Below are 113999 nucleotides of genomic sequence, written 5' to 3'. Positions count from 1 at the left end.
GCGCGCGATCCTTTTCGAAGTGATTGCGGAATTCCTTGTAGGTGGTCGAACCGATGCAGCGGATCGTCCCGCCGGAAAGCGCTGGCTTTAGAAGGTTGGACGCATCCATCGCCCCGCCACTGGTCGCACCAGCGCCGATAACGGTGTGAATCTCGTCAATGAACAGGATGGCATCGGGCATGCCTTCGAGCTCGGTTACGACCTGCTTCAGGCGTTCTTCGAAATCGCCGCGATACCGCGTGCCTGCAAGCAATGCGCCCATGTCGAGCGAATAGATCACTGCTGGCGCAAGCACTTCAGGCACATCGCCTTCGATGATCTTGCGCGCGAGACCTTCGGCAATCGCGGTTTTACCAACGCCGGGATCGCCGACATAAAGCGGATTGTTTTTGCTGCGGCGGCACAGGATCTGGACAGTGCGATCAACTTCCGGGCCGCGACCGATCAGCGGGTCGACTTTGCCCGCTTCAGCTTTGGCGTTGAGATTAACGGTGAACTGATCAAGAGCGGTCTCTTTCTTGTTGCCGCCTTCCTTGGCAGCCTCTGCTTCGGCAGCGCCCTCTTCGTTCGACGCAGGCGTTTTGCTCTCTATCTGCCGACCGCCTTTGCCGATGCCGTGGCTGATGTAGCTCACCGCGTCGAGTCGGCTCATATCCTGCTGTTGGAGGAAATAGACGGCGTAGGAATCGCGCTCAGAAAACAGAGCGACCAGCACGTTTGCGCCTGTCACTGTATCTTTACCCGAAGACTGCACGTGCAGGATCGCACGCTGGATCACGCGCTGGAAACCGGCAGTGGGCTGCGGATCGGCGTCTTCTTCGGTTTTAAGCGACTGATATTCCTGATCGAGATACTGTTTTACAACTTCGCCCAGCTCAGCCAAATCGACCCCGCATGCCGCCATAACCTGCGCGCCATCTTCATCGTCGATCAGCGCAAGCAACAAGTGCTCTAGCGTCGCATATTCGTGGCGCCGCTCTGACGCATGGCCGAGTGCGTTGTGAAGAGTTCGTTCAAGATTTTGGGCAAAACTGGGCATTTGAAAGGTCTCTATCAGCGTGCGGAAAAAGCTCCGGGAGAGGGAGCATGGAGATAGGCGCTTAACGCCTGATGAAATCTATATGGTGCACTTGTGCGCAATTGCGAGCGCTGTGTTGGCTTTGCCAGGTAAAGGCCGCCCGTTTGCCTCAACTTGAACTCTTGCCGAATAAGGCATCAGCCGCTGCGCGGTGGGCATTCGCCTTATCGCGATGCTCTTTGACACGCGCGACCTCCGCTTCGAGAAGCGTGATCCGCTCGGTCAGCTCGTCTTGTGAGTATGGCCCAAGATCTTCACCGGCAAGCCGGCTCGCCGCATCGCCCTTGGGGCGTGGCAGATCATCGATATCCATTACCTGCAACATCGCAAGACACGCCGCTTGCTGTCAATCGGCTTGATCGGTATTCGCCCAGATGATTGTGAGTGCGCATCAAACTCGCCACACAGGCAAAAGCCAGACAGCTTTGTCAATGTGCCGAATCGGGGGGAATTGAATGGCTGCGACGCCCAAGACTGACTCTTCAAAATTGCCTCAATCAATGCGAGCAATTGGCTTCGATGCACCGGGCGGGCCTGACGTGCTTGCTGTGGAAGAGATTGCGGTCCCAGACATCGGCGATCACGATGTCCTTATCAAAGTGGCATTTGCAGGGGTTAATCGGCCCGACTGCATCCAGCGCGCAGGTCATTATCCCGCCCCTCCCGGTGCTTCCCCAGTCCTCGGCCTAGAAGTCTCCGGCCATGTCGTCGCAATCGGCAGTAGTGTTCCCGATGACATGCTCGGCCGCCGCGTTGCCGCGCTTACACCTGGCGGCGGCTACGCTGAATTTTGTGCTGCGCCGTGGCAGCATTGCTTGCCCGTTCCTGACAATATGGATCTGGCCGAGGCCGCAGCGCTCCCCGAAACGCTTTTCACCGTGTGGCACAATGTCTTTGAACGCGGCATGGCGCGTGATGGTGAAAGCCTGCTGGTCCATGGCGGGACATCGGGCATCGGCACTATGGCGATTATGCTCGCAAAAGCATTCGGGCTTTCGGTCATCGTGACGTGCGGGGATGAGTCGAAATGTGAAGCCGCGCGCAAGGTTGGCGCTGACCTGGCGATCAATTACCGCGAAACCGATTTCGTTGAAGCGGTCCAGACCCGCACCGATGGCGCGGGCGTTGATATCGTGCTCGACATGGTTTCAGGCGATTATGTCCCGCGCAATCTCAAATGCCTTGCTGAAGATGGCCGCCATGTTACGATTGCCGTTCTGGGAGGAGCAAAGGCCGAACTGTTCATGCCGATGGTGATGATGCGGCGATTAACATTGACGGGATCGACGCTGCGCCCGCGCTCCGATGCATTCAAAGCGGCGCTTGCCCACGAAATCGCGCACACCGCATGGCCGCTTTTTACCAATGGCGAGCTTTCCCCGGTGATGGATCAGACATTTCCATTGGCTGAGGCCGCCGCTGCCCATGCCCGCATGGAGGCAGGCCAGCACATCGGCAAAATCATATTGGATGTTGCGTCCGACTGATCCTTTGCACAGCCTTGCGCATTGGTCTTAATTTTGGTGTAGCATTTGTTCACAGGGGTCGCGCACGAAACGCGCTGGATGAACTGAGATCATATCTGTGGAATGACGCAAAACCGTCACGCAGGTGTGAATCTCCTGTAACAAACCACGGCTAAGGGCTTTTGCACAGGAGCTCGCAAAGCCGAAGGACTCTTGATGATTGATCTGCCGAACCCCGACGCTGCTGATTTTGGCTCCGGCCTTGCCAAGATCGCCGATATTCGTCGCAGCAATCCCGCGATCCCTGAACCCGCCACTCCCGAAGCGGGAGGGCCTGAGCGTCGCAAATTCAGGACGATCTGGATCAGCGATATCCATCTGGGCACCAGAGGCTGCAACGCTGATATGCTGATCGATTTCCTCGATCGAACCGATTCAGAGATTATGTATCTGGTCGGCGATATTGTGGATGGCTGGCGTCTGAAGAAGAAGTTTTACTGGCCGCCTGCGCATAACGATGTTGTTTGGCGCATCTTGAAGCGGGCCAAGCGCGGAACACACATAATCTATATTCCGGGCAATCATGATGAAATGTTTCGCCAGTTCACCGGGTTGAATTTTGGCGGGATCGAGATCCGCCGCGCCGCTTTCCACAACACCGCCGATGGCCGCCGTTTGATGGTTTTGCACGGCGATGAATTCGACGCTGTTATGCAGTCCCACCGCTGGCTCGCGTTCGTTGGTGATTGGACCTATCGCGCGGCAATGCAATTGAACGTGCTGGTGAATGCAGTGCGCAATGCGCTGGGCAAACCGTATTGGTCGCTTGCTAAGGCCGCCAAGCACAAGGTCAAAAAGTCGGTCGAATTCATCGGCAAATACGAAGAGGTCGTCGCCAAGGCGGCTGGGGAACGCGGCGTTGATGGCGTCGTGTGCGGACACATTCACACCGCTGAATTCCGTGAGTTCGAGTTTGCCGGGAAAAGCGTTGAATACTGGAACGACGGCGATTGGGTCGAAGGGTGCAATGCGCTCGTCGAGCATGAAGACGGCAGAATGGAGATTCTGAACTGGGCCGACGAAATGAGCCAACGCGAAGCGGCCCTGGATAAGCAGTCTTCGCCTGAGCCGGAGGCAGCGCCTGATCCGGCAAAGGAGGCAGCATGAGAGGCTCGTCCGGACACCCCACACCTCGCTCCATCGCGATCGTAACAGATGCATGGCACCCGCAGGTCAACGGCGTGGTGCGCACACTGTCGACGACATGCGACATCCTGCGTCAATGGGGGCACGAAGTCACAGTGATTTCGCCCGATCAGTACATGTCGTTTCCCGCGCCCACCTACCCTGAAATCAGGCTGGCGCTTACATGGCCGGGAGCGACCGGCCGCGCGCTTGCGAGGACGAAGCCGGACGCTGTTCATATCGCCACGGAAGGCCCCTTGGGCTTTGCTGCGAGGCGGTACTGCTTGGGGCGGAAAGTGCCTTTCACCACAGCGTATCACACGCAGTTTCCCGATTACTTCGCGCGCCGCACCCGGCTTTCTGCCGATCTTTTCTGGCCGTACATACGCTGGTTTCATCGCCCGGCTCAGCGCATCATGGTCGCGACCGAAACCATCAGGGAGCAATTGCGCGAGCACGGTCTCAATCACTTGAGCCATTGGAGCCGCGGTGTTGATTTGGCATGCTTTTCGCCCGACGCGCCGCCGCCACCCGAATACGCTCAGATTGACGGGCCTATCCTTCTTTATGTCGGGCGGATCGCAATTGAGAAGAACATCGAAGCCTTCCTGACCTGTGATTATCCGGGAACGAAGGTTTTGGTTGGCGATGGTCCGGCTCTCGCAGAACTAAAGGCAAAATTCCCGCACGCGCTTTTCCTTGGGAAGCGTACCGGAGTTGATCTTGCCGGGTGCTATGCAGGCGCGGACGTATTCGTCTTTCCAAGCAAGACCGACACGTTTGGCCTAGTGATGATCGAAGCGCTGGCTTGCGGAACGCCGGTGGCCGCCTTCCCCGTTCCGGGACCCGTTGATATCATTCATTCCGAAGTCGGCGCGATGGACAATGATTTGGCCCGCGCGATTCACGTTGCGCGCGATTGCAATCCAAAGGCCTGCGCCAAATATGGCGCGAGCTACAGTTGGGAGGCCGCAACACGCCAGTTCCTCGCCGGTCTGGTGGCGCTGCGCGAAGAAGAAACCGTGGCCTTGCAGGCGCTCCCCGCGACCTGAATAGCAGCCTGATTTGAAAGCGCGGTGCAGATTGCCTTGCCGTTTGCGCCGTCTTCGCCTATTTGCCTTCGTGCAATGGCCGCTCCGGTAAGGGGCGGCCCTTCTTATTTTACGGAGAATTTCCATGGCTGCCAAAGACCAGCCCAAACCACTCATGCCGCATGCGACCGCCACATGGCTGGTCGATCACACCGGCCTCTCTTTTGAGCAGATTGCCGAATTTTGCGGCCTCCACATTCTCGAAGTGCAGGCGATGGCCGATGATCTTGCCGGCAGCAAATATACGGGCCGCGATCCTGTCCATGCGGGCGAGTTGACGCTCGACGAGATCAAGCTCGGCGAAGAAGATTCGGAATACGCGCTCAAAATGCACAAGGCGCCTGTTGAGGTAACTCGCACAAAAGGCCCTCGTTACACGCCGGTATCAAAGCGTCAGGATAAGCCTGACGGCATCGCCTGGATCCTGCGCAACCACCCCGAAGTTTCCGATGCGCAAATCTCGAAGCTCATCGGTACGACGCGCAACACCATCGGCGCGATTAAAGAGCGCACACACTGGAACATCCAGAATATCCAGCCCAAGGATCCTGTAACCCTTGGTCTGTGTTCGCAGCGCGAGCTTGACGCGGTTGTCGCCAAGGCGGCGAAGCGAGCCGGCATCGAAACGGAGGCTGCGCCCGAAGAAGGCGGCGATAACCGCTCTGAAAAAGACAAGCTGATCGAGGAGCTGCGCGCCGAACGCGAAGCGAATGCCAAAGCTGCCGCCGAAGCGGCGCAAGAAGCAGAAGCTGAAGCATGGCTTGCCGCGCGCCGTGAAGCGGAAGGCGAAGAAGAAGCTGCTGCCGCCGCTGCTGATCCGGATGCTGCATTTGCTGCACCGGCTGAACCCGCTGCGCCAGAGACCGAAGAAGCATCCGAAGAACAGCAGAACGGGTAATTTCGCATTCTCGCGGGCCGATTTGGAGGTGATCTCATCTCCAATCGGCATTCTGCGGCGGAATGGATGTAAATTTGCCCGTTTGGCGTGTCTTGCGGTGCGGTTTTCCTTGAGTGTGCGGGGCTTAGTCGCCAAACCACGCTGACATGAATGTCAGTTCGCACACCTATAATCACCCCACGCCCTGGGACACCACGTTCGCGCCGATGACCTTGCCCGATCTGCTGGAGCGTTCAGTCCAGTACGATCGCGACGCGCCCTTTCTGCATTTTCTCGGACGCACCTATTCGTATGGCGAGATCTGGGACGAGTCGAACCGCTTTGCCGCAGGCCTGATTGCAATGGGCATCGAAAAGGGCGACCGGGTCGGTCTGTTTCTGCCCAACGTCCCGATCTATGCCGCAGGGTATTACGGCGCGATGATGGCGGGCGCGGTGGTGGTCAATTTCTCGCCGCTCTATTCGGTCGAGGAATTGAGCTGGCAGGTTGAGGATAGCGGTACCAAAGTTCTGGTGACGCTTGATGTGCCCGAACTTTATGATACCGCATCCAAGGTGCTTGCCGCGTCACAGCTTGAAACGCTGGTGGTTGGCCGGCTGTCCGACATGCTTCCCTGGATCAAGGGCACAGCGCTGAAGCTCTTCAAGCGCAGCCAGTTTGCAAATGTCGACTACGGGCCGCAGATCAAGGCGTGGAAGGATTGCACCGCCGCAGCCAGCGCGAACCTACCCGAAGTGACCGCCGATGATCTCGCTCTGCTCCAGTACACAGGGGGCACAACCGGCAGGCCCAAAGGCGCGATGCTGGGGCATGACCAGCTCACCGTAAATGCGCAGCAGACTGCCGCGATCAATCCGTTCGGCAATCCGCGCGCCGAAGTATTCATGGGAGCGCTGCCGTTTTTTCACGTTTTCGCGAACACCAGCCTTTTGAACCATGCCGTCGCCAGCGGAGCCTCGATTGCGATGGTACCGCGCTTTGATGCAGGTCAGGTTCTCGAGACGATCGAGAAGTACAAGGCAACAGGCTTTCCCGGCGTGCCGACAATGTTTCAGGCGCTGCTCGATCATCCCAAGCTCTCCTCAACCGACCTGTCTTCGCTGCGCGTATGCATTTCAGGCGGCGCCCCAATGCCCGCGCCAATCCACGCGAAATTCGAAGAAGAGACAGGCGTTCGCCTGGTGGAAGGCTATGGCCTCACCGAAAGCGCAGGCGTCGTCTCGGTCAATCCGTATGACGGAGCGCGCAAAAAAGGCACGATCGGGCAATTGGTTGCGGGGACCGAAATCCTTCTACTCGACAAGGAAGACCCGGAAAAACTCGCCCCGGAAGGCGGACCGGGCGAACTGGCGATCCACGGCCCGCAAGTCATGCGCGGATATTGGAACCGGCCCGATGCCGCAGCCGATGTCTTCGTTGAGCGCGACGGAAAACGCTATCTGCGCACGGGCGATGTGGCGACCATGGACGAAGATGGCTTTTTAGAGATCGTCGACCGGATCAAGGACATGATCTCGGTCGGAGGGTTCAAGGTTTTCCCTAGCGTCGTGGAGGACGTGATCCTTCAAAACGATGCGGTCAAAGAAGCGCTCGTGATCGGAGTGCCCGAAGATTATCGCGGCGAAGTCCCGCGCGCATATGTCACCATTGCCGATGGCGGAACCGCTACCGGCGAGGAATTGCGCGACTGGCTAAATGAGCGGATCGGCAAGCACGAAAGAGTCGATGAAGTCGTGATCCGAGATGAGCTGCCCAAGACCATTATCGGCAAGCTCGACCGAAAGGCTTTGAGAGCCGAAGTGTTGTAAGCGCAGCCGGTTCGCAGCCCGGCGCGCCTCTCAAATCGGGTTAGCTCGCGATCTGGAGCTTTTCTTCGCCTGTGTCCGGCTTTTTGACGGGGCGTGGTGTCTCGTTTTTCGCCTGGCGCTGCGCATTGGGGGCAAAGCGTCCATCGACCTGAGCGCCCTGTTCGATTGTGAGCGCATCATAATGCACATCACCTTCGATGAAAGCGGATTTGAGGATCACCAGCTCGCGAGCCGTGATGGATCCGGCTACCTTGCCGGAAAGCCGAGCGGTTTCTGCCATCACGCTGCCGCTGATGTTGCTGCCTTCGCCCTGCACGATTGACGCGCACTTGATATCGCCTTCCACTGTGCCGTCAATGTGCAGATCAGCAGACGCGCTGATATCGCCTTTTATGACGACATCCGAGCCGAGGACGGAAAAGGTCGAATTGGATGAAGGCATTTGTCTTCCTTGAGATTTAGCGGCTTGCTTTGGCTGCGGTTGCGGTGCGGGGCTTTGAGGCTCCACTGGTTGCTCTGACTTCCTTGAGAACATCGGAGGCACTCTCCAAAAATGGGCGCGGATTGACCGCTTTGTCGTTTATGCGAACTTCAAAGTGCAGGTGCGGCCCGGTTGATCGCCCTGAACTGCCAAGGCCGCCAATCGTGTCGCCAGCCTGTACCGCATCGCCAACTTTCACGCCAATCCGATAAAGGTGAGCGTAGCGGGTGACCATGCCGTTCGCGTGGCGAATATCGATAACGCGTCCATAGCCACCTTTCCAGCCTGCGAAGACCACTTCACCTGTGGCTGCGGCGAAAATCGGCGAGTTGATCTTGCCTTTGAAATCAATGCCGCCATGCATCGCGCCCCTGCCATTGAAGGGATCGCGGCGATAACCGAAATCAGATGTGATTTTGTCCTGTGCCGCAGGCACGACATGCGGAATGCCTTCAAGAGCGCGTTCAAGCGAGTTCATGCGAGCAAGGCTGAGGCCAAGGCGTTCAAACCGCGGATCGATCGATCCATCAGCGGCTGTCGCAAGCAATTCGAGCGGACCACCCGTGCTGGCCCGGCCCGTTCTTGCGGCATTGCGCGCTAACTGCTTGGGATCAAGGTTAAGCTTGCGCATCGCCTCTTCGGCCTTTCTCGCGCGCGCATCGGCAAAGCGGGTGAGCCGTTCGACAAAGGCGATCTGACGCGCCTCGATTTCAGCAAGGCCGCGCGCCTGTGGAAGCAAAGCACCAATTTTTTCGACTGTTTCAGCAGTTTCGGAACTCGAGTCGGTGACGTTTGTATTGGGGTCAGTAACATCGACCGGCAGCATTCTGACGGTCTCATCGAGGAAGTCCTGCTTTGCCTTCAGCTCTTCGACGACGTTTTCAAGATCATTGCCGTACGCATCGATGCGCTCTTCGGTCGTCGCAATATGGGCCGATTTCTTTTGGAAGGACGCAAGATCGCTTTCAGCGCGGTACTGCCCCCACGCCATCGCCAGCATCGCGGCCACACAAACGAATGCCGCCGCGAGCGAGATTGCTACGGCGGTCACCTGCAAACGGGTGGTTACGGTCAGGAATCGCATATTACCTTGTGAGCGCATAAAAAACTCGCGCTCAGGAAAACGTTCTTGCAGCCGCTCGGTAAGCGGCTTTCTATCAGCTCTTTGCGACAAGGGCGCCCCAATGGTCTTTTTATAAGTTGGCCGGGCGTTAACAATGGAGTTCTTAACAATCGAATCTCTCCCGCTGTGGAATAGTTGAACTGCTCAGGAATCGGGACGAAACGTTCATCGGGCGGCAATAGAGCGGAAATTTCCACAAACTCCGACCTCAATGATCGGGGGATCTACGCGGAAACTCGCGACAAGCTGCCGCACTAATGTTCAGCTGCAACAAAGCCTGCACGACTTGACTGACATCGTGGTTTGATCCTGCTAACCGGAGTTATGGCAACGCAATCGCACCCTGATCTAAACACCGCTTTGGACCCCGAAGAACTCGTTTTGGCTCTTTCGCGAAAGGGTCGCGCCGCCCAGCGTCCATTGGCAGCTCTTTCGAGCGAGAAACGCGTACAAGCTCTTGTCTTTGCAGCAGAAAGTCTTCGCGAAAATCGCGATGCAATACTTGCTGCCAACGCAATCGACGTAGAGGCTGGCAAAGCGAGCGGGCTTTCGGGCGCCATGCTTGATCGATTGACGCTGGATCCTGCTCGAGTTGATGGAATTGCGAGTGGACTTGATGCGATTGCCGCGCTTCCCGATCCGGTCGGTCAAATTATCGATAAGACTGAACCGCCAAATGGGTTAGAGCTATCGCGCATTCGAGTGCCTATCGGGTTAATCGGCATCATCTATGAAAGCCGCCCCAACGTCACGGCCGACACGGCGGCGCTGTGTGTGCGCACCGGCAATGCTGTGCTTTTGCGTGGCGGAAGTGAAGCGGTGAATTCCAACCGTGCCATTCACGCAGCTTTACTCGAAGGATTTGGCAAAGCCGGTGTGCCCGCCGATGCGGTGCAGCTTATGCCCACGCAGGACCGCGCAGCCGTTGGCGCCATGCTGACAGCGCACGGCCTCATTGACATGATCATACCGCGCGGTGGCCGCTCGCTGGTGGAGCGGGTGCAACGGGACGCGCGCGTGCCAGTCCTCGCGCATCTTGACGGCATTTGCCACACATACATCCATTCCGCTGCTGATCCAGAAATGGCGCGCGCCATTGCGCTTAACGCGAAGATGCGCCGAACAGGCGTTTGCGGGGCGATGGAGACACTGCTGATGGATGCGGGTTTTTCTGATCCAAAGGCCATTGTCGCCGATCTGCTTGATGCAGGATGCGAAGTGCGCGGGGATGAGCGGATCGCCGCGCTTGATCCGCGCGTCACGCCAGTCAGCGCGAATGATTGGGACACCGAATATCTCGAATCCGTGGTTTCGGTGGCGATTGTCGATGATATTGAGGCGGCAACTCAGCATATTGAGCGGCATTCTTCCAATCACACAGATGCGATCATCACCGAAGATGATGCCGCAGCGGCGCATTTCTTTGCCGACGTCGACAGCGCGATTGTGATGCACAATGCCTCGACCCAGTTCGCTGACGGCGGAGAATTTGGCCTCGGTGCAGAAATCGGCATTGCCACAGGGCGTTTGCATGCGCGCGGGCCCGTGGCTCTGGAGGGGCTGACGACGTACAAATGGATCGTGCGCGGTTCCGGACAGATCAGGCCCTGACCGGCCCGATGGTCTCGCGCCGAATTGGCCTTTTGGGAGGCAGTTTCAATCCTGCGCATGGCGGGCATCGCCGTATAACCCTTTTCTCGATTGAAGCGCTGGGATTGGACGAGGTGTGGTGGCTCGTTTCGCCGGGAAATCCCCTCAAGCAAAAGGCCGGAATGGCTCCGATGGCGGCTCGATTAAGGTCAGCAGAAGAGATGGCTAGGCGCGCGCCAATTGTTCCGACGGCGATCGAGAAACAGCTTCAAACCCGCTACACTGTGGAAACTCTCAAGAAGCTCAAAAATCGCTATAAAACCCGCCAATTTGTGTGGCTTATGGGCTCTGACAACCTTGCCCAATTCCATCAATGGAAGGATTGGCGCGACATTGCGAGAGCCGTGCCGATTGCAGTGATTGCAAGGCCGGGATATAATGCAGATGCCATGACGAGCCCCGCCATGGCCTGGCTCAGGCGCTATCAGGTGTCTGCTGCCAGCTTTAGGAAAAAGCGCAAAATGGAGACGCCGGCACTGGTGTTCATGCGTTTCGATCCGGATGCTCGCTCGGCCACGGCCATTCGCCGTGAAAACAGCGACTGGGCCTTGCAATATCAGGGCGCGGCCCCACGTGATCGCCTCACATTCCGCAAACTTTCAGGCAGCGATGATCCCTTGGGTAAGACCGAAGGAGAGAGCGCATAATGCGCGGTATCTCTCAGGCTTTTGTCCGTTCGGGGAGCCTGAGTGTTCGGTCCATTTTCGCTGCGATTGGGAGATAAATGCTTAGCTATGACGCAGCTATCAGGCGTAACGCCCACGCAAATGTCGCAACAGGGAGCAAATCCCGCTATGCGCAGAATCAATATGAGTGAAAACAGTCTGCACGATCTTGTGCTTGCGCAATTGGACGATGATCAGGCGCAAGAAGTCGTTTCCATCCCGCTTGAGGGCAAAAGCTCAATTGCCGATTACATGGTGATTGCGAGCGGTCGCTCGACGCGTCAGGTCGCCTCAATGGCGCAAAAGCTTGCCGAAAAAGTGAAGCAGGCAGGCTTTGGCCCTGCACGCGTCGAAGGTTTGCCAGCAGCGGACTGGGTGCTGATCGATGCAGGCGATGTGGTGGTACACCTGTTCCGCCCCGAAGTGCGCAGCTTCTACAACCTTGAACGTATGTGGTCGTTTGAGAGTGGCGAGGCGAAGGTTTCTTAGTTTTACGCGCCCCATCCGGGGTGCGATCTCCTCGCTCACGCGGCCTGAAGGCCGCATCGCTGCGGGCGGCCGGTCGGCCTTGCGGTCCGCTTCGCGCCCCGATTGGTACAAGGCCGATGGTGAAGCAAGATTCTCCTCCATATCATCGCTCGCGGAAAGATTGCTCGTTCACCCGAGGCGGAGCTTGTCGCGCGTTATGACAAGCGGATCACCTGGGCCACCAAATTGACTGAATTGCCTGAGACAGGTGGCCGGATACCGGACCCGCAGACCCCGCACCGCACTGTGCTGCTTGATGAGCGCGGCAAAGCTTTGCCGTCTGAGGAGTTTGCGCAAATCCTGGGTCGCTGGCGCGATGATGGCATTCGCGAGGCGCGCTTTGTGATTGGGGCCGCCGATGGGCACAGCAATGAAGAACGCGCCCAAGCCGATCTCTTGTATGCGTTTGGCCCAGCAACATGGCCGCATCTGATGGCTCGCGCGATGTTGATGGAGCAGCTCTACCGCGCCACCAGCATTCTTGCTGGTCACCCCTATCATCGGGCAGGATAGGGCCATGCAGCGCTTTATTGTCCCAGCATTGCTCGCCGGAATAGCAGGCTTAATGCTCGCCATACCGAGCGCTTATTCGCAGCGCAGCGCCATTACGCTGACCGATCCCGAAACGGCAGCTTCCGAACTGGAGCGCGCGACAAAGGAAAGCGCGCGCGCAGAAGAGCGTGCAGCGCGCCTGCAAGCGGAGGCAGACGAGGCCATCGAAGCAGCCGATAAAGCGGCGCGCGAGGCTGCAGCGCTTGCCGCCCGTGTCCAACAATCAGAAGCCGACATTACGGCGGCGCAGGCCCGCTATTCCCTCGCCCAGGCGCGGCGACAGGCGATTTCGGCACGTCTAGCAGAAAGGAGAGAACCCCTCGTACGGCTGACGAGCGCCTTGCAAACCACATCGCGCAGGCCCGTCACGCTTTCTGCGCTTCAGCCAGGCAGCCTTAAAGACCTCGTCTACGTCCGCGCGGTTCTAGCCACCGCGGTCCCTGAAATTCGTAGCCGGACGAGCGATCTGCGCAGCGAATTGGAGCGTGGCAAAGTCGCCGAACAGGACGCCGCCGATGCTTTGGGCAGTGTTCGCCAAGCCGAGGTGGAATTACAGCAACGCCGCGTTGAATTGGCTGCAATCGAAGAACAGCAAAGGCTCGCCTCCCAAAACGCGCGCTCCAATGCTGTGCGCGAAAACGAGCGCGCCTTGGCTCTCGCAGAGGAGGCGCGCGATCTCGATGGTCTGATTGATCGGCTGGACAACAATGCCAAGCTTCGCCGCGAACTTGCCGCCCTGCCCGGCCCCAAAATTCGCCCCGCCAATCTCAGTGCTGCGCCATCGGACACCGCCATAGAAGATCCTGCCCCTGATCCAACGCAAGCGCCGCAGAACGGCGCTGCGCCATCGCCATTCCAGCTTCCCGTGCAGGGGCGGACATTGGCGGGATTTGGAGAGCGCGGTACAAGCGGCCTGCCCAGCAATGGCATCGCCCTCGTTCCCTCGCCCGGTGCGCAAGTTGTCGCGCCGGCGAGCGGCCGGATCGTCTTTGCCGGGCCTTATCGCGGCTATGATCGAATCGTGATTATTGAACATGAAAATGGGTGGACCAGCCTCGTAACCGGCATGGGCCGGATTGATGTGGGCGTTGGCGCCAGCGTTATTGCAGGCAGTCCGCTGGGAATTGCAGCGCGCAGCGACCCGATTGTTTCAGTTGAGGTTCGACAGGATGGCGATACGGTCAACCCATTGGAATTGATGCGATAATCAAGCTGAAGGTCATCTGTTACATCGCAAAAAGATCAGATATTTCGCGCCCCAACTGTACCATTTAGGACCGCACCAACCACGCCCCAGCGTTATAATCTGGCGTTCATGCTTCTTTGCCTATAGCATTTTGCACTGAAAGGAGCCTCGCCCGCTTTATGAAAATTGCTGCTATCGCTCGCACAGCTGCTCTTGTGACAGCCGTTGCCCTGATCCCTGCAACCACCACAACTATGGCGCAAGTCGACGGTCGTGCCGGTCCAGAATTCGCCAAACTCTTCGCGACCTATCAGCGGATCAAGGCGAACTATGTTGAGCCTGTCGAAGATGATGTGTTGGTGCGCGGCGCGATTGACGGGATGCTCGCAGCGCTTGATCCGCATTCAGGCTATCTCGATGGTAGCGATCTCCAGCGGCTCGAAACTCTGATTGACGGCAATTATTCAGGGCTCGGCCTCTCGGTCGTGCAGGAAGATGGCGCGGTAAAGATCATTTCGCCGTTTCGCGGTTCGCCCGCCGATGAGGCGGGGCTGAAAGCTGGCGATTATATCACGCATCTGGATGGCGAACTCATCTATGGCGGGGAGCTTGATGACGCGGTTGCGCGCATGCGCGGAAAAGCCGGCACATCCATTCAGTTGACCGTCTTCCGCCCGGGCCGCGATGAACCGTTCGAAGTTGACGTGACACGCGGCGTTATCGAGCTTGAGCCGGTGACGCACGAACTCGCGAGCGGGAATATCGGTGTCATCACCGTCAACGAATTCTCCGCTGATGTGGGCGCCGATGTCTATCGCGCCTATGATGCGATCAAGACCGAGGCGACAGGCCGGTTGAGCGGTCTGGTGCTCGATCTGCGCTCAAATCCGGGCGGCAGCTTGGACGAAGCGGTCGCTCTGTCCGATCTCTTCCTCGATAAAGGTCGTATTGTGTCGCAGCGCGGACGCGCTCGTGGTGAGACGCTGCTCTATGACGCAGAAACCGTTTTCCGCGGCGATATGGCCGAGGGTATTCCGGTGATTGTGTTGATCGATGCTGGTTCGGCCTCGGCTTCGGAAATTGTCGCCGGCGCCCTGCAAGATCATCGCCGCGCGCTGATCATGGGGGAGCGCAGCTTTGGTAAGGGCTCTGTGCAGTCGCTGCTGCCATTGGGGTCTGATGCCGCACTCAAGCTGACGACGGCACGCTATTTTACGCCAGCGGGCCATTCGGTTCAGGAAGGCGGGATCAAGCCTGATATCACCGTGCCGCAATTGTCCGATCCTGACATGGCATTGCGCGCGAAGTATCAGACGCGTGAAAGCGATCTGCGCGGCCACCTCATCAATGAACTCGGCATCAAGGATGAGGAGCTGGAGGACGATACAATCGATGATCCGCGCTTCCAGCAAACCGCAGAGCAATTGGAAGAAAAAGGCATCGAGGATTTTCAGCTGCATTACGCATTGGAAACTCTTCGCCGGACAACCAAAAGCTCGGTAGCGATCCGCAAGTAACCCGGCTATCGGGGCGGACATGGCTGGCCTTACTCTTGCACGAACGCTCGCGCTTGCGATCCCTGCTGCATTGCTGGGCGGCGCGTACATCTCCGAGTACGGTTTTGGGCTTTATCCGTGCGAAATGTGCTGGTGGCAGCGCTGGCCGCATTTCGCCGCATTGGGGTTTGGCGTGCTCGCCTTTGTAGCGCCCGGCCCTCGCATCTGGACCATCCTGGCGGCAATCGCGATAATCACGTCAGGTCTAATCGGCGCGTTTCACGCTGGCGTTGAATATGGGTGGTGGGAAGGCATAACCGGGTGCGCGTCCTTGCCCAGCAGCATTGATGTGATGGACCCAAGCGCTGCGCCGCTTGTGCGCTGCGATGTTGCGCCATGGAGCCTGTTTGGAATTTCGCTCGCCGGATACAATTTCCTCTTTTCTTGTCTGGGTGGGATCGCCATCTTGGTCTCAAGCGCAAAGAAATAAACGCAAAAACAAGGATGACAGTATGGACCGCGATGAACTCCACCGCATGATCCGCGTCGATCAGGCCGGCGAATTTGGCGCGACCAAGATTTACGAAGGCCAGCTGGCTGTGATGGGCGATCGCGGCCCGCATTCGGCCGAAATCCGCCACATGGCCGAACAGGAAGAGGGACACCGCGCTCGCTTTGATGCGTTCATGGCAGAGCGCCGCGTGCGCCCAACCGCTTTGCAGCCGTTCTGGTCGGCGGCTGGATACGCCCTGGGCGCAGGCACAGCTTTACTCGGCCCCGAAGCGGCGATGGCTTGCACCGCAGCCGTCGAAGAAGAAATCGACAAGCATTATTCGGAGCAGCTCGACCGTCTGATGGAGACCAATTCGGATCCAGAACTCGCCGAAATGATCGAGGAATTCCGTGAGGATGAACGCGAACACCGCGATGCAGCGCTCGCCAATGGAGCAGAACAAGCGCCCGCTTATCCGCTGCTTTCCGGCGCGATCAAGCTGGGTTGCCGGATCGCCATCAAGGTTAGTGAGAGGGTTTGAGGAGGGAGTGCCTCCACTCTTCAGTCGGCATTCACGCATGGCTGGATACATGATATGAAAATCGCCCGGGGTCTGATCCCGCGCGCATTAAAGGATTGATCCAATGCTCACCCCCGCCCGCTTTTTGGCTCTAGCCACTCTGCCAGCAATCGCCTTTGCCTCCCCCGCTGCGGCGCAGGATAAGGGCGGCGATCGGATCAACATGGTAATCGCCTACAGCGAGGATGAATGCCCCGAGGCTAGCGAAGAAGGCGAGATCGTCGTTTGCGAAATCCTCGTCGAGGCAGATCGCTATCGCATCCCGCAAAACTTGCGGAACAGTGATTCTCCGCAAAACATCTCACCCGTCCGCAGTGTTGAGAAGATCCGCTACGTCGGCGCCTTTGGCACCATGTCGTGCAGCCCGACAGGCGCTGGTGGCTTCACGGGATGTACACAAAAACTGATCGATGCAGCGTATAAGGATCGCTCCGAGGGTGAGAACGTCCGCTTTGCACAACTGATTGAGCAAGAGCGTCAGGCGCGTCTTTCGACCATTGATGATGATGCAGCCGCCGAACAAAGCCGCGTTGAGCAGATCGAGCGTGAATACCTTGAGCGGCTGGAGCGTGAACGCAGCGCCCCGCTTCCCGGAGAAGTCGAAGCAAGCGGTGATGCCGCAGCTGAACCGGCTGGTGATGAGGCCCCTGTCTACCGGGCTACGTTGCCACCTCCAGGCCAGTCAGGTGCTGAGCCGCAACCTTCTTCGCAGCCTGTTGTCGGCCCTCCAGCTGAAGAGCCTGACCAGGATTATTGAGGCTGCACGAAGGCTTGGCCCAAATTAGGGATCAACGATTGTTAGGGCAATCGGACTGCGCTTAGACCTAAGCCTTGCCCGTTCCCAACCGTTTGCCGACACCCTTGCGGTCCAGAAGTGGCCTCCACCAATCTTCATTGTCTAGATACCACTGAACAGTCTTTTCCAAACCTTCCTCGACCGTCATGGACGGTCGCCAGCCTAGTTCTGTTCTGATCCGCGTCGGATCAATTGCATAGCGAGCATCGTGTCCCGGCCGATCGGTGACAAATGTGATGAGATCTGCGTAAGTTGCTCCATCCGTGCGGGGCTGCTTCTCATCGAGAATCGCACAAATCATTTCGACCAGCTGAAGGTTGGAGCATTCATTCTCGCCGCCAATGTTATAGGTCCGGCCAATCTGACCTTTTTCGATCACAGTCAAAAGCGCATCAGCGTGATCTTCGACATAGAGCCAATCGCGCACGTTTGAGCCATCGCCATAGATCGGCAATGGCTTGCCTTCGAGAGCATTGATAATCACGACGGGAATGAGCTTTTCCGGGAAGTGATAGGGTCCGTAATTGTTAGAGCAATTTGTAACCAGGATCGGCAGGTTATAGGTCTCGGCCCAGGCGCGGGCTAAATGATCCGAGCTGGCTTTTGATGCGGAATACGGGCTGCGCGGATCATACGGTGTGTCCTCGGTAAACTGGATGCCGGGATCATCGGGCAAAGATCCATACACTTCATCAGTGCTGATATGATGAAAGCGAAAGCCTTCCGGTTGGTCGTTCTCAACCCAGAATTTGCGCGCCGCCTCAAGCATTTTGAAAGTGCCAAGGATGTTGGTTTCCATGAAGTCGCCAGGCCCATCGATTGACCTGTCAACATGGCTTTCAGCTGCAAGGTGCATGACGCAATCAGGCCGATGCTGTCTGAAAATTCGATCAAGCGCCTCGCGGTCGCGAATGTCAGCATGCTCGAAAAAGTATGACGAGGAATCCGAAACCGACGCGAGGTTTTCAAGGCAAGCAGCATAGGTAAGCGCGTCGAGATTGACGACGCTGTGTCCCCGTTTGATCGCGAGCCGGACAACCGCTGAGCCGATAAAGCCTGCGCCACCTGTGACAAGAATTTTCATGAAATCGTCCCGTTGATACAGAATGCAGAACGTTGCCTGCCGTGAGTCGATGCCTTACCGTTTTGAGCGCAAAAGCAAAGGTGTCTGCACAATCAGCTCGTGCTATCACACATCGTAATAATCGCGATACCACGCGACGAATTGCTTGACGCCTTCATTGACGTCGGTTTGCGGTGCGTACCCGGTTAGCTCTTTAAGAAGTGTCGCATCTGCCCATGTAGCGGGCACATCGCCTTTCTGCATCGGCATGAAGTTCTTTACTGCCTCACGCCCGCACTCACGCTCAATCGCAGTGACAAATTCCATCAGCCGCACCTTGTCGGAATTGCCGATATTGACGACGCGCCAAGGGGCTGCAGGAGATAGCGAGTCCCATTCTGGAATATCCTCCGCGCTTTCTGGGCGCACTGGCGGAACCTCGATAAGGAGGCACAGCCCGCGGACGAGATCGGTAACATAAGTGAAGTCGCGGTACATATCGCCATTGTTGTAGATATCGATCGGCGTGCCTTCGAGCGTGCCCTTGGTAAACTTGAACAAAGCCATATCGGGACGCCCCCACGGCCCGTAAACCGTAAAAAAGCGAAACATGGTGGTCGGCAGGTTCCAAAGGTGCGCGTAAGAATGCGCCATGCTTTCATTGGCTTTTTTGGTAGCCGCATAGAATGTGAGCTGCGTGTCGCATTTCTCGCGTTCATCAAACGGCATTTCTTCATTCGCGCCATAAACTGAGCTGGTTGATGCCATCAGCAGATGATGCACGCCTAGTTCGCGTGCACACTCCATCACGTTAAACGTGCCAACCAGATTGGAATCGAGATAAGCGCGCGGGTTCTCAAGGCTGTAGCGAACGCCTGCTTGCGCGGCGAGATGGACGATCACATCTGGCTTTTCGTCCATTGCCAGCTTATGCAGCGCTTCAAAGTCCTCCAGCATACCGACATGCCCGGTGAAGTGCTGGTTCTGCTTGAGCATCTGATAGCGACGCTCTTTCAGCACCACTTCATAGTAATCGGTCATCCCGTCAAAGCCGACGACGCGGTATCCCTCCGAGAGGAGCAGGTCAGCAAGGTGGTATCCGATAAAACCGGCAGCGCCGGTGATCAAAACAGTACGCACTGGGATTCTCTTGTTTTTTGAAGGGCAAAAAAGGGCGGTCTATTTGGCGCCCGATCCCGTGAGGATAACGCGCGCAGTTTTGAGCACGATGAGAAAATCGAGCCACATCGAGATGTTCTTCACGTAATAGAAGTCATATCGCAATTTCGCGTTAACATCCTCCACATCGACAACATGGCCCTGATTGACCTGTGCCCAACCGGTGATGCCGGGGCGAACTATGTGGCGATAGGAATAAAACGGCAATTCGCTCTCATACCAGCGCGACAAAGATTCCGCTTCTGGCCGGGGACCAATCCAGCTCATCTCGCCTTTTAAGACGTTGAAAATCTGCGGCAGCTCATCAATCCGTGTGTGCCGCATAAAGCGTCCCAAGCGTGTGATCCGGGCATCATCGGCCTGCGTCATCGCATCGTTGCGTTGAGCAGTTTCTTCATCTTCAACACGACGTTCTCGCATGGTGCGAAATTTGATCATGCGGAAAGTCTCGCCGCGAAAGCCCATTCGTTCCTGAATGAAAATGGCCTTGCCAGGCGAATCAAGCTTAATTGCGAGCGCGATGATCGCAAACGGAATGAGCAGAATCGGGATCATGACCAATGAGGAAATGATATCGACTGCCCGCTTGGTCGTCATATAGGGTACATTCGGGATCAGCGATCCAAGATCATTCTCACTCAAATGGTCGATCTTGACCTGCCCGCTCTGCGTTTCGGCGATCTGGCGATAGTGATAGACCGGAATGCCGCGTAAGGCTGCTCTAGCAAAAAGCCGCTCCCACTCATCGGGGTGATCGTAATGGAGGTCAGCTATGATCGCGCCGTCGATACGGTCGGCTTCAACAAGGCTTTGCATCTCGTGCACATCGGGTGCAGGAATGAACTGTTGAGTGAGTTGGATCTCGTCCGATCTTCCACCGGGTATCACAAATTGGGCTCGCTGAGCGCCTCTGCTGATCGCGAGAAGCAGATAACTGACCAGACAGGCAGAAACGACACCGTACAAGAAAAGAGAAGCTGAGTATTCAGTTCTCAAAACTGCAATTCCCGATAGGACTGTGGCGTACGACAGAAAACTGACTGGGACGAAATAAGATAACTGCCGAGTCTTGGCGTAGATTCTAAGCCGAGACAGTGCATATGCTGACATTCCGGCGCCAATGGCCAATACATACAGGGTGTTTATCAAAAGTGGATCTTGAGGATCATTCCCCCGTATAGGAACCCACACTACAATTGGATAAAGCAGCGCTGCAAACAATTGCAAGGCCATTTGTACACTGCCTATCTGCAAAACCCTTCGCCAAAGCGTTGGCTTTTGGAAAGTATCTAATTCTCTCACGTTGATGTGCCCGTGCGCCCATATGAAACATGGCCTTCTCATTATCATCACCCTTGGGCCTTGAACACCTTAGGAGCAACAAGCCACCCTTCATAAAAGTCGTGACGTGGCCGCCGTCCCTGATGTTGAAAGCAACCATCTTTCCAAGAGACGGCACACTGATGAGCTGAATTGAGCATCACGAAGGGAATGATCGCATCCTGTCCAGTTCTAAATTATCTTCCCACACCTTTCTCTATTAGAAATGGCGCTGGCAGTCCTTATGTCCAAGTAAATACATGACTGTTTTATCGTCTTTATCGTCTGCTCATCCAATTGATATCAAAGGAGGCGTTGCCCGTCATTTCGGATAAAGATTGGATTGGAAGCGAGTCGATCCTTATTCGTGAATCTTTCTTCTCTTACCGCCTCTGAATTAAGAAAAATAACCTTCTAGTGCAAACCGCCGGACCGATGACGCATGCTTTTCAATGACACCTTCTTGGCGGTGGTAAGCGAAGTATCGGTGTGTTTGTCAACCTACCACCATTCGCTTATCACTGGCGCAGCAACATAGTTTGAACAGACGAATTGGTTTGTTTTATTAGAGATTTTAAAGGATCATGTTTTCGCAGAATAGATTTAGGCAGTCATTGACTGTGCAGCTATTTATAATCACCGCCAAATCAAATGACTCTTTGCTCGCGCGAAGAAGATGATTAGGGCCTAGTCAAATCATGGAAGAAATCGTTCTGTTTGCCTTACTTCGATCATATAATTTCGACTTGATTCGAACAGATTGAGGCTCTCAATAGTTTTGATCTCTATAAATTGTTTTGTTCCTTCGATTGACCGGTCAACCTAGCTATCGACAGCTATCTTCTTGATGGCGCCTTCTTTACAGGTGGCAAACATTCGCGATCTATGGCCGGTGATCGAATATCGGCCAGCTCTAAGCAATATTGCGCACTTTTCAGGTACGATGGATAAGATCCTGAAAAAGGAAGTGTGGATAAAATCATCGAGGCTGAATACTGAATGACTAAAGCTACGCAAAAATACAAAGCTTTCGAAATTTACTCAACTCTTTAGGATCGAAAAATACTCGCTGGCGACTGCTTTCCAAGTGTAGGCGCGCTTCGCGATCTTGACCATATCAGTCCCAACTTGTGAAGCATCTTGCGAAGTCAGGCCTTCCACAATCGTTCGGAGTTGATGGACATCTTCGAAAAAAAGAGCCCTATTTTCAGTGGTGTAGCGATTGAATTCACAATCAAATGCCAAGACTGGGATTGCATAGTGCATCATCTCTACAAGGGCTGGATTAGTTCCGCCCGCAGAGTGGCCATGCACATACATTTTCGCGCGCCTTCGTAGGGAATGCAAAGAATCTTGGTCATAGATTGGATCAAGTATCTCGATATTTGGATATTCAGAGTACCGCTTTTTGAGTTCCCGACCATACTCTGAACGGTCCCAGTTCCCTACAAACACAAGCGGCATTTCGCTCGTAGTGAATGCTTCTAGAATGAGATTGATGTTGTTTTCTGGCTCTATTCTGCAGAGGCTTAATGCGAATTCGCGGGGTAGGTATTCGAACTGAGTATCCGGCGACTTCGGAGCGTTCGTATGATCGCCGCCATATGGAATAAATTTCGCTTCGCACCGATATGCTCGGTCTAGATAGCAAGCGATGCCTTGGTTATCTGCAATCACAACATGAGAGGCCCAGACGGCTATCCTCTCCGCTAGGCGCAGATACTGTTTCGCGAGTTTGTTCCATTTTGCCCTTTTCCATTCTATCCCATCGACATTCGTTATGATCCTGATTCCTGGCACGACCCGAATAAGAGGCAGGGCGATCGCTCCTGAGACTCCCAAAAGGAGTATTCGTCGGTGGCCGCGTAGGACAGCGTCAATAAGACTGACCGCATCATAAAATATCGACTGCACCCCATTTGCATCAAGGTGAATGTATTGAAGTTTGGCTGATCGATAAGAGGGAGGGCGCGTTTCGAATGAATTGGCAGAGCAGTATACGGTTAATTCTAAACCAGTCTCGTGCTCGTCATGAAATACGACCAAATTTTCTGCGAGTGTTTCGAATCCGCCATACGCACTTGGCACGCCGACTGTGCCCAATACTGCTACTTTCATATTAACTCTTAGGGTTTTCTGCTATCATAATTTGCCCGATATACCTAAAACCGAAAAGGTGTAGAATTTTGTCGATGGGGCTTACGAGCTGGTAAGCTATCCATTTCGAACGCGTTGCAAATTTGCGCAAAGGGTCTACGAGTTTCCTGTTTTTAAACTCCCCCCCCCTGAGGCTATCTGCATCATTATTGCGAAACCTCAGCCCCACAAAATGACGAATTAGATCATACAAACTAGCCTGCTCTATCGTTGCCAGAGGCCTTAAACCATGTTTTTGGACCAATTTATCGAGCGACTTTGGCGAAAAGCGAGACAAGTGGTGTGGAGGGTAATCGAGCGGTGGCCGCCAGCTCATATCGTTATTTGGTGCTGAGATAATGAAGAGGCCGCCTGGCTTCAGTAGTGACTTGCAGTCTTTCAATACTTGTTGAAAGTCTTCGAGGTGCTCAATCACTTCGAACATTGTCACGGCATCAAATCGTCCACCTTCCGCCAGGATCTCTTGTGTGGTTTTGGTGGAAAGCCGATCCTCGAGCGAAAACCTCTCTGCACCATCAGCAATTGCTTTGCGATTGAAATCGATCCCATAAGCTTCAATCCCATGGTCTTTTAATTTGCGTACAAAAAACCCATCGAAACAACCCACGTCTAAAACGCGCAACGCATTATCGTTACAGTCCCTTAGCAATTGTAGAGCGTGTTTATGATGCCATAAAATCCTGTCATCCACGGATGGATAGACAGAAATGTCATCAAGGTAGTCCATGTCTTCTTCATAATCGGACGATTGCACTGCTTCGTGACTCTTGAAGCGCTCATAATTGCATTCGGGGCATCGAAAGTGTTGAAACCCTTTATGGTCCCCGACAATCTGCATGGTCGCCTGACAGCAGTCGCAACTCAGTTTTTTCATCATGGGATTTCCGTTTAACGTAGGCTTGCAAAGCACCGCTCGATCAGCTCGCGAGGGATTGCATTGGCGTACGCTAACCCCTCAAAAAACAATGCGCGATCATTCATCGCAATTTGCGTGCATGTGATATGACCGGCGATTCATAAAGTTCAAGGTAATCGCTAACAACCTTTTCGGCATGATATTTCTTTTCGAACATAAGGGCGCTGTTGTCGCCCATTCCTTCGCCGTCAGCTTCTCTAAACCGAGTGAATGCGGATAGTAAGTCGTGCCCTGAACGAGGTTTTACGACATAACCGTTCCATCCATCAATTACGGTATCACGACACCCAGGCATATCTGTCGTAATGATTGGCTTCTTTTGGAACAACCCTTCAATAAGCGCTCTCGGTGTACCCTCGCGATAATAAGAAGGCAAAACGATACAAGCCGCTGCTTGCATAATCAAAGAGAGATCTGTGCGAAACCCGATGTACGATATGTTTGGTCTGCTCATCGACATAATGTCGGCCTCAGAAAGGCCCAATGGGGAATTTTCGACTGTAAGACCCGCATGAAGAAACGCCGCATCATCAAATAGGTCAATGTAGCGCAAGGCAGCGAAGTAAAATTGCGAGACGCCCTTCGAATAAAGAGCCCGAGCGGGAAACAGGAAGATTCTCCTTCCGGGGTCAATTCCATGTTCAAGGGAGAGGGCATCTCGAAATCTAGCAATTTCATGGCGGTTGATGGACGGAACACTCGAGGGCGACAAACCTGAACCATTCGTAACGCGTAGCTGGTCACTAGATAAGTCCATAGCACCACCAATTTCTAGGGCATCAGTTTCATTCTGAAAATAAATGACCTCACATCTCGATGCCATCGCCGAATAAAGCATAAGGAGAGCCCTGCGCTTTAATTTTGTCTGAGGGCCAGCGTCATTTTCGAATAGGCGCCCAGCCCCTGTCACATTCGGAATAAACCTAATCTTTTTTTCTCCGCGCAGCGTTAAGTAAGCTACTACGTTGGCGCGATGCGTAAATGAGTGAACGATGTCAGGCGCAAGACTTCGGATTAAGGATCCCAAAAGACTTGCTTGGCGCAAAAGAACCGTCGGAGAAAGGCCGTCGCTTTCGAGGCCGGGTAAAATATGTACCTGAGTGCCGCGCGCCCGCATTTCTTTGATATATTGATCAGAATTTTGACCTTCACCACATACGACATGGACCAAATGCCCGCTCGCTTGCGCTGCCTCGACAAGGGGGCGCCGGAAAACTGCGGCGCTTCCGGCAGAATTTGATACTATAACTACTTTTGACACATTTCTCTTCTTTGTCGGCCGTATCCAGACTACAGATATCAAACGCTATCGTTCTCAAAGCGAGCTCGGACAAGTGACTGTTGAGTGATTTGATCAAGCTTATCTTCTCGAAGCCACGGCTGCCCTTATTGACTTTTCGAGGCGCAACGCCGACATTTCTGAAGAATAAAGCTCTTTAAACCGGTCGAATCCCCGTTCGCCCATTTTTACAGCCAGGCTTTCATCATCAAGCAGCTGATTGATTCTAAGAGCCCATTTGTCCTCGCTGTCAGCTAAGAATCCTGTTTTGCCATCTTCCACGATGTATCGATTCTCACCGACTGGACTGGCGATCACCGGTAATCCACTCCCCATATACTGGATCAATTTAAAACCACACTTACCTCGTTCATAAGGGCTGTTGGGCAAAGGCATGAGGCCAATTCGGCTGGAGGCGAGCAGATCGATTTCATCACTTGAATCCCATTTTCTTACATCTGTAAACGCCGGAGTTTCTCCTTCTAATAATGCTTCGGGAAATCCGATCAATCTGACGCGGCAATTGCGCTTACAATGCAGATTTTGGAGAATCGGAAACAGTGCCTGAATATGGGGCCCTGTCGACATCGAACCAATCCAGACTAGTTCAACCGTTTTCTTTGCAGAGAGCCCTGCCCCTTGATATCGTGACATCGGTATCGAAGTGGGTATGCGTGAGACGGCTGGGGCACCCCACTCTTTAACTTGCTGTTCTAAAAATCGACTCCCTGCGACCACATGATCTGAATTGGCCACTGATTTTGGGATTTTCCCTCTCAGTGCCCCCGTAAAAGGACCGAAATTTCGAGCGTTGTAGCTATGCCAGATCGCATCATCAAAATCGTATATCACGGCGGCTTTGTTTAATCGTAAAAGCCTTTCTGCTGTCGCGGGGAGAAACGGAAAAGCCTCCTTCTCAACAAAAATCGCATCAGCACCGCGTGCGAGCCAAACAACCGCGATAAATCGCCTGACGAAGGATTTTAAGATTTCAAAGTACGCAACCTTCCCCGTGTAACGAGCGCGCAGGTATGCGTCTGAATAAAAATGGCTTTGCGATACGACGTGACCCTGGGCACGAAGTGCATCAAAATACTGGATTGAGCGATACCTTGAACTCGCGCCTAAACCCTCGTGCCTGGTTAAAAATAATATTCTCACTTTGCTCCGACAGGTGGCCTTTTAGCTCGTTCGATTTGCATCAATGCCCGGCTTCGGTTCCAAATCATCGCAATACGCGAAACCCGCGCCGCCGAAGCCCGAAGTTCTGGGCTAGCAAACTCGTGGACTATTGCGAAGTCGAAAAACCTCTATGACAGGATGGTGATAGTGCACTTCGATGCATAGAAAAGAACGAAGAATGCAGACCAAGTTTTCACGTCGCTCAATTTTGGTTGCCGGACTCGGGGCATCAGCGGGCGCGGTCTGTGGTTTGAGATGGCAGTTGGCTGATAACGATAGGTCGCTGTCTGTTACCGGAACAGATCCAACTAGGCCCAACGCAGAACTTGTCTCCGACTCCACAGAACCGATTAATGTTTTGGATTTTGGTGCCATTGGCGACGGTGACGAACAGCGCTCTGTCGCTAATAATGCAGCAATCCAGGCTGCACTTGATACAGGCCGAGACATCTTTCTGGGAGGTACAGGGCAAAGCTTCGCGCTGGCGGCCCCATTACGTCTCAGCACCGGCCAAACTTTGTTTGGGGGCAATGCGACCCTTTTCGCAGCAAAGCGGATGTCTTGCCTGCTGCTAGGTGCAGATAACACGACAATCGAAAGCACTAATTTTGATTGTCGTAACTCTGCGCCCGCGTCTGGCGTTCCAATAGAGGCGACAGGAGCAGTTTATGGTGTCCAGCTTAAGAATGTAATCGATTGCGTCATTCGCAATTGCACATTCACGCGATACAAACGCGGGATTTCAATAACCTCGAGCGCAAGAGGCAAGGTTTGCAAGAATCATCTGATTGAGGATTGCATTGCGATTGCGGGCTTTTCATGGCCAGGGCATAGATCAGGCAATCAACAACACGGTGCCTATGTCGGTTCAGAAGCGCGTGCTGAGGCGAGATCGATTTCAGACTATGCAGAGTTTGAGAGAGATGCGGCTGACGTTAGAGACATTCGCTTCTTGAATTGGCGAGCCATTGAAGGCCAATATGGCTTGGCTCTCCACAGATGTTCAAATGTGTCGGTCTTAGGTGGCGTATTTCGTAAAATGTCGCGCGCCATATCGATCCAGCATCAATCTCGAGGCATTCTTGTCACCGACGCGCGCATTGAAAATACTGATAGCGCGGGGATCCATATGGCTCAGGGGGCTCACAAAATTACAGTCAAGGGCAATACCGTCCTCGGCACTATGGCAAATGACAATGCAGCCATCCAAGGTTACTACGGAATCCGAGACGTTGTCGTCGAGGATAACATCTTGAACAGTCGCTTTGAGGAATGGAAGGGCGGTATCCATAACGAAAAGAGAGCGCCGGGCGCTGGAATACGATTTGGCCAGCAAGCAGAAGAAATCCGCATCCAGAACAACGAGATCTCGGGCTACCGGTGGGCTATCCAGCTCAAGACGACCATTTACGAAAGCGTAATAAGACCATCAGATCCCAATTATTGGAACACGGGTATTCGGAACATCAGGGTAGAAAACAATAGTATAACGGGAGGCCAGTTTTTGGAGTCAAATCGCAGTCGACGCAGCCTTGAAAAAATCGATACCTTTGGGGTCGTTGTGGCGATCAGTGGAGAGTGGGAAGATATTGAAAAAGGCGGCTGGAATGTGAGTGGCATTGACGTCAAATCAAACACCGTCTCCGACGTCGGGACCGCGTTTGCAATTAGCCAGGTACCTATGAGGTCTTGGAAAATGAACCCAAAGCTTCGAACAAGATCGGTTGTTTTTCAAGATAATCAGGTCGAGCGCGCAATAGAAAAATGCATTACGGCAGGGGCCTCCCACTTGTGTCCCCAACACCGGAAATAGGACAGTATTTGCCCGGTTCTCAGAACGCTTAAGGTTCTTATCGCCAACTCAACTTCAATGAATTACGGTAAAGGTATTAGGCCCCATTTGCCCCCGAAGCTCATCAAGCCGTTAACCCAGCCAGAAAGATAAAAGTAAGCTCCACACAGAGAGCAAAATGCAGTAAAGTTTGGCAGATTATTTTTAAAACACGGGGCCAGTAAAATAATCGGCACTGAAAGAAATTGAAGAAGTCGACTGCTGACCGTCATTGCGTCAGCCGTAAACCAATATGCGGCAAAAGCAGCAACAACCGAATAGAAAAATAAATCAAGGTCACGCCGATTTATTTTCTTCAAACTAGGCACGGCAAGACAGAGAGCTATCACAAGAGCGGCCGAAGTCAGCCTTAGACCACCCGCTTCGGTTGACGTCTCGAGAGTAAGCAAAGCCCTTTCGTTCGAAATGCCGATAAGTTCAATTATCGAAGCCGGCGGAACCATCGATACTTCAGTCAAGGCTTGACTGGCGACAATAAATCCAATTGCCAGCCAATAACGATTTCGAAACGCCCATTGCAAAGGAAGTCCTGCCAATGAGACAGCAGCCGAGATATGGACAAATGGACCGAGAATTGCGACGGCAATTGCCAGAATCCTTTTGGAATGAATCCAGAAAAAAAGTACTGAGAATAGAAATAGTGTCGAAGCCCCAGCTCTCAGTTGAACAACGTCATGTAACATCCAAAATATTGAAACATATCCGAGTAATGAAAGTAGACTGTACCTCGTGATTTGAGCAATTAGCAAAAACTTTAAAGCGAGGCTACTCGCAGCAATGATCATAAACGAAAAGTAACTATCATAAAAAACACGCACAGCCGACAAAATAAAGTAATAAAGAGGACTATGTCCAAGAGTGTTTTTGAACTCCTCTTCCGAAAGCGGGTAAGTGAGCCGAAGGTGGACAACATAGTTCCAATCGTCTGGCGATGCGCCCCACGGTCGAAAGAGGGTTGCAAGAACCCAAAGCGCCGCGACCCCAAGGAAAATGAACCTTCGACCGCCGAGCTGGATCTTAAGAAGCTCGACTGCGACAGCAGCAAGAAGCGTTAAAATCTCGAGCGGCAGCACCACTGAATAAAGGTACGACATTCAGGCTTTGCTCCAAGTATTGCGGTGAGCAGGCGAATGGCAAACTGCGATCTTCATCGATAAGGGCGTTCAACTCGTAAGTGCGCCTCGCCGGCTATCTATTGAGCAATGAAAAAACTAGCATCCGATAGGCGGTTACTGTTTCCCAAAATTCTCGAGAGTTTCTATTGATGATAGCTTTCAGAGTTCTCGAACCTGGTTCGATGATTAAAGTGCTTGCTAAAACCAGTGCCATTGACCAAGGCCCGAAGTGCTTTCGACAATAATTCAGTCGGCTTCGAAGCGAGTAGAAGAGACGTCTCGCTTTTATATGTTCGGAAGAACCGCCTCCAAAGTGCACTGCTTGCGCGTTCGCTAAGTAAAAGCTCTTCAGGCCCAATTCATTTGCTCTCTTGCTCAAGTCTACTTCTTCATAGTAAACAAAAAATCTTTCATCAAAACCTAAAAGGCTTTGAAATAAACTTCTTCGGATAAAAAAGTAAGCACCCATGACTTGATCAACTTCACGCGATTCAATGTGATTCCAGTCTACCATTCTTATCCCTAATGATGGGAATATTTTCTCGAAACCAGTTGATCGAAAAACGAGCCCAAGAGCAGATGGAAAGCGAGAGCAGCTTCTTGTCAGGTTCTGATTGTGATCAATTAATTGCACCCCTGAGATGCCGACGTGAGAATTTTCATCTTGTTCCATGAATTCATGGGTCGTCCTAAGCGTGTCAGGTAAAAGCCTTGCGTCAGGGTTCAAAAATAGGATGTATTTCGAGTTGCCCTCGTTCGCGCCAACATTGCAGCCCTTGCCAAAGCCCAAGTTTTGCCCAGCGTGAATAAGCTTTGTGCGCGGCCGGCATTCAGCGCTTTTAAATGAACCATCAGTGGAGGCATTATCCACGACCGTGACTGATGCAACTAGACCATCCGAGTATTGCTCAATTGACTGCAGGCAATCATTTAAAAATGGACCGGAATTCCAATTGACGATGACTATGTCGATCATAGAAATTTATGCTCGTGGCTTTCGATTTTCATCTATTGCCCACACGCCCGAAAAATAGACAAGAGCAGCCGAGCAGAGCGAGATTGCGATTGCTGTTGAGGGGGCAAAAAGGCCGAGCCCAAGCATCGTTAACGCTGTTATTACAAAAGCAATCAACGCGCAGGCCATCACACCAATCATGGAAATCAGTCGTTCGGACATCTCCAGAGGCTTATGCGCGAGTGACATTGCTTGCAACATGTAGCATGCCAGCAAAACCGCTCCCAGTGACGTTAATCCACCAGCGAGTGGCGCGGGGAAGGGTTCGAAAATGTATGCGCCTCCCAACAAAAATAGGCCTCCCGCAGCTCCTGCCGCAGCATACACACCCAGACCAAAGAGATTCTTTCTTCGTGCTGTGGCGTAATTACCGTCATCATATGCTTTCGACATCGCCGGGAACATCCACATAGCGACTGCTATGTTTAAAATGCTGAAGACCCGATAATACATATCGAGATTGGCCGAAATTGCGCCAAGCTCCGTTTCGCTCACATGGACAGACACAAATGATTTGCTCAAGGCCATAGGGAGCCCTGCCAGCATGAGCCAAATTGCGGAGAGGTATCCGAACCGCACTTTTCCTTTGATCCAACCCCACCGAGGCATGCTGGGTTTAAGTCGCTTTGGCTGGACAAGAAGGGGAAAAACGAACGAGAGACCGAATGCGGTGATCGCCATAATTATGGTTACTTCAGAGTAGAATTGGGCGAACCCAACTATAAGGCAAAATAGAAGCAAAACCCGCAACGCTTCGAGAATAGCAAGAGTCCGAATCGAATTTTCGATCTGCAGCCGGACGGTCATAGCAGTGTATAGAATAGCGGCTGCTACAAAGATCCCACTTTGCAGAGCGATGTCCAACTTAGATCCAATAAATGCTCCGGCTAAAAATCCAGCCACCGATCCACATCCAGCGGCAATGAATGCAAAGCCGTTAAAGTTGCTCAATCCCTCCCAGTCCGAAGATAAGAAGCGGTACATAGGCTGTGTCACGATCGCACCGAAAACTGTGATCGAAAGAAGAGCAAAACTCAGGAAAAGTGAAAACTGACCAAAGCCTGCCGCCCCCATAAAGCTGTGCAAAACTGGGATCAGGGCAATGTTGGCGAGTCCTGGAATGACTTTGATGGCCGCAAATTGGGATATCCGGATTAAGGGGTGCGTTAAGTCTTTCATTCACACTCGTTTGCCAGTTTTGGAAAGCGCGCTGAACGACGCATCGGGCTCGCTTTTTACAGTATTACTGTCGTCAGAGCTTTTGGTGATATGTCGTAGGCTGTATCGACCCACTGTCTTTGTTGCGCTCGTTTTGACTGGAACTCACTGGCGGTTTTGAGTGCGCGCATGCTCAGTAAAATTCCTGTCCAAATTTGTCGTTGCTACATAGACATGAATGAAGTTGCTGTTAAGCCAGCAGGGCGGCAAATGCGGCGAATAAAACCTATCTTCCTTTGGATCAAATTTTTCGAGGCCCCTCAATGTCTTGCTGATGATCCAGAAGCGAGATCGATTTAAGCAAGGGTGCATGCTCGGTGAGAAGCAAAAAGCGCAACCAAGGTTCGTTTGAAACTACTGAAAAACAATTAAAAAGAGGAGATACAGTTGCGTTGGTTGCGATTGCTGTATTTGCCTTGGTTGTTGCATTTTTGGGCGGCGCTTCTCGCTCTGACGCGGTTCAGATTGTTGCGCTACGACCGCTATCTGCGCTTTTCTTGATCCCACCTTTAGTCTTTTTTGGCGTCCAAAAATGGCATCACGCGCGCGTGCCTATCCTTCTATTCGCTGGGTTGGTAACTTTAATGGCCGTGCAACTCATCCCGCTGCCTCCTTCACTTTGGCAAACTTTGCCGGCACGAGATACAATCGCTGACCTGGATGCATTGATTGGGCAGCAAGCTCTTTGGCGACCCGTTTCTATGGTGCCATCACGAACTCTAGGAGCACTGGCAAGCTTGATAGTTCCGGGTGCCGCCATGCTAATTCTACTCACACGACGAGTGTCGTTACGAAACCTATATATCGTTATCGTAGCCATCGGCGTGGTTGATGCAGGATTTGGCATCGCGCAAATCATCACCGGCACTCAGAGTCCATTCTACCTTTACAGTGTTACAAATCGCGGCGCACCGGTGGGGCTCTTTGCCAACCAGAACCATTCTGCAGTATTTTCCTGTCTTGTCTTGCTCATTTGCGCGAGATTGATACTTGAGCCCACATATCGACGGGAATTGCCGTGGCTCCCTGGTGTTGGAGTTGCCACTCTTCTGCTATTGCTCGTTGCTATAATTATTAGTGGCTCCCGCTCCGGTTTGGCCGCTGGTCTTGGTGCTCTCGCTGCATGCGTCGTGATGAGCTACGCCGCGTTTTCCAAAGCGGCCAAATCTGCGAAGCAAAAGTCCAAAGCGAAGCAGACAAAGCGTGGCAGTAAATTAGGAACTTTCGCATCCGACCCCCGAAAACTTCTGGTGGCACTTGTTGTCGCGATAATCGTTCTTGTGGCTCTGTTTGTACTAAATGGGCGAGCGGAGATCATAGAGAGTGTCTTGAGCCAAAACGCCCTAGAGGATATTCGGTGGAAGATCTGGCCAGTCCTCGCACAAATGCTTTCAGCTCACTGGTTGGTGGGCTCGGGGTTTGGATCGTTCGAAGAAGTTTATCACATATATGAGCCTAGATCATTACTCCTTCCTTCATATCTAAATCAGGCTCATAATGATTGGGCTCAATTTGCAATTGAGGGTGGGCTTGCCGCTGTAAGCATGCTCGTCATATTCATTGCTTGGGTGGCGCGATCTATAATCTCAATTGCTGGTGCGATGGATCGCCCGGTGGTCACAATCGTATTCTGGCTATCGGTATTCGGGATCATCGCGGTTGCTTCTATTGTAGATTATCCGCTTCGCGCGCCCTTGTTTCAGGTCATCGGTGTATGGCTCGTTCTTTCCCTTGCAATTGAACGTGCCAATGGCGCTGATGTGACACAGCGTCCGAGTTTTTTGGAAAACGATTGATTGACGCTTGGATTCAATTGATCGCGATGCCATTGGAACGAGAAATGTCAAAGATACTCCTTAACACGCGCGCGGTCTTTGCGCTGGCAGCTTTACCATGTTTTGCGGCTTTGTCCTCTTGTGCAACAGACCGAACGATTGGTTCGGCACCTGAGATCGAGTTAACCAAATTAGAAGCGCTGCCAGAGCCTCGAAATGAGATTTTCTATACCATTGGCCCGCAAGAGGTATTGGAAATTGAGGTCGTGGGGGCCGAAAACCTCTCTGGCGAATTTCTTACCAATGAGAATGGAGAAATTGGCTTCCCCCTATTGGGAATAATCGACTTGAGTGAAAAATCTCCAAGTGATGCAGCTGATCTGATCGCTGATGGATTGCGTGGGCGCTATATCATCGAGCCGCAAGTGAGAGTAATTCCCAGCGAGTTTCCGTCACCTTCGATTTCGGTAGGAGGGCAAGTGAGGAAACCTGGATCTTATTCGGCGATTGGTCGCCCGACCTTACTTCGTGTGGTCAATCAGGCTGAAGGCCTTGCTGAATACGCCAAACTTGATGACGTATTGGTGATGCGGACAGTGGCTGGCCAAAAGTACATCGGTGTCTACAATCTAGGGGCAATTCAGCGCGGAAACTATGACGACCCGCTATTGTATCCAAATGACATTGTTATGGTGGGGGATTCACCAGGTGCGAGAAGATTGGATAACATTTTGCAGTTTGCACCAATTCTCAGCTCTGCCGTTATTTTGTTAGATAGGGTCGGACGTTGAATTCTGAGGCAAATCCCCGTTCATTCGAAAATCACTCTGGCGTCGAGACCGGGACTGAAGTCAAAATGGATGAAGACCGGAGTTCATTCGTACTGGACCTTGATCGATATTTTACCGAAGCTAAAATACTAAAGTTCTGGCTCGGCGGGATAGTCATAGTCTGCATTCTCGTTGCTCTGATTGCTACGCTACTCGCCACACCTCAGTTTCGATCGAGCGCAAGGATCGAGGTGTCACAAGTTGCGGCAAATGTGACGGCGCTTGATCCGCTTGAAACGCAAAATCAGGTCTCTGAACTTCAATACCTGAATACCCAATATGAGCTTTTGGAATCCCGGTTTATGGCGTCACGGGTCTTGGAAGCTGGCAATCTCTCTCGAGATGAAGAATTTCTTGAGGTGTTCGCTCTCGACGAAAGCGACGAGCCATTAACAGTGTTTGCTTTGGAAGGGCTATTGCTCGAGCAGCTTAGTGTCGAACCAATAACACAATCCAGCCTGATCGATGTCGCTTTTTCGAGCCCTTCTCCGGGCCTTTCGGCCCGCATAGCCGATTTGTGGGCCGAAGAGTTTATCGCGGCAAATTACGAAAAGAGATTTGGTACAAACATTGAGGCGCGAGAGTTTTTACGCGATCAAATTGAAGAGTTGCGAGAGACACTCTCGCGAAGTGAACAGGAATTGGTCGACTATGCAAATGCGAATGAAATTCTTGTTTTAGAATCTCAAGCTTCAGCTGAAGGATCTGGTACAGCTACGCAAACTCTTCAGGCTGCAGATCTGAATGCAATCAACAGAGCGCTTGCGAAAGCGAAAACAGACAGGGTGGAGGCTCAGGCAGCAGTTGCCGCCGGAAATGTGTCAAATAGCACAGCCGACAACCGGGTGGTAACGCAATTGGCAATAGCCGAAGCTGAGTTGTCCGTGCTGGAGGAAACGTTCGGGCCAGACTATCCAGAGGTGCAACAAAAACAATCGGAGGTAAACTCTCTCAGATCGTCACGCTCTGCAGAAGCGAGGGCAGCCCTTCGTTCCGCTGAGATGCGCGAAAAAAACTTGGCAGCACAATTAGAGGACGCGAAGCGATCATTTCTCGTGCAACAGAATCAGGGTATCCAATATGGGATATTGAAACGAGAAGTTGATACTAATCGTGAGCTTTACGAAGCTTTGTTGCAGCGATTGAAAGAGCTTGAAGCGTCTGGTGCAGGGCAGAATAATATTACATTGATCGATCAAGCTGAGATTCCAGCCTTGCCATATTCGCCATCGTTATTGCGGAACCTCCTGGCAGGGATTGTCTTCGGTATTCTTTTGGCATCAGCACTTGTTTATCTACGTGTCACGCTCAGCCAAGCGATTCGAACTGCTCAGGACGCAACTAGTAAACTCGGAGTGCCTGTTCTTGGTGGAATACCAATGGCGCAATTTGATCGTCTCGCAGACACACTGAACCAGCGATCGTCAGAAATTAGTGAAGCGTATAGATCACTCCGCACCAACCTTGTTTTCCTTACGCCTCAAGGTGCTCCACAGGTTATTTTGCTCACATCCACTGTGCCGGCGGAAGGCAAAAGTATGTCTGCAACAGCACTGGCAACAAGTTTTGCGCAACTCGGTAAGCGCACTTTGTTGATCGACGCTGACTTGCGCAACTCGAAGCTCGTGAAGACTCTCGAATTGGGGAACCACACGAGCGGTGGCCTGGCAGCACTCCTGACCAATCCCGCATCCAAATTGTCCGATGAAGTTATACCGATAGTCGATTTGGGCTTTGACTATATTCCGATCGGCCATCGACCGCCGAATCCGGCCGATTTGTTGTCCAAACCTCGGCTCTCTGAACTCGTGGACAGTGTTCGGGGCGAATACGATCAAATCGTGATCGACTGCGCACCTTTGCTGTCGCTAGCTGATGCTGTGGAAACCGCTCGTGCCGCGGACGGCATTGTGTACGTTGTGGAAGCCGATCGCATTAAGGCAAGAATCATCGAAACGTCTATGAATAGGCTCAAGCGGTCTGGTACTCCAATTTATGGAGTAGTTCTTACTAAGCTCGATGAACGGAGCGCGGAGTATGGCTATGGCTATGGGTATGGGTATGGTTACGGGACCACACCTGAAGACGACGCCCCAGAGATGGCAACATCGTGAGTGTAATCTAGGCTTTGCAGGTTTTGATCGGGCGAAATTTGAAAAACACATCTACATTTTCAAAGATTTTCCAAGCGGTAGCCTGTGTTGCCTTAGGGCTCGGCTTGGCAGTGCAAGCTTATAGCAGCATTGCCACGCGGAAAGCGCCTGAACAGTCCGTTGCTCTTTTCCCGATGAATGGACTCGCAGATGAGCAACGGGCATTCCGTATCTTTCAGTCCGAGGCAGCGAAGGGACGAGGATTGAGAGAGGCAGCACGGGAATCCAGAAACCTAGCTTTGATAGCCCAGGCAAAAGAGCCATTAACCCCGAAGGCCTATGCAATTTTGGCTGCCGCGCAATCTGATCGCGAGATCCGAAATTCAATTCTCGCCCGAGCGAACCGTCTGAATCGCCGTGACTTGGCGTTGCAGGGATTCGTGTTGGAGAAACACTTGGATGATCAAGCTTACGACAGTGTTTTGGGAACCCTTGATGAGATGTTTCGGGTCAATCCTGACCGTGATACTGAATTTTTTCCAATTCTTGGTGAAGCTCTGGCAATTGATGAGGCTCTCGATGCTTTTCCATCGATCCTTAATGGGGACGCAGAGTGGCATGACCGGTTCCTTAGCTTTGCAGTCAGGGTGCCTGAGCTTCGTTCTAATCTGGCTAAGATAAGAAACGAGATTCCAATTGAGAATGATGAAGCAGACCGCATTCTAATTGCGGGACTGGCGGCGCAAGGTGAGTTGTCTACGGCAAGAGCTTTATACGCGAATCTCAAATCCACATCCGGACCCATTGGAGCGGACGGAAAGTTAGACTGGGCTTCGGACTTTATTCCGTTCGAGTGGCGGTTCGCAGATGATAGGGACTTTCGCTCGCAGGCGAGCCAAGATGGTGAGTTTCTCGAGGTCTTCGTAAGGTCTGGTCAGGGTGGAGTTGTGGCGGAGCGGGTCATAACTTTACCATCTAGTTCATTTACGATTCGGACAAACGTTCAATCTCGTGGAAGCCCTAGATCTGAGAGCTTACGCTTGCTTCTGAAATGTGGTGTGAACGATGCTCCATTGTTTGATAAAGCGTTGAAAACCGGTGGAAATATTTTCCGACTGGAAGCCGCTCCAGATGCTTGCAGCCCAGCCTTGTTACAGATACGCGCACGCTCTCTAAGAGGTGAGCCGACACTTCGGCTGGAACTCTCCCGCATCGAAGTAAAGCGGGACAAGTAGCTGAGAGCATACTAAACCAGCCCAATGTCAGGCGCATCCGCCTGTTTCATGCCTACTGTGTGATACCCTGCATCGACATGGTGAATTTCGCCTGTCACGCCTGATGATAGGTCTGACAGGAAATACAGGCCCGATCCGCCGACATCGTCCAGTGTTACTGTCCGGCGCAGAGGGGTGTTGAGTTCGTTCCATTTGAGGATGTAGCGGAAATCCCCGATGCCGCTCGCGGCCAGTGTCTTTACCGGCCCCGCGCTGATCGCGTTCACTCGAATGCCTGCTGGCCCCAGATCATTGGCGAGATAGCGAACGCTGGTTTCCAGCGCGGCCTTGGCTACACCCATCACGTTGTAGTGCGGCATTACCTTTTCTGCGCCATAATAGGTGAGCGTAAGGATGCTTCCACCCGTCTCCGGCATCATTTCCGCCGCACGTTTTGTCACCGCCACGAGCGAATAAGCCGAGATATTCATCGTCATCAGGAAGTTGTCGAGGCTGGTGTCTACATACTTGCCGCGCAATTCCGACTTGTCCGAAAATCCGATTGCGTGAACGACGAAGTCGAGTGTGTCCCACCGCTCCTTGAGAGTGGCAAATGCCGCATCAAGCGAGCTCATATCGCTAACATCGCACTCGAAGGTGAAATCGCTGCCCAATTGTTCTGCAAGCGGCTTCACGCGTTTAGCCAGAGCATCTCCTTGATACGAAAATGCCAGCTCTGCCCCGTGTTCTGCGAGCTGCTTGGCAATGCCCCATGCCAGAGACTTGTCGTTGGCAAGCCCCATGATGAGGCCGCGTTTGCCTGCCATCAGTTTGGTCATGGCGTCGTATCTCCTTTGTCCGTCCGCCTTGCGGTGAGCGCTAGGCTGTGTCCGGGTCTTCCATGTTCTCAGGCTCTGCAAGAGCCGCATTCAATTCAGCGCCGATAACGAGACCCAGCCCGACAAGCCAGAAAAACAAGAGCGCGATGATGATACCTGCAAGACTGCCATAGGTCAGGCTGTAAGTGAAAAACCCGCTCAAAATTTGAGGCAAAGCGGTCGTGACGCCAACCCACCATAAGGCAGTGAAGAGCGCCCCGGGCCATTTGGGATATGCTTTCCTGCGATATTGCGACGGCGTCAGCGTGTAAAAGAGAAGGTAGAGCGATCCGAACAGGCCAAATGCGGGGACGATGCGCGAGATTTGCAGCGTGCCGATGAGCTCGCCTAATTGGGGCATGGCGGTCGCGATGAATTCTTGCGCGGTGCTCAGCACGACTTGAGCAAAGAACGACAACAGCATCAATAGCACTGCACCAATAATAAGACCTGCAGATGCGAGGCGGTACTTCCAGAACGCTTGTTCCGCCTTGGTGCCATAGGCTCTGCGCAGCACGTCGCGTATGGTTTCGATCAGGCTTGAGACAGACCACAATGCGGCAGCTGCGCCGAACCACAACACCCACCCGCTGCGCGCATCAATCACATCATTGGCTACTGGTCCGATTACTCCGCGCACCGTGGGCGGCATCGCCATGAGCACAGTTTCGATCACCATCGCGCGCTCCTGCACTTCGCCGATCAATTGGAACAGCGCGCCGGCAAAGATAAAGAACGGGAATATCGCAAGCATCGCCAGATAGGCGAGGTTGCCCGCATGGATAAAGCCGTCCTGATAAGTGCCAACAACGGTTCGGCGCACGACTTCAAAAGGGCGCGTTCCAGGGCCAATCCAACGCAAGATTGATTGAAGACCGCCAGTATCAGTGGTTTGGTTCTGCCCTTCAAGCAGCCCTAAAGCTGCCATGTCCCTGCGCCGAGCCCGCGCCCGCATCCGCCGCGCCTCTGGAGAGAGCGAGCGGGAATGCAATTCCATTGCAGCTTCTTGGTGTGCTGCCATTCGGCGAGGCTCCCCCTTAGCATCGGGAGTGAACTGTTACTGTTCGAGTGTTTCCCGCGGTTTGGCAGGATCAGACCAATCGCCCAACAATTTTTCAAGCCCTTCAAGGTCTTCAGGAAGCTGGATTTCCAGAGTTACGAGCTGATCCCCGCGGCTATCGGCGGCTTTCTTGCTCCAGCCTTTGCCCCCAAGACGCAATACTGTGCCGCCATTGGTGCCCGGCTTGATCGTCAGCATAACGGGGCCATCAACCGTCGGGCATTTCACTTTCGCTCCGCGCACCGCTTCATCAAGAGTGATTGGCAGATCCATGCGAATATGATCGCCATCGCGCCGGTAAAAAGAATGGGGCGCAATGTTGATCTCAACAATGCCATCGCCGCTGCCGCCGGGCCCGCTGTGCCCCTTATTCTTGAGGCGCATCTGCGTGCCTTCTTCAAGCGCGCGCGGCAGTTTCAGATTGATCGCCTTGCCATCGGCGAGCGTAATGCGTTGATCGCGCAGAGTGGCGGCATCTTCGAACGGGACCGAAAGCTTGTAATGAATATCCGCGCCCTTTTTGGGCGGTGGGGGGGGTGTCCGTTGGCCAAATCCGCGTCGGCTGCCGGGAGGTGGTGATTTTGTGCGGCCCCGCCCGCCCCCAAACAATCCTTCAAACAGATCGCCAAGGTCCATGTCATCGGGGTGCTGGCCGCCGAACTCGCTGTCACGAAATCCACCGCGCGAACCACCAAAACCGCCTCCGCCAAAGCCGCCGCCAGCGTAACCGCCGCGTCCTGCGCCTGCCCCCATTCCGGCAAAGGGATTGAGCGGATTGCCATCGATGTCGATTTCACCGCGATCAAATTGAGCGCGCTTGTCCTTGTCGCTTAAGAGATCATAGGCCTTTGTCGCGTCCGAAAAGCGCTCAGCTGCTTTCGGACTATCCTTGTTCCGATCCGGATGGAGTTCTTTTGCAAGCTTGCGATACGCGCTCTTGATCTCCTTTTCGGAGGCATTGCGGGCAAGCCCTAGGATTCGGTATGGATCGGCCATGATGTGTGTTAGCTAGGTGAGACGGTTAACCTGTGCAAGGGGCGTGTTCGAATGCCCCGCATTGGCACGAAAGCGGCCTTAAGCTTTTACGGTAAGGGTTTGCCGTTGCCGTGCGCGATCAAGGTATTATTTGGTTACCAACAACCCATTGGAACCGCATTATGACATCGACGAACGCCCTTCCTGAAAGTCTTGATCAAAGCCAGCTTGCTGACAGCCAGATTGCGAGCGGTGCAGATCCGTTTGCGCTGTTTGATATCTGGTTTGCCGAGGCAAAGGCGAGCGAGCCAAACGATCCCAACGCCATGGCATTGGCGACGGCTGATGCAACTGGAGCGCCTTCAGTGCGGATGGTTCTGTTGAAAGGGCATGGTCCCAGCGAAGGGTCCGAATACGGCGTTCAAGCTGGCGGGTTCACCTTCTTCACCAATCTTGGCAGTCGTAAGGGGAACGATATCAAAGCGAACCGGCAAGCAAGCCTGCTGTTCCACTGGAAAAGCCTGCGCCGCCAAATCCGCGTCTCAGGCCCTCTTATCGAAGTCGATGAAGCGCGCGCCGATGCCTACTTCCATTCGCGCCCGTACAAATCGCAGGTGGGATCAGCCGCTTCAGACCAGTCCCGCCCGCTCGATGATCGCCAGACCTATATCGATCGCGTGAAAGCGCTATGGGAAGAGCATGCCGATGCTGGAGAAGTGCCGCGGCCTGCGCATTGGACCGGCTTCACGCTCGATCCGCGCTCAATCGAGTTTTGGATGGACCGCGACAACCGCCTACATGATCGACGCCTCTTCAAAAGGGCCAGTGCAGGTGAAACCTGGTCTGACACGCTGCTTTATCCGTGAGGGATAACGCTGCCCTGACCCGCAGCGCAGCGATTGCGTCGATCACGACAGCGCTGTTTCTTGTCGGTCTAAAGCTATGGGCAACTGCCCGCACTGGCTCAACGGCGATGCTAGGGAGCCTTGCAGACACTGCGCTAGATTTGGTGGCAAGTCTCGCCACTCTGACAGCCGTGTGGATTGCCGCCCAGCCAGCGGATGAAAAGCACCGGTTTGGCCACGGCAAGGCCGAAGCGCTCGCCGCGATGTTCCAGGTCATCCTGATTGCGCTTTCGGCGGCAGGTATCGCCTTTCGCGCCCTCACGGCTTTGATCGAAGGAGCACAGCCTGTCGCAGCGGCTGAAGGCATTGTCGTTTCGGTGATCGCCATCATCGCGACTTTCGCGCTTATCGCCTGGCAGCGGCATGTCGTAAGCAAAACAGGATCAGTCGCGATTGAGGCTGATCAGGTTCATTACCAATCCGACCTTCTGCTCAATCTAGCTGTGATCGCCGCGCTGGTGCTGGACCAGTATCTGGGGCTCACCGGTGTTGATCCGCTGTTTGGCATCGGCATTGCCGCATGGCTTGTTTGGGGTGCGTGGGGCACTGCGCGCAAGGCAATCGATCAGCTAATGGACCGCGAATGGCCTATTGGGAAACGCAAGAAACTGGTCGAGCTTGCCTCTAAACATCCTGAGCTTGAAGGTCTGCATGATCTGCGCACACGCAGCAGCGGAGCGCGCGATTTTGTCCAGTTTCACGTCGATGTGCCGCCCGATATGACCGTTGAAGAGGCCCACGACATCATCGAACGGGTCGAAGCGGATTTGTGTGAGCATTTTCCGGATATGGAGCTGCTCATTCATATTGATCCCGAAGGCCACGTGGATGAGGTGAATAACCCCCTGCGGGAAGCCGATGAGTTCGAAAAGCTGGAGAAGGATGCATGATGCGTATCCCTTATTGGCATGTCGATGCGTTCAGCGCGCGGGCTCATGGTGGAAATCAGGCAGCTGTGATGCTGCTCGATAGCTGGCTTACTGATGACAAATTGCAGGCAATTGCGGCAGAAAACATGTTTGCGGCGACAGCCTTTGCGGTTGCTGATCACACCGGTGACGCGGACTGGGAACTGCGCTGGTTTGCCCCATCAGGCGAGATCAGTTTGTGTGGCCATGCAACTTTAGCTGCAGGTCATGTCCTGTTACCCCAGTCTGAAGCCAAGTGCGTCACATTCCGCACTCGGCAATCGGGCTACCTTGTGGTCCGGCAGGCGAAAGTTGGTGTTGAGATTGGATTGCCGGTCATCGCGACCCGGCCATCGACCCAAGCGGTTGCCATCGCGGCGCTAGGTTCCACGCCCATAGCAACGCATAGCTCGACAATAAGGCATCACATCTTTCTGTTTGAAGATGAGCAGGCGATCCGCTCCCTTTCGCCCGATTTTTCCACCTTGGCCAATATTGGCGATGATCAGTTCATCTGTACAGCAAGAGGCCGCGCATCAGATTTTATCAGCCGCGTGTTTGTGCCGGGTGCCGGTGTCAACGAAGACTGCGTAACGGGATCGGCACATGCTGCACTCGCGCCATTCTGGGCTCAGCGATTGGGGAAAAACAACCTTACCGCTTATCAAGCCTCCTGCCGCGGGGGCCATGTTCGCTGCCGAATGGATGGTGATAGAGTTTGGCTTGATGGGCCCTGTGTGACTGTTGTCGAAGGCGCTTACCTATTGGATTGATGCGGCCTCACTAGCGAGCATCGCCTTCAAGTTATCACGCCAGGGCACGGGCGGTTCGCCCAATATTGCGTGTGTCGAGCTGCAATCCAGCACCGAAAATGAAGGACGTGCCGCAGGCGTTGAGTAATCTGTTGTGGCAATAGGTTTGATTTTTGGAATTCGCGGTATCATCCCGAGCGCGTGCGCTTCTTCAGCAATTGCCACGGCAAACTCATACCAACTTGTTTGCCCATCATCGCAATAGTGATGGATGCCTGCCGCCTTTCGATCGACCAATTGCCAAATCACCTGCGCGAGCCTCGTCGCCCATGTCGGGGCACCGATCTGGTCGGCGACAACGCCCAATTCTTCACGTTCACGCATAAGCCGCAGCATTGTTCGCACAAAGTTTGATCCGCCTGCTTCATACACCCATGATGTCCGGATCAACAGATCTTCCGGCCGCAAATGATTTTCGCCAGCCGCTTTGGTGCGTCCATAGGCGGAAAGCGGATCGCGCTTTGCATCGGGGAGATAGGGCGTGTTGGCTTCACCATCGAATACGAAGTCAGTGGAGACATGGACGAGTTTACCGCCTGTCTCAGCCATTGCGTGAGCCATTATGCCCACTGCTTTGGCATTTACATCGTAGGCTTCTTGTTCATCGTTTTCAGCTTTATCGACGGCGGTGTAAGCTGCGGCATTGATTATCAGCGCGGGAGCTTCAACTGCCAATCGCGCCCGTAACATGGCGCTGTCCGCCAAATCTACATCGACGCTGCTTATCGCCGTCACATCGCAGCCAGCAGGGGCTGCTGCCAGCAAGGCGCCCCCCAACTGGCCTGTCGCCCCCGTGATCAAAACCCTCATGCGAATACTTCAGCCTGGGCAAGGCTTGTGCCTTTGCTGTCTTTCACAGACAAAGCGGGCGCAATGTCACCAAGCGGCCAATCAATGCCGATTGCCGGATCATCCCATGCAATTGAGTGCTCAGCATCAGGCGCATAGGGCGCGGTGCACTTATAAAGAAAGTCCGTGTCATTTTCCAAAGTAAGGAAGCCATGAGCAAATCCCTCAGGCACATACAGCATGCGATGATTGGCCTCTGACAACTCGATGCCAACCCATTGGCCGAAAGTCTCTGATGATGCCCGCACGTCAACTGCTACATCAAACACAGCCCCGCGTGTCACGCGCACCAGCTTGCCTTGCGGACCGGGGTTCTGAAAATGCAGTCCGCGCAAGACTCCTTTCTGTGAGCGACTGTGATTGTCCTGCACAAATTTGAAGGTAAGTCCGGCCTTTTCAAAAGCATCTGCATTCCAGCTTTCCATAAAAAATCCGCGCTCGTCTCCGAAAACACGAGGTTCAATGATAACAACGCCGTCTAGCTTGGTCCGGATGATGTTCATTCAATCAATCCCAGCAGATATTCGCCATAACCTGATTTGCGCAAAGGCTCGGCAATGCGTCCAAGCTCCTTGTCATCGATGAATCCCTGACGCCATGCGATTTCTTCAGGACAAGCAATCTTCAAGCCCTGACGTTCTTCGGTAATACGAACATAGGTCGCCGCGTCCAGAAGGGATGCGTGCGTTCCCGTGTCGAGCCAGGCAAATCCTCGCCCCATCATTTCAACCGACATTGAACCCTCTTCCAGATAAAGCCGATTGAGGTCGGTAATTTCTAGCTCACTTCGCTTGGAAGGCTTCAGATCGCGCGCTCTGTCGACCACTGTCTCATCGTAAAAATAAAGGCCAGTGACTGCATAATTCGATTTCGGTTTCGCTGGCTTCTCCTCTATCGAGATCGCTTTTCCGGTCTCGTCAAATTCGACTACGCCGAACGCTTCTGGATCGGTGACGCGATATGCGAAGACACTTGCACCGCTCGTTTTCGCATCGGCATTTTTGAGCAGTTCGGGCAGACCATGTCCGTAGAATATGTTGTCGCCCAGCACGAGTGCGGATGGGTGCCCCCGAACGAAGTCGGCTCCAATGTGAAAGGCTTGCGCCAGTCCTTCAGGTCGAGGTTGTTGAGCATAGCTCAATGAAACTCCAAACTGGGAGCCGTCGCCCAGCACGCGTTGAAACTGTTCCGCATCCTCTGGCGTGGTGATGACAAGAATGTCCCGGATACCTGCCAGAATGAGTGTGCTAAGCGGATAGTAGATCATCGGCTTATCAAAGATGGGCATCAGTTGCTTGGATACGCCACGCGTCAACGGGTAAAGCCTGGTACCAGAACCGCCTGCCAAAATGATGCCTTTGCGTCGGGATGTCACCGAATACTGCTCCTATGAAGAAGTGATTTTCGCGCCGCATGGCCTTGTGCCGGCCAACCGTCAATGGCGGGCTGATGGCCCACGAGATCCCTATTCCGGATAAAGCGCCAACACATCGGCTGCTTCTTGCAACATGAGCGGGCGTTCTTCGCTCGTGGAATGGCCAAGCCGAACCAGAGTTACATTCTGTTCTGGCGAAACCAGAACGTACTGCCCCATATGTCCTATCAGCGCAAACAAGCTATTGGGTGCGCGGTCCGGAAAGAGTGGATGCGGGTATTCCAATCTTGGCTCAGGCCGGTTCATCCATGTCTGATAGCCATAATGCTCCGAAGCCGGACTGGGCGAGGTCATCGCTTCGATCCATCCCGTTGGAACCAATTGCTCACCGCCGGGGGCTTTCCCACCTGCCCGCATGAATTCGCCGAACTTCGCATAATCGCGTGCGGTGGCATGCATTAAACTGCCACCGATCAAAGTGCCCGACGCATCAAATTCGGGCACAACTGATGTCATATCCAAGGGGCCAAAGAGGCGTTCTTCCAAGAATTCCGCGATGGCTGCGCGGCGTACTTCCGGATCATCGCTTTTCGTCAAAGCCCGCGCGGCGATATCAGCCAGAATTACGGTGGTGTTGGATGAGTACTCGAACTTTTCGCCCGGCTCTGCTTCCAACGGCTGCTCTTTCGCCCAGCGCGCCATATCATCGCGCCCATCAAGGAACAGCATACGCACTTCGGAGGAATCAAACGGCGGATCGCCCGCCTCGGTATGGCGCAGACCTGAGCGCATTTGCAGGAGATGTTCCAAAGTGATCTCGCTGCGCGGATCGCCCGGTCGCTGCCATAAGGGGACGGGCGCGGGCTCCTTAACGCTTAGCTTGCCATCCGCGACCAGCATCCCGATCAACACGGCAGTAATCGTTTTCGCCATCGACCAGCTGATAAAGCGGGTGTCAGCATCGTAGCCATCCGCATATCGCTCAGCAGCAATCTCGCCATCTGCCATCACGAGAACAGCGCGTGTTTCTCCGAGGCCTTCTGTTGTGAACAGCTCATCCACTTGACGAGCGAGCTGATCCTTTGGCGCGCCCGCATCCTCAGTAACCGCAGCCAAAGCTTGTTCGGTAAGCGGTGGCGGGCCAGTGTCCGGAGCCTCGCAAGAGGCGAGAACAAGCGCCGATAGAGCCAGGCAATATGTGCCGCGCGATTTTGCGGTCTTGTGAGATTGATTGCGATCCGTCATCACGCGGTCTTTCTCGCACACGAAACGGGTTGGCAATGGCAAAGGCGCAAAAATCGGGAAGCATGAAAGTTGCGGTCTGGCTGATCGTAATCGTGTTCTGCGCTTTGGCGGCCGTATTCTATACTTTTCGCGAGCCCATTGGCGGTTATGCCGAAGTTGGCACCAGCTATGCGGCGCGTGTCGCGTGTTCGTGCCGGTTTGTTTCGGGCCGCTCGCTCGATGATTGCGAGAAGGACAAACTTGGCGGGATGGAGCTGGTCACATTGGTTGACGATGTTGATGCGAAAAGTGTCACCGCGCGCTTTCCGCTCGTCACGGCTAACACAGCCACGTACCGCGAAGGCTTCGGCTGCGTGCTTGAGAAGTGGGAGCGCTAGGCCGCAACCGAGGTGGTTGCATCGATCCAGCCGCCGCCCACAACGCGCTCACCAGCATAGATGACCGCTGCCTGCCCGGGCGCTACACCGAATTCAGGATTGGCAAAGCGGATCGTGGTGGCCGCGCCATCGCCGAGCGGACCATCAAGCGAAATCGGAACAGGCTTCGCAAGGCTGCGTACCTTGGCGGTGAGTTCTTCGCCAACGGGTAACGGGCCGATGCGATTGGTCTCAATCAACTCGGCGCTTTCGACGCCCAGCATGCGCTTTGGCCCCACGCGAACTTCACGATTTTCGGCATCGAGCGCGATCACATAAAGCGGCTCTGGCTGACCGCCTATCTCCAATCCTTTGCGCTGGCCGACCGTGTAGTGGACAATGCCCTTGTGCTGCCCGAGCACATCGCCAGTGGCTGCATGCACTATATCGCCAGGCACGCCGCCTTCGGGGCGAAGATCGGTGACGATCTTTGCGTAATTGCCATCGGGGACAAAGCAGATGTCCTGACTGTCAGGTTTCGCTGCATTTCTGAGGCCCGCTTTTTCAGCGAGTTCGCGCACCACGCTCTTTTCCAGCCCGCCTAAAGGAAAGCGGATGTAATCGAGCTGATCCTGCGTTGTTGCATAGAGAAAGTAGGACTGATCGCGCGCTGGATCGACAGCGCGGTAAAGCTCTGGCCCCGAATTGCTTTGCTGCGGGCCCTTAACCCGCTGCACATAATGTCCGGTCGCCAGACAATCTGCGCCCAGCTCACGCGCCATGCGGAAGAGATCGGTAAACTTGGGCCCCATATTGCAGCGAATGCAGGGGACAGGGGTGCGCCCAGCAAGGTATTCATCTGCAAACTGATCAACCACGCTATCGCGAAACGCGCTTTCATGGTCGAACACGTAATGCGCAATGCCCAGCCTGTCGGCAACGGCGCGTGCATCGGCAATGTCATCGCCGGCGCAGCAAGCGCCCTTACGCCCGGTCGCCGCGCCATAATCGTAAAGCTGCAGTGTGATCCCGATGACTTCAGCGCCCGTATCATGCGCCAAAGCGGCGACCACGGAGGAATCCACACCGCCGCTCATCGCCACCACGATGCGACATTCCGAAGGCGCGCGCGGAAGATCGAACAGCGCTGCGCTGTCGAGGCCAAATGCGGATGGCGTGTCGAGAGAGGTATCAAGTGACATGTTAAAAGACCGAGAGTGCGCGCGATATAGTGCGCGTGCTGCCCGAGTGCCAGAGGTGTTTGGACCGAGCCAAACTCGATAGAATACCCACAGAACAGGCCGCTTTCGCGCCGCTCTAATCCTAAAACTCGGTAAAGCCGGGCTTTACCACATTTTGACATCCTCTCTCTATCGGAGAGCGAATGTTCGAAAAAGCCTCTTCGATTGTGCGGCCGGTGATTCGCGATTCAAAGGGTCGCGGCTCGGTGCGTGATGCAGCCGACGGCGTCCTTATTGGCGCGGCGCGTGGCGATTCAGAAGCGGCGATGCGCAAGGGCGGTGATGCGCTTCGCGCGCTCGATTGGAACGAACTTACCACCCGTTTGAAAGCGGCGCGAGAGCTGCGCCTGCTGCTAAGTCGCGACAAGCAAAACCCGATAGGATCGGCAGCTGCGAGCTTCGGAGACGCTGCAGCGCGCTATTTTCGCGACGAACCGCTGATTGAAGATAATGATTGCGAACGGCCTGTTAACCTAGATGTTTTAGAGCCTCGAAAAGCATCGTCGCCTATTGTCTCAGAAGTTCAGGACAATGCGGCATCAGGCGACGCGAGAGACAATTAATGATTGAAAACCAGGACATACGCCCCGCACAAGTGATCGGCCCGCTCGGTGAGCCGTTGACGCTTGATGATCTGCCTTCGCCAAAGACGAAGCGCTGGGTCGTGCGCCGCAAGGCCGAAGTGGTCGCTGCGGTAAACGGTGGGCTGTTGACCATTGATGAGGTGCTTGAACGCTATAACCTCACACTGGAAGAGTTTGCATCCTGGCAGCGTGCGGTTGATCGTTCGGGCATGCAAGGCCTCCGCGTAACTCGCATCCAACACTACCGAGACCTCTACGAGCGTCAGCTGAAATACTAAGCGAGCGCTTCCCGCTCCAAAACCTACTAAATCCTCATTTTGGAACGTTCCTGCCTGCTCAAGGTTGGTTCGGTCATTGGTTTCGTCTAAAAGCCAAGATCGATAAGCAGGAGGACACTATGGGTTGGATTATCGCATTAATCGTCGGCGGCGTGGCAGGTTGGCTTGCCAGTCTTGTCATGAACAGGGATGCCTCCATGGGCATTTTCTGGAACATTGTGGTTGGCTGCATTGGCTCAGTCATCGGCAATCTGATTGCGGGCCCACTGCTAGGTATCAGCGGCAGCGTGCAGGAATTTTCGCTTGTCGGATTGGGTGTTGCGGTGCTTGGCGCTGTTGTCCTTCTGGGGGTCATGAACCTCATTCAGCGCGGCCGCGTTCGGTAGATACATCAGATCAATCACCCATTGAGGGCGCGGCGGGAATGACCGCCGCGCCCTTTTTTGTGTGTTCTGAGGAACTTTGCCCTGATGCCGCTCGTCTATTCTCCATGTCATCAGTCGAACCGCGCATTGCGGTAAAAGCCTTGTGAGCGTAAAGATGTTGCGCAGGGTGAGTTATGCATCTAATACACTTTGATGCAGACTAGACAGGCTGTTTTGGCTGTCCAAAACGAGGCGAGGGCATGAATTACGAGGCTACAGTTACGGATGAGCGGGTGGATTACGTCCCCGGCGAAGGTCTTCCGGGCGACACGGCCAAGGGCCATGACGGCGGCGAACTAGAAGGGCAGAAGCCCGGAATGTCGCGCGGGCTCCTGATCGGTGTGTTCGCCGTGCTCGCACTTGGCGCGGCCATCATCGCCTATTTCGTGTTTGCGACAGGTGAGCCAGAAGCAGCCGCCGATGACAATTCGCAGGCTCCCGTCGTCACCGTTGTCAACGCAGGGCAAACCACTGTCCAAGGCATTATCGAAGTCCCCGGTACTATTGCTGCACGCCGCGAAATGCCTGTCGGTGTCGAAGGAGAAGGCGGGCGCGTCGTCTCTGTACCCGTTGATGCCGGTGAATGGGTGAGCGCTGGCCAAACTTTGGCTGTGATTGATCGCACTGTCCAAACTCAACAAGCGCAGGCACAGGCAGCTCAAATCGAAGTTGCAAAAGCGGACGCCAATCTCGCTCAAGCGAACCTGGATCGCGCATTGCAATTGGTGGAGCGCGGCTTCGTTTCGAAAGCTGACGTTGATCGGCTGACGGCAACACGCGATTCCGCACAAGCGCGCGTCCGTGTCGCTGAAGCGCAGCTGGCTGAGTTGCGCGCCCGCAACGCGCGTCTGCGCATTTTTGCGCCGGCGGCTGGTTATGTGCTGGAACGCAATGTCGAACCGGGCCAATCGGTTGGTCCAGGCGCCCCTGCGCTGTTCCGCATTGCCCGCAGCGGCGAGATGGAAATGCTTGCTCAGGTCAGCGAAAGCCAGCTTGCAGGTCTGTCGCAAGGGGTGAATGCGAGTGTTATCCCTGCAGGCTCTGAAAAGAGTTTCAATGGGCAGGTTTGGCAGCTCTCCCCGGTCGTTGATACCACCACTCGCCAGGGCACTGCGCGCATTGCGCTTCCCTTCGCGCCTGAATTGCGTCCCGGTGGCTTTGCGACCGCGCAAATCATGAGCGGCACGATGACGGCAACGGTTCTTCCTGAAAGCGCTGTGCTCGCGGATGAGGAAGGCCCCTATGTCTACATCGTGACGGGTGAGAACAAGATCGAGCGTCGGGCTATCAAAACGGGCGCAGTCACTCCCGATGGAGTGGCAATCACCGACGGGCTTGCAGGCGGCGAAGCTGTCGTCTTGCGTTCTGGCGGCTTCCGCAATCCGGGTGAAACCGTTCGTCCGCGACGCGAAGGCGAACCGATTGGCGGCGGTGACAGCGGCGATGACGCGAGCAGCGAATGATGATCCGTCAGGCCCTCGTTTGCGTATCTGACGGCGGAACGACGTCTGGCAGTTTGAACGATATGACGACCAGCATGGGTGATTTGACCTTATGAATTTCCGCAATCTTTCGGCGTGGTCGATCCGCAACCCGGTGATACCGCTCGTCATGTTTACGGCTCTGCTGTTTGCAGGGATCGTCAGTTTCGCGCGGATGGATATCACCAACAACCCGGAGATTGAGTTCCCCGGCGTATCGGTGCGCATCAGTCAACCGGGTGCTGCGCCGACAGAGATCGAAAACCAAATCACCCAGCAGGTTGAAAGCGCAGTCCGCTCGATAAACGGGGTGAAGCAGATTTCATCGACGGCATCGGAAGGCAGTTCGTTTACCTTTGTCGAATTTGAGATTGGCGAGGATCCGGACGCAGTCGTCACCGAAGTCAAAAACGCGGTCGACCGAGTGCGCGGAAGCCTGCCTGAAGGTATTCTTGAACCGAATATCACCAAGGCCGAAGTGGGCGGCGGTTTCCTCGGCATTTACGCGGTCGAAGCCAGCGACATGACCATCGAACAGCTCAGCTGGTTTATCGATGACACGGTGGCCAAAAGACTGCTCGATATTGAAGGCATGGCAGAAGCTGGGCGGTTCGGCGGCGTAGATCGCGAGATTGAGGTGATCCTCGACACAGCCAAGATGCAGGCACTGGGCATCACCGCCTCAGACATCAACAACGTCCTTCGCACGACCAATGTCGATGCGGCAGGCGGTCTTGCCGAGGTTGGCGGCACTCGCCAATCGCTTCGCGTACTTGGCAACAATGATACGGCATACGAATTGTCGCAGCGCCAATTGCAATTGGGCGGAGGCCGCACGGTTCGCTTGGGCGAAGTTGCGCGCGTGCGCGATGGGTTCTCCGAGCGTCAGTCAATCAGTGAAGTGCGCGATAAAGAGGTCGTCAATTTCTTCATGAGCCGCGCGCGCGGTGCCTCGGACGTGACCGTTTTCGAAAATGCCAAGGTGGTGATTGAAGAGATTCAGGCGGAAAACCCTGATGTCCGCTTCATCCCGCTGTTCAACACGGTCAAATACACGGAAAGCCAGTACAAAAGCTCGATGTCGGCGCTGATCGAAGGCGCCGTGCTGGCTGTTGTTGTGGTGTTTTTCTTCCTGCGCGATTGGCGCGCGACTTTTATCAGCGCGGTCGCAATCCCGTTGTCGGCGATCCCGACCTTTTTCTTTATGGATCTGCTCGGGTTCAACCTGAACTTCCTGTCGCTTCTCGCGCTTGGCTTGGTGGCAGGCGTCCTGGTCGATGACGCGATTGTCGAGATCGAGAACATCGTCAGGCATATGCGAATGGGCAAAACCGCCTATCAGGCGAGTATTGATGCTGCCGACGAAATCGGCCTCCCTGTTGTCGCGACGAGTTTCTGTATTGTCGCGGTGTTCCTGCCCGTGGGCCTGATGCCGGGCGTCACGGGGCAATTCTTCAAGAACTTCGGCCTTACCGTGGTCGTCGCGGTTTTGATGAGCCTTGCCGTGGCGCGGATGATTACGCCATTGATGGCGGCCTATTTCCTGTCGGCCAAAGGCCACGCCGAACACGGCGAAGGCCCAATGATGGACCGCTATTTGCGGATTCTCGCCTGGACGCTTGATCGCGGGAAAATGAATACGCGGCGAGAAGGCGTGGAAGGCCCACGCTGGCGTTGGCTCTACGTGCCGAGCATGCTCCTTGTTGTGGTCGCGCTCCTTGGCATCACAGGGTTCACTATTTTTGCAGTGTGGAATTTCGTTGGCGAATACTCCATTCCCGGCCGGATCGCCGGAACGTTTTCGGATGACGAGTTTGGAGCGGTGTTCTTGACCATCTCCAAACTGGTCGAAATCCTGCTCTTGGTCTTTGCCTCTTTGGTGGCATTTGCAGCTGGCTGGCTGGTGTTCAAAGGTATCGAATTGCTCGGCAGAAACCGCTCACGGTTTGGACAAAGCACGCAGTATCTGACAGCTCGTTTCTACGATCACCGCGTCTGGATGCTTGGCGCGGGGTGGATGTCGCTTTTGGTGACGATGGTCCTGTTCAGCAGCGTTCCGGGCCAATTCCAGCCCGATATTGACGATTCGAACAGTGAAATCGCCATTGAAATGGTCCCGGGCACAACGCTTGAAGGGACAAAGCGCATCACCGATCAGGTCGCCGAAATCCTCTATCAGGAGCAGGAAGTCGAACTGATGCTGGAGCGCATCCGCGTCGGCGAATCGACGATCTACATCACCCTGAAAGAAGACCGCGAGCGCTCCTCGATCGATTTCCAGCGCGAAATGACGCCTATCCTTAACCAGATCCCGGATGCGCGTGTCCGGTTCGTTGCCGATTCCATCGGTTTCGGCTCGGGCCGCGATATGTCGGTGATGCTGGCGGGCTCTGATCCGGAGCTGCTCAACGAGACGGCCACCACTCTCGTTGAACAGATGAAGGGGCTGGATTCGCTCGTTGCACCTCGCATCGGCGCTGACCTCAGCCGTCCTGAAATCCTGATCAAGCCGAACGAGCAATTGGCGGCGGAACTGGGCGTGTCTACGCTCGCCATCAGTCAGGCCATTCGTATCGCCACTCTGGGCGAAATCGAGCAGAATGCTGCCAAGTTCTCGCTGTCTGATCGGCAGATTCCGATCCGCGTCAAGTTGAGCGAGGAAGATCGCGCCAGCATGACGACGATTGAAAATCTCCCGGTTCCAACAAGAAGCGGCGGCACTGTTCCGCTCAGCCGGGTTGCCGATATCGAGTTTGGATCAGGCCCCACCGCAATTCAGCGATTCAATCAGAACCGCCGCGTAGTCGTCGGAGCAGACCTTGCGAGCGGTGTTCTTAAAGGCAACGCGCAGCAGCAGATTGATGCGTTGCCGATCCTGCAGGATCTCCCGACCGGCGTCATTCGCGATGCTGTGGGTGATGATGAGATCCAGAACGAGCTCTTGGAAAACCTCCAGGTGGCCATCGTTTCGGGCGTGTTGCTGGTGTTTGCTTGCCTCGTGCTGCTTTACAAACGGCTGATGAGCCCGCTGGTAAACATGACGTCACTCGCGCTCGCGCCTTTGGGCGGCATCATGCTCATCTGGTTTATCGGCATGCCGCAATCGATGCCTGTTTACATCGGCACACTGCTGCTTCTCGGAATTGTCTCCAAAAACTCCATCCTGCTTATCGATTTCGCGATTGAGGAGATGGAGCGGGGAACGAACAAGTTCACCGCAATCATGGAGGCGGGGCACAAGCGCGCACAGCCGATCGTGATGACGACCGTTGCTATGACGGCAGGCATGGTTCCGACAGCGATTTCGCTCACCGGCGATGGCGCATGGCGCCAGCCAATGGGTATTGTGGTCATTGGCGGGCTTATCATGTCGACCGTATTGACGCTCTTGATCGTCCCTGCAGGGTTTAGCCTTGCAGACGGATTTGAACGGCGCGTTGGGCCGTGGCTGCGTGAAAAGATGCTCACCTACAAGCCGGGCGATGAAAGCCGCCCATATGGTCCTGCGACCGGTGAAACGCGTCCTGATCTGCCCATGCCGGGTAGTGCGGAGCCGGAAACGCGTTTGCCTCCAGGAGCGTTACCAGCTGAATAATCGCGCTTCCTTGCGCTTCGATAGGTGACGGATCATGCATTATCCGTCACAGAAGCCCCCCATGGCTGAGGCACCCAATCCATCCCCATTCGGGGGCGAACCGCTCACCGCGGATCGCGCGAGACGCATGCGGTGGAGCGCGACTGGATTGCTTGCCGCAATGGCCGTCCTGTTTTTCAGCACGCACGCTCTTTCCGTTTCGGGTCATCCAGCATGGGGATACGTCAACGCTTTTGCAGAGGCGGCAATGGTTGGCGGCCTTGCAGACTGGTTCGCAGTGACAGCGCTGTTCCGCCACCCGCTCGGCCTCCCGATCCCTCACACCGCGATCATCCCAGAAAACAAGGACAGGATCGCCGATACTATGGCGAACTTCCTGCAAGAAAACTTCCTGACACCGGCAGTCGTCGCAAGGCGAATGTCCGGGATGAATGTCGCACGCGCGGTCGGCGATTTTCTGGTCGCAGGATCCGACGAATCCTCCAAGGATGATGCCCGCTCCCGTATCACTGGCGGAGCGGCGGAATTGCTTGCCGAAGTCCTTGAATCGCTTGATCCTGACAGGCTCGGCAATCAGGTGCGATCCGGTCTCGCCGGTCAACTTGCTAAAGTCGATGTATCGCCGCTTGCTGGCCGGATGCTCGAAAGCGCGATGACGGATCGAAGCCATCAGCCCTTGATCAATGGATTTATCCGCTGGGCCGGCCTGACGCTCGAAGACAATGAAGAGACCGTGCGCGACATCATCCATAAGCGCGCCAACGCCGTGCTGCGCTGGACGGGCCTTGATGAACGCATTTCGGGCAGCGTTCTCGATGGCCTTTACAAGCTACTCGCCGAAGTTCTGGTCGACCCAGAGCATCCGCTTCGTCACAAAATTGAAGAGGGCTTGGCGCAGCTTGCCAAAGACTTGCAGACCGACCCCGAAACACGCGAACGCGTCGAGCAGATGAAGCGTGACATAATCGATAATCCGGCGGTTGCGGAATGGTGGATGGGTGTGTGGGAGCGTATTCGCCGTTCATTGATCCGCCGCGCGCGCGACCCGGAGAGCGGGCTTGGCGCAGAAATGCGCAAAGGCCTGGCGGATCTGGGCACCGCTCTCAGCCAGGACGCGCGCCTGCAAACCCAAATAAACCGCTTCGCCCGCAGAACAGCCGCGGGCATCGCAACACGCTATGGCGCGGAGATCGTCACGCTGGTCTCAGAAACAGTAAAGCGCTGGGACGCGACAACGATTACCGGACGAATCGAGAATGCCGTAGGACGCGACCTGCAATTTATCCGCATCAACGGAACACTGGTAGGCGGCCTCGTTGGGATGACGCTGCACTTTATTGTGAGCTTTATGTGAAGGACTGGCAGTTCCGATTTCCGCTGTCCAGTCAGCGCAAAATAAACGATACCTTCTGGAAGAAATAGGATGGTACCGCTTCACCAGCGCCATTCTTGGCTGGCTCAAACTTGGCACGTTTTAACAGGCCAAGACATACCGGATCATCGAACAATTGCGGCTTGTTTGATTTGATCACGGTACAAGCGCTCGGCTTGCCGGTCTTCGAAATTGTCAGCCTGACTTCGACCCTGCCCTCCATTTTGCTTCTTTGCAGATACGTTGGGAAATCTGCGACGTTCAGCCATTTATCTTCATCGATCGGGACGGGAGCGCTCGCTTCGTCGGTCAGAGGCCTTCCTGCTTCGCTCAGCCTGACTTCGACCCTCTCGCCACAGTCCTGCAAGAATTCAAACTGAGGCCTCATCTGTCCAAGCAAGAGCGAAAAATCGCTGCTCAATCCTGCACCTCTGATGGTGAGCGCATCGATCGCATTCGCGCGTTCGGCGGCAATGCGTGTATCCGGTGCATCAGCATCTCTGTCGCGTTCTAATTCTGGCTGAACCAACGTGACACCGTACATCCGCATGACGGGACGCCCCTTGCTGGACTTGGTAGAGATATAGCTTCGGGCAATTTCGGCCTCATCGCCAAACTGTATTCGAACAGCCGGCCCGAATGGATTCTTGAGCGGATCGCCAATCAATGTGAGATTGAAAACTTGGCCCTTCCCGCCCTGTTCGAGCCAGAGCGTTACGCTTTGATCGCCTTTATCAAAGACTCGCGTCGCCCTGCACTTGTCCTCGTATTCGCGCAGCTTCCAATTGGAAGCTGGTTGAAGCTCCAGTGTTTCCGCGCTTGCTTGCTGCGCACTCAAATAGAGACTGCCCGCCAAACTGAGAGCTAGAACAACAAAAGACCGCATAAGAAAAACCCCCGCCGAGCTAACTAGCCTAGCGGGGGTTTTGTGCAACCTTCAGAATTTGTGCAGCTTTATCCCAACGCGCCGGTCAATTCGGGCACGGCGTTATAAAGATCTGCGACGAGGCCGATGTCTGCCACTTGGAAGATCGGCGCATCTTCATCCTTGTTGATTGCGATGATGACCTTGGAGTCTTTCATGCCGGCAAGGTGCTGGATCGCGCCGGAAATGCCGATCGCAATGTAGACTTCGGGGGCCACGATCTTGCCGGTTTGGCCAACCTGATAATCGTTCGGCACATAACCAGCGTCAACCGCAGCACGTGATGCGCCGATGGCGGCGCCAAGCTTGTCGGCGAGCGGGTTGATGATCTGCTCGAAAGTCTCGCTGTCTTTAAGAGCGCGGCCACCCGATACGATGACCTTCGCGCTGGCGAGTTCCGGGCGATCACTCTCGGCAATTTCGCGGCTTACAAAGCTGGAAAGGCCAGCATCGCCGGGGCCTGATGCGTCTTCGATTGAAGCAGAGCCGCCTTCGGCATCAGCCTTGGCAAACGCAGTGCCGCGCACGGTGATGACGAGTTTTGGATCGTTCGATTCGACCGTTGCGATCGCGTTTCCGGCGTAGATCGGACGGGTGAAGGTCTTGGGGCCCTCAACTGAGAGAATGTCCGAGATCTGCATCACATCAAGGTGCGCTGCAACGCGCGGAGCGATGTTCTTGCCCGATGTGGTCGCTGGCGCGAGGAAAGCGTCGTAGCCGTCCATGAGACCTGCAATCAGCGGCGCTACATTTTCAGCAAGGCCGTTGGCATAAGCGGCATCGTCCGCTTTCAGTACTTTGGAAACGCCAGTGATCTTGGCAGCTGCATCCGCAACTGCGCCGCAGTTTTCGCCTGCAACCAGAGCGTGCACTTCGCCAAGCTCTGCAGCCGCGGTGACGACGGCGAGAGTGGCGTCATTCAGCGATGAATTGTCGTGTTCGACGAGAACGAGAGTGTTCATAGTGTCTATCCTCTTCTTACGCTGGGCCGCTTAAGCGATCCCCAGCTCCTTGATCTTGGCGACGAGTGCTGCGACGTCTTCAACCTTTTCGCCGGCCTGGCGGACCGGAGGCTCGCTGACATTGGTGGTGGTGAGACGAGGCGCGATGTCGACACCGAAATCGGCTGGTGCCTTGGTGTCCAATGGCTTCTTCTTCGCTTTCATAATGTTGGGCAGCGAAGCATAGCGCGGCTCATTCAAGCGAAGATCGGTGGTTACGATTGCTGGCATGGTGAGCTTGACGGTTTCGAGACCACCATCAATCTCACGCTTCACCGAAACGCTGTCGCCATCGATTTCAACCGTGTTGGCAAAAGTGCCCTGAGGGCGGCCCATAAGAGCGGCGAGCATTTGGCCGGTTTGGTTCGAATCGTCCGAGATCGATTGCTTGCCAAGCAGGATAAGGCCGGGCTGCTCTTCTTCCGCGATCGCTTTCAGGATCTTGGCAACGCCGAGTGGTTCCACATCTTCGTCGGTTTCGACGAGGATTGCGCGGTCTGCACCCATGGCGAGCGCGGTTCGCAGCGTTTCCTGAGCCTTTGCAGGGCCGATGGATACGGCAATGATTTCTTCTGCCTTGCCCGCTTCCTTGATGCGGATCGCTTCTTCGACTGCGATCTCGTCAAAAGGGTTCATGCTCATTTTGACGTTGGCAAGATCAACGCCCGAACCATCCGCTTTTACGCGCGGTTTGACGTTGTAATCGATCACCCGCTTGACGGGGACGAGGATTTTCATGGAGGCTTCCTTCCTATCTCTCTTATTTGCCGCACGCCCTAGCTTGCGTTTACGTAAACGTCAAGCAAGCTAGGCGGCGAGAATCTTTTTTCACAGTGGATGTCGAATAGCGATCTTGCGCTCCGTCTGTATTACGTCAACCCTCTGCTTTGATGGTTTTGCGCTTGAGTTGCAGCCTGGTGGACGGTGTCGATAGGAGAGGTGCAATGTGTGCAATCGGACAGGTCATTGGATCAGCTTTGGTCGCGATTTTGCTGACCGGATCAGTGGCGGCCCAAGACTCAGCTTTAGAAACTCGTGTGGGCGAGAAAGGTTTCGAATCGCCTAGTGCATCGCTTGCGCAAATGGATTGGCTTGTGGGTCAATGGCGGGGCGAAGGGATCGGCGGCGCGCCGGCGATGGAAAGCTGGCTCCCGCCAATGGGCGGAACGATGGTCGGTACCTTTGTGCAGGAGACCGAGACCGGCGAAATCATGTTCACCGAACATCTTTACATGATGGAGGAGGAAGGTTCGCTCGTCCTCAAGCTCAAGCATTTCAACGCTGACCTGACCGGTTGGGAGGAGAAGGATGACATGCTCACCTTCCGGTTGGTCGGGATCGAAGAATGTGCTGCCTACTTCAATGCGCTGACGCTGCGCTGCGCTGATCCGGAAAGGCCGGGCGAAGGTCTTGTCGCTGCCGTTCGAATGAAAAGCGAGGGGCATGGCGTCAAGGAATTGATATTTAGATTCCGCCCACCCTTTACGCCAAAGTACATTTCTTATGGCTGTGATGGGACCACCATCGAGATAAATGACTGCCTCGCCGGAATTCGCCAGCGCGCGGAGGAGCGCGAAGAGCTCTACTTCGAAACCGCGATGGGCGAAGCTGGCTTTTCAGATACAGGCGAGAGCGAACTGCATTCACTCATGCGTGCATCACAGGCTGCTGCGCAGCAGCATCGCGAGAAAGAGTGTTACGCCGTGTATGAACAATGGAAGGAAGGCACGATCCGCAACGCCATGAGCTTACGCTGCTCAATCCGGCTCATCGATCAGCGCACCCACACGATCTGGCGCAATTGGCTGACCTATCAGGATACGAGCGCGCCAATCCTGCCGGAGCCGGGACCGAGCATGTAGTTTGCAGTACTAAAGCATATCGGTTGCGCCGCGCCCGCAAGGGCGACTGCCCGCCCGCAGGTGCACGTAGCGCAAGCGAAGGATTAGCGCGGAGGACGAGGGCGCGGATGCGCCTTCGCAACCGAGTTAAGCCGCCTTCTTCACCTCAGCGACAATCTTCTTCGCCGCATCGCCAAGGTCATCGGCGGGAACGATCGCAAGGCCGGAATTCGCAAGGATTTCCTTGCCCGCCTCAACATTCGTACCTTCAAGGCGCACCACCAGTGGGACCTGCAGGTTCACGTCCTTCGCCGCCTGCACCACGCCGTTAGCGATGATGTCGCATTTCATAATGCCGCCGAAGATGTTGACGAGGATGCCTTCGACCGCCGGATCCTTGAGGATGATCTTGAACGCGGCTGTCACTTTCTCGGTCGTTGCGCCGCCGCCCACATCGAGGAAGTTGGCGGGAAACGCGCCGTTCAGTTTGATGATATCCATCGTCGCCATGGCGAGGCCGGCGCCGTTCACCATGCAGCCGATATTGCCGTCCAGCTTGATATAGGCGAGATCATATTCGCTCGCTTCAACCTCGGCTGGGTCTTCCTCGGTTTCATCGCGCATTTCTTCGATGGCGGGGTGGCGATAGAGCGCGTTTGAATCGAAGCTCATCTTGGTGTCGAGCACGAGCAGGTGGGCTTTTCCATCGGCATCGGGCCTGGTCTCAACCAGCGGGTTGATCTCCAGCATATCGCAATCGCTCGCCATGAATGCGGTGTAGAGTTGCTTCGCGAGCTTTTGGCACTGCTTGTTGAGATCACCCGTCAGCTTGAGAGCAAACGCAACCGCGCGCGCATGGTGTGGCATGAAGCCTTGTGCTGGGTTGATGGTGATCGTTGTGATCTTCTCAGGCGTTTCGTGCGCGACATCTTCAATGTCCATCCCGCCTTCAGTCGACGCGACCATAGCGACGCGCCCGGTCGCCCGATCGACCAGCATGGCAAGGTAGTATTCGCTTTCGATATCGACGCCATCGGTGACGTAAAGGCGATTGACCTGTTTACCCGCTTCGCCCGTCTGAATGGTCACGAGCGTGTTGCCGAGCATTTCCTTGGCGTGGCTTTCGACCTCATCGAGGGAGAAAGCGAGGCGAACGCCGCCTTTGGCATCTTCAGGCAGCTCCTTGAATTTGCCCTTTCCGCGGCCGCCAGCATGAATTTGAGCCTTAACTACGTAGAGCGGCCCGGGCAGTTTCTTTGCGCCTTCGACCGCTTCTTCGACTGTCATCGCAGCGTGGCCTGCGGGAATCGCGATGCCGTGTTCCTTGAGCAGTTCTTTCGCCTGATATTCGTGCACATTCATGCTGTTTTGATCCCTTTGATTGTGTCGATCTGGAACGCGGACGCGCTGCCAGTGAGAGGTACTGGGGAGAGATTTATGCTGGCACGCCTAAGCATGGATTTCGGCGCTTGAAAAGATCGCTTTGCGGCTTCACGGAAACATCTTGTCATGATTGATAGGGTACGCCTCGAACAGATCATCCGCGAAGCCGGGCGCATTGCGCTTTCGCGCTGGCCAGGTGGTGGGCATGATCTTGCCAGTTGGGACAAAACCCCCGGCAACCCGGTGAGCGAGGCTGACCTTGAAGTCGATGCTTTTCTTAAACGGGAATTGCGCGCGCTTTTGCCTTCCGCGGGGTGGTTGTCCGAGGAAACTGCCGATGACGAGGATCGCCTGAATAGAGATCTCTTGTGGATGGTCGATCCCGTAGACGGGACGCGCGATTTTATCCGTGGCCGTGATGGCTGGGCAGTGTCTGTTGCGCTGATCAGCGCAGGCAAACCGCTTTTGGGAACTCTCTTTGCCCCGGCTCGCGGTGAGATTTTTAGCGCCGAGGCCGGTCGAGGCGCGCAATTGAATGGAAAGCCGATCACAGCCTCGCGCCGGACCAAGCTCGGCGGGGCGCGCATTCCTGTCGATCAGTTGCCCGAAGCGGTGAACGACCTTCTGATCGTCCAAAAACCCAATTCGATTGCTCTGCGCATCGCCATGGTTGCAGCAGATCAAGCCGATCTGGTGGCGACATTGAGGTGGGGTTATGAATGGGATGTCGCGGCCGCAACGCTAATCGCGCGCGAAGCAGGGGCTCAGGTGTCGGAAGCTTTCGGCAAACCGCTCAATTTCAACAAGCGCGATCCACGAGATTTCGGCGTGCTTGTTTCATCGCCTGCCATTCACGAAGCCATCGCTCAGCGGATCAGGCCGATGGCCGAGACTTTAAGGGACAAGTAGAAACTCTTCTCCTGCCCACAGGTCCCAGGCTTCCCACTCCCTGCACCTTTCCACCCGAGTTATGACTCCGAAATACGACCCGGATGAAAGGATGAAGGGAGCAGGAAACCTGGTGTCTGAAAATCAGGTAAGGTTATTGCCCTTGGGCCTCAGCCACATCAGCATCGCTGATCGGAATGATCTTGATTTCAACGCGGCGGTTGAGCGGCTCGTTCACATTGTCAGCCGTCTTAACGCGTAGCTGATCGTAGCTTTCGCCAAAACCGCGCGTTGCAAGGCGTCCACGAGCGACGCCTTTTGCCGCAAGGTAATCGGCCACAGCTTGTGCGCGTTGCTCTGAAAGTCGCTGGTTGAGCGCGGTCGAGCCGGTCGTGTCGGTAAACCCGTACACATCCACAAGGCTGTTCGGATATTTGATGAGGCTGTCGGCAACCGAATCCAACGTGGTGTAAAAACCGGGATTGATGTCGGCAGAACCGCTCGCAAAGGTCACGCCATCAGGCAGCCGGACTAGGATTGCATCCTGATCGCCCACTTCTTCAACATCGACGCCTGATCCTGCGGTTTGTTCATCCAGCTCTTTGATTTGGTCATCAAATTGCTTGCCGACCACCGCGCCAGCGGTGCCGCCAATACCAGCACCAATAATCCGCGCTGCATCACCGCCTATCGCCCCGCCGAGGAGATATCCCAAAGTGCCGCCGAGAGCTGCGCCAATCCCGGTGCGCGAAACTTTCTGTTCGCCGGTGTTGGGATCGGTAACGCACGCGCTGGTGCCCAGCAGTGCAATCGAAGCTGTGCTTGCGACCAGAATTCGAGATCTTTTCATTGTCCAGTACTCCTCTTTCCCAGTGATACCACCTCGCACGCGGTTCGTTCCGTGCGCAATGAATTGGCGTCCAATCGGCTTGTTAGTGCCGCTAATCGCTTTGCCTGATAATGAACCGGTTGTAACGTCGTGTGAGCGATATTTACATTTGCCATGGACCAAGCGGTGCAGTGTTCACACCATGCCGCTTTCATCCGCGCTCAATTATGCTAGCGGATAGGACGTGACACCGTTTCCCTGGTCAGATCTGGTTTTCATCCTTGGGCTCATCGTGCTCAACGGCGTCTTTGCGATGTCGGAGTTGGCGATTGTTTCGGCCAAAACCGCAAAGCTCAAAGCGAAAGCGGAAGAAGGATCTGTCGGCGCTCGCATCGCGATCAGGCTTGCAGCGGAGCCAGGCAAGTTTCTCTCAACCGTGCAGATCGGGATCACTCTCATTGCGATTGTGACGGGCGCATTATCAGGCGCGAGCCTCGAAGCGCCCGTGGGAGAGAGGCTGGCGGCGATTGGCGTGCCTGCTGACGTGTCGAATGAGATCGCGTTTATCTCGGTCATCGCTCTCACGACCTATCTGAGTGTGGTTGTTGGCGAACTAGTGCCAAAGCAGCTCGCTTTGCGATCAGCCGTGCCGATTTCGGTCGTCATGTCGCGGCCAATGGCCTTGTTGGCGACCATAGCCGCGCCGCTTGTCTGGGTGCTCGATAAATCATCTGCTGGGATAATCGGGCTCTTTGGCATCCGGTCAAAAAATACGACCAGTGTGACAGCCGAAGAACTGCAAATGATCTTTGCCGATGCGACACGCTCGGGCGTAATCGAAGCCGATCAGCACCAAATCCTTACCGGCGTCGTTCGACTTGCAGAGCGTCCTGTGCGTGACATGATGACCCCGCGAACCGAGCTGGATTGGATTGAGGCAGACGCCGATGAGGCACAGATACTCAAGACCATAGAGGACAGCCCGCATTCACTGCTTCCCGTGGCGGAAGGATCGCCTGACAGCATTCTTGGTATCATCAAAGTGCGCGAGATTCTGGCCAAGCTGGTCGCAGGCGAGCCGGTCTCAATCCGCGCCATGATGCGCAAAGCCGAAGTGCTACCCGATCAGCTCGATGCGATGGATGCGCTGCGTGTGCTGCAATCGGCGGAAATCGCCATGGCACTGGTGCACGATGAATACGGCCATTTCGAAGGGATCGTGACGCCGGTTGATCTGCTCACCGCGATTGCGGGCAATTTCGCTAGCGACCAAGACGAAGGCGACGCACCGTTGATCGTCGAAAGAGCCGATGGAACTTTGCTGGTGTCGGGTGCCTTGTCAGCCGATGCGCTCGCTGACAGGCTCTCGATCGAATATGATGAAACCCGCGAATTCGGGACGGCTGCGGGGTTCGCTCTTTCGGTGCTGAAGCGCCTGCCGATTGAAGGCGAGGCATTCAGCGAACAAGGCTGGACATTCGAAATCGTCGACATGGACAATCGCCGGATCGACAAGATCCTCGTGAGGCGAGAAGTGGAAGAACCAGCGGAAAGCGAAAAGCCAGAAGTCTAAGCTCACAAGTCGGTTCGGGGATCACGAACCGCAAGGGTGACCGCCCGCCCACAGCTGCTCCGTAGCGAAGCGAACGACATAGCAGCGAGGATACGCGCCCGGATGGGCGCGCTCCATCATGACGGAATCAATGTCTGCGCGTTTGCGCCGTCACCTTCGGGGGCGGCGATGATGTCGCGTGTCACGGTGCCCTTGGCGACCGTGTTGGTCTCGGGATCACCAGCCTGGCTGCGGATGCCGGGTGCCGCACTGCCTGCACGATCAAGCGTGCTTGTCTCAATAGAGCTGCGCGGTGATGGCCCGCCGAACAAGGCTTCCAAAGCCTGCTCGCTCGCGGTCCCTTCGACAGGGCGCGGCGCGCCGGGGGCAGGCGGGGTGAGTGTGAAATCAGGCGGAACCACCAGCGGTGCCTGACGCTGCACCGCAAATTCATCGGGACGGTCGCGGTTGAAAATCCCATTGCCGCCGCACGCGCCCAGCATGGCGGTGCCTGAAATGACGATGATCGCCTTTGTTACGTTACGCATGTTTTGTCTCCGCTGACCCGTCGGCCTCTTCTTCTGTGTCGCGCACAAACAGGCTGCGAGCAAGGATAATAACCACGCCGATAGTGATAGCCGCATCGGCGATGTTGAAAACTAGGAAGGGGCGAAAGTCCCCAATGTGAAAGTCTGCATAGTCCAGGACATAACCCAGCGCCCAGCGATCGTAGATATTGCCAATCGCACCGCCCAGGATCAGCGACAGACCAAAGATATCGCCCATCTTCCGCTCGCGCATCATCCAGACGAGCACGACGCAGGCAATCGCAGCTGTTACTGCAATCAAGCCATAGCGCATTTCCGGGCTGGTCGCCTGAAACATGCCGAGCGAGACGCCTTGGTTGTGCACGCGGGTAAGATCGAAAAAGGGAAGAAGGTCCATCTTGTCGCCAAGATTCTTGAGACCCAACGGTCCTGCGACCCACCATTTGACCAGCTGATCGACAGCGCAGATTACAGCCGCAATCAACAGTCCAATCACACGGTTGCGAGTGAAAAGCCCGCTCATGCTGCCACTCCATCAAGTGCGGCAACCGCATCCACGCATCGCCCGCAAAGCGCGCCATCCTCGGGCACGTCGGGAAGCAAGCGCCAGCAGCGGCCGCATTTGTTATGGCTAGATTTGGTGACTGTCACATCATCGCCTTGACCGCGAGTGACTGTCCCGGTGATGAACAATTCGGCGAGCTGTTCGTCCGTGACGCCGTCCGGCACCGCGTCAGCTGGCACGGTTACGACCGCTTCGTTGCTCGAACGAATGGTCTTTTCACGGCGCAGCGGCTCAATTGCCTCGGTCACGCGTTCACGCAGGGCGCGCAGCTTTTCCCATTTGGCTTTGTCCGCTGGGACTGTTGGCACCTCAGGCCATTCGAGCAGGTGCACACTATCTTCGCTGTCAGGATAGCGGGTTTGCCACACTTCCTCGGTGGTGAAGACCAGCACAGGCGCCGCGTATCGGACGAGCGCGTGGAAAAGCAGGTCCAAAACCGCGCGATAGGCCTTGCGCGTGACGCTATCGGGACCATCGCAATAAAGCGTGTCCTTGCGGATATCGAAGAAGAAGGCGGAGAGGTCTTCATTGCAGAAGTCCACCAGCAGTCGCGTGTATGTGTTGAAATCGTACTCGTTCGCCGCCTTTTTGAGTTTCCCGTCCAACTCGCTCAGAAGCGAGAGAGCATAAAGCTCCAACTCCGGGATCTCGCCCAGATCGCCTGCATCGCCGGTGTAGCCATCGAGCGCCCCAAGCAGATAGCGGAACGTGTTGCGCAAGCGGCGATATTGATCGCCCACGCCTTTGAGGATTTCATCGCCGATCCGGTGATCTTCGGTGAAATCGACGCTCAGCGCCCACAGCCGAATGATATCCGCACCGTATTGCTCCATCACCTTAAGTGGCGAGACCGTGTTGCCGAGCGATTTCGACATCTTCTTGCCCGCCTGATCCATGGTGAAGCCGTGGGTCAGCACCTGATCATAAGGCGCGCGCCCGCGCGTGGCGCAGGATTGGAGAAGCGAGGACTGGAACCAGCCGCGATGCTGGTCTGACCCTTCGAGATAGAGGTCGGCAGGCCATTGCAAATCGCCCCAGCGCCCGCTTTCGAGCACAAAGGCGTGCGTGCAGCCAGAATCGAACCAGACATCGAGTATGTCGGTGACCATTTCATAGTCATCGGGGCTGTGCGCGTTTCCGAGGAATTCCGCTTTGCGCGCTTCCTCCCAAGCATCGACGCCGTCCTTTTCGACCGCAGCGATGACTCGCGCGTTGACTTCTGGGTCTTGCAGATAGGTACCGTCGGGCCGCACGAACAAAGTGATCGGCACGCCCCATGCGCGTTGGCGGGAGAGCACCCAATCGGGCCGCCCTTCGACCATGGAGCCGATGCGGTTTGCGCCCTTTTCCGGGATGAACTGGACGCGCTCAATCTCGGACATGGCGCGGGTGCGCAGGGTATCGCGCGGGCCTTGCGGTACCTCGCCACCGCCCGAAGCTGCCGCCTCGATATCCTCAAGGCTCATTTCATGCAGCGATGATGGCGATGCGCCGCCTGTCAGTTCCTTGTCCATCGGTACAAACCATTGCGGGGTGCAGCGATAGATGACCTTGGCCTTGGAGCGCCATGAATGCGGGTAGGAATGCTCGTAATCGGCAGAAGCGCTGAGCAAAGCGCCCGCTTCGCGCAAGTCCGAGCAGATTGGCCCATCGGGCGCGTTGAAGGGCTTGTTGATGACGCTGCGACGTCGCTCGTCCGATCCGCCAAGCCACTCCCAATCGTCGCGATACCGGCCATCATCCATCACCGCGAAAACGGGATTGATGCCGTGCTCTTTGCAGAGCGCGAAGTCATCTTCGCCATGATCAGGCGACATATGGACAAGACCTGTGCCGGAGTCCGTGGTGACAAAATCGCCTTCCAGCAGCGGGCGGGGCGTCGCGTAGAATCCGCCGAGATGATGCATTGGGTGGCGGACTTTGGTTCCGGCTAGGTCGGAGCCCCTAAGATCTTTACTACAGAACGAGGCGATGCGATCAACCTCCGCAATCGGATGGGGAATATGAGGCTCCCCGTATCTGCCGAGACCTGTCCGTTCACCGAATTCTCTGACCAGATCTTTAGCGATTAAAAACTTCTTCCTAGGACGAGCGCTATCACGCGGCTGTTCGAAAAGAACGTACTCAACATCTGCCCCATAGGCCAAAGCCTGATTTACCGGGATCGTCCACGGCGTGGTGGTCCAGATCACTGCGTGCGCGCCGACAAGCTCCTCAATCGGGCTCTCGACGATCTTAAACGCCACATCGATCTGCGGGCTGTCGGTCAGGTCCTCATATTCAACCTCGGCCTCCGCCAAAGCGGTTTTCTCGACCGGAGACCACATTACCGGTTTTGACCCGCGATAGAGGTTGCCAGCCTCGGCAAATTTCATCAGCTCGGCAACAATCGTCGCTTCAGCCTGAAAATCCATGGTCAGATAAGGCCGGTCCCAATCGCCCATGATCCCGAGCCGCTTCAGCTGTTCGCGCTGGGTGTCGACCCATTTCTGCGCGTAGGCACGGCATTCGGCGCGGAATTCCTTCGCCGGAACCTCGTCCTTGTTCTTCTTTTTTTTGCGGTATTGCTCTTCGACTTTCCATTCGATGGGCAAGCCGTGGCAATCCCAGCCGGGGACGTAGGGCGCGTCCTTGCCCATCAGGTTCTGCGTGCGGCAGACCATGTCTTTGAGAATGTGGTTGAGCGCGTGCCCGATATGCATGTCGCCATTGGCGTATGGCGGGCCATCGTGAAGGATGAATTTCTCACGCCCCAGCCGCGCATCGCGCAGCTTGGTGTAAAGATCAATATCCGCCCAGCGCGCCGCAATGCCCGGCTCCTTTTGCGGAAGGCCAGCTTTCATGGGGAAGTCAGTCTTGGGCAGGAAGACCGTATCCTTATAGTCGCGTTTAGTGATGTCGTCGCTCATTATGGCAGCGCGCTTAGAAGCCTTCGCGCTTCCTCGCAATCCTTGTCCATCTGAACGATAAGATCATCAAGGGATTCAAATTTCGCCTCACCGCGCAGGAAGTGGTGAAAAGCAACCTCGATTTCCTGCCCGTAGAGGTCTCCTGAAAAGTCGAAAAAGTGCGGCTCGAGCAATTCCTTGGGCGGCTCGAATTGCGGGCGAATGCCGATATTGGCAGCGCCTTTGAGGGTTTCGCCGGTGCTGAGGACTTTGCCTGTTACCGCATAGACGCCGTATTTGGGGCGAAGATAGGTGTCGATGGCGATGTTCGCAGTGGGATAACCAAGCTTGCGCCCGTTCTTGTCGCCATGCTCCACAATCCCGCGAATGGCGAAGGGCCGGGTGAGGAGCGATGCGGCCAATTGCGGATCGCCATTACGCAAAGCGTCGCGGATGCGGCTGGAGGAAACGACTTCTTCGCCCGCCTCAACCACATCGACAACGCGTGAATGCAGCCCATTGTCACCGCCAAATCCTTTGAGCAAACCGACATTGCCCTTCGCACCCTGGCCAAAGGTGAAATCGCCCCCCGTGACCACGCCATATGCGCCGAAACGGTTGATGAGGATATCGGTGATGAAGTCTTCAGCCGATGTGCTCGCCAGATCATTGCCGAAATGGAATACCATCATCGCGGTAGCGCCAGCGGCGAGGTAGAGTTCCTGGCGCTGCTCCAATGTTGTCAGACGAAAGGGCGGCACGTCAGGGCGAAAGAAACGCACCGGGTGCGGGTCGAATGTCGCGATGATCGAAGGACGACCTTCGGAATGCGCCCACTCAATCGCTTCGCCTGCAACCGCCTGATGCCCTTTATGAAAGCCATCGAAATTGCCCAGCGCGATGACCGCGCCGCGCAACGCATCGGGCACAGGTTTTTGATGATCGAGCCAGCGCATAGGGGCCTAGTCTTTATCCGCCCGTTCAAAAGAGACAAAGGAATAAGCGGGGCGGGATTTTCCGTTTGCCTCGGTTACGGCGAAATCGGCGCGAGCGACTTCGGTCCATTCGGGGCCGGGCGCGCGCATAAAGGTATCGCCTTCGAAATCCTCGTGAATCTGAGTGAGTTCGATCCTGTGCGCGATGGGCATGAACACGTCATAGATTGCCGCGCCGCCAACTATCATCACTTCGCCAGTATCATTTCCTTGAGCGGCAACCGCCAGCGCTTCTTCCATTGAGCGGACCACCTCTGTGCCCTCGCTGTCCCACTTCTCGCGCCGGGTAAGGACGATATGACGGCGACCGGGCAGAATGCCGGGGAGGCTTTCAAAAGTTTTGCGACCCATGATCATGGGCTTGCCCATAGTGAGCGATTTGAACCGGCGAAGGTCAGCGGGAAGCTGCCAGGGCAGGCGATCTTCCACCCCGATCGCGCCATTGGCGGCGCGGGCATAGACGAGCGTGATTGTAAGGCCGTGCGTGTCAATCACTGGGGTGCATCACGCCTTGTGGCTCACGCGAGTGACATGACCCATTTTGCGGCCATCACGCGCTTCCTTTTTGCCATACAAATGCAGGTGCGGTTCGCCATCTTCGGCAAGGATCTGGTGCGCTGTCAGGGCGTCCTCCCCAACGATATTGCGCATATCGATGCTGGCAAAGCGCGTATCGGTTCCGCCGAGCGGCAGGCCTGCAATCGCGCGGATATGGTTTTCGAACTGGCTGGTTGCCGCGCCTTCAATGGTCCAGTGACCTGAATTGTGCACACGCGGCGCCATCTCATTGAAGATCGGCCCTTGGCCGGTCGCGAAGAATTCAAGGCACAACACGCCCACATACTGCAAGGCGTTGGCAGTCTTTGTCGCGATCTGGCGAGCCTCATCGACTTGGCTGTCGACAAGATCCCCGGCAGGCAAAATGGAAGAAGCGAGCATCCCGTCATCGTGAGTATTTGAGGTCGAATCCCAGAAACGGATCGTGCCGTCATGGCCGCGCACGAGGATCACCGAAAACTCGGTTTCAAACTCCACATATCCTTCAAAGACGCAACGGCGGCCAGGAAAGCGCACACCTTTTGCATCTTGCGCAGAGCCGACTTTCCATTGGCCTTTTCCATCATAGCCATCGCGCGCGGTTTTGAGGATGCCGGGCGTGCCGACTTCTTCAAGTGCGCGGCGAAAATCCTCTTCGCTTTCAACGCGTGCGTGCGGCGCTGCAGTTGCTCCCAATTGTTCGACAAAGGCCTTCTCCGCCAAACGATCCTGCGCCGTCTCAAGCGCTTTTGGGTTTGGCGCGAGAAGGCGATCTGGGATGGCGGCGACTGCTGAGAGAGGAACATTTTCAAATTCCCACGTCACCACATCGCATTTGGAAGCGAACGCTGCGAGGGCAGCTTTGTCACCCCAGCCATTTTCGAAGAAGTCCTGGCAAACATCAGCCGCGACATTGTCACCTTCGGGCGCGTACCCAATGACGCGGTATCCCAATTGCACCGCCGCCATGGCCAGCATCCGGCCAAGCTGGCCTCCACCGAGTATGCCGATTGTCGATCCGGGGGCGAGAGGAGCTGTCATTGGGGTACCTCCGCCACGGCATCGCTACGCGCCTGTCGCCATGCTTTTAGGCGCACAGAGAGCGCCTTGTCATTTAGGGCAAGGATCGATGCCGCCATCAAACCGGCATTCTTTGCGCCGGCTTCACCGATGGCGAGAGTGCCAACCGGAACGCCTCCCGGCATTTGCGCGATCGAAAGCAGGCTATCCATACCTGAGAGTGCCTTTGACTGGATCGGCACGCCGAGCACTGGCAAATGCGTCATGGATGCGATCATGCCTGGTAGGTGAGCAGCACCCCCTGCGCCTGCGATGATGACATGAAAGCCGGCATCAGCCGCACCTTTTGCAAATGCATTCATCCGGTCTGGTGTGCGGTGGGCAGAGACAATGCGCGCCTCGTATGACACGCCCAGTTCATCGAGTATCTCAGCTGCGAGTTTCATGGTGGGCCAGTCGGACTGACTGCCCATCACCACAGCGACTTCTGCGCCCCCCTCTGCGGCTGTTTCGTCCGCCATCAAACCTGCACCCTCAGCTGTCTTTCAGATAATACCGTTCACCCGGCACCATGTTTTCATCGAAGTCATAAACGATTGGCTGCCCGGTGGGAATCTCAAGCCCGGTGATTTCGTCATCGGATATGTTTGAGAGGTGTTTGACAAGCGCTCGCAGCGAATTGCCGTGTGCAGAGATGATGACCGTCTCTCCGCTTGCGAGAACCGGCAGAATATCGCTTTTCCAATAGGGAAGCACACGTTCAATCGTAAGTTTCAGACTTTCGGTATAGGGCACATCAATCCCATCATAGCGTGGATCAGCACCCGGATCGAATTCACAGCCCGGCTCCATTGGAGGCGGCGGCGTGTCGAAACTGCGTCGCCAGATATGCACCTGCTCATCGCCGTGCTTATCGCGCATTTCCTGTTTGTTGAGCCCGGTTAAGCCGCCATAGTGCCGCTCATTCAGTCGCCAGTCTTTCGTCACGGGCAGCCATAGTCGGTCCATCTCTTCGAGGGCAAGGTTGAGCGTCTTGATCGCGCGGGTCTGGAAACTGGTGAAGCAGGTCGTTGGCAGTACGCCCTTTTCCTTCATCAGCTGTCCCGCTTCCTTGGCCTCTGATACGCCTTTCTCTGTGAGATCTACATCCCACCATCCGGTGAAACGGTTTTCAAGGTTCCACTGGCTTTGGCCGTGGCGGACAAGAATAAGTTTTGGAATGGGTTGTCTCCCAAGTTACCGAGCCTCCCATGCCCTCCACCCTTCCGCCCGGGTTGTCTCCCGGTAGGCTCCGGGCGGAAGGGTGGAGGACGTGGGAGGCTCGGCCCCTAAACAAAAGGCGACCTAGCTTTCGCTGTCCTCTTTGGAAACCCCGTTCTCGCCCGATTCGCTCTTCATTTCTCGTCCTTGTGCTTTCCTGCGGCGCAGGTTCTCGCGCAGTTTTGCTGCGAGCCGCTCCTCTCGGGACATTTTGTTGCCGTCATCTTCACTCATACGAAACGCCTTGCCCCTAGTGGCTCATGACTTCAAGCATGGCTTGACAAGCTGCACGCGCCCATGGATAGGCGCGCTCCTTGGACAGAGTGCCGCGGTAGCTCAGTGGTAGAGCGCGTCATTGGTAATGACGAGGCCGAGAGTTCAATTCTCTCTCGTGGCACCATTTTCTTGTTCGACCTCAAGCGCCGGCAGTCGCATCCGCTCCTTTGGCTTTTCTCGCTCACACGCCGTTCCGGCGCGTCGCTGTGGGCGGCCGGTCGGACTTGCGGCGGCTGCGCCGCCGATTGGTTCTTGGTCACGGCAGTCAAAGCGCGACCGCGCGCCCGCAGCGACGCGATCTTTGATCGCATGAGCGAGGATATTGCAGCCCGGATGGGCTGCGGAATGAAAAGACTCATTCACCACTACCACCCCCACTTTTGACGAGTGCGCTTGGCCCCTGCGCTCCGCTATCCCTTTGCCCAGCAATTCAAACCGCTGGGAGAGCGAACAATGGATCTCGGACTTACAGGCAAGAAAGTCATTATGAATGGCGGTGCGCATGGGCTTGGCCTCGCATCGCTCAAATTGTTTGCCGAAGGCGGCGCGGATGTCGCATTCTTCAGCCGCAAGGACGATAAAATCGAAGCTGCCAAGGCCGAGATTGATGCAGCAGGACCAGGCAAGGTCTTTGCCGAGGTGTTCGACATGAATGATGGCGGCGATGCCTATAAGGCTTGGCTCGAAAAAGCCGCTGGAGAGCTGGGCGGATGCGATATCTTCATCCACACTGCGTCAAGTTCAGGCACGGGCGGCACGGGTGATTGGCAGAACGGCCTCGATATGGACATTATGGGCGCGGTGAACGGGGTCGAAGCCCTTACTCCGCATCTTGCCAATTCGGACAGTGGCTCAATTGTTTTCATGAGCTCTACGGCAGCGCTTGAGACCTTCATTGCGCCGCAAGCGTTCAACGCCTTGAAGGCAGCGCTGATCACCTATGGTTCACAACTGAGCCAAGCGCTCGCCCCGCAAGGCATTCGCGTCAATTGCGTCTCGCCCGGAGCGATTGAATATCCCGGCGGCAATTGGGAAGCGATCAAAGGCATGATGCCAGAACTCTACGAAGGCACGCTTGCGAAAATGCCGATGGGCCGGTTCGGCAATGATACAGAGGTCGCCAAGGCTATCGTTTTCGTCGCGAGCCCCGCTGTTCCGTACATGACCGGATCGAACATCGTGATCGATGGCGGGTTTACCCAACGCGTCCAGTTCTAAGCAAATATCCCCAAAGGAAGGCCCTAAACACATGGCTGAAATAGATCGCGACAAGCTGCTCGACATCTACACGCGCACGATGAAGGTGAACCGCACGGATGAGAAATTCCGTGAACTGCTGATGCAGGGCAAGGTGGCCGTCATGTATTACTGCGTGCGCGGGCAGGAGCTTGTGTCCGGCGCTGCGATGGCGGCATTGGACGATGAGGATTACGTCGTGTGCACCTATCGCGGGCAGGGTGAACAGACCGCGAAGGGCATTCCGATGGAAAAGTGGTGGGGCGAATGCCTCGGCAAAGCCACCGGCACTTGCAAAGGGAAAGGCGGCACCATGCACATCACCGATCCTGATACCGGGATCATGGTGACTACGGGTGTTGTCGGATCAGGCCTTCCCATCGCAAACGGACTTGCCATGGCGAGCCAGAACAACGGCGATGGGCGCGTTACGCTCGTCAGCTTTGGCGATGGCGCGGCCAATATTGGCGGCTTTCATGAAGCGATGAATATGGCGCAGCTCTATAAGCTTCCCGTTGTTTTCCTGTGCCAGAACAACCGTTATGGCGAACATACCGCCTATGCCGATCACACCGACAGCCCTAACATCGGATCACGCGCTGCATCCTATGGAATGAAGGGCGTTACGGTCGACGGCAATGATGTGAACCAGATTTATCCAGCGATGGAAGAGGCTGTCGAGCATGCACGATCAGGCAAGGGGCCGGTTCTGGTCGAGGCCATGTGTTATCGGATGATGGGCCACTTCTTCGGCGCTGATTTCTCTTACATGCCGCCCGAGCACATCGAAGAGATGAAGGCAGAGGACCCGCTTCCCAAGCTCCGCAAGGTCATGCTTGAACGGCAGTTCACCGAGGAAGAGCTCGACAAGATCGTCGCCGAAATTGACGCTCAGATTGATGCGGCGGTTCAGCACGCATTGGATGCACCGCTGCCCGATACCGACGAAATCTACAAAGACGTGCTTGAGGAGGTGAACTGATGGCTGAAATCACCATGACAGAGGCCCTCAACAAGGCCATCGATGAAGCCATGGCCGAAGATGACGGCGTCTTTTGCCTGGGCGAAGACGTCTCAGCCAAGCAGGGCGGGGGTGTGTTCAAAGTCACATCCGGCCTCACCGAAAAATACGGCGAACATCGCATCCGCGCGACGCCAATTTCGGAAACCGCGATTATCGGCGCGGCTGTAGGCGCAGCGCTTGCGGGGCAGCGCCCGATTGCAGAGATAATGCTGATGAATTTTGTCGGCGTGTGCATGGATCAGATCGTCAACCATGCAGCCAAATTGCGCTATATGTCGGGCGGTCAGACGCCATGTCCCATCGTCATCCGCACAACAACCGGAGTGGGCGTCGGATTTGGCGGGCAGCACTCTGACATGCTGGAGGCATGGTTTGCCCATGTCGCCGGAATGCACGTCGTCACCCCGTCAAACGCCGCCGATGCGCGCGGTCTTATGCGCAGCGCAATCGATGCCAACGACCCGGTTGTCTTTATCGAGAACATCCTTTGCTACGGCCTGAAATCTGAAGATCCTGGTCCCGGCTATCGAGTGCCGCTTGGCAAGGCATCGGTGCCTAAGGAAGGCAGTGATATCTCGCTCATCACCTATGGCCGCACAGTACTTGATGCGCTCGAAGTTGCTGGCGAACTCGAGGAAGAGGGCATCAGCGTCGAAGTGATCGATCTTCGCACCATCGCGCCCTACGATGAGGAAACCGTGCTCGCCTCAGTTCGCAAGACAGGCCGCGCGCTCACCTTGCACGAAGCCGTCCGCCCGTTCGGCACAGGTGCAGAGATTGCTGCCAACATCCAGGAGAAATGCTGGGATAGCCTCAAAGGCCCAGTGCGCCGGATCGGTGGCACTTTCGCCGCTGTTCCGTTCGCAACGCACCTCGAACAGGCATGGATTCCGAACAAAAGCGAGATTGTCGAACAGATCAAAGCGTCGGTAGGTAAAGCGTAAATGGCAGAAGAAATCCGCATCCCAAAACTCGGCATGTCCGCCACCGAAATGACATTGACCGAATGGATGTTCGGCGATGGCGAACAGGTCGAGAAGGGCGAAATCATTTACACTGTCGAGACTGATAAATCGACAACCGAAATTGAGGCGCAGGCCTCTGGCACCATACGGCCTACTGGCGAGGAAGGCGCGGTCTATAAAGTGGGCGATCTAATCGGGACGATTGAGTAGGCGCGCGCGGTGCAAGCCGATTGAGCCAAACGGATTAGGAAAAATGCACAGATCCGGGTGCTGTTGTAACATTCGATCACGTGGCGGCGCGGCCTATTGATTTGACTGCCAAAATCGGCAGAACGGCGCCATGAACTACGCAAAAACACTAGGTCGCCCCCTTTCCCGCCCCTTCGCAACATTCGCAGCTTCCGTATCAGCAGTCGCGCTGCTCTCCGGTTGCTCAGCCGCCTATTCCGACAGCGCGGCCAATCAGCGATCCGTTGCCACAGCCACAGAGGAAGCCGTGCCCGCCATTCCAGAAGCCACCGGTTATTTTGCCTCTGACAGCGCGTTGCCATTCCACGCGCCCGATTTCACGCAGATCAGCGAAGACGATTACCTGCCCGCATTCGAGCAAGGCATGGCAATCCAGAAAGCCGAAGTCGACGCAATCATCGCAAACTCAGACGCGCCCACATTCGACAACACCATTGTCGCGCTTGAAAAATCGGGCAAGGTGCTGGGCCGGGTCGGCTCGGTGTTCTTCCAGCTCACTGGCACCAATACTACACCGGGCCTTGATGCCATAAACAAGGAAATCAGCCCCAAACTTACCGCGCATTACGACAGCATCACGCTCAACCCAGCCCTCTTTGAGCGGGTCAAGGCAGTGTACGACAATCGCACCGCGCTTAGCCTGGATGTCGAAGACACCAAGCTGCTTGAACGCACTTACGACAACATGGTCCATGCCGGCGCGCTTCTTACTGCAGCACAGCGCGAGGCCGTGAAGGACATCAACACTCAGCTTTCAACGCTGACGACCGAGTTTGGCCAGATGGCGCGCAATGCGATGTCGGAACAACCGCTGATCATCGACACGGCCGAAGAACTCGCCGGCATGTCCGAGAGCGACATTCAGGCCGCTGCCACTTTTGCCGAAGAATTGGGTCAGCCCGGCAAGTTCGCCATCGCGCTTCAGAACACGACGCAGCAACCTTTGCTGCCCAGCCTTGAAAACCGCGAGACGCGTAAGAAGCTGTTCAAGCTAAGCTACAACCGCGCCGATGGCCGCACCGATATCGACACACGCGATCTGATTGCCCAGATCGCACTGCTTCGCGCCGAAAAGGCGGCGCTGTTCGGTGAGCCTGACTGGGCGAGCTACACCATGTATGATCGCATGGCGAAAAAGCCCGCGACTGCGCTCGGCTTTATGGAGCAGATGGTACCCGCCCTTGCTGCGACCCAGCGCAGCGAGGCTGGAATTCTGAACGAGGCGATTGCCGCCGAAGGCAAGAACCACACTGTCGAGCCATGGGACTGGTATCGTTACGCAAACAAGATCAAGGCCGAACAATTCGATCTCGATCAGGACGCCGTTATGGAATACTTCGTGCTCGATAGAGTGCTCGAAGACGGCATCTTTTTCATGGCGAAAGAGCTTTATGGCCTCTCTTTTGAGCGCCGCACCGATCTGCCCGTCTATCACCCAGACGTATCGGTTTACACCGTGTTTGAAGAGGACGGATCAGAGCTTGGCCTGTTCTACTTCGATCCGTTCCAGCGCCCTTCCAAACGCGGCGGCGCGTGGATGGGGAACTTTGTCGATCAGAGTTACATGACCGGCAATAAACCCGTCATCTACAACGTGCTCAACATCCCGAAGGCGCCTGATGGTGAAGTCCAGCTGGTGAGCTTTGACTGGGTGGAAACCGCCTTCCACGAATTCGGCCACGCAGTACACGGCCTGTTCGCCGATCAGAAATACGAAACCCTTTCTGGCACCGCGACGGCGCGCGACTTTGTCGAGTACCCGAGCCAAGTCCACGAAATGTGGGCGGTGTGGCCATCGGTGCTCGAAAATTACGCCAAGCATTACGAGACCGGTGAGACGATCCCTGCCGACATGATCGAAAAGATCGAGGCGGCTGGCAAATTTGGCCAGGGCTACGATTTCGGCGAGACGATGGAAGCCGCCCTTCTTGATATGAAATGGCATGCTCTGTCACCGGATGAGGCCCGCGCGCTGGTGGGTAACCCGGAAGCGGTCGATGCGTTTGAACGCAAATCTCTGACCGATCTGGGACTTGAGATTGATCTGGTGCCACCGCGTTATCGCAGCACCTATTTCAACCACATCTTCTCATCGCCTGCGGGGTATTCGGCAGGGTATTACAGCTATCTGTGGACCCAGATGCTCGATCACGACAGCCGCAACTGGTTCCGCAACAATGGCGGCCTCAACCGCGAGGCGGGCCAGCATTACCGTGAGACCGTGCTGAGCCGCGGGGGCACGATGGATTACGACGTGATGTACCGCAATTTCGCCGATCGTGACCCCGACGTGCAGTACATGCTCGAAGCTCTCGGCCTGACGGGCAGCGGGGAGTAAAGCTGCCGGGATGAGCGCTTCGACCGACCAGACCCCGCGCGAAATGCTCCAGGCCGTTTATGCGGCGGCAGGCGCGCGCGATTGGGACAAGGTCGAAACGCTCCTCCACCCCGATTTCATTCTACACGAAGCCGAATGCCTGCCCTTCGGAGGCGAATGGCGCGGGAAAGACGCGCTCAAACGCTGTGCCGAGGCCATGTATGGCACATGGGCGGAAGCGAAGGTCGACATCCACGATATCACTGGCGGTGACATCCATGCAGTGACAGTGTTGACCCTGACGATGACCTCAAAGCGAACCGGCGAGACCTTTGCCCAAACGGTGACTGAATGCGGGAGCTTTGAGGATGCCCTGCTGAAGGAATTGCGCATCCACTACTTTGACGCAGCTGAGGTTGCGGCGAAGGCTTAGGAACGAGGACGTTGTCCGCCTATGGCTTTTGCGGGAATGGCCCGAGATGTCGCAAAGCCCGCGCCGCAATAGCAAAGATGCACTTTCCGATTATTTCCAACCGAAGTTGACAAAGGTGACACCGTGTCACCCTATACCATCCTCCACAACCCTATGAAAAACAATAGTAAAAGTGTGTCTTGAGCTGGGTGACGGACAGGTGGAGGAACTGCATTTACCGGGCCGTGGGACTTCGTTCCGCAAAAGATCGCGATTTTTTGCGGTGTGCTTGAGGACTGACGATCAGAAAGAGCCGTGCGCGGTATGAGTTTCAAACGCGATGTAGGAAAGGCGCTCACTTAAGCAAAAGGCCAACATTCAGCTTGCTGCTAGTTGAGAGCTACTGAGAGACGTCGGAATGTCGGAATGCCGGGATCAAAGTGGACATTGGATTTCGCTACGCTTGCCACCAATTGTGTTCTTCTTGGACGATCCATTCATCGTCAGTTTTGACCAAGTAAATCTCTCCCGCCCAACCATGAGTATTGGAGGAGTTCTCCACGTAAACTGTCGCGCTTTCTCCTTGGATGTTGGGACTGCCAACTCGCAATACGCCGCTTGGGCAAAAGGAAAAGGCCGCGTCCCAACGGAGATGCGCAGGTAGCAAGTCAATGGGAATGGTCTGGCGCGCAGGGGATTGTTCCCAACGCGTGCTGTAGATACGGAAATCAGGCGGTACAGCACCAACTTCCCAATCGGTCCGTTCAAAATCACCTCTGCTGCCTGCGGTTTCCGGAGCAACGCAAAGCCGATAGTCGAAGAACCTATCGAGCCAACTTGCCTCGTCAGGATACTCAGTAACGAACTCGCGGTGCTGAGCCGCTACATCTGGCTGTGCGATTAGAACTGCGCCTACAATCTCTGTATAGTCCCGCGAAACGCCTTGATCTGCTCCGCTAGTTGAACACGCGCCCAGAACGATCAATGCAACCGAGAGAATTACTAGACGTAACATCGCCTCAATTTAGCCCATTTACCGACGACCGCAATTGGATCGTCAGCTGAATGTCGACTTCTGCCCGGCCCATTATCGCCTGTTCGCGGCCGCCTAAAGCGTCTGCCCGTCATCCAGGACAAAGTCCGCACCCGTCACATATTCCGCTGCATCAGAACACAAAAACAGCACCGGCCCATCCAGCCCTTCCTCGCCCATCAGGCGTTTTTTGGGGAAGCGGGCGATTTGTTTTTTGCCGGGTTCGGTGTCGAACCATTCATCGTTGATGGCGGTGCGGATATAGCCGGGGGAGATCGTGTTGACGCAAATGCCTGCGCGCGCCCATTCGCGGGCCATGCTGCGCGCGGCTTGCACCACGCCTGCTTTGCTCGCGGAATAGGCGACGAGGCCCGGGGATGGCTCGAACGCGGTGATCGACGCGATCATGACAATGCGCCCCTTCGTCTCGCCATTCGCAATCATCCGCTTTGCGCCTTCGCGGGCTGTTAGGATTGCGCCTTTCAGATTGACGTTGAGCGTGTGCTCAATCTCGGCTTCGGACATGGTGGTGGCCATGCCTTGGCCATCAATCCCTGCATTGGCGATGACAGTGTTGATGGGTCCAAGAGCGGCCTCGGCGGCATCAAACCCTGCGATAATGTCAGCCTCTTTCGCGACATCCATACTGACTGCAGCGGCTTTATCGCCGATCTCGGAAGCGAGCGCTTCGAGCCGATCCTTACGCCGCGCGCCCAGCGCTACTTTTGCGCCATTGGCTGCCAGAATTCGCCCAAAGCGCGATCCCAGCCCAGAAGACGCGCCCGTGATAAGCGCGGTGCGCCCCGAAAGATCAACCGATATGCTCATTCGCGCAGCCTTGGCGGTTTAGGCTTTTTGAGGCAACTCGCCATTCAGATATTTCTGCATCGTCTGGTTGAAGTGCCGCACGCGGCTATCCTGATAGGTGCCAAGCTCCATCAGCCCGTCCTTCATCGTGCGCATCCCTTCCTGCACATAGGGAAGGTTGGACATGTCCTGATCGAACACATTGGCAAGCTGCGGCCCCATCTTGTCGGCGGCCCAGGCGAAGGGTTCATCATCGGGAATGTAGGTGCACTCAACCGCGCGCGGGCGCTTCTCGCCTTTGGGCGTGGGGAAGAGCAGGCGGATTTCCATGATGGATTCGTGGCATGTCTCCCCCGGCAACCAGCGATAGGTCAGCGTTGGCAGATATCCGATCCACGGCGCGAAATTGGGGAAGATGTTGTAGGTGAAATTGTCGAGAATTTCGGTGTCGGAGGCTTCCGAATAATCGTAGCCATATTGTTCAGCGAAACCCTGACGACCGGCTTCTGCGAGAACGCGGCGTGCGGCGAGCGGGTCGGACGTGTCGAATTCAGCCTCGCCGCTATCATCGCCAGCGGCAAAGCGCCGGTTGGTCTCGCTATCCGCGCCGCCCGAAAACTCGTTCATTTTCTCGAGGACGTAATCCGATCCCTTGCCCTTTACGTGCGGACTGAGGACGCCCGAAGGCGTGATCGCGCGATTGAAGTGATCGCCAATCAGGTCGTAGCGCGTGTTGGCATCGCCGAGGAACGGCAGCAATTGCGGGTGCGTCGTGATCGAATGCCAGGCTTCCATGAAAGCCTCAGCAGTCGCTTTCCAGTTCGCAGGAAACTTCTTCTGCACCCACATGCCGGTGTAGCGGTTTTCGAAATCGTACCGCTCATAGTGTTCCGCGGCGGGTCCAAGATACGTCTTGAAGTCGGGCAGATCATGGTTCTCGGTAATCATGATAAAACCCTGCCAAAGCTCTACGCGCGCTTCGGGCAAGTCCATATCCTTGCCTTCCAGATGTTTGAAATCCCATCTGGAGGGGATCTCCTTCAGTGTCCCGTCATTGCGCCATGTAAAGCCGTGGAACGGGCAGCGCAGCTGTATCGCCGGGCCACATTCGGTGCGCAATTTGCGACCACGGTGAAGGCAGGCATTGTAGAACGCTTTGACGCTGCCATCCTTTTGCCGGACGAGCAGGAAGCTTTTGTCATTGATGTTGTAGACGACCGTGTCGCCGGAATCGGGCATTTCATCTTCGCGCGCAGCGAATTGCCAGACATTGGGCCACATCTTCTCGCGCTCAAGCGCCGCGTATTCCTCAGAGATATACGCTTCGACGGGAAGCGGATCGTTCCCCATGTCGCGGGTCGTTTCTTCAAACAGGTAATCGGGTGGGGTGCGCGTGTCGCCGTTCAGCATGTCGGTGTAGCTGATGCCCGGACACCGGTCTTCGCGTTCGACGTTCTTGATCTCGTTCATGTGCGGCCTCTCTTGATCCCAATACTCGCAATTTGTGCAGTGTTCGCGTGAATGAATATCACACAGTTTCGCAGGCAGACTACACTATCGGATTGGAGAGGATGCATGGCGCGCAATAGAGGGATTTCAGACCTTGGCGAGGTGATGCAGCTGGCCTTTGTGCCTGCCGATTTTGACGCAGCGGTAAAGCATTGGACGCAAGTGATGGGTGTGGGGCCGTTCTTTCTCATGGAAGGCATCCACCTTGAAGGCATGAAATACAAAGGCGCGCCCACTGATGCGGTGTTCGATCTGGCGCTGGCCTATTGGGGCGACATCCAGATTGAGCTGATCCGTCCGCGCGATGATCATCCTTCGATCTATAGCGGGGAGTACGCCGATGTGGGGGATGGGGTGCACCATGTGTGTATCTTGGTCGACGACATCACCGAAGCTTACGCGACGTGCGAGCGGGTGGGCGCGGAAATCGTGATCGAGGGTGCCTTGGGCGACAGCAAAGTGATCTATGTCGATCCGGGATCAGGGCCGGGCGGATTGGTCGAGATTCTCCAGCAGGGGGAGGCTGGCCCGGGCCTGTTCGCGATGATCAAGCAAGCGGGCGAGGCTTGGGATGGGTCGGAGCCCTTGAGAAAGCTGGGATGAGGAGTGATTGAGCTGCGAACGCCCATCCGGGCGTTCGTCCTCGGTGCAGCTCCTCCGCTACGCTACGGTGCACCTGCGGGCGGCCAGTCGGCCTTGCGGTCGCAATTGCTACCGTGCTCCGCGACCAAGCCATCGATGTAGCGCTGGAACGACGCCACAGGCGTCGCAAGGGCGACTGCCCGCCCGTAGCGGGCGCGGCTTGCCGCGCGTTTAGCGAGGACGAAGGCGCAGATGCGCCTTCGCAAGCTTAAGAATTCGCCCCCAGATAGCCCAGCTGGCCGGCCTTAAAGATGGTCTGCGCGCGGTTCACGCTGTCCAGCTTCTCGCCGGCGCGGTGGATGTGATAGCGTATCGTCGCATGGCTTCGTTCAAGGATCATGCTGATTTCCTTGTCCGTCTTGCCAATCGCTGCCCATCGCAAGCATTCCACTTCACGCTTTGAGAGCACGCAATCGGAAGGAATGCGTCGCTTAGTCCTGTGCGCCTGAACATAGCCCGCAACAAACCGCCGCGTGATCTGCGAGAACAGCACGCCATGCTGCGCGAATTCCTCGCTCAAATCCTCTTTATCGCGATCCATGCTGATAAAGCTGCTGGCGGAAATCTGGCCGAATGGCAGATGAACCGGGATCACAATCGCGGCCTTACAAAGAGATCGCTTTTCAAAATCGTTGAGGTCGATTTCTTCAAGGTACGAATTTCGCCAGCGCGTGTTAAAGCCGTGCTTGTTCACCCAGAAGGGCTCGCTTTCATAGCGACACGCGCGCGGCAGCGGTGAATGCAGGGCAAGACGATGATCTTCCCACCAGCGCGATCCATCATCCAGCCATTGGAAGACATCGGCATTGAGGATTGTACCATCGGCATCCACCATCGGCTCTTTGGAAGAGATATCATCGCACACCGCAATCTGCATGCCGCGCGCTTGCGCTATGTTTGCCAGATTAACCGCCGCATCGTGTATATCCTCGGTGCAGGTGATCGTGACAGTATCCAACAATTGTTCGATATTGCCGTGCGTCGCGGCTGCTTTCAGCTCGATGACATTGCTCGCCATGTTTGGCCGTCTCCTCTCTTGTTCCTCGAGTCGCGAGCCTACCCTATTTTTCGCAAATTGCCTCATACTTTACGTAGGGGAATTGCGTAAGGCCGATGGCTAGGTCTGATTGATCGATGAGGAGAACGTGCGCGATGTGGCTTGGCGAGAATTTTGGAGTGGCTTTGAAAGCGTTGGCTGAGGCGATTGAACCGTCCAGGCCCGCCCTTGTCCACGGGGGCCGCACAGTCACTTGGGGCGAGTTCGACAGTCGGACGGATGCCATTGCTGCAGGTCTTCGCGCGCGGGGGCTGAAGCCCGGCGACATCGCAGGCCAGATGCTGCGCAACACGCCCGATTACATGCTTGCCTATTTTAGCTGCATCAAAGCAGGCCTGTCGCCCGTCAATGTGAACTACCACTACAAGGACCGCGAGCTGTCCGACATCTGCCAGCGCTTCGGGATGAAGGCGCTTTTTGCTGAGAGCGATTTTGTCGATGCAGCACGCTCGGCTGCGGCCGATGGTGCCGATGTGATTGATGTAAGCGGCGCGGATTGGGAAGCTTTGCAGCAGACCGAATTGCCCGCCGATTTTGAAATTCACTCTGATCCCAAGGCGCTTTTCCTGACAGCCACCGGCGGCACAACCGGAATGCCGAAAGCCGTGATGTGGCCGATGATCGAGGCGTGGCAGGCGTTCAGCGTTTCGGTCTGGCAGCGCGGCTTTGGCGAACCGCCATTTGTTGCCACCTCACTCGAAGCGCAGGTCGAGGAAGCTGCGAAAATCGGCCCCGAACACCCTGCAAGCACATCGCCGATGATCGTGTTGAGCCCATTGATGCACGGTGCGGGGCAGTTCACCGCAGTTATTCACCTGCTGAAAGGCGGCACGCTTGCGCTTCTGCCGTCGGAGAAGTTCGATGCAGATACGGCAATTGATGAAATTCACCGGCTTGGCGCGCGCGGCACCTTTATCGTGGGCGATGCGTTCGCTCTGCCTTTGGCGGACAGGCTGGATGCGCGCGGCGATGGGGCAGAAAAGCTGGCGAGCTTGCGCCAAATCGTCTCATCAGGCGCGGTCTTTTCAGCCGCCAACAAACAGCGCCTTTTGGGTCATCATCCGCAAATGGTGATTATCGATGCCTTGGGATCAAGCGAAAGCTCTGGCACGGCGGTGACGATCACCACGGCGGCTGGCTCAACCGGCGGAGGCAAGTTCTCCGCGTTGCCGGGTCGCGAGACCAAGCTGTTCGATGAAGACCTCAATGAGATCAAGCAGGGTGAAGACGGCATCGGAGTGGTCGCGCGTGCAGGGCCACTGCCATTGGGCTATCTTGGCGAGGATGAGAAGAACGCCAAGACCTTTCCAGTGATAGACGGCGTGCGATATCTGATGACGGGCGATCAAGCGCGCTGGGCCGAAGATGGCTCGCTCGATTTTCTGGGCCGCGACAATATGTGCATCAACACAGGCGGCGAGAAAGTCTTTCCCGAAGAGGTGGAAGCGGTGCTGATGGAGCATGATGGCGTGGAAGACGCGCGCGTCGTCAGCCTCCCCGATCCGCGCTTTGGCCGCAAGGTGGTGGCCGTGGTGAAGGCCGACGGGGCCGATGCATCAGAACTCGAACCCGCACTGGATGCATGCGCGAGAGAAGGACTGGCGGGCTACAAAATCCCGAGGCTCTATGTTTTCACCAAGGGATCACTTCGGCTGAATAACGGCAAGCCGGATTATAAGACGGCGCAGAGGCTGGCGGATAAGGTGGATACGTAAAGCCGGCGATCCGATGCGCTCGAAGACGGCGCCAATGGTGGGACTTGTGGGGGTGCTTGTGGAATGGCAGCTCTCCGGGGCAATTCTCAGGTGGCCGGACCTTCAATCGAACAATTGATCCGCACAAATTTGAGGATAAGTTCCGGTTCCATGGGTCAGTCTTCCCGAGTTACCTTGCGCCCGGCGACCGTCGCCGATGCGCCCATGCTGGCGTCATGGGACCGCGAGCCGCACGTAATTGCTTGTTCCAGCGACGACCCGGACGCCGAGGTGGCTTTCGGTGGTATCGAATGGACCAAAGAGATCGCGGGTTCGACCAATGACAGTTACTATATGATCGCCGAAATTGCAGGTGAACCGGTCGGCGTCATGCAGGTTTGCGATCCCCACACCGAACAGACGCATTACTGGGGCGATATCGAACCGGGGCTAAGGGCCATAGACATATGGATCGGGCCGCCGGAATGGCTGGGCCGAGGGGTGGGCACGCAAATGATGACCCAGATGATCGACCGGTGTTTCGCCACACCGGATGTCACCGGCATCGTCATCGATCCATTGAACTCCAATAAAAGCGCGCACAGGTTCTATCGGAGACTTGGGTTTAAGATTGTCGGACGACGAATGTTCGATGAAGACGATTGCTTGGTCATGCGGTTGGAAAAGTCGGATTGGTCTGCCCGTACATGAGCTTGAAGGATTTGGTCTGGCACTAGCCCTTTTCCGAGATCAATTTCTAAGTAGATGGCAAATTTCGGAGAACCGAAAAACTGCGCCAGCCCGCTGGGACTGGGTTAAAAGCCGCCAGTCCGTTTCCGCTTCCGGCACGATGAGCTGCCCTCACCCCGTTGCGCGATCCGCCTTATCCTTCGCATTCGTCCCTTTGATCATCGCGCGCATCTGCTCCCATTCGGCATCGCCTAGCCCTTCGAGCATGGGGTAGAACGTGCCGCCGTTCGCCTGGTAGCCCGCTCCATCAATCGCCAATGTCTGTCCGTTCACATATTCCGCGCCCGGCCCCATGAGGAACACCGCCAAGTTGGCGAGCTCGTGCATTTCGCCCGCGCGGCCCATGGGATTGAGGTTGTTGCCAGAATTGCCGCCTGCGCCGCCCGGATGCAGGCGCGCGCTCATGCCTTTGGTTGGGAAGAGCCCCGGATTGATCGCGTTGAAGCGCAGGCCATAGCGGCCCCATTCGGTAGCCAGGCTTTGCGTCATCGCATGGATCGCGGTCTTGGACATGGCCGAAGGCACCACAAACGCGCTGCCCGACCAGACCCATGTCGTGAGGATCGAGAGGAAGCTTGCCTTCTTCTTCTCTTCGATCAGGCGCTTGCCAATGTCGAGCGTTACGTAAAACGTGCCGCGAAAGACGATATCCGAAATCGCGTTGAAGGCGTTGACCGATAGATCTTCGGTGCGGCTGATGAAGTTGCCCGCAGCATTGTTCACGACGCCTGTCAGAGCGCCGCCATCGGACCAGATTTTGTCGACCATTTCGTGGATTGCATCTGGATCGCGAATGTCGCAGGCATGACCCACCATTTTGCCGCCATGCTTTCCCGTCAGTTCGGCGATGCATTCGTCGAGCTTATTCTGTCGCCGACCGCAAATGTAGACAGTCGCGCCAAGCTTCAGGAATGCTTCGGACATCTCCTTGCCAAGGCCTGTGCCGCCGCCTGTTATAAGGATACGCTGACCTTCCATGAGGCCATCGCGGAACATCAGCTTTGAAACGTCCATGTAGTTTATCTTTCGTAAGAGGGATCAGAGACCCAAAACGGTTTTAGCGATAATGTTTTTCTGCACTTCGTCCGATCCGCCAAAGATCGTTGCGGCGCGGTTGTTGAGGTAGCGGCCCATCGCTGTTTGTGCAGCCTCGCTGCCAATGGGTTCGGGCGCTTCATTGCCGTAAAGTGGGCGCTCCAACGGCAATTGCAGCGCGTCCGGCCCAAGGAGTTCGAGCTTGAGTGTGTCGACATCCTGCCCGATATTCGACGCAAGCAATTTAACGAGCGAAGTTTGCGGGCCAGGCGAACGGCCCTTTGCAAGTTCTGCAAGGATGCGCAGCTCGGTGAATTCCAGCGCCTCGGCATCCAGACGCACGCGGGCCAAGCGGTCGCGGAAACGCGCGTCATGCGCGATCGCTCCGTTAACGCCGGAAGGCTGCGCTTGCGCCATTTCCTCCAGCCTTTCGATGCTCTGGAGCAGGCGCGGCGCAAAGCATGATCCGCCGCGCTCGTTTTCGAGCAGGAATTTGGCAATCGCCCAGCCTTGGCCCTCGTCTCCAATGCGATTGTCAATTGACGTGCGCGCATCGCTGAAGAACACCTGATTGACTTCGTGATCGCCCGACATCGAATGGATCGGGGTGACTTCGACGCCTTCCTGATCCATCGGGATCAAGAGGAAGGTTATGCCCGCCTGCTTTTTCACCGTCGTATCGGTGCGAACGAGCGCAAAAATCCAGTTGGCGTGATGCGCGTGCGTGGTCCAGATCTTGGAGCCGTTGATCACGTATTCATCGCCATCCAGCCGCGCAGAAGTCTTAAGGCTTGCAAGATCGGAGCCTGATCCCGGCTCTGAATACCCCTGACACCAGTAATCCTCGCCCGAGAGGATACGCGGCAGGAAGCGTTCTTTCTGTTCAGGCGTGCCGAAGGCGCAAATGACGGGGCCAACGAGCTTGAGGCCGAGGATGGACAGCGCAGGTGCACCGGCAAGCGCGCATTCCTTGTCAAAGATGAACTTTTGCACCGGGGTCCAACCCGTGCCGCCATCTTCTTCGGGCCAAAGCGGAGCGACCCAGCCTTTTTCAGCGAGGATCCGATGCCATTCGAGACCGATGTCGGGCTCCACAAACACGCCTGGCGTGCGCCGCGCTCCATCGCGCAAACGCTGCGGCAATTTGTCCGCCAAAAATTCGCGTACTTCCTCGCGGAAGGCGAGGTCTGCGGGTGAAAAGTTCATATCCATGGCGAGCGTCCCTTTATTCGCCTTCTCAAGCTTCTTCTCTGGTTTCTTCTCTCATGGCCCAGCCGATCGAACGGCGGAGCATGTCGTAGTAAACGTCGTAATTCCACGCGCACATTTCCTTGTGCGGGTAGAAATCCTGCATTCCGGGCAGATCGTAATGCCCGCGGCAATGCCCAAGCATGTTGTAAACGATCTCACCCTTTCCAACGTCGCGGGTGTAGAGAATTGGCACTTTGGTTTCGGGCCAATCGCTGTCGACAAAGCCGGTCGCCTCGCCTTTGAAGGTTGTCTGCATCAGCACGTTCAAATCATTGGTGACTTTGGAGATATATAGCTCGTCCACCACTTCGAAGTTGCTGATGCCTTTGCTGAGTTCATGCGTGTCATTCAACACTTCGACCTCGAACGGGCCGATGGGCGGGTGCGCTTTGAATTGCGTACCGAGCAGTTCCATCACGCCAGTCGTGTCATCTGGCGCATCGACCAGGCCTTCCTCAGTGAATTCAAGGATCGAGTTGGTGCCATGCAGCGCCAGCCATTTGCCGCCTTTTTCGAGCCACGACCTGATGTAATCCGTTTGTTCCTTGGTCGGGATTTCATCAACTGTGTAGGTGACGAGGAAACGGCACTGCTCTAGCCTCTCCAGTCCGGAATAATCGCACGCGACTGTGGTGCGGATGTTCGGATGTTCGGCGAGCAGTTTGAGGATCTCAATCCGCGGCGTATCCATATCGTGATACTTGCCGCCGATGATGAAATGCGCGTCTATCCGAGTGAGAGCCTGTGGGCTGGTGGGCATATCCATGGGTTAGCTCCTAATCGATCCGCCGCCATCAACTGTGAAGTCGACGCCTGTCGTAAAGCTTGCATCATCGCTAGCGAGGAAGAGCACGGCTTTGGCAACCTCCTCGGGTTCGCCGATACGATTCATCGGATGGGTGGCGGCGAAATTGGTTTCGATATTCTCTGGCGTGTCGACGCCCGAATATTTGTAGCGGTCATACATCGGCGTGCGGATCGCACCGGGGTGAACCATGTTCGCACGGATCGGCACGCCGCGTTCCGCGCAATCAAGCGCAACCGAGCGCGTCAGGCCAAGCAGCCCAGCTTTCGATGCCGAATAGGCCGCCACAAAAGCCGCTGCGCGTATCGCAATCATCGATCCAATGTTGACGATGGCGCCCGGCTCGCCGCTCTCCTCCATCGCAGGGAGCGCCGCGCGCATTCCGAAATAGGGCCCGTTCAAATTGATATCGATCGTCCGCTCCCACGTATCGAGTGGGCCATCGACGACATTGCCAGGTTCTGAAATCCCGGCGATGTTGCACAGCACGTTGAGTTTTCCGAACTGATCCTTCGCGAATTTCACCGCCTCGTGCCACTGGTCAAGATTGCGGACGTCGAGCTCGAACGCCTCGGCATTGTCACCCAGATCCTTGGCCAGCGCGCGCGCTTTCTTGATCTGAATATCGCACAGCAGCACTTTCCCGCCTTCTTCGACGATCATGCGGCCGACTGTCGCCCCGATCCCTTCTGCACCCCCTGTCACGAGCGCGACTTTCCCAGTCATCTTGCCCATGCTCTAACGCTCCAATATCGCCACAGCGGACAAGCCCGGCGCGCCATAGACATGCGAATAGCCGGTCTTGGGGCCTGAACCGTCACGTCCGGCGACCTGCCGTTCGCCCGCGCGTCCGCGCAATTGTTCTACATTTTCGTAGATTTGCCTAAGGCCCGAGGCGCCAATCGGCTCCCCGCAAGCAAGGCATCCGCCATCAGTGTTGATTGGCAGCTTTCCATCTAGGTTTGACCAGCCGTTTGCCAGCCACTCTTCCTGATCACCATCTGCGCAAAAGCCGTTTTCGGCCATGTGCATGATTTCTGCGCCGCTTTCGGTATCCTGCAATTGCGCGACTTCGATATCATCAGGACCGATGCCTGCCCCTTCAAATGCGGCTTTGGAAGCCACGACGGTGGGCTTCCCGCCTTCTTTGATCGATACGCCAGCCTGAAACACTTCAAAGCTGTCAGGCGGCCGTGTGCGCACGGCAATGTTGGCGATCTTTGCGGATTTGCCCGGTTCAAGCGCGCCCAGTTCCTTCGCCTTCTTCTCCGAAGCAAGGATCAGCGCCACGCCGCCTTCTGCCGGCGCGCAGAACATGAACTTGGTCAGCGGATCATTGATCATCGGTGCGTTCATGATCGTTTCGAGATCAATCTCGCTGCGCCGCCAAGCATGGGGTGCCTTGGCGCCATTGCGGAAGGCTTTTTCAGCCACCCGGCCGAGGGTGGTTCGACTGATCCCGTGAAGCTGCATGTAACGCTGGATTTTCAGGGCAAAGAACTGCGTCGTCAGCATCATGCCCGTCTGCCCATACCATTCTGGCAGACCGTAATCGGATGGCTTGGCGTTGAACGCGCCGCGCGGGTGCTTGTCGAAGCCAACTGCCAGCGCAAGATCATACATCCCGCTCGCGATCGCCTGTTGCGCGGCGACCAACGCGCTGCCGCCGGTCGCGCAGCCATTGGCGACATTGGTGAAGGGAAGCGAGGTCAGCCCCAGTTCATTGACCATGATATCGGCATTGCCAGCCGCTGCCGATCCGCCATAGGCGCATTCCATATCGGCCCATTCAAGCCCAGCATCCTTAAGGGCTTCGCGAACGGCGTATACGCCTTGTTCGCGGCCCGAGCGCTCTTCCGTGCGACCGAAGGGGTGGATGCCAGCGCCGATGATATAGACGTTTTCGCTCATGCAGCTTTCTCCTGCGCGCTTCGCATTGGGCGGAAAGCGTATGTGTCGTGTGTCGCGTTGAACGGGACGATGCAGAATTCGAGCGGCATGCCGAGCGTCAGATCGTCCAGCGTCGCATCGACAATGCGGGATTCGACAATCACTTCACCGGGGAGTTCGACATAGCCGAGCAGGAAGGGCACGAAATCAGGCGGACCTTCATCCGGGCCAGAGCCGGGGCCTTCATAGGGTTCCTTCGGCAGAAAACCCTGACTGGTCCAAGACCACAAAGTGCCGTGGCGCGAGAGTTTGTAGGGCTCGACATCCTTGGCAGCATCGCCTTGGGGCATGGGAAAGACGATCTCGCCAGATGGTAGGCGCCCGCCCATCAGATGCGGCTTTGCATCATCGCTCCACAAATCGGGGTCGATTTTCTGGCCCATCGCTGCTCTCCTCAGGCCGCCAGTGCGTATTCGGCAAGCACGGTATCGGTGTCGCCAAACAGCCGCGCGAGCACCATGACGCGTTTCATCGCGTGGCCAATGGCGAGCTCATCGGTGATCCCCATGCCGCCATGCATCTGCACCGCTTCGCGCGCGATGAAGTCCACTTGCTCGCTGATAAAAGCCTTTGCACCTGCTGCTGCGCGCTGGAATTGCGCTCTATCTGCCGGGTCAGTCATTGCCGCGCGGTAAAGCATCGAGCGCGACTGTTCGATCTTGGCATAGCAATCGACGAGGCGGTGCTGGAGCGCCTGAAAGCTGCCGATAGCCACGCCAAACTGCTCGCGTTCTTTGACGTAGACAAGCGTGTCATCAAGCAGGCGCTGGCCAAGGCCGACCATTTCTGCCGCTGCATAAAGCCGCATCGCGCCGACGATTTCATCGAGATCACCGCGCGAAAGATTGAGCCGCGCCGATGGCACGGCTCGGGTAAGCTTCAATTCGCCCGCAATGCTGCCATCGGTTAGGCGGTATGCACGCACTTCGACGCCTTGTGCATCGCGCGGGACCAGGAAGCATGTGGTTGCGCCATCGCATTTGGCCGTGACGATGAACTGATCGGCCAGCAAAGCGCCCATTACGAACGTTTTCTCGCCCGTCAGGACAAAGCCATCCGAGCTTCCCTCTGCCGCCATATGGCTCGCTTCAAGATCGTAGCGTTTAGCGCGCTCAGCCCAGGCGAAACTGATGATCTGCTGACCGCTGACGACGGCCTCCGCGGTTTCAGGATCGCCCGCTCTGTCGAGCAGGAACGCCGGTAGGACCCCCAACTCCAACCAAGGATCGGGCGAATTTGATGCACCAATCGCTTCGGCAACGAGCGCCAGATCAACGCTTGATCCGCCCATGCCGCCTGAGCCTTCCGAGACGGCGAGCGCAATAAGGCCCATTTCGGCAAGGCTTTCCCATCGCTCCCTGTCATAACCGGTCGGCGACAAGCGTAATTTGCGCCGTGCTTCTACGTCGATGGGCGCCGCGAAACGCGTCACACTTTCGCGGAACATTTCCTGTTCGTCGGTCAGATCGAAATTCACTTGTGTTTACGCCTTCCTCGTGAAGGTGATCGGCAGCTTGATGACGCCGCGCAAAAGGATGTTCTGGAGCACTTCGATCCCCCCTTCATCGGCGAGCGCGAAGTTATCGAGACGCTCGAACAGTTCATCAAAAGCGACCAACATTTCCTTGCGGCTGAGCATGTTGCCAACGCACATGTGCGGCCCCTTGCCAAAGGCGAGATGCGCGCGGGCATTCTTGCGCTCGACATCAAATTTGTTGGGATTCTCAAACTTTTTCGGATCGCGGTTCGCGGCAGCATAGCGAAGCTGAGCGATGGAGCCTGCCGGGATCTTGGTGCCGCCTAGCTCTGTATCTTCCTTGACGATCCGCCACATGCCCGAAGTCGGCGTTTCATAGCGCAGCGCTTCTTCGACAAGGTTCATGATGAGCTTGGGATCGCGCCCGCCAGCAGCTGCTTTCACTTTTTCCATTTGATCCGGGTTGCGGATCAGCTGGAGCATGGCGCCGGCTATCGTTGAAGTGGTCGTCTCGTTCCCTGCCACCATGAATTGCTGCATGATTGACATGATTTCTGCATCGGTCAGCGGGGTTTCGCCTTCGACGCGGGCTTCGACGAGATCGGTCAGCAGATCATCGCCGCCATTGGCGCGGGCGTTGTCGATCTTGCCTTTCATATAGTGCTGATATTCAACAAGGCTGCGCGCGCATTCCTTTTTACGCTCGTGATCGACCATCTGGCTGAACCGGTCGACCGCCGCGTCGGACCATTTTTTGACCTGTTCCATATTTTCATCGAGCCCGATCTGGCCTGCGATCATGTGGACGGGCAGCGGAATGGCAAAGTCTGCAACAAAATCGCCTTCGCCTTTTTCCGCCATCTTTTCGATCAGCTCGATCGATTTGGAGCGCATTTCCTCTTCGATGGCGTTCACGCGCTTCATCGAGAAGGCGAGGTTGACGAGTTTGCGGTTCCGCGTGTGAACGGGGTGATCTGCTGTCAGTAGTGTCGGCACGTCAGGCCAGCCTTCGGCAAGGATTGCCTGGATTTCCTCATCCTGCTCTCGCCCCATCAGCGATGTGAAATCGTTTGAGAAAATCTCAGGCTTGCCCGTCGCCTCGCTGCACAATTCGTAGTCGTAGACAACGAATGTGTTCATTTCCGCGATGTGTTCGATATCAATCCCTGCATCGTGGATCGCGGTGTAGTAATCCCACGGTTCAAGCAGCGTATCGGGCGCAAAGACGGATGTGTCCTTGATCGCTTCGGGTTTGTTCATCGCGGGTCGCTCCACTCCCATGGCCTGTATTGGCTATTTTCTAGCCTCAGGTGGCGCCTCCACGCGATGCGCGAATGTGTTAGGGTTGCGCCCGCTGCACCCTCTCAAAATCAAGAGGGAGCCAGATCACCAAACTCGCGGACAAACTCAGCGCTGTCGAAGTAATCGCGCCATTTCGCGATCTTCCCGGCCTCGTTCAATTCGAACACACCCATCACGCGGATGACGCGCTTGCGACCCTTCATTTCGAACCAATCAGTGCGTTCGGTCAGCACCACATTGCCATTGGCAGCGATATGGTGCGTGTCAAACCCGCACGCCTCGACGCCCGGAAAGGCGTCCATCTTGGCGCGCACCTGATCAATGCCATTGACCGTCGAGAGCGGCATATCGCTCCACTCGATATCCTCGGCCATGAAGGAGAATATCTTCTCCAGATCGTATTCGTCCCAAGCGGCGATAAAGGCTTCAATGGTTTCGATCGGCGTCATGATTGTGCTCCTGCAGTATATTGGAGGGCGTTGGCGAGAATTTGGCGGACATTTGGGTTGGCGTAGGTTTGCGGGCCATCGCCGAATTGCAGATAGACGAGCGGCGCGTTTTCGGCGCGTGTCTCCCATCCGATTAGGTTTGAGCCGGGCGGATGCTCCCAACCATTGCGGCTAAACATATCACCTGCAACCGCACGCGCGGCGGAATAGAAATTGTCGCGCGAAAACTCGAAACCTTGTGCGCGGATAAGCGGGGTGACAGCGCTTTCATCTATCGGGCAGAGGTAAAGCTCATCGCAGACCGCAAATTCGTGGGGCACTCCAGCAGTGATGGGGTGATCTTTGACTATATGCGCTGTGTAGTCGACATCGTGGCGATATCCGGAATCGGGCACTGCCAAGCCTTGCCATGTGCCGGGCTGGTAAAAGAACTTGCTGCCCAGCCATTCGTGCCATTGCGGCCATTCGGACCATCCGGCAATCGCGTGGTGCATGGCGACCGCGCCCTTGCCGCTTGCAAACCGGCGGGTGATTGCGTCGCGGAAATTCGCAGAAGGCGCTCGGGATGTCACGCTACCATCTGCAAAAGTGTACCCGCCCATATCGTAGAACAGCAGCGCATCGGCACCGTCTGCTGCGCCAACTGCCACAGCCTTTTCCGCCTCGGGATGGGTGAGGTGTGTCACCTCCCAATCGCCGAGAGAGTGGATCAATTCGTCAAACGGTTCGGCCTCATAGGGATGCCCGCCAGACAGGACGAGCAGACGCTTCATGGGGCGATTTTGAGGATCATCTTGCCTTGATTGGACCCTGCAAACAGCCGCATAAAGCTGTCGTAAGCGTTTTCCAGCCCTTCATCGATATGCTCTTCGCTGTAGAGTTTCCCGGCAGCGGCCCATTCGCCCATTTTTGCAGCGCCCTCGGGGAACCGCTCGACATAATCCATGACAAGCAGACCGCGAATTGAGGACCGAGTGACGATGAGGTTCCACAAATTGCGCGCACCAACGGCTTCGGTGTTGTATTCGCTGATAAGCCCGCACAGCCCGACGCGGGCATAGAGGTTGAGGTTCATCAGCCCCGCATCAAGAATGATTCCGCCGACATTCTCAAAGATCACATCGACGCCATTGGGGCAGGCTTCCGCAATAGCTTTGGTGAGAGCTGCTTCGTCCTTGCCCTTGTAATCAATCGCAGCATCAAATCCGTATTTCTCGGTCAATTTGGCGCATTTCTCCGGACCGCCTGCAATGCCTACCGCGCGGCAGCCGTGTATCTTTGCAAGCTGACCGACGAGCGAGCCAACCGCTCCGGCGGCGCCCGAAACCAGCACGGTTTCGCCTTCCTTGGGCTCGCACACTTCGAGGAAACCGAAATAGGCCGTCATCCCGACCGCGCCAAAAATGGAAAGGTAATTGGTGACTTGCGGCACCAATGAGGGGTCAATCGGCTGGGTAAGCCCGCCCGCTTCATTGACTGAATAATCCTCAAGCGCGTTCAGCCCCATCACCCATTGGCCCGGTTCAAAACCATCCGCCTTGCTTTCTTCCACCACGCCAATTGTGCTTGCGCGCATTGAAGAGCCAAGCGGCACGGGCGGCATGTAGTTTCCGCCTGCATCCATCCACCCGCGCATCGCCGGATCGAGCGAGGCGTAGTGATTGCGCACCAGAAACTGCCCATCGGCGAGCTCCGGTGTTGGCTCGGTCACAAGCTCGAAATCGTCGGGAACTGGCTCGCCATCAGGGCGACGCTGGAGGAGGAAGCGCCGATTATCGGGCATAGTGTTGTCCTTCTTATCTGGGTTTCAGGCCGCGTGGATGCGAACCGGAATGGCGCTTTGCAAAGCTTGTCCGGTGATCGGATCGTAATCGACCTCATCGCTGGTGAGCCGATTGGTCGATCCGCCCATCTCGCGCACATTGTGCTTCCCCGCATCGGCATCGCCAAAAGCATGAGCCATAGAGATTATCCCGCGCCGCACCCTGTCGCTCGCTTTCACCACCCCGTGAATAGAGGCATGGGCCGAGGCTATTTCGATGATATCTCCATCATTGAGGCCCTGGCTCTCCATATCTTCTGGATGGATATAGGCGGGATTGGTTGTGACTTTGCGCCCAAGCTTTTCAAGAGGCTGTCCGATCGAATTGAACCGATGCTTTGACCGGCGCGAGATCAGGCGGAAATCGAAGCCTGCTGCGCGCGCGGCGTCGGCTGAATACTTCTCAAGCTCGGTCGGCATCGCGCCAGCGGCGAGATTGAAGCGATAATCATCGTCTGGATTGGCGGGGCCGACCACGGGGGCCTTATCTTCATAAACCACGGCCGCGCCGCCCGCTTTGCGCGCATCTTCACGCACCTGGCTGGGCGGGACGAGGCACCCTTCCGTCATCAGATCAAGGAATTCGACTTTGGAAGGCGGAATGTCGCCATCCATCGGTACAGGGCCGCCTGCAAGCTCCATCTGAAGTCCGAGATTTTTGGCAAGGTGCCAGAACATCTCGTATTCATCGATCACATCGCCCGGCGCCTCGGCAAAGGCCTCGGTGTAACGGGCATAGGCTTTTTCGTGCCACCATTCGGATAGATTGGTGATGTCCTCACGCTCCAGCGATTGCTTCGGCGCCAGTACCACATCGGCGCGGCGCGCGCTTGCGCTCATCCACGGATCGATCTGCACAAAGATTTCGAGATCTTCGAGCGCTTTGCGCATTTTGAGCTGGTTAGGAAATCCGACTTCGGGATTGCCGCCCACCGAGATGAGCGCGCGGATCTGTCCTTCGCCCGGTGTGAGGATCTCATCCGCCATTACGTTGCACGGCATTTCAAACCCAAGCTGCCCCAGATTTCGGAAGCGCGATTTGGCCATGCCGGGCGCGCCATAGAGCGGCATGGGTTCGCCCACTTGAGCGCGCGTTGGTGCGCGCGGGGTCGTGAAAACGCGCGGTGCGCTCGCTTTTTCGCCTTCCTGAATAAAACGTGCGCAGATCGTGTTGAGGCAGGTGGCGAGGTATTCGGTGAGCGTCCCATTGCCTGCCATTTCAGGGCCGGTACCGGTCACGGCGCAGCCCTTCGTGCCGCCTGCAAACATGCGTGCAGCCGCAATCAATTGATCTTTTTCGACACCTGCACGTTCGGCCGCGACATCGGGCGGGAATTTCGCAACGGCTGCTTTTAGCTCTTCGAAACCGTCGACATGGGCGGAGACGAAATTGCGATCGTAAAGCTCCTCTTCGATGATCACGTTGATCATCCCTGCAAGCAGCGCGGGATCCTCACCGGGTTTCACTGGCAGATAGATATCGGCAAGTTGGCCGACCTCGGCAAGGCGCGGGTCTGCGACAATCAGCTTCATCCCTTCGGCTTGACGATCACGGATACGGCGCGACGGGCTGAACGGCGGCACCCCGCCAACAGGCGCATAGTGCGAGACGATGGGGTTGTTGCCGATAAACAGCGCAACATCCGCATCAGAGAAATTGTTCACGCCGCCCTCCCACTTGCCATAGCGGGCCGTGGTGAAGACCTTGGCCGGTTGATCAAGCGTTACGGAGGTGAAGAAGTGCTTTGATCCGATGGCCTGCGCAAACGAATAGGACGCGCCCCAGGCAGCCGAGTTTTGATATCCGCCAGACCCCATGAAAACGGCGACGCTGTCCGGGCCGTATTTGTCGATGATGCCGCGCAATTTGTCCGAGATATGAGTGAGTGCTTCATCCATCGGCACCGAACGAAACTCGCCGTCTTCGCCTCTTATCTGGCTGTGGATGAGGCGATGCCCAGCATTGTGGGAATCGGGAAGTTCGCGGCCTTTCATACAGGTGTAGCCGCCATATTCGGGGTCTTCAGGATCACCGCGGACGGCAAGGACTTTGCCATTCTCAACATCGACTTCCATTGCGCAATTGGCGTGGCAAAACCGGCAGAACGTCTTGTGTGTTTGGACACCCATAACTTCTCTCCTCGTCTTGCAAGATACCAGAGCAGCCCCGTGCAGCGACTGACACTTTTGGCCATGGGAACACTGCGCCCAGCGTCGCATTAGGGGGCCTCAGCAATCAGGAGAGACCCGATGACAACCACCACTCGCCAATGGCTTTTGAACGGTCACCCTCGTGGACGCGGAATTGCCGAGGATGATTTCAAGCTGGTCGATACCGAGCTTCCATCGCCGGGTGAGGGTGAGATGCTCCTGAAAACGCACTATCTTGGCTTTGATCCGGCGCAAAAAGGCTGGATGGAGAATATCGCCGATTATGTTGCGCCGATGAATATCGGCGACGTCATGCGCGGCAGTGGCATTTGTGAGGTGGTTGAGAGCAACGGCGGCAAGTTCGCGGCTGGCGATATGGTGTTCGGCACCACCGGTTGGACCGAGCATCTCGTGCACAATGGCGAAGGACTTACCAAAGTTGAGACATCGCTCTCGCCAACGGCAGTTCTGTCCGTTCTCGGTACAACCGGACTGACGGCCTATTGCGGGCTTTTCAAAGTGGGCAAGCCTGTCGCTGGCGATACTGTTCTGGTGTCAGGCGCGGCGGGCGCGACTGGTTCGGTTGTAGGGCAGCTTGCGAAGATCGCAGGGTGCCGCGCGGTCGGCATCGCGGGCGGGCCGAAGAAGTGCGAATGGCTTGTGAAAGAAGCGGGCTATGATGCAGCGATCGATTACAAGGCGGGCGGGGTCAAAGAGCAGATTAAAGAGCACTGTCCGCGCGGGGTCGACGTGATCTACGATAATGTCGGCGGCTCAATACTCAACGATATGCTTGCGAACATCGCCACCAATGCGCGCGTCGTCATCTGCGGCGGGATTAGTCGGTATGAAACCGGGCAATTGCCGGCGGGGCCTGAGAATTACTTCAATCTAGTTTTCCGTCGGGGGACGATGGCAGGCTTTATCGTTCTCGATTGGGCCGGTGAGTTCCCCGGTATTCGCAAGCGCCTGGAAGGTTTTGTGAACGACGGGAGCCTCAAGTACCAAGAGGACATCCAGCAGGGCTTCGAAAACGCGCCCGACACATTGCAAAGGCTGTTTTCGGGCAAGAATCGAGGCAAGCAGCTGCTCAAGCTTTAAGGCAAATCCTCGGGCCGATTCACATTCATGAGCGGCGGTTCAACCGCAACGCGCCGTGCGTTGACGGCATTGGCAAAGCCATAAAGCGCGCGCCCTCCGCTCTGAATAAACTCGGCAAGATCAGCCGCGACCGCAACCGGCCATAATCCGACAACCGGCTGGCTTTCTGCAATGGCCGCGCCCTCGCCTGACAATTGCTGCACCAGATTGGCGGGCACATTTGGCACATCGACCCCTGCCGAAAGCACATGGGCAAACCCCTTGGCCTCGGCAAAGGTGAGCGCTGCGTTCAATCCGCCCAAGGGACCAAGACCCGCCTCAGGTTGATCGGGAATGCATCCAAATCCCGGTTCCTCGCGCCCGCATACGATCAAAGCCATGGTTTGCGCGCCTAGCGCATCGGCCACCCGGTCAATCAGGCGAACGCCATCGATCATCGCATGCGCTTTATCGCTGCCAAATCGCCGGGCTTGGCCGCCTGCTAGAATGGCACCGAGGATGTTCAGATGGGTTGTCCCTTAATCGAAAGCCTCGGTTGCCACACCTTCGGCATTATAGACAGGACCTTCCGCATCCACCCGGTATTTTCGGCTAACCGCATTCGTCAGCCCGAAAGTGCCGATGTGATCGCGCATCCCGGCATAGGCCTGGCCAGCGAAATGAGCGGCGAGCGCTTCCTCGCTTTCCCATTCTTCAAACACATTGACGCGGGCAGGATCGTTGCCATCCGCGCTCCAATCGTAAGCGATACAACCCGGTTGGGCGAGCGCTGCATCGATATGTACTTTGCCTTTTTTAAGAGCCTCCTCGCGCTGCGCGGGATCGAGATCGATCTGGGCGGAAATGACGATTTTGGCCATATGTGCTGGTCCCCTGTCAGGCGCCGTATTCGGCGACGATTTTGAAAATACGCTTGGTGAAGCGCCATTGCCCGTCGATTTTGGCAAGCTCGTCTTCGTAAAGTCCCCCCACATGGCGTGTAGAGCCATCCTTGGCTTTCAAGATCTCCTGAGTTTGAACCCGCGCAACGGCGGTCTCGCCGGTTACCTCGATCATACAGGGCACATTTATGAAGCTGACGGCATCAAGCCCGCCCATCGCCTGCTGCCAGAACGCAACGATCGCTTCCTGGCCGTCGACCTCGTGTCCCATGAGGTTCCAATGCGCATCTTTGGCCCAGACTGAGCCCCAGGTCCCGGCATCAAAGCGGACAACGCCGTCTGCATAAGTGCCATTGAGCTCGTGGATCGCGAGGCGATCCTCCATCGGTCCTCTGAACATGTTGTCTCTCCCGAATTGTGCCGCCGCTATCGAATGATCGATTGCCTCAATCAATGGACACTTTTGGGAAGGGTGTTTGGCCAAATGGCGGCCTAGGAGAGATGGGAGCTATAGGAGAGGATTTATGGGCCAGCTTGAGGGCAAGAGCGCAGTTATCCTGGGAGCGGCTACCCCGGGAAATATGGGTCAGGTGATCGCCAGGCTCTTCGCGAGCGAAGGCGCGAAGGTGATGGTCGCTGGCCGCAAGGAAGAGCCTTTGGCGCAGCTCGCCAATGAAATCGACGGTTCCTACGCGCTTTGCGATATAACCGACCACGCGCAGGTCCACGCCATGGCCGAGAAGGCCAAGTCTGAATTTGGCCGCGTCGATGCTGCGGTGAACTGCGTGGGCGTGGGATTGCTCGCAGGATTGCTCGAGACGACACAAGAGCAGGTCGACATGATGGCCGATCTGCAGTTCAAGGGCGTCCACCACTTCCTGCAGGCTTTCGTCAAGATCATGAGCGAGCAGGAGCCGACCGGCGGCTCCATTATCTCTTTGAGCTCTGCCACGACCAAGGCACTGATCAACAATCACGCACTCTACATCGGATCGAAACGCGCTGGCGAAGCGATGATTGAATGCGTTGCCAATGACTTCGGGCATTTGGGAATCAAGGCGAACACCGTTTCGCCCGCCTTTACCGAAAGCCCGATGACCGAAGGTGCATTCGCAACTCCCGGCCTTGTTGACGCTTTCCTTCCGCGATATCCGCTCGGCCGGCTCAACACGTCCGAGGATGTGGCGCAGGCGTGCCTTTGGCTATCGAGTGATCAAGCGTTTGTGACAGGACAGAACATTCAGCCCAATGGCGGCGTCACCATCAGAGGCAATCCGCAGGCTAAAGACATCGAGGCGGCCGTGGGCGCGGCCATGGCGAAGATGCAGGAGTAACGTCAGCCCTGATCAGTATTGCGCCGTCCCGCCATCAACGCTCCACATCGCGCCCGTAATCCCCGCGCCTTCTTTCGAGGCGAGGAGCATGGCAACCGCAGCTATTTCCTGAACGGTGTTGGGACGCTTGATCGCGGATTCCTGCGCGAACATCGTGATCATTTCATCGAATTCCATGCCCATCGCCTTGGCGGTTTCGGGGCCGTTATCCTTGATGATATCGGTGATGACGAGGCCAGGGCAGATTGAATTCACGGTGATGCCCGCCTCGCCCACTTCGCGCGCCAAGGACTTGGTGAGCCCGTTTACAGCGTGTTTGGCCGCGGTGTAGGCGGTGAAGACAGGCTTTCCGTGCTTTCCTTCCATCGAAGAGATATTGATCACGCGGCCTTCCTCCTTGCTGATCATTTCAGGAAGAGCGCGGCGAGTGGCCCAAAATGTTGAATACACGTTCCATTTCATCGCCTGATCGAACGCTTCGTCTGACAGGTTGACCATGGGCTGCAGATCGCCTGCACCGCCTGCATTGTTGACAAGGATATCAAGCGTCCCGAATTCATCGATCGTTGTGTCGATAAAGAATTCGATGTCCTTCTGGTTCATCGCGTCGCCAGCCACAAAGATCGCGCGGTCCGCGCCTTGTCTCCCGACCCGTAGCTCTTCGATCACGCGCTCGCCTTTTTCTCGGTTGCGAGCGAACAAAGCCACTTTCGCGCCTTCCGCCATAAAGGCTTCTGCAATCGCGCGGCCAATGCCCGCAGTGCCCCCGGTTATGGCTGCGACTTTCCCCTCGAGTTTCATACCGTGTCTCCTTTGCCCGCTGCTCTAGCGGCAGTGACGCGCGCGTGCACCTTCCCAAATTAAGCAATTGCTGGTGAGCACTTGGCGTGGATGATGCCGGTGATGGAAGAGGTGGACATTATCGTATTGGGCTGCGGCCCGGCTGGCATGACAGCGGCGCTGGCCGCGCACGAGGCGGGGGCAAAAGTTGCGATTGTAGAGCGGTTTGACCGGATCGGCGGAACTGGTGCAGTCTCGGGCGGTGTTATCTGGGTGGCCGACAACCCTCGGCAACGCGAAGCGGGGATGAAGGACAGCCGCGAGGAGGCGCTCGCCTATTTCAAAGCGCTCGATCACGGCGATCTGGTGGATGAAACGCTGGAAGCTTTTGTCGATTCCGGCCCCAAGGCCCTGGCCTTTCTTGAGGAGGTTGGCGCTCTCAAAGTCGCTATACTCGATGGGTATCCGGATTATTATCTCGACCGTCCTGGCGCGAAAGCCGAAGGCGGTCGCGCGCTCGATCATGATCTGTTTTCATTGGATGAGCTCGGCGATTGGGCCGGTCGGATTACAGCTATCGAAGAAGCGAAGCCGATGATGCTGCGCGAGACGCCTTTGGGCGGAGGCACCGGTGTTGTGGAGCCGCAAGAGTTGCAGCGACGCATGGCAATGAATGAGCGTGGCTTTGGTCAAGCGATGGTGGGGCGGCTTCTGAAAGCGTGTTTGGCGCGAGGAATTGAGCCGATCCTGAATGTCGAAACGAAGCGCTTGTTGAAGGAAAGTGGCCGGATCACCGGGATCGACGGCCTGTGTAATGGGGAGCCGTTCTCGCTCAGCGCGCAGTCTGGTGTGATCATCACCACGGGCGGTTTCGAATGGGACAAAGATAAGCGCCAGACCTTCCTGCGCGGCCCCATGGATGCACCCGCCAGCCCTCCCACAGCGCGCGGCGAGGGGTTATCGCTGGCCATGGGAGCGGGCGCAAAGCTCGGCAATATGACGCAGGGCTGGTGGGCACCGACACTGGTTATCCCGGATAACCCCTGGCCCAGTGGGGAGCAGCGCGCGGCCCCTGTTCTGATTGAGCGCACCGTGCCGCATTCGCTGATGGTCAATCGTGCGGGCAAACGGTTCTGCAACGAAGCGGCCAATTATTCGGCGCTTGCGGGCGCTTTTCATCAGTTCGACCCGCAAAGCTATGATTATCCCAATCTGCCTGCCTGGCTGGTTTTCGATGCAAACTATGTCGAGCGCTATCCCATAGGTCCGCGTCTGCCCGGCCAGCCTGTGCCTGATTGGGTGGTCTGCGCTGACACACTGGAAGAGCTGGGGGGCAAGCTCGACATCCCGTCTCACGCTCTTGGTGAGACAATTGCCCGCTTCAACGGGCATGCAGCGGCAGGCCATGATCCTGATTTTGAACGTGGCACGTCTACCTACGATCATTTCTACGGAGACCGAAGCCGAGATGGATCGGCCGTGACCTTAGGCGCAGTGGAACGCGCGCCGTTCTACGCGGTGGAAATCCGCATGGGTCTTCTAGGGACAAACGGAGGCGCGCGCACGGATGGAGAAGCGCGCATTCTGGGACACGATGGCAAACCGGTGCCCGGCCTTTATGGCGCGGGAAATGCCATCGCTTGTCCGACAGGCGGGATCTATGCAGGCGCTGGTGGGACTTTGGGGCCTGCGCTAACCTTTGGATACATTGCCGGAAGGACAGCGGCGCGGGCCAATGAATAGCACGCTGTCGGCAACCGTCATCCCAGCGAAAGCTGGGATCGCTCAAAGGTAGGCGCGACTTCGCCAGCGATTCCAGCTTTCGCTGGAATGACGATTCACTTCTTCCGCGGCTCAAACTCGATATGCAGCTCTTTCAGGGATCGCAGCAAAAAGTGCGGGTGGTAAGTGAAATCGTTCTTCCCTTCGGTAAACCACATATCCTCAAATCGATCGACGACGGCAGTGAAGCCCCAGATGAGCTCTCGCCGGGCGAGCGGTGCGCCGAGGCAGTGATGCGTGCCTGAACCAAAGCCCATGTGAGAACCCGCCTTTGGCCGGTCGAGATCGAGTTTTTCGGGACATTCAAACGCACGCTCATCGCGATTGGCTGCGGCAAAACGGACATTGATCATTGCTCCTGCTGGGATCATGACGTCTGCAAGCTCTGTATCTTCGCGGACAAACCGCATCAGGCTTTGCACAGGGCTTTCGAGCCGAACGACCTCCTCCACAAAGGTTTTCATGTACTTGTCCGGGTCGGATTTGAGCTTGTGCCACACATCCTTGTTCTCGATCAGCAGTCTCATGCCAGCAGCAAGTGCGTTGGTGGTGGTCTCGCTGCCGCCAACAAAGGTGTCTGCCATCATTTCGGCGTGCAGTTCATTGTCGGTGAGCGGGCGGCCCCATTCCTCGATCACGGTGTTGACGAGCACCGAGATCAGGCTGTCATCGGGGTGTTCGCGAAGGCGATCAAAGATGGGCTGGAAATAGTGCTGCGCCTCAATCTCGCGATCGACCATCTCCATATGCTGGTCTTCGGGCAGCATCAGCGAGATGCGCTGGAAGAATGCATCCGTCCAGCGTTTGATTTGCCACATGTCCTCGCGTTTGGCGCCCATCTGTTCGCCTATGATGAAGAGTGGCAAGGGCACGCAAAATTGCTTGACCCATTCGCAATGACCATCATCGATAAAACCGTCGATCAACTCATAAGCGAGACCTTCAACCTGCGGATCGATTTCCTTGATCTTTGACGGTTTGAACGCTTGATTGAACATGGCGCGCATCTGTTTGTGATTTGGATCATCGCGGCCATTCAACGTGGGGGCAGGCACCCAGCCTTTCTCTTCAAAGCGCGCCATAACTTTGCCCGCACGCTCCATGTCCCCGGCACTTGCGCGGAATTGGCTTTCGGCGGCTGAGGATGGGAAGCGCTGCGGGTCCATCAACACTTCGCGCACATCGTCATATCGGCTCACCACCCACATATCAGTGCCGGGAAGATGGTAGACAGGCGCCTCATCGCGCAACTTCTTGTAGGCGTCATACGGGCATTGCTGCAGCACTGGATCGAACAGGTTGATGTCTGGCGCGTCGGCTTTGGTTGCCATGCGGAGCCCTCCCGATTTTGCGTATGGCTTTGCGATCAATCTCAGCGCGATATTGCAGCAAAACAATTGGCGGATTGGAGAGGGCGCGATGAGCGATCCAAGGGATGCAAAGCTGCAGGAGCTGATCGACAGGCAGGAGATAAGCGATGTGATCCAGCGCTATTGTCGAACGCTGGATTGGCTGGATGCGGCCGGGCAGGCGAGTTGTTATTGGCCCGATGCGCACATCGAATACGGATTTTTCATAGGGCCCGCTAAGGATTTCCTGCCCGTTGTGATGGAAACCGAGGCAAGTCTCGCGCGGCGCTGGCATATGCTTTCAACCCCGCTCATCCGCTTCAATTCAGCCACCAGCGCCAGCAGCGAATGCTATGGTGTGTTCGGCGGCGGACGGCTTCAGGATGATGGCAGTATTGCAGGCGATCTGATTGGCGGGCGCTATCTCGATGAGTGGGAAAAGCGAACCGAAAACGGGCACAGCGAGTGGCGCATTTCGGCGCGCACTTACATCCTCGATTGGAAAAGCCCGCTAACTAATCAGCCGATGTTTGAGCCTGACCCTGATTTCCCCCTGCCCACCTACAAGATCGATAAGGGCGGGCACCCAAAATACCGCGAGCTTTAGCCCTCTTCGGGCGGGTCCATATAGTCGCGGTAATAGGTGAGCTCTCCGTTCGCGACTTTGTAAATGCCAACGCCTCCACGTGAGCCCTCGGGCGAACGCATAGTCCAGCGCGCCCAACAAGCGTGATCATCGCCGCATATTTCATCGACGGTAAAGGTGATTTTGCGCGTCCCCATTTCCTTCACCATCGTGGTCATAAACCCAAGGATCGCATCGCGGCCCTTGTGCGTGCCCCATATGGGGTCTTCGAGCAGCGCGTCCACGGCAAACAGCGGGGCTAATTTGGTGTAGTCACCTGCATCCTGAACCCGCCAAAACTCTTCAATCACGCGTTGCGCTTCGCCTTTGCCTTCTTTGGGCATTACAATTCTCCCAATTCGCGGACCGGCTCTGAACCGTCCCAGTTCTTCGATGCATCGCTCACCATGGCGTAGAATTCTTCGATCCCGCCTCCGCTAGCATAAAGCTCAATCATATGGCCAAGGGTCGCAGTGGCATCGACAAACGCAAAGCGCATACCGGCATGGCTTTCCGAAACCTGCGCGAGCGGCATCCCTTGCACTTCAAAATCGGCAATGGCCGCGTCGAGATCGTCAACAAAACAAGCGGTGTGGTGCAGCCCATAAAGCTGCGATCCGGCGGGAAAGACATCGGTGATCGCGCTTGGCCCATCGCTGTGCTGGCTCACGAATTCAATCATCAGGTCGCCGTGCTGCCCATATGCGGACGAATGCACCCAGTCGCGCTCCACTCCGCGATGCAGGGTTTGCTTTAACTGGATATGGCGCAGGGTCAGAAACGGACCGGAACCAAAAGCGGCAGAATGGGCGCGCGCGGCAGCATCGATATCGGGCACATAATAGGCCAGTTGGCGCAAGATATGCCGCATGTCAGTTCACCGCCCGCTCTTTCCCCTCCCAATAGGGTGCGCGCAATTCGCGGCGCAGGATCTTGCCAGACGGGTTGCGCGGCAGCGCATCTATGAAATCGACCGATTTGGGGCATTTGTATCCCGCAATATGCTCACGCGCATGAGCGATCAGTTCGGCTTCGCTGAGCGCCTGACCCGGCTTGATAACGACGCAGGCCTTCACCGCTTCGCCCCATTTCTCATGCGGCACGCCAATTACGGCGACATCGGCAACGGCAGGATGGGCATAGAGCGCGTTTTCAACTTCGGCTGGGTATACGTTTTCGCCGCCTGAAATGATCATATCTTTGACGCGGTCGTGGATGTAGAGGTAGCCATCCTCATCGAGATATCCCGCATCGCCTGTGCGCAGCCACCCGTCCTTATCGATGGTTTCGGCGGTCGCTTCGGGCAGGTTCCAGTACCGATCCATATTGCGGTCTGAACGGGTGGCGATTTCGCCCACCTCTCCGGTCGGGACGGGATTGCCATCCGCATCGATTATCTTGATTTCAACGCCGGCGAGCGGCTTTCCAACGCTGCGCATTTTGGGTGAGCCTTCGGGCACGTGATCTTCGGGATCGAGAGCGACGATCGTGCCCGATGTCTCTGTCATGCCGTACATCTGGATAAAGCCGCAGCCGATCACGTCCATCGCTTCGCGCATCAATTCGAGCGGGATGGGTGATGCTCCGTAAGTGATGTGTGTCAAATCGCTGAAATCCACTTCGCGCACACGCGGATGATTGAGCAGGATCTGGATCGCGGCGGGCACGAGAAAGATCTTCGAGATGTTGTAATTCTCGATGAGCTCTAGCGCTTGGGTTGGATCGTATTCGGGCAGGACAATCGAGGTGGTGCCCGCGATCATGGTGGTGAGGCCATTGCCCGATCCGCTGATATGAAAGCACGGCATGGCGAGCAGCGCCACATCGCCCGGCGTCCTTTGCTGCCAGTCGCGAATGTTGTCGCCGTGATTTGACGGGTCGAGACTTTGCAGCAGCGATCCATGCGTCATCACTGCGCCTTTGGGCCTGCCCGTGGTGCCCGATGTGTAGAGTTGGAGCGCATCATCACCGCGCGTGATCGCAATGTCAGGATCTTCTGCAGGTGCCGCATCGCGCCATGTGCGATAATCGGTGCCGTCGTGATCAGGCGCGTCGATACCGATCACATGCTCGACCGCGCTGTCATCGCCCGTTGCTTTTGCGAGCATGTCTGCAAAGCCTTCGCCGATAAACACGACGCGTGATCCGGCGTTCTCGAGGATGTATGCGACTTCGGGAGCCGCGAGCCTCCAGTTTACCGGCGTCATCACAGCACCGATTTTGGCAGCGCCCAACAAAGCGTCGAAATAGAGCGGGTGGTTCTTGCCGAGATAGGACACGCGCTCGCCCTTTGTCACACCCAGAGCGGTAAGCGCATTGGCGACCCGGTTTGCGCCTTCATCTAGCTGCGCGAAGGTCAGTTCCTCATCGCCAAAGGTGAAAGCGGCCACATCGCCCTGCGTCTGGGCGTGCGCGCGCACGATCTCGCAGAACGAGGCGGGCTGGGTTGTTGTTTGAGTGGCCATGTGCCTTTTCCTAGTTTCCTGCTTAGCCGAGCCAGCGTTGGACAATTGGCGTTGCTGGGTCGCGTTCGTCGTGAAATCCGCTTGCGCCTTCGGGAGTGTCAGACAGGTCAACGCCTTCGACAACACGGAATTCACGCCAATCGTATAGTCCCGTTCGCTGGGATATACGCCATTCGCCGTCTCGTTTTTCAAACCGGTCAACATAGCGCCCGGCGACAACAGCGGAGTAAATGACGCCTTTGTCCGGAAACACTTCCGGCATGGGAAAGCCCGGCGGGACGGTGTGCATCGCCGTCATATAGGTTTCAGTGTGACACACGGTGTCGCCTTCAAAAGCGAACAGCGTTTGGCCCAGTTGATGCTGCGTTGCGAGGCATGGGTCTATCAGGGCGCGCGCCTGCCCGACAAAGCTGCGCCAATCCCCTTCTATGGTGCCGAAACGGAACATCGCATCATCGTGGAAGAAATGCTCCATCATCGCCCAACGCCGCCGGTCAATCGCATGAGCATAGCCTGCCAAAATGTCGCGGATGGCCTCACGTTCTTCGAGCCTTACTGTCATGTTTCCAGCTCCACGATCACTTTGCCGATATTGCCGCCTGTGAACAGCTTGGCATAAGCGGTCAGCGTGTTTTCAAGGCCATGCGTTACATCATAAGGCATGGTGAGTTTGCCTTCATCCAGCCATGCTTTGAGTTGAGCCGTCAGGCGCTCTCCTTGATCCATGAAATCGGGGCTGAAGAACCCTTCGACGCGCAGACGGCGCATCAGGATTTGATCGAATTCAGCTGGCGCGGTGCGGGTGCCGCTGGAGTAATCGGAGAGCAATCCGCACACAGCGATCCGCCCATAGTGGTTCATCCGTGTCAGCACCTCATCAAGCATCGGCCCGCCGACATTGTCGAAATAGACATCAAAGCCGCCAGCTGCATCAAGTTGCTTTCCAACGTCGCCAGCCTTGTAATCAATAGCGCCCTTGCAGCCCATTTCTTGGCGGAGGATACGACACTTCTCCGCGCCACCAGCAATGCCCCAAACCTCGCATCCCAGAAGGCGAGCTATCTGAACAGCGAGGATGCCAGTTGCCCCTGCGGCTGCGGAGACGAGCACTCGTTCGCCAGCTTTGGCCGCGCCGGTTTCGCTGATGCCCCACAGCGCAGTCCACCCATTCATGCCGAGTGGCCCAAACCATGCACGCTTATCTGTGACTGACGGATCGAGCAGGATCGCCCCGCTCATCGCAGCATCCACCTGGCTGACCCTGCCCCAGACTCCAAATGCGCGCACCAGATGGCCTTGCGAGAACCCTGTCGCGCGGCTTTCCATTACTTCGCCGACGACCAAACCTGTCATCGGTGCGCCCACGGGCAGAGGCGGTTGATAGCCGTCCTCTCGATCGGTCAGCCAAAGACGTGTTCCAGCATCCATCGACAGCATCGCGTTGCGGATGCGGATCTCTCCGTCTTGAAGATCAGGCAGCGGCGCATCGACCAGCGCCAGTGCGCTTGCAAAATCGGTCCCCTCAGGCCGGCGTTCTATGCGCCAGAACGTGTTCTCCATTCGGGTCTTGTCCAGTCCCGTCGCCACGCCTGCAAGCCCTCGCTTTTGCTAGGGGCAAAATGGCCCGCGCTATCAATTTGGCGCGGTGCGCAGACGCCATCTCAATGGCAATTCCACTTGCAAAGAGTGGGAGAGAAACAATGGCAATCATCACCGTAATTGGCGCATCAGGGCGTCAAGGTATGGCGCAGGTTCGTCAGGCCTTGAAAGCAGGCTATGACGTGCGCGCCATCTCGCGCCAGGAAGATCCATTTGGCGGGGCAAAGATCGATGGCGTCGAACGCGTCGAAGTGCGCCCAATGGACCTTTACGATCCCGCTTCCTTCAAACCCGCCTTGGAAGGCACAGATTACGTCTTCTACACTCACCCCCTGCAAGCGCGCGCTGATAGGGCGGTGCTGATCGGTGATCTTGGAAAGGCAGCAGCCGAACTGGGTGTCAAACGCCTTGTCTGGAACACGTCGAGCTGGATTCCGGACAAGCCCGGTGATCCTTTCACTTACGGCGAGAATACCAAGGGCATTAATGCGCTGTGGCGGTCAGGCTGTCCCGGCACCGTGTTTGGCAGCGTGCTTTTCATGGACAATCTGCTCACCAATTGGGCGCGGCCGTTTATCGTGAATGAAGGACGTTATGTATACCCGCACAACCCTGAGCTGCACGCCAACTGGATCAGCCTTGATGATGTCGCGAAGTTCATGCTCACCAGCCTTGAACGGCCCGACATGGAGGGCGCGTGGCTCAATATTGGCGGGCCAGAGCGACTCGTGGGCAAGCAGGTGACACAATACCTTTCCGAAGCGCTCGATAAGGACATCACCTATGATCCATGCACGCCGGAGGAGTTTGGACGCTATCTCGTCGAAGCAGCAGGCGATACCATGCCGCCTGAAATGCGTGAGGATTTCGCCAAGGGCATCCAGGCGTTCTACGAATATAATAACGAAGCGCCCACGCGGCCTTTCGAGGTCGATATGGATCACGTTTACGAACGTTTCCCGGAAGTTGAAGGCAACCTCGAAACCATGGGCGAATGGACCAAGCGGCAGGATTGGGGTGAGAGCAACTTCAGGCCTGCGTTTGGATGACTTCTGGTATCGAGGCGCATCAGTAGATCGAGGTCGGACCGACTGCCTGCGATCCCAGTGCGGACGTTTACGACTAGGCTCCCTTCCTGTAGAACGCAGGTCTGGGGGAGGTTATGGGACTTGCGGCCACCGGTATTGAAACGCGGCTAACACCAAGAGCCGATCGCGTGTTCTTTTCAGGGTTTGCCCTTGCGACCACTGCCACGGCATTCTTCGGTTTCACATTCACCTATTTCTCCCCGATGCTCACGGGAAGCTATCCGGATTTGTCGCCATTCGTGCACATCCATGGCTGGTCGTTTTTCCTCTGGTATCTCCTGTTTCCTATGCAGGCTGTGCTGATCGCCGCCAACCGCTCAAAGCTTCATATGGCTTTTGGTCGCGCGAGCGTTGCGCTTGCTCTGATCATGATCGTCACAGGAGTGTTCGTGCTTGCCGTGCGAATGGATGACGCGTTGAGCGGCGATGCGGACGGGTTTCTAGCCTTCCTGCGATATGTCGGCTCGCTGATCTTCTCCAATATTCTACTGTTTGCGGTATTCTATGCGCTCGCAATTCGCATGGCCATGAAAGGGCAATTTGAAGCGCACAAGAGGTGGATGGTTTTGGCAAGCGCGGCTGGTCTGGGTGCCGCACTTTTCAGAGTGTTCGGGTTTCTTTTCGGATCAGTTGCATGGGCTGATACCGGTTGGGTCTTGGCCACGAACGCATTTATGGTGTCGGCCATGATCTTTGACCGGTTGTTTCACGGCAAAGTGCACCCGGTGTATTGGCAAGGATTGGCGTTCGCGCTCGTGGTTGAGGCAATCCTATGGCCGTTCGCGGGCAATCCTTTTGTAGCGCAACTAAACTCAGCGCTCGCATGGATGGGGGAATACGTCAGGGTCATATACTAGCCGAGCATTTGCGTGGCAGCAGCAGCTTCTCACCTAGTCAAGACTGATCCCATTGCACCAATTGCCGGCACACCTATTCTGCCGCTTCCTTTTGTTCGCCTGCGAAAATCTCTTCCACTTTGGGATCGCTTGCATGGGTCAAGCGGTCGACCCATTGGTGGAAGACTTGCCCACCGCGTTCATTCTTGCCGAACAGCACGTGGTCCATCATGCCGGATTGCAGCGCTTCGTGTTGGCGTTTGCCTGTGGCGTAGTCTTCATCGCGCACCACCACTTCGAGGAAGTCGAACTGCTCGTGGGCCGATTTGACGTCTTCGTCTGTTTCGGGTCGGTTTTCCATGACGTAATACTGCGTCGTGTAGCTCTCTCCCACCGTCTCTCCGGGGAAGAGCTGCGAGATCATCGCGCCGCGCTGTCCGCCGCCATAAAAGCTTGCAATCGAGATATGCGGGAAAATCGTCCAGACGCCTTGGGTAAGAGCATCTTGCGGAAGCTCGTCATCGCTCATCACCGACAGATCGAGCATTTCATCGCTGCCCGTCTTCTGGGCAAACTTTGATGGGCTGGAGAGGCGTTGGTGCGGGCCCCAGAAAAAATAATTGGCGCGGTTGAAAAAGTCTGCGCCGAACGTGTCTTTATGCAGCACGGGCAGGTGATAGAAATCGAGATAGCCGTCATAGGCCGTCTTCCAATTCGGCCCCGGCAGAGTGCGCTGGCTGAAAAGGGTCCATCCATCAAAGCCAAACGCTTCGAGGAGATCATCATAGCCGCACAGATAATCGGCAATCGAAAGCTTGGAATTGAGATCGAGCGTCGCCCAGATCAGGCCAGCGCTTTCATAAACGGGGAAGCGTTTGAGGCATAATGCCGCCTTGTCGACCGCGCCAAAATCCTTTTGGCTCGCGACGCCCACAAGATCGCCGTCATTCTTGAATGTCCAGCCGTGATATCCGCACATAAAGCGCGTCGCATTGCCGGTTGTGCCCGCTTCGACAACAGGATTGCCGCGGTGCGAGCACATGTTGAGAAACGCGCCGACGCTCCCATCGCGCTGCCGTGTTAGCAGTAGCGGCACCCCGCAAATATCCATCGCCTTGTAATCGTCGGGCTCCGGCAACTCGCATGAAGGCGCCACCATCAAGGGCAGGCGGCGGAAGATGTTGCGCTTTTCAAGCTCGAACAGATCGGGATCGGTATAGGTGCTCGCAGGCACTTGCACGACCTCGTCGGCGTATTCCATCGTGTCAGCCGCGCCATGATCAATCAGGCTGCGCGTCATGGTGATGAGTTCTTCGCGTGACATGTGTGATCTTCTCCCGAGTGCGCCTGCAAGAGTGCTGCAAAAGGGCGTAGTGGAGCAATGGGTGTTTTTGGCAGGGGAGGCTGCCCTGAAACCAAAAAGAGCGAGCCAGCCGGCCCGCCCTTTTCTTATTTCACTGGCTGCTTTGCTTAGAAAGCGAAGCTAACCTCTGCGAAGATTTGCCGTCCACGGTTTTGCGTGAGAACTTCATCATCGCCCAGCGGCAGGCCGAAGCCAGCTGCGCCGCCCGGCGAAAGGAAGGGGCGCGGGCCCGATGTGTTCACCCAGATTTCATCAGCAAGGTTGGTCCCGATGATCGAGAACTTCCAATTGCCATCAGGATGGCCAATCGAAATGTTGGCATCAAATGTGACATAGCTGTCTTGAACAAAATCGTTCGCGGTGTCTTCATTGGTGAAATAGCTATCTGAATAGATCGCATTTCCTCCGAGCCCCAGCTCAAGGTTGTCGCTCAGCGGGATGAACCAATCGAACGCAAGGTTGCCCGACCATTTCGGCGCGCGTGCGGATGTGCGGCCATTCAAATCATTGCCGGAGCTGGTGATGAACTCATCGGAGAATTCGGCATCCAGATAGGCAATGTTGCCTGAGATGTTGAGGCCATCAACAGGGGTGAGCCAGTTGAATTCCAGATCCACACCTTGCGAAGTCAGCTCGCCTGCGTTGAGCGTCAGGAACTGAATGGTCACAGCATCAAAGTTCTGAACCTGCAGATCGGAAAACACATAATAGTAAGCCGTTGCATTCAG

General features: G+C 56.0%; 111 protein-coding genes and 1 tRNA gene (2 of these 112 cut by a window edge). 48 read left to right on the top strand and 64 right to left on the bottom strand.

From position 1 onward, the window contains the following. Together clpA and AUC45_RS08980 are read right to left on the bottom strand one after the other, a co-directional pair. Positions 1-1039, bottom strand: the start of a protein-coding gene (gene clpA, locus AUC45_RS08985; protein ID WP_067601298.1) for an ATP-dependent Clp protease ATP-binding subunit ClpA. It extends 1364 nt beyond the left edge of the window; 1039 of the gene's 2403 nt are visible here — the first part of the coding sequence; its start codon is at positions 1037-1039; its stop codon lies off the left edge, out of view. A gap of 148 nt (positions 1040-1187) precedes the next feature. Beyond that, on the bottom strand, positions 1188-1403 hold the full coding sequence (locus AUC45_RS08980) for a DUF1192 domain-containing protein (RefSeq protein WP_369815239.1): 216 nt from the start codon (positions 1401-1403) through the stop codon (positions 1188-1190). A gap of 130 nt (positions 1404-1533) precedes the next feature. On the opposite strand from AUC45_RS08980, the gene AUC45_RS08975 reads away from it, so the two are divergent. The 5 genes from AUC45_RS08975 (at position 1534) to AUC45_RS08955 (ending at position 7526) form a co-directional block, all read left to right on the top strand. Beyond that, on the top strand, positions 1534-2565 hold the full coding sequence (locus tag AUC45_RS08975) for an NAD(P)H-quinone oxidoreductase (RefSeq protein ID WP_233998632.1): 1032 nt from the start codon (positions 1534-1536) through the stop codon (positions 2563-2565). Between the two features lie 195 nt (positions 2566-2760). After that, a complete protein-coding gene (locus AUC45_RS08970) occupies positions 2761-3711 on the top strand; it encodes a UDP-2,3-diacylglucosamine diphosphatase (protein WP_067601292.1) in 951 nt (316 codons plus the stop codon). Then, positions 3708-4781 (top strand): glycosyltransferase family 1 protein, encoded by a 1074-nt coding sequence (locus AUC45_RS08965; protein WP_067601288.1) that lies wholly within the window; start codon positions 3708-3710, stop codon positions 4779-4781. The genes AUC45_RS08970 and AUC45_RS08965 overlap by 4 nt, the downstream gene beginning before the upstream one ends. A gap of 124 nt (positions 4782-4905) precedes the next feature. Continuing rightward, positions 4906-5718 (top strand): DUF1013 domain-containing protein, encoded by an 813-nt coding sequence (locus AUC45_RS08960; protein ID WP_067601285.1) that lies wholly within the window; start codon positions 4906-4908, stop codon positions 5716-5718. Positions 5719-5864: 146 nt separating this feature from the next. Continuing rightward, entirely contained in the window at positions 5865-7526 is a 1662-nt protein-coding gene (locus tag AUC45_RS08955) for a long-chain fatty acid--CoA ligase (protein ID WP_067601282.1), read from the top strand. A 40-nt stretch (positions 7527-7566) separates the two neighbouring features. Here AUC45_RS08955 and AUC45_RS08950 read toward each other — a convergent pair whose 3' ends face one another. Continuing rightward, a complete protein-coding gene (locus AUC45_RS08950; RefSeq protein ID WP_067601279.1) occupies positions 7567-7968 on the bottom strand; it encodes a polymer-forming cytoskeletal protein in 402 nt (133 codons plus the stop codon). Positions 7969-7984: 16 nt separating this feature from the next. After that, positions 7985-9091 (bottom strand): M23 family metallopeptidase, encoded by a 1107-nt coding sequence (locus AUC45_RS08945; protein ID WP_233998631.1) that lies wholly within the window; start codon positions 9089-9091, stop codon positions 7985-7987. A gap of 363 nt (positions 9092-9454) precedes the next feature. Here AUC45_RS08945 and AUC45_RS08940 point away from each other — a divergent pair, with 363 nt between their 5' ends. The 9 genes from AUC45_RS08940 (at position 9455) to AUC45_RS08900 (ending at position 17037) form a co-directional block, all read left to right on the top strand. Next, complete coding sequence (locus AUC45_RS08940; RefSeq protein WP_067601272.1) at positions 9455-10741, top strand: glutamate-5-semialdehyde dehydrogenase; 1287 nt, start codon at positions 9455-9457, stop codon at positions 10739-10741. Further along, positions 10705-11427: a nicotinate-nucleotide adenylyltransferase gene (locus AUC45_RS08935; protein WP_067601269.1), complete on the top strand. Its 723-nt coding sequence runs from the start codon at positions 10705-10707 to the stop codon at positions 11425-11427. The genes AUC45_RS08940 and AUC45_RS08935 overlap by 37 nt, the downstream gene beginning before the upstream one ends. Before the next feature lie 147 nt (positions 11428-11574). Further along, the gene (gene rsfS, locus AUC45_RS08930) at positions 11575-11934 is read left to right on the top strand and encodes a ribosome silencing factor (protein WP_156423800.1); all 360 of its coding nucleotides are present in this window, start codon (positions 11575-11577) and stop codon (positions 11932-11934) included. Positions 11935-12063: 129 nt separating this feature from the next. Continuing rightward, entirely contained in the window at positions 12064-12486 is a 423-nt protein-coding gene (locus AUC45_RS08925) for a 23S rRNA (pseudouridine(1915)-N(3))-methyltransferase RlmH (protein WP_067601266.1), read from the top strand. A 4-nt stretch (positions 12487-12490) separates the two neighbouring features. Beyond that, complete coding sequence (locus tag AUC45_RS08920) at positions 12491-13732, top strand: murein hydrolase activator EnvC (protein WP_067601263.1); 1242 nt, start codon at positions 12491-12493, stop codon at positions 13730-13732. Positions 13733-13890: 158 nt separating this feature from the next. After that, entirely contained in the window at positions 13891-15228 is a 1338-nt protein-coding gene (locus AUC45_RS08915; RefSeq protein WP_067601260.1) for a S41 family peptidase, read from the top strand. Between the two features lie 19 nt (positions 15229-15247). Beyond that, a complete protein-coding gene (locus tag AUC45_RS08910) occupies positions 15248-15697 on the top strand; it encodes a disulfide bond formation protein B (protein ID WP_067601257.1) in 450 nt (149 codons plus the stop codon). 22 nt (positions 15698-15719) lie between these two features. Continuing rightward, positions 15720-16241 carry a demethoxyubiquinone hydroxylase family protein gene (locus tag AUC45_RS08905; RefSeq protein ID WP_067601254.1) on the top strand — a complete coding sequence of 174 codons (522 nt, stop codon included), beginning with the start codon at positions 15720-15722 and terminating at the stop codon, positions 16239-16241. 103 nt (positions 16242-16344) lie between these two features. Further along, entirely contained in the window at positions 16345-17037 is a 693-nt protein-coding gene (locus AUC45_RS08900; protein WP_233998628.1) for a hypothetical protein, read from the top strand. Between the two features lie 67 nt (positions 17038-17104). On the opposite strand, the gene rfbB is transcribed toward AUC45_RS08900, so the two are convergent. The 7 genes from rfbB to AUC45_RS08865 all read right to left on the bottom strand — a co-directional run bounded on the left by rfbB (position 17105) and on the right by AUC45_RS08865 (position 26151). Then, positions 17105-18160, bottom strand: a complete 1056-nt coding sequence (rfbB, locus tag AUC45_RS08895) for a dTDP-glucose 4,6-dehydratase (protein ID WP_067601251.1) — start codon at positions 18158-18160, stop codon at positions 17105-17107. 105 nt (positions 18161-18265) lie between these two features. Continuing rightward, on the bottom strand, positions 18266-19279 hold the full coding sequence (locus AUC45_RS08890) for an SDR family NAD(P)-dependent oxidoreductase (RefSeq protein WP_067601248.1): 1014 nt from the start codon (positions 19277-19279) through the stop codon (positions 18266-18268). Between the two features lie 39 nt (positions 19280-19318). Further along, a complete protein-coding gene (locus AUC45_RS08885; protein WP_197409536.1) occupies positions 19319-20206 on the bottom strand; it encodes an exopolysaccharide biosynthesis polyprenyl glycosylphosphotransferase in 888 nt (295 codons plus the stop codon). A 1473-nt stretch (positions 20207-21679) separates the two neighbouring features. Next, on the bottom strand, positions 21680-22756 hold the full coding sequence (locus AUC45_RS08880; RefSeq protein WP_067601241.1) for a DUF1972 domain-containing protein: 1077 nt from the start codon (positions 22754-22756) through the stop codon (positions 21680-21682). A gap of 1 nt (position 22757) precedes the next feature. Further along, the gene (locus tag AUC45_RS08875) at positions 22758-23672 is read right to left on the bottom strand and encodes a bifunctional 2-polyprenyl-6-hydroxyphenol methylase/3-demethylubiquinol 3-O-methyltransferase UbiG (protein ID WP_067601238.1); all 915 of its coding nucleotides are present in this window, start codon (positions 23670-23672) and stop codon (positions 22758-22760) included. A gap of 100 nt (positions 23673-23772) precedes the next feature. Next, on the bottom strand, positions 23773-24972 hold the full coding sequence (locus tag AUC45_RS08870) for a glycosyltransferase (protein WP_197409535.1): 1200 nt from the start codon (positions 24970-24972) through the stop codon (positions 23773-23775). Positions 24973-25071: 99 nt separating this feature from the next. Continuing rightward, on the bottom strand, positions 25072-26151 hold the full coding sequence (locus AUC45_RS08865) for a glycosyltransferase family 4 protein (protein ID WP_067601233.1): 1080 nt from the start codon (positions 26149-26151) through the stop codon (positions 25072-25074). A 199-nt stretch (positions 26152-26350) separates the two neighbouring features. Between AUC45_RS08865 and AUC45_RS08860 the strand changes: the two genes are divergently transcribed. Continuing rightward, positions 26351-27985, top strand: coding sequence for a NosD domain-containing protein (locus AUC45_RS08860; protein ID WP_197409534.1), 1635 nt, complete (start codon positions 26351-26353; stop codon positions 27983-27985). 62 nt (positions 27986-28047) lie between these two features. On the opposite strand, the gene AUC45_RS08855 is transcribed toward AUC45_RS08860, so the two are convergent. The 3 genes from AUC45_RS08855 to AUC45_RS08845 form a co-directional block, all read right to left on the bottom strand. After that, complete coding sequence (locus AUC45_RS08855) at positions 28048-29118, bottom strand: EpsG family protein (RefSeq protein ID WP_067601227.1); 1071 nt, start codon at positions 29116-29118, stop codon at positions 28048-28050. A 94-nt stretch (positions 29119-29212) separates the two neighbouring features. Continuing rightward, positions 29213-30115, bottom strand: coding sequence for a glycosyltransferase family 2 protein (locus tag AUC45_RS08850; protein ID WP_082701060.1), 903 nt, complete (start codon positions 30113-30115; stop codon positions 29213-29215). 6 nt (positions 30116-30121) lie between these two features. Beyond that, positions 30122-31333 (bottom strand): hypothetical protein, encoded by a 1212-nt coding sequence (locus tag AUC45_RS08845; RefSeq protein WP_067601224.1) that lies wholly within the window; start codon positions 31331-31333, stop codon positions 30122-30124. A gap of 356 nt (positions 31334-31689) precedes the next feature. Between AUC45_RS08845 and AUC45_RS08840 the strand changes: the two genes are divergently transcribed. The 4 genes from AUC45_RS08840 to AUC45_RS08825 all read left to right on the top strand — a co-directional run bounded on the left by AUC45_RS08840 (position 31690) and on the right by AUC45_RS08825 (position 37305). Beyond that, positions 31690-33168 carry an O-antigen ligase gene (locus AUC45_RS08840; RefSeq protein ID WP_067601221.1) on the top strand — a complete coding sequence of 493 codons (1479 nt, stop codon included), beginning with the start codon at positions 31690-31692 and terminating at the stop codon, positions 33166-33168. After that, on the top strand, positions 33165-33938 hold the full coding sequence (locus AUC45_RS08835; RefSeq protein WP_067601218.1) for a polysaccharide biosynthesis/export family protein: 774 nt from the start codon (positions 33165-33167) through the stop codon (positions 33936-33938). The genes AUC45_RS08840 and AUC45_RS08835 overlap by 4 nt, the downstream gene beginning before the upstream one ends. Before the next feature lie 65 nt (positions 33939-34003). After that, positions 34004-36091, top strand: coding sequence for a polysaccharide biosynthesis tyrosine autokinase (locus AUC45_RS08830; protein ID WP_156423797.1), 2088 nt, complete (start codon positions 34004-34006; stop codon positions 36089-36091). A gap of 38 nt (positions 36092-36129) precedes the next feature. Then, on the top strand, positions 36130-37305 hold the full coding sequence (locus tag AUC45_RS08825) for a hypothetical protein (protein WP_067601213.1): 1176 nt from the start codon (positions 36130-36132) through the stop codon (positions 37303-37305). 11 nt (positions 37306-37316) lie between these two features. On the opposite strand, the gene fabI is transcribed toward AUC45_RS08825, so the two are convergent. Genes fabI through AUC45_RS08810 form a run of 3 tightly spaced genes read right to left on the bottom strand, consistent with a single transcriptional unit; the run spans position 37317 to position 40218 of the window. Beyond that, positions 37317-38123 (bottom strand): enoyl-ACP reductase FabI, encoded by an 807-nt coding sequence (gene fabI, locus AUC45_RS08820; RefSeq protein WP_067601210.1) that lies wholly within the window; start codon positions 38121-38123, stop codon positions 37317-37319. Between the two features lie 40 nt (positions 38124-38163). After that, on the bottom strand, positions 38164-39183 hold the full coding sequence (locus AUC45_RS08815) for a YihY/virulence factor BrkB family protein (protein ID WP_233998626.1): 1020 nt from the start codon (positions 39181-39183) through the stop codon (positions 38164-38166). Between the two features lie 36 nt (positions 39184-39219). Next, positions 39220-40218, bottom strand: a complete 999-nt coding sequence (locus tag AUC45_RS08810; protein ID WP_067601204.1) for a DnaJ C-terminal domain-containing protein — start codon at positions 40216-40218, stop codon at positions 39220-39222. 161 nt (positions 40219-40379) lie between these two features. On the opposite strand from AUC45_RS08810, the gene pdxH reads away from it, so the two are divergent. The 3 genes from pdxH to AUC45_RS08795 are packed head-to-tail and all read left to right on the top strand — an operon-like array spanning position 40380 to position 42783. Then, a complete protein-coding gene (pdxH, locus tag AUC45_RS08805; protein WP_082701059.1) occupies positions 40380-41063 on the top strand; it encodes a pyridoxamine 5'-phosphate oxidase in 684 nt (227 codons plus the stop codon). Continuing rightward, entirely contained in the window at positions 41060-41992 is a 933-nt protein-coding gene (locus tag AUC45_RS08800) for a cation diffusion facilitator family transporter (protein WP_067601202.1), read from the top strand. Before pdxH ends, AUC45_RS08800 begins: the two co-directional genes overlap by 4 nt. Then, the gene (locus tag AUC45_RS08795; protein ID WP_067601200.1) at positions 41989-42783 is read left to right on the top strand and encodes a PhzF family phenazine biosynthesis protein; all 795 of its coding nucleotides are present in this window, start codon (positions 41989-41991) and stop codon (positions 42781-42783) included. The genes AUC45_RS08800 and AUC45_RS08795 overlap by 4 nt, the downstream gene beginning before the upstream one ends. Here AUC45_RS08795 and rfbD read toward each other — a convergent pair. From rfbD to AUC45_RS08775, 4 genes are all read right to left on the bottom strand, one after another. Continuing rightward, a complete protein-coding gene (gene rfbD, locus AUC45_RS08790) occupies positions 42772-43632 on the bottom strand; it encodes a dTDP-4-dehydrorhamnose reductase (RefSeq protein ID WP_067601198.1) in 861 nt (286 codons plus the stop codon). The two genes, AUC45_RS08795 and rfbD, sit on opposite strands and share 12 nt — an antisense overlap. Further along, entirely contained in the window at positions 43629-44174 is a 546-nt protein-coding gene (rfbC, locus tag AUC45_RS08785) for a dTDP-4-dehydrorhamnose 3,5-epimerase (protein WP_067601196.1), read from the bottom strand. The genes rfbD and rfbC overlap by 4 nt, the downstream gene beginning before the upstream one ends. Continuing rightward, positions 44171-45046, bottom strand: coding sequence for a glucose-1-phosphate thymidylyltransferase RfbA (gene rfbA, locus AUC45_RS08780; protein ID WP_233998623.1), 876 nt, complete (start codon positions 45044-45046; stop codon positions 44171-44173). Before rfbA ends, rfbC begins: the two co-directional genes overlap by 4 nt. A 90-nt stretch (positions 45047-45136) precedes the next feature. Beyond that, positions 45137-46291 (bottom strand): serine hydrolase, encoded by a 1155-nt coding sequence (locus AUC45_RS08775; RefSeq protein ID WP_082701058.1) that lies wholly within the window; start codon positions 46289-46291, stop codon positions 45137-45139. A 35-nt stretch (positions 46292-46326) separates the two neighbouring features. Between AUC45_RS08775 and AUC45_RS08770 the strand changes: the two genes are divergently transcribed. Further along, positions 46327-46668, top strand: a complete 342-nt coding sequence (locus AUC45_RS08770; protein WP_156423796.1) for a hypothetical protein — start codon at positions 46327-46329, stop codon at positions 46666-46668. On the opposite strand, the gene mnmA is transcribed toward AUC45_RS08770, so the two are convergent. Beyond that, positions 46665-47849, bottom strand: a complete 1185-nt coding sequence (gene mnmA, locus AUC45_RS08765) for a tRNA 2-thiouridine(34) synthase MnmA (RefSeq protein WP_067601193.1) — start codon at positions 47847-47849, stop codon at positions 46665-46667. The genes AUC45_RS08770 and mnmA overlap by 4 nt on opposite strands. Positions 47850-48031: 182 nt before the next feature. On the opposite strand from mnmA, the gene AUC45_RS08760 reads away from it, so the two are divergent. From AUC45_RS08760 to AUC45_RS08735, 6 genes are all read left to right on the top strand, one after another. Next, on the top strand, positions 48032-48451 hold the full coding sequence (locus AUC45_RS08760; RefSeq protein WP_067601190.1) for a hypothetical protein: 420 nt from the start codon (positions 48032-48034) through the stop codon (positions 48449-48451). Beyond that, positions 48451-48750 carry a DUF1153 domain-containing protein gene (locus AUC45_RS08755; RefSeq protein ID WP_067601187.1) on the top strand — a complete coding sequence of 100 codons (300 nt, stop codon included), beginning with the start codon at positions 48451-48453 and terminating at the stop codon, positions 48748-48750. The genes AUC45_RS08760 and AUC45_RS08755 overlap by 1 nt, the downstream gene beginning before the upstream one ends. 119 nt (positions 48751-48869) lie before the next feature. Beyond that, positions 48870-49136, top strand: a complete 267-nt coding sequence (locus tag AUC45_RS08750; RefSeq protein WP_067601184.1) for a GlsB/YeaQ/YmgE family stress response membrane protein — start codon at positions 48870-48872, stop codon at positions 49134-49136. Between the two features lie 239 nt (positions 49137-49375). Then, entirely contained in the window at positions 49376-50638 is a 1263-nt protein-coding gene (locus AUC45_RS08745) for an efflux RND transporter periplasmic adaptor subunit (protein WP_067601181.1), read from the top strand. 91 nt (positions 50639-50729) lie between these two features. Then, positions 50730-54251: an efflux RND transporter permease subunit gene (locus AUC45_RS08740; protein ID WP_067601178.1), complete on the top strand. Its 3522-nt coding sequence runs from the start codon at positions 50730-50732 to the stop codon at positions 54249-54251. A gap of 61 nt (positions 54252-54312) precedes the next feature. Further along, positions 54313-55605, top strand: coding sequence for a DUF445 domain-containing protein (locus AUC45_RS08735; protein WP_082701057.1), 1293 nt, complete (start codon positions 54313-54315; stop codon positions 55603-55605). 31 nt (positions 55606-55636) lie between these two features. On the opposite strand, the gene AUC45_RS08730 is transcribed toward AUC45_RS08735, so the two are convergent. From AUC45_RS08730 to AUC45_RS08720, 3 genes are all read right to left on the bottom strand, one after another. Then, positions 55637-56509: an energy transducer TonB gene (locus tag AUC45_RS08730; protein WP_067601175.1), complete on the bottom strand. Its 873-nt coding sequence runs from the start codon at positions 56507-56509 to the stop codon at positions 55637-55639. Positions 56510-56577: 68 nt separating this feature from the next. After that, positions 56578-57510 carry an electron transfer flavoprotein subunit alpha/FixB family protein gene (locus AUC45_RS08725; protein ID WP_067601172.1) on the bottom strand — a complete coding sequence of 311 codons (933 nt, stop codon included), beginning with the start codon at positions 57508-57510 and terminating at the stop codon, positions 56578-56580. A 30-nt stretch (positions 57511-57540) separates the two neighbouring features. Continuing rightward, the gene (locus AUC45_RS08720; RefSeq protein ID WP_067601169.1) at positions 57541-58287 is read right to left on the bottom strand and encodes an electron transfer flavoprotein subunit beta/FixA family protein; all 747 of its coding nucleotides are present in this window, start codon (positions 58285-58287) and stop codon (positions 57541-57543) included. 206 nt (positions 58288-58493) lie between these two features. Between AUC45_RS08720 and AUC45_RS15565 the strand changes: the two genes are divergently transcribed. Continuing rightward, on the top strand, positions 58494-59411 hold the full coding sequence (locus tag AUC45_RS15565) for a DUF6265 family protein (RefSeq protein WP_156423795.1): 918 nt from the start codon (positions 58494-58496) through the stop codon (positions 59409-59411). Positions 59412-59537: 126 nt separating this feature from the next. Here AUC45_RS15565 and sucC read toward each other — a convergent pair whose 3' ends face one another. Then, the gene (gene sucC / locus AUC45_RS08710; protein ID WP_067601166.1) at positions 59538-60752 is read right to left on the bottom strand and encodes an ADP-forming succinate--CoA ligase subunit beta; all 1215 of its coding nucleotides are present in this window, start codon (positions 60750-60752) and stop codon (positions 59538-59540) included. Positions 60753-60899: 147 nt separating this feature from the next. Between sucC and AUC45_RS08705 the strand changes: the two genes are divergently transcribed. Beyond that, entirely contained in the window at positions 60900-61682 is a 783-nt protein-coding gene (locus AUC45_RS08705; RefSeq protein ID WP_067601163.1) for a 3'(2'),5'-bisphosphate nucleotidase CysQ, read from the top strand. 133 nt (positions 61683-61815) lie between these two features. Here AUC45_RS08705 and AUC45_RS08700 read toward each other — a convergent pair whose 3' ends face one another. Continuing rightward, complete coding sequence (locus AUC45_RS08700; RefSeq protein WP_067601158.1) at positions 61816-62511, bottom strand: OmpA family protein; 696 nt, start codon at positions 62509-62511, stop codon at positions 61816-61818. Positions 62512-62734: 223 nt separating this feature from the next. Here AUC45_RS08700 and AUC45_RS08695 point away from each other — a divergent pair, with 223 nt between their 5' ends. Then, positions 62735-64063 (top strand): hemolysin family protein, encoded by a 1329-nt coding sequence (locus tag AUC45_RS08695; protein WP_067601155.1) that lies wholly within the window; start codon positions 62735-62737, stop codon positions 64061-64063. A gap of 116 nt (positions 64064-64179) precedes the next feature. Here AUC45_RS08695 and AUC45_RS08690 read toward each other — a convergent pair whose 3' ends face one another. The 9 genes from AUC45_RS08690 to AUC45_RS15875 all read right to left on the bottom strand — a co-directional run bounded on the left by AUC45_RS08690 (position 64180) and on the right by AUC45_RS15875 (position 72089). After that, on the bottom strand, positions 64180-64590 hold the full coding sequence (locus AUC45_RS08690) for a DUF3035 domain-containing protein (protein WP_067601152.1): 411 nt from the start codon (positions 64588-64590) through the stop codon (positions 64180-64182). Then, positions 64583-65113, bottom strand: a complete 531-nt coding sequence (lspA, locus tag AUC45_RS08685) for a signal peptidase II (protein ID WP_067601150.1) — start codon at positions 65111-65113, stop codon at positions 64583-64585. The genes AUC45_RS08690 and lspA overlap by 8 nt, the downstream gene beginning before the upstream one ends. Further along, positions 65110-68064: an isoleucine--tRNA ligase gene (gene ileS, locus AUC45_RS08680; RefSeq protein WP_067601148.1), complete on the bottom strand. Its 2955-nt coding sequence runs from the start codon at positions 68062-68064 to the stop codon at positions 65110-65112. The genes lspA and ileS overlap by 4 nt, the downstream gene beginning before the upstream one ends. Further along, positions 68064-68999: a bifunctional riboflavin kinase/FAD synthetase gene (locus AUC45_RS08675; RefSeq protein WP_067601145.1), complete on the bottom strand. Its 936-nt coding sequence runs from the start codon at positions 68997-68999 to the stop codon at positions 68064-68066. The genes ileS and AUC45_RS08675 overlap by 1 nt, the downstream gene beginning before the upstream one ends. Positions 69000-69005: 6 nt before the next feature. Further along, positions 69006-69533 (bottom strand): dihydrofolate reductase, encoded by a 528-nt coding sequence (locus tag AUC45_RS08670; RefSeq protein WP_233998621.1) that lies wholly within the window; start codon positions 69531-69533, stop codon positions 69006-69008. Positions 69534-69542: 9 nt separating this feature from the next. Beyond that, positions 69543-70616: a 5-(carboxyamino)imidazole ribonucleotide synthase gene (locus tag AUC45_RS08665; RefSeq protein WP_067601143.1), complete on the bottom strand. Its 1074-nt coding sequence runs from the start codon at positions 70614-70616 to the stop codon at positions 69543-69545. Further along, on the bottom strand, positions 70613-71116 hold the full coding sequence (purE, locus tag AUC45_RS08660) for a 5-(carboxyamino)imidazole ribonucleotide mutase (RefSeq protein WP_067601140.1): 504 nt from the start codon (positions 71114-71116) through the stop codon (positions 70613-70615). The genes AUC45_RS08665 and purE overlap by 4 nt, the downstream gene beginning before the upstream one ends. Before the next feature lie 13 nt (positions 71117-71129). Then, positions 71130-71816, bottom strand: a complete 687-nt coding sequence (gene gpmA, locus AUC45_RS08655) for a 2,3-diphosphoglycerate-dependent phosphoglycerate mutase (RefSeq protein ID WP_067601137.1) — start codon at positions 71814-71816, stop codon at positions 71130-71132. 123 nt (positions 71817-71939) lie between these two features. Beyond that, positions 71940-72089, bottom strand: coding sequence for a hypothetical protein (locus tag AUC45_RS15875; protein ID WP_197409533.1), 150 nt, complete (start codon positions 72087-72089; stop codon positions 71940-71942). A gap of 91 nt (positions 72090-72180) precedes the next feature. Between AUC45_RS15875 and AUC45_RS08650 the strand changes: the two genes are divergently transcribed. The 7 genes from AUC45_RS08650 (at position 72181) to AUC45_RS08615 (ending at position 78355) form a co-directional block, all read left to right on the top strand. Further along, positions 72181-72255, top strand: a tRNA-Thr gene (locus tag AUC45_RS08650). Positions 72256-72584: 329 nt separating this feature from the next. Next, entirely contained in the window at positions 72585-73349 is a 765-nt protein-coding gene (locus AUC45_RS08640; RefSeq protein ID WP_067601131.1) for an SDR family NAD(P)-dependent oxidoreductase, read from the top strand. A gap of 31 nt (positions 73350-73380) precedes the next feature. Next, the gene (locus tag AUC45_RS08635; protein ID WP_067601128.1) at positions 73381-74349 is read left to right on the top strand and encodes a thiamine pyrophosphate-dependent dehydrogenase E1 component subunit alpha; all 969 of its coding nucleotides are present in this window, start codon (positions 73381-73383) and stop codon (positions 74347-74349) included. Further along, positions 74349-75335, top strand: coding sequence for an alpha-ketoacid dehydrogenase subunit beta (locus tag AUC45_RS08630; protein WP_067601125.1), 987 nt, complete (start codon positions 74349-74351; stop codon positions 75333-75335). Before AUC45_RS08635 ends, AUC45_RS08630 begins: the two co-directional genes overlap by 1 nt. Then, positions 75336-75566, top strand: coding sequence for a biotin/lipoyl-containing protein (locus AUC45_RS08625; protein WP_067601122.1), 231 nt, complete (start codon positions 75336-75338; stop codon positions 75564-75566). A 130-nt stretch (positions 75567-75696) separates the two neighbouring features. Then, a complete protein-coding gene (locus tag AUC45_RS08620; protein WP_082701054.1) occupies positions 75697-77943 on the top strand; it encodes a M3 family metallopeptidase in 2247 nt (748 codons plus the stop codon). 10 nt (positions 77944-77953) lie between these two features. After that, positions 77954-78355, top strand: a complete 402-nt coding sequence (locus AUC45_RS08615) for a nuclear transport factor 2 family protein (protein ID WP_067601119.1) — start codon at positions 77954-77956, stop codon at positions 78353-78355. A gap of 436 nt (positions 78356-78791) precedes the next feature. Here the strand turns inward: AUC45_RS08615 and AUC45_RS08610 are convergent, their stop codons facing one another. The 3 genes from AUC45_RS08610 to AUC45_RS08600 all read right to left on the bottom strand — a co-directional run bounded on the left by AUC45_RS08610 (position 78792) and on the right by AUC45_RS08600 (position 81644). Continuing rightward, positions 78792-79349, bottom strand: a complete 558-nt coding sequence (locus AUC45_RS08610; RefSeq protein WP_067601116.1) for a hypothetical protein — start codon at positions 79347-79349, stop codon at positions 78792-78794. A gap of 93 nt (positions 79350-79442) precedes the next feature. Beyond that, positions 79443-80195 carry an SDR family NAD(P)-dependent oxidoreductase gene (locus AUC45_RS08605; RefSeq protein WP_067601112.1) on the bottom strand — a complete coding sequence of 251 codons (753 nt, stop codon included), beginning with the start codon at positions 80193-80195 and terminating at the stop codon, positions 79443-79445. A gap of 18 nt (positions 80196-80213) precedes the next feature. Next, positions 80214-81644 (bottom strand): SRPBCC family protein, encoded by a 1431-nt coding sequence (locus AUC45_RS08600; RefSeq protein ID WP_067601109.1) that lies wholly within the window; start codon positions 81642-81644, stop codon positions 80214-80216. Positions 81645-81749: 105 nt separating this feature from the next. Here AUC45_RS08600 and AUC45_RS08595 point away from each other — a divergent pair, with 105 nt between their 5' ends. Beyond that, complete coding sequence (locus tag AUC45_RS08595; protein ID WP_067601106.1) at positions 81750-82286, top strand: VOC family protein; 537 nt, start codon at positions 81750-81752, stop codon at positions 82284-82286. Between the two features lie 247 nt (positions 82287-82533). Here the strand turns inward: AUC45_RS08595 and AUC45_RS08590 are convergent, their stop codons facing one another. Beyond that, positions 82534-83343, bottom strand: coding sequence for a LuxR C-terminal-related transcriptional regulator (locus tag AUC45_RS08590; RefSeq protein WP_082701053.1), 810 nt, complete (start codon positions 83341-83343; stop codon positions 82534-82536). 134 nt (positions 83344-83477) lie between these two features. On the opposite strand from AUC45_RS08590, the gene AUC45_RS08585 reads away from it, so the two are divergent. After that, positions 83478-85097, top strand: coding sequence for an AMP-binding protein (locus AUC45_RS08585; RefSeq protein ID WP_067601103.1), 1620 nt, complete (start codon positions 83478-83480; stop codon positions 85095-85097). Between the two features lie 150 nt (positions 85098-85247). Further along, positions 85248-85787, top strand: coding sequence for a GNAT family N-acetyltransferase (locus tag AUC45_RS08580; RefSeq protein WP_067601100.1), 540 nt, complete (start codon positions 85248-85250; stop codon positions 85785-85787). Positions 85788-85937: 150 nt separating this feature from the next. Here AUC45_RS08580 and AUC45_RS08575 read toward each other — a convergent pair whose 3' ends face one another. From AUC45_RS08575 to AUC45_RS08520, 12 genes are all read right to left on the bottom strand, one after another. Beyond that, positions 85938-86840: an SDR family oxidoreductase gene (locus AUC45_RS08575; RefSeq protein WP_067601097.1), complete on the bottom strand. Its 903-nt coding sequence runs from the start codon at positions 86838-86840 to the stop codon at positions 85938-85940. A gap of 24 nt (positions 86841-86864) precedes the next feature. Beyond that, entirely contained in the window at positions 86865-88073 is a 1209-nt protein-coding gene (locus AUC45_RS08570) for an acyl-CoA dehydrogenase family protein (RefSeq protein WP_067601094.1), read from the bottom strand. Positions 88074-88098: 25 nt separating this feature from the next. Continuing rightward, on the bottom strand, positions 88099-88878 hold the full coding sequence (locus AUC45_RS08565; RefSeq protein ID WP_233998619.1) for a ThuA domain-containing protein: 780 nt from the start codon (positions 88876-88878) through the stop codon (positions 88099-88101). A 3-nt stretch (positions 88879-88881) separates the two neighbouring features. Next, on the bottom strand, positions 88882-89652 hold the full coding sequence (locus AUC45_RS08560) for an SDR family NAD(P)-dependent oxidoreductase (RefSeq protein WP_233998617.1): 771 nt from the start codon (positions 89650-89652) through the stop codon (positions 88882-88884). A 3-nt stretch (positions 89653-89655) separates the two neighbouring features. Then, positions 89656-90828 (bottom strand): thiolase family protein, encoded by a 1173-nt coding sequence (locus AUC45_RS08555; protein WP_067601090.1) that lies wholly within the window; start codon positions 90826-90828, stop codon positions 89656-89658. Next, positions 90825-91250, bottom strand: coding sequence for a Zn-ribbon domain-containing OB-fold protein (locus AUC45_RS08550; RefSeq protein ID WP_067601087.1), 426 nt, complete (start codon positions 91248-91250; stop codon positions 90825-90827). Before AUC45_RS08550 ends, AUC45_RS08555 begins: the two co-directional genes overlap by 4 nt. 11 nt (positions 91251-91261) lie before the next feature. Further along, the gene (locus AUC45_RS08545) at positions 91262-92344 is read right to left on the bottom strand and encodes an acyl-CoA dehydrogenase family protein (RefSeq protein WP_156423794.1); all 1083 of its coding nucleotides are present in this window, start codon (positions 92342-92344) and stop codon (positions 91262-91264) included. A 6-nt stretch (positions 92345-92350) separates the two neighbouring features. Next, entirely contained in the window at positions 92351-93604 is a 1254-nt protein-coding gene (locus AUC45_RS08540; protein WP_067601082.1) for a cytochrome P450, read from the bottom strand. Between the two features lie 110 nt (positions 93605-93714). Then, a complete protein-coding gene (locus AUC45_RS08535) occupies positions 93715-94095 on the bottom strand; it encodes a limonene-1,2-epoxide hydrolase family protein (RefSeq protein ID WP_067601079.1) in 381 nt (126 codons plus the stop codon). After that, on the bottom strand, positions 94092-94868 hold the full coding sequence (locus tag AUC45_RS08530) for a ThuA domain-containing protein (protein WP_067601076.1): 777 nt from the start codon (positions 94866-94868) through the stop codon (positions 94092-94094). Before AUC45_RS08530 ends, AUC45_RS08535 begins: the two co-directional genes overlap by 4 nt. Continuing rightward, on the bottom strand, positions 94865-95878 hold the full coding sequence (locus tag AUC45_RS08525) for an NADP-dependent oxidoreductase (protein ID WP_067601073.1): 1014 nt from the start codon (positions 95876-95878) through the stop codon (positions 94865-94867). Before AUC45_RS08525 ends, AUC45_RS08530 begins: the two co-directional genes overlap by 4 nt. Positions 95879-95902: 24 nt before the next feature. After that, the gene (locus AUC45_RS08520) at positions 95903-98047 is read right to left on the bottom strand and encodes a molybdopterin-dependent oxidoreductase (RefSeq protein WP_082701051.1); all 2145 of its coding nucleotides are present in this window, start codon (positions 98045-98047) and stop codon (positions 95903-95905) included. A 120-nt stretch (positions 98048-98167) separates the two neighbouring features. Between AUC45_RS08520 and AUC45_RS08515 the strand changes: the two genes are divergently transcribed. Next, entirely contained in the window at positions 98168-99169 is a 1002-nt protein-coding gene (locus AUC45_RS08515; RefSeq protein WP_067601067.1) for an NADP-dependent oxidoreductase, read from the top strand. Here AUC45_RS08515 and AUC45_RS08510 read toward each other — a convergent pair. The 3 genes from AUC45_RS08510 to AUC45_RS08500 are packed head-to-tail and all read right to left on the bottom strand — an operon-like array spanning position 99166 to position 100450. Beyond that, positions 99166-99657 (bottom strand): molybdenum cofactor guanylyltransferase, encoded by a 492-nt coding sequence (locus AUC45_RS08510; protein WP_255356318.1) that lies wholly within the window; start codon positions 99655-99657, stop codon positions 99166-99168. The two genes, AUC45_RS08515 and AUC45_RS08510, sit on opposite strands and share 4 nt — an antisense overlap. 30 nt (positions 99658-99687) lie before the next feature. Then, positions 99688-100029 carry a putative quinol monooxygenase gene (locus tag AUC45_RS08505; protein WP_067601061.1) on the bottom strand — a complete coding sequence of 114 codons (342 nt, stop codon included), beginning with the start codon at positions 100027-100029 and terminating at the stop codon, positions 99688-99690. Between the two features lie 16 nt (positions 100030-100045). Further along, complete coding sequence (locus tag AUC45_RS08500; protein ID WP_156423793.1) at positions 100046-100450, bottom strand: nuclear transport factor 2 family protein; 405 nt, start codon at positions 100448-100450, stop codon at positions 100046-100048. A 124-nt stretch (positions 100451-100574) separates the two neighbouring features. On the opposite strand from AUC45_RS08500, the gene AUC45_RS08495 reads away from it, so the two are divergent. Further along, positions 100575-101384 (top strand): SDR family NAD(P)-dependent oxidoreductase, encoded by an 810-nt coding sequence (locus tag AUC45_RS08495; protein ID WP_067601055.1) that lies wholly within the window; start codon positions 100575-100577, stop codon positions 101382-101384. A gap of 12 nt (positions 101385-101396) precedes the next feature. Here AUC45_RS08495 and AUC45_RS08490 read toward each other — a convergent pair whose 3' ends face one another. Next, a complete protein-coding gene (locus tag AUC45_RS08490; protein WP_067601052.1) occupies positions 101397-102185 on the bottom strand; it encodes an SDR family NAD(P)-dependent oxidoreductase in 789 nt (262 codons plus the stop codon). Positions 102186-102275: 90 nt separating this feature from the next. Here AUC45_RS08490 and AUC45_RS08485 point away from each other — a divergent pair, with 90 nt between their 5' ends. Continuing rightward, positions 102276-103907, top strand: coding sequence for an FAD-dependent oxidoreductase (locus tag AUC45_RS08485; RefSeq protein WP_082701048.1), 1632 nt, complete (start codon positions 102276-102278; stop codon positions 103905-103907). Positions 103908-104002: 95 nt separating this feature from the next. Here the strand turns inward: AUC45_RS08485 and AUC45_RS08480 are convergent, their stop codons facing one another. Next, positions 104003-105277 carry a cytochrome P450 gene (locus AUC45_RS08480; protein ID WP_067601048.1) on the bottom strand — a complete coding sequence of 425 codons (1275 nt, stop codon included), beginning with the start codon at positions 105275-105277 and terminating at the stop codon, positions 104003-104005. On the opposite strand from AUC45_RS08480, the gene AUC45_RS08475 reads away from it, so the two are divergent. After that, positions 105276-105902 (top strand): nuclear transport factor 2 family protein, encoded by a 627-nt coding sequence (locus tag AUC45_RS08475; protein WP_067601045.1) that lies wholly within the window; start codon positions 105276-105278, stop codon positions 105900-105902. The two genes, AUC45_RS08480 and AUC45_RS08475, sit on opposite strands and share 2 nt — an antisense overlap. Here the strand turns inward: AUC45_RS08475 and AUC45_RS08470 are convergent. The 5 genes from AUC45_RS08470 to AUC45_RS08450 are packed head-to-tail and all read right to left on the bottom strand — an operon-like array spanning position 105899 to position 109972. Further along, positions 105899-106264: a nuclear transport factor 2 family protein gene (locus tag AUC45_RS08470; protein WP_067601044.1), complete on the bottom strand. Its 366-nt coding sequence runs from the start codon at positions 106262-106264 to the stop codon at positions 105899-105901. The genes AUC45_RS08475 and AUC45_RS08470 overlap by 4 nt on opposite strands. Beyond that, a complete protein-coding gene (locus tag AUC45_RS08465; protein WP_067601042.1) occupies positions 106264-106791 on the bottom strand; it encodes a VOC family protein in 528 nt (175 codons plus the stop codon). The genes AUC45_RS08470 and AUC45_RS08465 overlap by 1 nt, the downstream gene beginning before the upstream one ends. Position 106792: 1 nt before the next feature. Then, the gene (locus AUC45_RS08460) at positions 106793-108385 is read right to left on the bottom strand and encodes a fatty acid--CoA ligase (protein ID WP_067601040.1); all 1593 of its coding nucleotides are present in this window, start codon (positions 108383-108385) and stop codon (positions 106793-106795) included. Positions 108386-108407: 22 nt separating this feature from the next. Then, the gene (locus tag AUC45_RS08455; RefSeq protein ID WP_067601038.1) at positions 108408-108947 is read right to left on the bottom strand and encodes a nuclear transport factor 2 family protein; all 540 of its coding nucleotides are present in this window, start codon (positions 108945-108947) and stop codon (positions 108408-108410) included. Beyond that, entirely contained in the window at positions 108944-109972 is a 1029-nt protein-coding gene (locus AUC45_RS08450) for an NADP-dependent oxidoreductase (RefSeq protein WP_369815235.1), read from the bottom strand. Before AUC45_RS08450 ends, AUC45_RS08455 begins: the two co-directional genes overlap by 4 nt. A 113-nt stretch (positions 109973-110085) precedes the next feature. On the opposite strand from AUC45_RS08450, the gene AUC45_RS08445 reads away from it, so the two are divergent. Together AUC45_RS08445 and AUC45_RS08440 are read left to right on the top strand one after the other, a co-directional pair. Continuing rightward, a complete protein-coding gene (locus tag AUC45_RS08445) occupies positions 110086-111033 on the top strand; it encodes an SDR family oxidoreductase (protein ID WP_067601031.1) in 948 nt (315 codons plus the stop codon). Between the two features lie 113 nt (positions 111034-111146). Beyond that, positions 111147-111929, top strand: a complete 783-nt coding sequence (locus AUC45_RS08440; RefSeq protein ID WP_067601028.1) for a hypothetical protein — start codon at positions 111147-111149, stop codon at positions 111927-111929. A gap of 73 nt (positions 111930-112002) precedes the next feature. Here AUC45_RS08440 and AUC45_RS08435 read toward each other — a convergent pair whose 3' ends face one another. Beyond that, positions 112003-113232 (bottom strand): aromatic ring-hydroxylating dioxygenase subunit alpha, encoded by a 1230-nt coding sequence (locus AUC45_RS08435; RefSeq protein ID WP_067601025.1) that lies wholly within the window; start codon positions 113230-113232, stop codon positions 112003-112005. Positions 113233-113378: 146 nt separating this feature from the next. Further along, on the bottom strand, positions 113379-113999 hold the end of the coding sequence (locus tag AUC45_RS08430; RefSeq protein WP_067601022.1) for a TonB-dependent receptor. It continues 1917 nt past the right edge of the window; the window shows 621 of its 2538 coding nt (coding positions 1918-2538); its start codon lies off the right edge, out of view; its stop codon occupies positions 113379-113381.

The sequence above is a fragment of the Erythrobacter sp. YT30 genome, from assembly GCF_001542875.1.
Classification (GTDB): Bacteria; Pseudomonadota; Alphaproteobacteria; order Sphingomonadales; family Sphingomonadaceae; genus Erythrobacter.
This window is presented reverse-complemented; position numbering and strand designations above follow the sequence as displayed.

Excerpts from the sequence above, each read along its gene's own strand:
- AUC45_RS08980 (WP_369815239.1), bottom strand. The coding sequence starts at position 1,403 with ATGTTGCAGGTAATGGATATCGATGATCTGCCACGCCCCAAGGGCGAT.
- AUC45_RS08975 (WP_233998632.1), top strand. The coding sequence starts at position 1,534 with ATGGCTGCGACGCCCAAGACTGACTCTTCAAAATTGCCTCAATCAATG.
- AUC45_RS08970 (WP_067601292.1), top strand. The coding sequence starts at position 2,761 with ATGATTGATCTGCCGAACCCCGACGCTGCTGATTTTGGCTCCGGCCTT.
- AUC45_RS08965 (WP_067601288.1), top strand. The coding sequence starts at position 3,708 with ATGAGAGGCTCGTCCGGACACCCCACACCTCGCTCCATCGCGATCGTA.
- AUC45_RS08960 (WP_067601285.1), top strand. The coding sequence starts at position 4,906 with ATGGCTGCCAAAGACCAGCCCAAACCACTCATGCCGCATGCGACCGCC.
- AUC45_RS08955 (WP_067601282.1), top strand. The coding sequence starts at position 5,865 with ATGAATGTCAGTTCGCACACCTATAATCACCCCACGCCCTGGGACACC.
- AUC45_RS08950 (WP_067601279.1), bottom strand. The coding sequence starts at position 7,968 with ATGCCTTCATCCAATTCGACCTTTTCCGTCCTCGGCTCGGATGTCGTC.
- AUC45_RS08945 (WP_233998631.1), bottom strand. The coding sequence starts at position 9,091 with ATGCGATTCCTGACCGTAACCACCCGTTTGCAGGTGACCGCCGTAGCA.
- AUC45_RS08940 (WP_067601272.1), top strand. The coding sequence starts at position 9,455 with ATGGCAACGCAATCGCACCCTGATCTAAACACCGCTTTGGACCCCGAA.
- AUC45_RS08935 (WP_067601269.1), top strand. The coding sequence starts at position 10,705 with ATGGATCGTGCGCGGTTCCGGACAGATCAGGCCCTGACCGGCCCGATG.
- rsfS (WP_156423800.1), top strand. The coding sequence starts at position 11,575 with ATGCGCAGAATCAATATGAGTGAAAACAGTCTGCACGATCTTGTGCTT.
- AUC45_RS08920 (WP_067601263.1), top strand. The coding sequence starts at position 12,491 with ATGCAGCGCTTTATTGTCCCAGCATTGCTCGCCGGAATAGCAGGCTTA.
- AUC45_RS08915 (WP_067601260.1), top strand. The coding sequence starts at position 13,891 with ATGAAAATTGCTGCTATCGCTCGCACAGCTGCTCTTGTGACAGCCGTT.
- AUC45_RS08910 (WP_067601257.1), top strand. The coding sequence starts at position 15,248 with ATGGCTGGCCTTACTCTTGCACGAACGCTCGCGCTTGCGATCCCTGCT.
- AUC45_RS08905 (WP_067601254.1), top strand. The coding sequence starts at position 15,720 with ATGGACCGCGATGAACTCCACCGCATGATCCGCGTCGATCAGGCCGGC.
- AUC45_RS08900 (WP_233998628.1), top strand. The coding sequence starts at position 16,345 with ATGCTCACCCCCGCCCGCTTTTTGGCTCTAGCCACTCTGCCAGCAATC.
- rfbB (WP_067601251.1), bottom strand. The coding sequence starts at position 18,160 with ATGAAAATTCTTGTCACAGGTGGCGCAGGCTTTATCGGCTCAGCGGTT.
- AUC45_RS08880 (WP_067601241.1), bottom strand. The coding sequence starts at position 22,756 with ATGAAAGTAGCAGTATTGGGCACAGTCGGCGTGCCAAGTGCGTATGGC.
- AUC45_RS08875 (WP_067601238.1), bottom strand. The coding sequence starts at position 23,672 with ATGATGAAAAAACTGAGTTGCGACTGCTGTCAGGCGACCATGCAGATT.
- AUC45_RS08860 (WP_197409534.1), top strand. The coding sequence starts at position 26,351 with ATGCAGACCAAGTTTTCACGTCGCTCAATTTTGGTTGCCGGACTCGGG.
- AUC45_RS08855 (WP_067601227.1), bottom strand. The coding sequence starts at position 29,118 with ATGTCGTACCTTTATTCAGTGGTGCTGCCGCTCGAGATTTTAACGCTT.
- AUC45_RS08850 (WP_082701060.1), bottom strand. The coding sequence starts at position 30,115 with ATGATCGACATAGTCATCGTCAATTGGAATTCCGGTCCATTTTTAAAT.
- AUC45_RS08845 (WP_067601224.1), bottom strand. The coding sequence starts at position 31,333 with ATGAAAGACTTAACGCACCCCTTAATCCGGATATCCCAATTTGCGGCC.
- AUC45_RS08830 (WP_156423797.1), top strand. The coding sequence starts at position 34,004 with ATGGATGAAGACCGGAGTTCATTCGTACTGGACCTTGATCGATATTTT.
- fabI (WP_067601210.1), bottom strand. The coding sequence starts at position 38,123 with ATGACCAAACTGATGGCAGGCAAACGCGGCCTCATCATGGGGCTTGCC.
- AUC45_RS08815 (WP_233998626.1), bottom strand. The coding sequence starts at position 39,183 with ATGGCAGCACACCAAGAAGCTGCAATGGAATTGCATTCCCGCTCGCTC.
- AUC45_RS08810 (WP_067601204.1), bottom strand. The coding sequence starts at position 40,218 with ATGGCCGATCCATACCGAATCCTAGGGCTTGCCCGCAATGCCTCCGAA.
- pdxH (WP_082701059.1), top strand. The coding sequence starts at position 40,380 with ATGACATCGACGAACGCCCTTCCTGAAAGTCTTGATCAAAGCCAGCTT.
- AUC45_RS08795 (WP_067601200.1), top strand. The coding sequence starts at position 41,989 with ATGATGCGTATCCCTTATTGGCATGTCGATGCGTTCAGCGCGCGGGCT.
- rfbD (WP_067601198.1), bottom strand. The coding sequence starts at position 43,632 with ATGAGGGTTTTGATCACGGGGGCGACAGGCCAGTTGGGGGGCGCCTTG.
- rfbC (WP_067601196.1), bottom strand. The coding sequence starts at position 44,174 with ATGAACATCATCCGGACCAAGCTAGACGGCGTTGTTATCATTGAACCT.
- AUC45_RS08775 (WP_082701058.1), bottom strand. The coding sequence starts at position 46,291 with ATGACGGATCGCAATCAATCTCACAAGACCGCAAAATCGCGCGGCACA.
- AUC45_RS08770 (WP_156423796.1), top strand. The coding sequence starts at position 46,327 with ATGGCAAAGGCGCAAAAATCGGGAAGCATGAAAGTTGCGGTCTGGCTG.
- mnmA (WP_067601193.1), bottom strand. The coding sequence starts at position 47,849 with ATGTCACTTGATACCTCTCTCGACACGCCATCCGCATTTGGCCTCGAC.
- AUC45_RS08760 (WP_067601190.1), top strand. The coding sequence starts at position 48,032 with ATGTTCGAAAAAGCCTCTTCGATTGTGCGGCCGGTGATTCGCGATTCA.
- AUC45_RS08755 (WP_067601187.1), top strand. The coding sequence starts at position 48,451 with ATGATTGAAAACCAGGACATACGCCCCGCACAAGTGATCGGCCCGCTC.
- AUC45_RS08750 (WP_067601184.1), top strand. The coding sequence starts at position 48,870 with ATGGGTTGGATTATCGCATTAATCGTCGGCGGCGTGGCAGGTTGGCTT.
- AUC45_RS08745 (WP_067601181.1), top strand. The coding sequence starts at position 49,376 with ATGAATTACGAGGCTACAGTTACGGATGAGCGGGTGGATTACGTCCCC.
- AUC45_RS08740 (WP_067601178.1), top strand. The coding sequence starts at position 50,730 with ATGAATTTCCGCAATCTTTCGGCGTGGTCGATCCGCAACCCGGTGATA.
- AUC45_RS08735 (WP_082701057.1), top strand. The coding sequence starts at position 54,313 with ATGGCTGAGGCACCCAATCCATCCCCATTCGGGGGCGAACCGCTCACC.
- AUC45_RS08730 (WP_067601175.1), bottom strand. The coding sequence starts at position 56,509 with ATGCGGTCTTTTGTTGTTCTAGCTCTCAGTTTGGCGGGCAGTCTCTAT.
- AUC45_RS08725 (WP_067601172.1), bottom strand. The coding sequence starts at position 57,510 with ATGAACACTCTCGTTCTCGTCGAACACGACAATTCATCGCTGAATGAC.
- AUC45_RS08720 (WP_067601169.1), bottom strand. The coding sequence starts at position 58,287 with ATGAAAATCCTCGTCCCCGTCAAGCGGGTGATCGATTACAACGTCAAA.
- AUC45_RS15565 (WP_156423795.1), top strand. The coding sequence starts at position 58,494 with ATGTGTGCAATCGGACAGGTCATTGGATCAGCTTTGGTCGCGATTTTG.
- sucC (WP_067601166.1), bottom strand. The coding sequence starts at position 60,752 with ATGAATGTGCACGAATATCAGGCGAAAGAACTGCTCAAGGAACACGGC.
- AUC45_RS08705 (WP_067601163.1), top strand. The coding sequence starts at position 60,900 with ATGATTGATAGGGTACGCCTCGAACAGATCATCCGCGAAGCCGGGCGC.
- AUC45_RS08700 (WP_067601158.1), bottom strand. The coding sequence starts at position 62,511 with ATGAAAAGATCTCGAATTCTGGTCGCAAGCACAGCTTCGATTGCACTG.
- AUC45_RS08690 (WP_067601152.1), bottom strand. The coding sequence starts at position 64,590 with ATGCGTAACGTAACAAAGGCGATCATCGTCATTTCAGGCACCGCCATG.
- lspA (WP_067601150.1), bottom strand. The coding sequence starts at position 65,113 with ATGAGCGGGCTTTTCACTCGCAACCGTGTGATTGGACTGTTGATTGCG.
- ileS (WP_067601148.1), bottom strand. The coding sequence starts at position 68,064 with ATGAGCGACGACATCACTAAACGCGACTATAAGGATACGGTCTTCCTG.
- AUC45_RS08675 (WP_067601145.1), bottom strand. The coding sequence starts at position 68,999 with ATGCGCTGGCTCGATCATCAAAAACCTGTGCCCGATGCGTTGCGCGGC.
- AUC45_RS08665 (WP_067601143.1), bottom strand. The coding sequence starts at position 70,616 with ATGACAGCTCCTCTCGCCCCCGGATCGACAATCGGCATACTCGGTGGA.
- purE (WP_067601140.1), bottom strand. The coding sequence starts at position 71,116 with ATGGCGGACGAAACAGCCGCAGAGGGGGGCGCAGAAGTCGCTGTGGTG.
- AUC45_RS15875 (WP_197409533.1), bottom strand. The coding sequence starts at position 72,089 with ATGAGTGAAGATGACGGCAACAAAATGTCCCGAGAGGAGCGGCTCGCA.
- AUC45_RS08640 (WP_067601131.1), top strand. The coding sequence starts at position 72,585 with ATGGATCTCGGACTTACAGGCAAGAAAGTCATTATGAATGGCGGTGCG.
- AUC45_RS08635 (WP_067601128.1), top strand. The coding sequence starts at position 73,381 with ATGGCTGAAATAGATCGCGACAAGCTGCTCGACATCTACACGCGCACG.
- AUC45_RS08630 (WP_067601125.1), top strand. The coding sequence starts at position 74,349 with ATGGCTGAAATCACCATGACAGAGGCCCTCAACAAGGCCATCGATGAA.
- AUC45_RS08625 (WP_067601122.1), top strand. The coding sequence starts at position 75,336 with ATGGCAGAAGAAATCCGCATCCCAAAACTCGGCATGTCCGCCACCGAA.
- AUC45_RS08620 (WP_082701054.1), top strand. The coding sequence starts at position 75,697 with ATGAACTACGCAAAAACACTAGGTCGCCCCCTTTCCCGCCCCTTCGCA.
- AUC45_RS08615 (WP_067601119.1), top strand. The coding sequence starts at position 77,954 with ATGAGCGCTTCGACCGACCAGACCCCGCGCGAAATGCTCCAGGCCGTT.
- AUC45_RS08610 (WP_067601116.1), bottom strand. The coding sequence starts at position 79,349 with ATGTTACGTCTAGTAATTCTCTCGGTTGCATTGATCGTTCTGGGCGCG.
- AUC45_RS08605 (WP_067601112.1), bottom strand. The coding sequence starts at position 80,195 with ATGAGCATATCGGTTGATCTTTCGGGGCGCACCGCGCTTATCACGGGC.
- AUC45_RS08600 (WP_067601109.1), bottom strand. The coding sequence starts at position 81,644 with ATGAACGAGATCAAGAACGTCGAACGCGAAGACCGGTGTCCGGGCATC.
- AUC45_RS08595 (WP_067601106.1), top strand. The coding sequence starts at position 81,750 with ATGGCGCGCAATAGAGGGATTTCAGACCTTGGCGAGGTGATGCAGCTG.
- AUC45_RS08590 (WP_082701053.1), bottom strand. The coding sequence starts at position 83,343 with ATGGCGAGCAATGTCATCGAGCTGAAAGCAGCCGCGACGCACGGCAAT.
- AUC45_RS08585 (WP_067601103.1), top strand. The coding sequence starts at position 83,478 with ATGTGGCTTGGCGAGAATTTTGGAGTGGCTTTGAAAGCGTTGGCTGAG.
- AUC45_RS08580 (WP_067601100.1), top strand. The coding sequence starts at position 85,248 with ATGGGTCAGTCTTCCCGAGTTACCTTGCGCCCGGCGACCGTCGCCGAT.
- AUC45_RS08575 (WP_067601097.1), bottom strand. The coding sequence starts at position 86,840 with ATGGACGTTTCAAAGCTGATGTTCCGCGATGGCCTCATGGAAGGTCAG.
- AUC45_RS08570 (WP_067601094.1), bottom strand. The coding sequence starts at position 88,073 with ATGGATATGAACTTTTCACCCGCAGACCTCGCCTTCCGCGAGGAAGTA.
- AUC45_RS08565 (WP_233998619.1), bottom strand. The coding sequence starts at position 88,878 with ATGGATATGCCCACCAGCCCACAGGCTCTCACTCGGATAGACGCGCAT.
- AUC45_RS08560 (WP_233998617.1), bottom strand. The coding sequence starts at position 89,652 with ATGGGCAAGATGACTGGGAAAGTCGCGCTCGTGACAGGGGGTGCAGAA.
- AUC45_RS08555 (WP_067601090.1), bottom strand. The coding sequence starts at position 90,828 with ATGAGCGAAAACGTCTATATCATCGGCGCTGGCATCCACCCCTTCGGT.
- AUC45_RS08550 (WP_067601087.1), bottom strand. The coding sequence starts at position 91,250 with ATGGGCCAGAAAATCGACCCCGATTTGTGGAGCGATGATGCAAAGCCG.
- AUC45_RS08540 (WP_067601082.1), bottom strand. The coding sequence starts at position 93,604 with ATGAACAAACCCGAAGCGATCAAGGACACATCCGTCTTTGCGCCCGAT.
- AUC45_RS08535 (WP_067601079.1), bottom strand. The coding sequence starts at position 94,095 with ATGACGCCGATCGAAACCATTGAAGCCTTTATCGCCGCTTGGGACGAA.
- AUC45_RS08530 (WP_067601076.1), bottom strand. The coding sequence starts at position 94,868 with ATGAAGCGTCTGCTCGTCCTGTCTGGCGGGCATCCCTATGAGGCCGAA.
- AUC45_RS08525 (WP_067601073.1), bottom strand. The coding sequence starts at position 95,878 with ATGCCCGATAATCGGCGCTTCCTCCTCCAGCGTCGCCCTGATGGCGAG.
- AUC45_RS08520 (WP_082701051.1), bottom strand. The coding sequence starts at position 98,047 with ATGGGTGTCCAAACACACAAGACGTTCTGCCGGTTTTGCCACGCCAAT.
- AUC45_RS08515 (WP_067601067.1), top strand. The coding sequence starts at position 98,168 with ATGACAACCACCACTCGCCAATGGCTTTTGAACGGTCACCCTCGTGGA.
- AUC45_RS08505 (WP_067601061.1), bottom strand. The coding sequence starts at position 100,029 with ATGGCCAAAATCGTCATTTCCGCCCAGATCGATCTCGATCCCGCGCAG.
- AUC45_RS08500 (WP_156423793.1), bottom strand. The coding sequence starts at position 100,450 with ATGTTCAGAGGACCGATGGAGGATCGCCTCGCGATCCACGAGCTCAAT.
- AUC45_RS08495 (WP_067601055.1), top strand. The coding sequence starts at position 100,575 with ATGGGCCAGCTTGAGGGCAAGAGCGCAGTTATCCTGGGAGCGGCTACC.
- AUC45_RS08490 (WP_067601052.1), bottom strand. The coding sequence starts at position 102,185 with ATGAAACTCGAGGGGAAAGTCGCAGCCATAACCGGGGGCACTGCGGGC.
- AUC45_RS08485 (WP_082701048.1), top strand. The coding sequence starts at position 102,276 with ATGATGCCGGTGATGGAAGAGGTGGACATTATCGTATTGGGCTGCGGC.
- AUC45_RS08475 (WP_067601045.1), top strand. The coding sequence starts at position 105,276 with ATGCGGAGCCCTCCCGATTTTGCGTATGGCTTTGCGATCAATCTCAGC.
- AUC45_RS08480 (WP_067601048.1), bottom strand. The coding sequence starts at position 105,277 with ATGGCAACCAAAGCCGACGCGCCAGACATCAACCTGTTCGATCCAGTG.
- AUC45_RS08470 (WP_067601044.1), bottom strand. The coding sequence starts at position 106,264 with ATGCCCAAAGAAGGCAAAGGCGAAGCGCAACGCGTGATTGAAGAGTTT.
- AUC45_RS08465 (WP_067601042.1), bottom strand. The coding sequence starts at position 106,791 with ATGCGGCATATCTTGCGCCAACTGGCCTATTATGTGCCCGATATCGAT.
- AUC45_RS08460 (WP_067601040.1), bottom strand. The coding sequence starts at position 108,385 with ATGGCCACTCAAACAACAACCCAGCCCGCCTCGTTCTGCGAGATCGTG.
- AUC45_RS08455 (WP_067601038.1), bottom strand. The coding sequence starts at position 108,947 with ATGACAGTAAGGCTCGAAGAACGTGAGGCCATCCGCGACATTTTGGCA.
- AUC45_RS08445 (WP_067601031.1), top strand. The coding sequence starts at position 110,086 with ATGGCAATCATCACCGTAATTGGCGCATCAGGGCGTCAAGGTATGGCG.
- AUC45_RS08440 (WP_067601028.1), top strand. The coding sequence starts at position 111,147 with ATGGGACTTGCGGCCACCGGTATTGAAACGCGGCTAACACCAAGAGCC.
- AUC45_RS08435 (WP_067601025.1), bottom strand. The coding sequence starts at position 113,232 with ATGTCACGCGAAGAACTCATCACCATGACGCGCAGCCTGATTGATCAT.